The organism is Streptomyces sp. NEAU-YJ-81, assembly GCF_017592595.1.
Lineage (GTDB): Bacteria > Actinomycetota > Actinomycetes > Streptomycetales > Streptomycetaceae > Streptomyces > Streptomyces hygroscopicus_B.
The window spans coordinates 115,344-230,686 of record NZ_JAGFNO010000003.1; the positions used below are offsets into that span (position 1 = coordinate 115,344).

A 115,343-nucleotide genomic window follows, 5' to 3' on the forward strand; every position below is an offset into this window, starting at 1 on the left:
GGTCGCGATCTACGGGCGCGGGCTGGGGATCGCCGAGCTCACCCTGGCCCGTACGGCGCTGGCCGGCCATGTGACGTCGTCGTTCGACAGCGATGTGCTGGTGCGGGACGCGGAGGGGGCGGACCGTAAGGCCGTCGCGGCGGCGCTCGGCCGGCTCGGCGAGCGGGTCACCGACCGGGACGGCTACGCGGCGGCCCAGGACGAGGACCGGAAGCTGAACGCCTGGGCCAACACCGTCATGGCGGCCGTCCTCGGCGGCTTCGCCGCCGTCGCCGCCGTCAACACCCTGGTCATGACGGTGCTGGACCGCCGCCGCGAACTGGGCACCCTGCGGCTGATCGGCACCACCCGGCGGCAGGTGCTCGGGATGGTGCGCTGGGAGGCGCTGCTGGTGGCCACGGCGGGCATCGCCCTGGGCACGGCGATCGCGCTGGCCACGCTGGTGCCGATGATGCGCGGCCTGACCGGCGAGGACCCGTACGTGCCGCCGCTCACCTACGCGGGCGTCGCGGGCGCCGCCGTGGCGCTCGGCCTCGCGGCGACGGCGCTCCCGGCCCGTGCGGCGCTGCGCCGCACCACGCCGAAGCCGTGAAAGGGCTGGCCCGTGGGGTCCGCGGTCCAGCCCTTCACGTCGTGCCCGTCGGCGCGCTAGCCGGCCGTCGTCGTACGGCTGCGAGCCTGTTCGGCGGGGTCCTTACGGAAGGCCCAGGCCATCTTCGGCTCCATGGCGAAGCGGAAGGCGCGCTGGACGGGAGGCGTGCACAGCACGGTGACCACGGAGGCGGCGATGACCGTGACCGCGATCTCCCCCAGCGGCTTGTGCAGCCACTCATGGTTGTCGAACCAGCCCCAGAAGCGGGAGCCCTTGGCGAGGAAGCCGTGCAGCAGGTAGCCGTACAGCGTCCCGGCGCCCAGCACCGTGAACCACATGTGCCGCCGCGGCACCCAGGCGAAGAAGCAGCTCACCAGCACGACCGAGCAGCCGAAGAGGGCGAGCGTCATCACCGGGCCGGTCCACGGCGGCGCGCCCAGTTCCTGGACGCTGTCGCGGTGGTAGAACCACGCCGAGCTCATCCGCGGCGCCGCCCAGTAGGCGAAGACGAGGGCGCACGCGAAGATCGGCACGGACACGATCCGCACGGAGCGGCGGCGGATCAGCTCGAAGTGCTCGGGCTTCATGCACAGGCCGAGGACGAAGAACGGCAGGAACTGCAGCAGCCGCTGCATGTCCAGGTCGTCACCGATGTCGGGCGAGACCGCCGCGAGGGTGGCGACCGCGAGCGAGAGCGGGATCGGCCAGCGCACCAGCTTCCAGAGCGGAGTGGTCAGCCGCCATACGAACAGCGCGACCAGGAACCAGGTGAGGTACCAGGGGTCGAGCAGGCTGAAGTCGTACGTCGGGTCGTCGTCCGCCCAGCGCTTGAACAGCGTGTACGCGACCTCGAAGATCAGGTAGGGCACCGCTACGCCGGTGACCAGCCGCTTGAGCCGGTCCGGCCGCATGTCGAAGCTGCGCGAGAAGTAGCCGGAGATCAGGATGAAGGCCGGCATGTGGAAGGTGTACACGACCATGTACAGCGCTTCCGCGGTGCGGCTGGAGTCGGTCAGCGGCTCCCAGGAGTGGGCCATCGCGACCAGCACGATCGCGAGGTACTTCGCGTTGTCGAAGAACGCGTCCCGCTGCTTGGGCTTCTGTCCGGCGGGGGCGCTGGGGGCGGGCGGGGTGGACGCCTGCTGCCCTGGTTCTTCGGCCCGCGGCGTAGGGGGAGTGGGCGCCGCCTCCTGGGGGAGGGGGGTCCGCTGATAACCGTGTGGGCGCAGGGAGTTGGTCACAGGCCCTCCCACCAGGAACTGGGGGAGACCACCCGGGACCTCACTGCGCGTGGGGGAGTCATGGCAGCGCGAAACATCTAAGGCACGATAGCGCTCAAACCTGTATTACGTAAAACCTCGTTCTGTTTGCTTTCCGTTCATGGTCTTCGCATCGCGGCCGATAGCCGGTCCAGGGAAGTCGGCAGGGAGTCGACAAAGCGATGCGATCATTCGATATCCCGGCCCAGGCCGCCCGTTCTGACCACTTTCATCCTACTTAATTGGGGCATATGACCCGCAGGAGGCTCTGGCGGAATGTCTGATTCATTGATGTTTTGTCACCCTGTCGAGTGATCGCCGGACGAATTCCGAATTCCCGCCCGAGATCATCCGGGGCGGTCGGAATTAACCAGCCGGGCGCCCCGCCGAGTTGTGGGCAGCATCACCCGCGCCCCTTTGAATGAGCGGTTACCGGACGGGTACCGAAGGGGTGGGTGGCGTGTGCACAGGTGACCGTATATCGCTCCATCCCGCTGCTGAGCGGGGGGAGTTGATGGCACGATGGTGACTGCGGGGGTGTGCGGGGTCGCGTGCTTCCGGGGACTGTGAGACGTGTGCGACTGAGGGTGGGATGTTGTGGCCATTTCCCTGTCATTGGTGCTGCTGGTGGGCATCATCCTGGTGATAATGATCCGGAATGGCCGGGTCAAGTGGGGCCCTGCCCTCGTCGCGATCCTCTTCGGGTTCCTGCTCGCCTCGTCCAACGTCGCGCCGGACATCCAGGAGTTCCTCGACTCGGCCGCCGAGGCGATTGCCGACATCAACCCCTGACGCCGGCCCGGCTCAGCCCCTGAGGCATCCGCGCCCCGCGTCACGGGGGCGCGGATGCCCGGGCGTGTGCGCATACGCAAACGGCCCGGCCCGGGGAGTCCCCCGGGCCGGGCCGAAAGCAGTGGAGCGGGCGACGGGAATCGAACCCGCGTAGCCAGTTTGGAAGACTGGGGCTCTACCATTGAGCTACGCCCGCACACGCCGCGTACACGGATGCACCGGTCACCCGGACACCTCCGCCCAGGCATGATCACCCGGATCGCGGCACGAGATGCATCGTAGCGGTTCTCCACCGTTCCCCGCACACCCTTGCCCACCAGTCGAATAACCGGCAGCCGGGGGGTCCGCGGGCATGTACCCTACGTGTCGCACCGACGGGGTGTGGCGCAGCTTGGTAGCGCGTCCGCTTTGGGAGCGGAAGGTCGTCGGTTCGAATCCGGCCACCCCGACCATCCACAGGCGTTCAAGATCGCGTTGTGGGGCCCGTCATGCTTGCGGTTACTATGCAAGCTGCGTGTCTGTGTCTTTTTTAACCGGACGCGAATCCGCTGCGACGCGACAGCGCACCGCAGCTGAACATCACACGTCAGCCCCCAAGGAGACCCAACCGTGAAGAGCGCCGTGGAGAACCTGAACCCGACCCGGGTTCGGCTCACTGTCGAGGTGCCCTTCGAGGAGCTCAAGCCCAGCCTCGACGCGGCGTACAAGAAGATCAACCAGCAGGTCACGGTGCCTGGGTTCCGTAAGGGCAAGATCCCGGCCCGCATCATCGACCAGCGGTTCGGTCGTGGCGCCGTCCTGGAAGAGGCCGTCAACGAGGCGCTCCCGAAGTTCTACACCGACGCGGTCAACGAGGGTGAGCTGAACCCGCTCGGCCAGCCCGAGGTGGACATCACCGAGCTCAAGGACAACGAGCTCCTGACCTTCACCGCCGAGGTCGACATCCGCCCGACGATCGAGATCCCGGACTACTCCGGTATCGAGGTCACCGTCGACGCCGTCGAGGTCTCGGACGAGGACCTCGACAAGTCCGTCGAGCAGCTGCGCGAGCGGTTCGCCACCACCAGCCCGGTGGAGCGCGCCGCCGCCGAGGGCGACATCGTCGTGATCGACCTCGAAGCCAAGGTCGAGGGCGAGGTCCTGGAGGACGGTGTCGCCACCGGCGTCACCTACACCATTGGCTCGGGCGAGCTGCTGGACGGCATCGACGAGGCCGTGACCGGCCTGGAGGCGGGTGGTGAGGCCACCTTCGCCTCCGAGCTCAAGGGCGGCTCCGCCCAGGGCAAGGAGGCCGAGGTCTCGGTCAAGGTGTCCGAGGTCAAGGCTCGTGAGCTGCCGGAGCTCGACGACGACTTCGCCCAGCTGGCCAGCGAGTTCGACACCCTCGAGGAGCTGCGCGCGGACAGCCGTAGGCGCCTGGAGCGGTCGAAGAAGTTCGAGCAGGCCACCCAGGCCCAGGAGAAGGTGCTGGACGCCCTGCTGGAGCTGGTCGAGGTGCCGATCCCCGAGAAGCTCCTCGAGGAAGAGATCAACACCCGTAAGCACAACCTCGAGCACCACCAGCTCGGCCAGATGGGCCTGAACCTCGAGTCGTACCTGCAGATGCAGGACAAGACCGCCGAGGAGTTCGACGCCGAGCTCAAGGAGCAGGCCGAGAAGGGCATCCGGACCCAGTTCGTCCTCGACGAGCTGGTCAACAAGGAGCAGCTGTCCGTCGGCCAGGAGGAGCTCACCGAGCACCTCATGCGCCGTGCGCAGTCCTCCGGCATGAGCCCGGACCAGTTCGCCCAGGCCGTCGTCGAGGGCGGCCAGGTGCCGATGCTCGTCGGCGAGGTCGCCCGCGGCAAGGCGCTGGCCGTCGTGGTCGAGGCCGCCAAGGTCGTCGACGACAAGGGCGAGACCGTCGACCTGGACGACGAGGAGGACGAGACCGGCGAGACGGTCGAGGCCACCTCCGAGGCCGTCGAGGCGCCCGCCGAGGCCGAGGCCGCGACCGCCGAGGAGCCCGCGGAGTCCCAGGAGAAGCAGGACAAGGCCGAGAGCTGATCCCGGTCCGCTCCACAGCCCGTACGAACGGGCCCGAACGTCTGCGCGCGTCCGGGCCCGTTCGTGTTCCGCGATGCCGGTCCGGTTCCGGAACATGCGCTCAGAGCGAACAGTTCCTGATGCGGGATGGCGCCCGCCGACCAGCGCGTTAGGGTCCGTAGATACGAGGGCAGGGGAGTCTCGCAAGCCCGCCGGGGCCGCACCGGCGGCCACACCCCCGCACCCCAGAAGAAGACGCTGAGACGGCCAGTCAGCCGTCAGAGACGAGCAGGTGGATACGTGACGAATACGATGCCTTCCGCCGCCGGCGAGCCGACCGTCGGTGGCCTCGGCGACCAGGTCTACAACCGGCTGCTCGGCGAGCGGATCATCTTCCTCGGCCAGCAGGTCGACGACGACATCGCCAACAAGATCACGGCTCAGCTGCTCCTGCTCGCCGCCGATCCGGAAAAGGACATTTACCTCTACATCAACTCTCCGGGCGGCTCGATCTCGGCCGGCATGGCGATCTACGACACCATGCAGTACATCCAGAACGACGTGGTCACCATCGCCATGGGCCTGGCCGCCTCCATGGGGCAGTTCCTGCTGAGTGCGGGCACCCCGGGCAAGCGTTTCGCGCTGCCCAATGCCGAGATCCTGATCCACCAGCCCTCCGCGGGTCTGGCCGGTTCCGCCTCGGACATCAAGATTCACGCCGAGCGGCTGCTGCACACCAAGAAGCGCATGGCCGAGCTGACCTCCTTCCACACCGGCCAGACGGTTGAGCAGATCGTCCGTGACTCCGACCGCGACCGCTGGTTCTCCGCCCAGGAGGCCAAGGAGTACGGCCTGGTCGACGACGTCATGACGTCCGCCTCCAGCGTTCCGGGCGGGGGCGGCACCGGGGCCTGAGTCCCGCCGTCCCGTAGCCGACCTCCAGCCCCCAGATCGCCACAGGATGGTGAAGACCCAGATGAGCAACTTCCCCGGCAGCGGCCTGTACACGGGCCCGATGGCCGAATCCCGCTATGTCGTTCCGCGTTTCGTCGAGCGCACCTCCCAGGGCATCCGCGAGTACGACCCGTACGCGAAGCTCTTCGAGGAGCGCGTGATCTTCCTGGGCGTCCAGATCGACGACGCCTCGGCCAACGACGTCATGGCGCAGCTGCTGTGCCTGGAGTCGATGGACCCGGACCGTGACATTTCGGTCTACATCAACTCTCCCGGCGGCTCGTTCACCGCGCTGACCGCCATTTACGACACGATGCAGTTCGTCAAGCCCGACATCCAGACGGTCTGCATGGGCCAGGCGGCGTCCGCCGCGGCCGTGCTGCTCGCCGCCGGTACGCCGGGCAAGCGGATGGCCCTGCCCAATGCCCGCATCCTGATCCACCAGCCGTACAGTGAGACCGGGCGTGGTCAGGTCTCCGACTTGGAGATCGCGGCCAACGAGATCCTGCGGATGCGCTCGCAGCTCGAGGAGATGCTGGCCAAGCACTCCACCACGCCCATCGAGAAGATCCGCGACGATATCGAGCGGGACAAGATCCTCACGGCCGAGGAGTCCCTGGCGTACGGTCTTGTCGACCAGATCGTTTCCACCCGCAAGACGTCGGTCGGTCTCGGCTGAATCTTCGGTGGCGACACCTCCCTTGGACCGAGTAGGTCCAAGGGGGGCCCGAACCGGGGGCCCGGCAAGGTACCGTCGTAGAGGGCTGGGGGCCCCGGCCCACGGGAAAAGAAGCAGAAAGCGCAGCGCAAGCACCCGGTTCCGCGCAGCAAAGCGGATCCAAGGCGAAGGGGAAGCACCTCGTGGCACGCATCGGTGACGGCGGCGACCTGCTCAAGTGCTCGTTCTGCGGGAAGAGCCAGAAGCAGGTGAAGAAGCTCATCGCGGGCCCGGGTGTGTACATCTGCGATGAATGCATCGATCTCTGCAACGAGATCATCGAGGAGGAGCTCGCCGAGACCTCCGAAGTGCGCTGGGAGGAACTCCCCAAGCCGCGCGAGATCTATGAATTCCTCGAGGGCTACGTGGTCGGCCAGGAGGCCGCCAAGAAGGCCCTCTCGGTCGCCGTCTACAACCACTACAAGCGGGTTCAGGCGGGCGAGAACGGCGGCCACAGCCGGGACGACGGCATCGAGTTGGCCAAGTCCAACATTCTGCTGCTCGGCCCCACCGGCTCCGGCAAGACCCTGCTGGCGCAGACCCTCGCCCGGATGCTCAACGTCCCCTTCGCCATCGCCGACGCCACCGCGCTCACCGAGGCGGGCTATGTCGGCGAGGACGTGGAGAACATCCTCCTCAAGCTGATCCAGGCCGCTGACTACGACGTCAAGAAGGCCGAGACGGGCATCATCTACATCGACGAGATCGACAAGGTGGCCCGTAAGAGCGAGAACCCCTCGATCACCCGCGATGTGTCCGGCGAGGGCGTTCAGCAGGCGCTGCTGAAGATCCTGGAAGGGACCACGGCGTCGGTGCCGCCGCAGGGCGGCCGGAAACATCCGCACCAGGAGTTCATCCAGATCGACACCACGAATGTGCTGTTCATCGTGGGCGGGGCCTTCGCCGGTCTGGAGAAGATCATCGAGTCGCGGGCGGGTGCCAAGGGCATCGGGTTCGGCGCCACGATCCGCTCCAAGCGCGAGATCGAGGCGAGCGACCAGTTCCAGGAGGTCATGCCCGAGGACCTGGTGAAGTTCGGAATGATCCCGGAATTCATCGGCCGTCTCCCGGTCATCACCTCCGTCCACAACCTCGACCGCGAGGCACTGCTGCAGATCCTCGTCGAGCCGCGGAACGCGCTGGTGAAGCAGTACCAGCGGCTGTTCGAACTCGACGGTGTGGAGCTGGACTTCGACCGTCCGGCCCTGGAGGCCATCGCCGACCAGGCGATCCTGCGCGGCACCGGGGCCCGGGGCCTGCGCGCCATCATCGAGGAAGTGCTGATGTCGGCGATGTACGAGGTGCCGTCCCGCAAGGACGTGGCCCGCGTCGTCATCACCGAGGACGTCGTGCACTCCAATGTGAATCCCACGCTGGTGCCCCGCACCCGGGGCACCGAGCCGGGTGAGCGGCACGAGAAGAGCGCGTAGGCGCCACGCACGCGTAGTCGCCCCGCAGAGAGCATGCGAAGAGGGCCCCGGTATCCCGGGGCCCTCTTCGTGTCGTACGCGCCCTGTGGGCGCCTTACGGGCGGTTCAGGCGGGCTTGCGGGTGTCCTGGTAGATGCCCGCGGTCACCTTGGCGAAGGACTCCATGTCGGCGTCCGACGGCGAGGTGTTCTCCGCGTTGACGTCGAGCACCATCGCCGCGTCCGTCTCCTCCGCCCAGACACAGGCCGGGGCGTAGATCCGGTCGTAGAGCTTGACCACCTCGCACTCCACCGAGGGGCCGTCGGCGCCCTCCGGCTGGAACCGCTTGCGCTTCTCCTCCACCGTGGGGGAGCCGTCGCCGCCCGCGAAGCCCTTGAACATCTCGTCCCGGACCGCCTCCGGGTCCCTGATCTCGCCGTACATCCCGGAGAAGGCGAGCCCCGAGTTGTCGTCGTCCGACCGCTTGTACTGGGCCAGGACAGACGTCGCGCCCTCGGGCATGCTGCCCTGCACGCTGGTGCCCTCGTTGTCGAGGTCGTCCGTGCCCTTGTCCAGCGTGTACGTGCCGTCGTCGAGCGTCTTGGGGGTGACCAGCTTCATCGACTTCGGGCCGTCGTCGCCGCCGGACAGCACCACGGCGCCGGTGACGATCGCACCCACCACCACGAGCCCGGCCAACGTCACCGCGATGATCTTGGTGCGGTTGCCGCCCCCGCCGGCCGCGGGCGGCGCGGGGTAGGGCGGCTGGCCGTAGGGACCCGCCTGCTGCTGCGGGTAGCCGTAGCCCTGCGGGGGCGGCGCTTGCGGATAGCCGTAACCCTGCGGCTGCGCGTACGGGTTGGGCTCCGCGGGCTGCTGCTGCCCTCCGCTGTACGGATTGGGCTGAGCGCCCCCGTACGGGCTGGGTCCGCCGCCGTAGGGCCCCGGTGGCGGTGGCTGGTTGTGGCTCATGGCTGTGGGGGTCCCCCTCCGGATCGGCTGTGGCCTGTGAACTGGGCAGCCCGCTCGGCTACTTGATCTCCACGCGCGCGTCGTTGCGGACCTTCGCGGTGATGTCAGCGGCGTCGTCGAGCGACATGCCGTTGCCGGACAGCGCCGCGGCCGCGTCGGAGACGACCACATAGCCCACCGTGCTGTTGTCCCCCCACATGCAGATCGGGATCGTGAACCCCTTGCTGGGTATGCCGCTGGAGCTGGAGCCCTCACCCGGGGTGAACTTGGTGTTCTGGCACTTCATCACGGCGTTCTCGAAGCCGCTGGGCGTCACCGACTCCGGGCTGCCCACGAGCTCGGCCTTCATCCCGCTGCTGGTCGAGGAGTCCTTCTCGGCCTCCTGAGCGATCTTCGCGAAGGCGCCGTCGACTACCGCCTCCGGGTCCTTCACCTCGCCCCAGACCCCGTTGAGCTGGAGCTTCTTCACGCTCATGCCCTCGCCGGACTTGTACTCCGCGCTCACGGGCTCGGGGTTGCTGACGCCGAACTTCTCGAAGTCGTCCGCGTCCGAGGAGGTGAGCCCGCCGCCGGCGCCGGAGGACTCCTTGGTGTAGTCGCCGGCCACCGTCTCGGGGGTGGTGAGCTTGTACCGCTTGCCGTCGTCGGCGACCTTACCGCCGCCACCGCCACCGCCGCCGTTGTCGTCCCCGCCCTGGATCACCAGGACGCCGCCGACGATCGCGGCCACCACGACCACCGCGCCGATCGCGAGCCACAGGCCCTTCTTCTTGCCGCCGCCCTGGCCCGGGTCCGGCTGGTACGGGCCCGGCATGCCCGGCTGGCCGTACGGCTGCTGCTGGCCGTACGGGTTCGGGGGCTGTCCGTAGGGGCCCGGCTGCCCTTGCGGCTGCCCGGGGTAGCCGTAGCCCTGCTGCGGCGGCTGCGGCGGCTGTCCGTAGGGACCCGGCTGCTGCGGGTAGCCGTAGCCGGGCTGGCCGGCCGCACCACCCTGTCCGTAGGGACCCGGCTGTTGGGGCTGCTGGCCATAGGGGCCCGGCTGGTTGTAGCTCATCTGTATCCCTCGTTGGTGAAACCGCTGTTGTGTTGCTGTTCGCCGGTCGCGGGCTAGCCGTCGATCTCGACGCGCGCGTCCTTGCGCACCTTGGCCGTGAGGCCGGCGGCGTCCTCAAGGGACATACCACCGCCGAGAACCGCGGCCGCCGGGTCCGCCATGACTGTGACGCCCAGGGTGTCCTTGTCGCCCCAGACGCACGCGGGGGCCTCCATGGATCCCTGATCCGAGGTGAACTTCATGGACTGGCACTTCAGGACGTCCCCGTCGAAGCCGTCCGGGGAGAACGTCTGGGGGCTGCCCTTGGCCTGCGCGGTGCCGTTGTCCTGCAGCGTCTTGACGATGACCGCCAGTGCGAGGTCCGCGCCCCGCGCCGGGTCGGTCACCTCGCCCCAGACGCCGGTGAACTTCAGCATCTCCTTGCCGGAGGTCTGGTAGTCGGCCGCCACCAGATGCGGGTCCTTGACGACCGGCACCTGCTGGAGGTCCTTCCTGCCCGCCGCCGACAGATCGCTGTCGTCCGTGCCCGAGCCCTGACGGTCGTAGTCCGCGGCCACGGTCTTGGGCGTGGTCAGCTTGTACGGGCCGCCGCTGCCGCCGCCGAACAGCATGAACGCCCCCGCCCCCAGCGCCCCCACGATCACCACCGCGCCGACCGCGAGACCCACCTTGCGGCCCTTACCGCGGCCACCGGCCGCCGGTCCCTGGGGCGGCGGCGCCTGGGGCCCGCCGTAGTAGCCCGGGCCCTGCTGGGGCACGGGGCCTTGCTGGGGCACAGGGCTCGGCTGGGGCGGCTGGGGAGGCTGCCCGTAAGGGTTCGCGGGCTGAGGGTGTCCATAGCCGCCGGACCCGCCGTAAGGGCTCGGCTGACCGTAGCCACCCTGCGGCGGCTGGCCGTAGCCCGGTGTCTGCGCATACGGATTGGGCACCGGCGGCTGGCCGGCGCCGTACGCCCCTGGCTGGCCCCCATAGGGGCCGGGCTGCGGCGGCGGCTGCTGATGGCTCATGTGCCTCTCCTTATGCGCATGACAGTTCCAAACATCCTTCCCGACGGCCCAGGGCGCCTTGGCCCCGGGGCCACAACGGGTTCGTAACGGAAGGCCGCGGCCCTTTAGACTGCGGAGGTGACCGAGAACTCTTCGCAGCGCCCCACGAGCGGGCCGAACAGCCACCCCGAACTGCCGACCCAGTACGCGCCGGCCGATGTAGAGGGGCCGCTGTACGAGCGCTGGGTAGAGCGCGGTTACTTCGAGGCGGACGCGAAGAGCGACAAAGAGCCCTACACCATCGTCATCCCGCCCCCCAATGTGACCGGCTCGCTCCACCTCGGCCATGCCTTCGAGCACACGATCATCGATGCGCTCACCCGGCGCAAGCGAATGCAGGGCTTTGAGACGCTCTGGCAGCCCGGTATGGACCACGCCGGTATCGCCACGCAGAACGTGGTCGAGCGCGAGCTGGCCAAGGAGGGCGTCTCCCGCCACGACCTGGGCCGCGAGGCGTTCGTCGAGCGCGTCTGGCAGTGGAAGGGCGAGTCCGGCGGGCAGATCTCCGGCCAGATGCGGCGCCTGGGCGACGGCGTCGCCTGGAACCGTGAGCGCTTCACCATGGACGAGGGGCTCTCCAAGGCCGTCCAGACGATCTTCAAGCGGCTCTACGAGGACGAGCTGATCTACCGCGCCGAGCGCATCATCAACTGGTGCCCGCGCTGCCTTACGGCCATCTCGGACATCGAGGTGGAGTACGACGACGATGACGGCGAACTCGTCTCGATCCGGTACGGCGAGGGCGACAGCTCCATCGTCGTGGCGACCACCCGCGCCGAGACGATGCTGGGAGACACCGCGGTCGCCGTCCACCCCGACGACGAGCGCTACCGCCATCTGGTCGGCACCGAGATCGAACTGCCGCTCACCGGCCGCCGGATCCTGATCGTCGCCGACGAGCATGTCGACCCCGAGTTCGGCACCGGCGCGGTCAAGGTCACCCCGGCCCACGACCCGAACGACTTCGAGATCGGCCAGCGGCACGGCCTGCCGAACCTGACCGTCATGGACGAGCACGCGGTCATCACCGCCCACGGCCCCTTCCAGGGCCTGGACCGGCTGGAGGCGCGCAGCGCCGTCGTCGGCGCCCTGCGCGCCGAGGGCCGGATCGTCGCCGAGAAGCGCCCGTACACCCACTCCGTGGGCCACTGCTCGCGCTGTAAGACGACCATCGAGCCGCGGCTGTCCATGCAGTGGTGGGTCAAGGTCGGCCCGCTGGCCAAGGCCGCGGGCGACGCGGTCCGCGACGGCCGGGTGAAGATCCACCCGGAGGACATGTCGAAGCGCTACTTCGACTGGGTCGACAACCTCCACGACTGGTGCATCTCGCGCCAGCTTTGGTGGGGCCACCGGATCCCGGTCTGGTACGGGCCGAACGGCGAGGTCGTCTGCGTCGGACCGAACGAGGAGCCGCCGAGCGGCGAGGGCTGGCACCAGGACAGCGATGTCCTGGACACCTGGTTCTCGTCCGGCCTGTGGCCGTTCTCCACGCTCGGCTGGCCCGAGCAGACCGAGAGCATGGAGAAGTTCTATCCGAACTCGGTCCTGGTCACCGGCTACGACATCCTCTTCTTCTGGGTCGCCCGGATGATGATGTTCGGCCTGTACGCGATGGACGGCACCCCGCCGTTCCACACCATCGCGCTGCACGGCATGGTGCGTGACCAGTTCGGCAAGAAGATGTCCAAGTCCTTTGGCAACGCGGTCAATCCGCTGGACTGGATGGACACCTACGGATCGGATGCCGTCCGCTTCACCCTGGCCCGGGGCGCCAACCCCGGGGTCGACGTTCCGATCGGCGAGGACTGGGTCCAGGCGTCCCGCAACTTCGCCAACAAGATCTGGAACGCGACCCGCTTCGCGCTGATGAACGGCGCGACGGTCGAGGGCGAACTCCCCGCCCCCGAGCGGCTGTCCGCCACCGACCGCTGGATCCTGTCCCGGCTGAACGAGGTCGTCGCCGAGGTCGACGCGTACTACGAGGACTACCAGTTCGCCAAGCTCTCCGACGTCCTCTACCACTTCGCGTGGGACGAGGTCTTCGACTGGTACGTCGAGCTGTCCAAGACCACCTTCGCCAAGGGCGGCGCGGAGGCCGACGCCGCGCGGCGCGTCCTCGGCGAGGTCCTGGACGTCACGCTGCGGCTGCTGCACCCGGTGGTCCCGTTCGTCACCGAGAAGCTGTGGACCTCGCTGACCGGCCAGGAGTCCGTCGTCATCGCGGCGTGGCCCGGCGACAGCGGCTTCCGGGACGAGGCTGCCGAGCGGGAGATCGAGAACCTCCAGCAGGTGGTCACCGAGGTCCGCCGGTTCCGCGCCGACCAGGGCCTCCAGCCCGGTCAGCGGGTCCCGGCGCGGCTGGAGCTGTCCGGCACCTCGCTCGCCGCCCACGAGGACGCGATGCGCTCCCTGCTGCGCCTCCAGCCGGCCGGTGAGGACTTCACGGCCACCGCCTCGCTGCCGGTCGCGGGCGCGACCGTGGCGCTGGACCTCTCCGGTGCGATCGACGTCGAGGCCGAGCGCAAGCGGCTGGCCAAGGACCTCGCCGCGGCCGAGAAGGACAAGGCGCAGACGACCGCGAAGCTGTCCAACGAGGGCTTTCTGGCCAAGGCCCCCGACCATGTGGTGGAGAAGATCCGCACCCGGCAGGCGACCGCCGAGGCCGATATCGCGCGGATCACGGCCCAGTTGGCGGCCCTCCCCAAGGGCTGACCAAGGGCTGGCCGAGGGCTGACCGAAAGCCGGTCGGCACTGATCGCACGAGGCGCCCCCGCCGGATTCCGGCGGGGGCGCTTTGGTGTGTGCGATGTGCCACAGACGCCCGGAGAAGCCTCACAAACGCCTCACAGGCCCCGCACAGCAAAGCCCCACCGGGAACCAAACACTGCCTTCCGGGAGTTCTCCGGCAGTACGTCCCGGAAGGAGCTCCACCCTCCATGAACAAGCCGCTGCGAAGGGCCTCCATTTTCTCGCTTCTGCTCGTGCTGGCCCTGCTCGCCTGGGCCACCTATGTGCAGTTGGCGAGAGGCGACAGTCTCCGGGACAACTCGCACAACAGCCGTGTGGCCATCTCCCAGTACGCCGGCCCGCTGGGCGACATCCTGGCCGGCGGCAAGCCGATCACCGGCTCGGCCTCCACCGACGGCGACCTGAAGTACAAGCGCACCTACACCGACGGCAAGCTCTGGGCCCCGGTCACCGGCTACGCCTCCCAGTCCTACGGCAGCACTCAGCTCGAGGCCCTGGACCGGCAGGTCCTCGATGGCTCCGACAGCCGGCTGAAGAACCCGCTCGAGGCGGTGACGCGGGAGCGGTCCAAGTCCGGCGATGTGATCACCACGATCAATCCGGCCGTGCAGAAGGCCGCCTATGAGGGCCTGGGGAACAAGACCGGCGCGGCCGTGGCGCTCGACCCCACGACCGGCGCCGTCCTGGGCCTGGCCAGCACCCCCTCGTACGACCCCGGCAGCTTCGCGGGCTCCTCCACCAAGGACCAGAAGGCGTGGCTCGCGCTGCAGAAGGACAAGAAGCAGCCGATGCTGAACCGCGCGCTGCGCCAGACGTACCCGCCGGGCTCGACCTTCAAGGTCCTGGTCGCCGCCGCGGCGCTGGAGAACGGGCTGTACTCGTCGGTGGACGAGCCGACCAAGAGCCCGGATCCGTACCGGCTGCCGGGCACGGTCACCGATATGCACAACGAGAACAGGTCGGCGCCCTGTAAGAACGCGACGATACGCACCGCCCTGGAGTACTCGTGCAACACGGTGTTCGCGAAGATGGCCGTGGACCTGGGCCAGTCCAAGGTGTCGGCGCAGGCCGAGAAGCTGGGCTTCGACGACTCCAAGCTGGACATCCCGGTGCGCGCCGCGAAGAGCCTCTACCCGAGCGGCATGAACGACTCGCAGACGGCTCTGAGCGGAATGGGCCAGTTCGATGTGACGGCGACTCCGCTGCAGATGGCGATGGTCTCCTCGGCCATCGCGAACGACGGCAAGCTGATGACCCCGTACGAGGTCGACCGCACCACGGACGGCACTGCCTCCGCCCTGGACCGTAACCAGGCCAAGACCTACGGCGAGGCGATGTCCAAGCACACCGCGTCCGAGCTGCAGTCCGCGATGCGGACGGTCGTGGATCAGGGCACCGGGACCAACGCGAAGATCCCCGGGGTGACGGTGGGCGGCAAGACCGGCACCGCCCAGCACGGTGAGAACAACAGCGCCAATCCCTACGCGTGGTTCATCAGCTACGCGGACGCCGGCGGCGGCCACAAGGTCGCGGTCGCGGTGGTGGTCGAGGACAGCGACGCGGCCCGCGCCGACATCTCCGGCGGCGGCCTGGCGGGGCCGATCGCTAAGTCCATGATGAAAGCAGCTCTCGCTGATACCGGGTCGTGACCCCGGGGATGGCGCTGGCCCGGCTTGTCACCCCTGCCTCGTAGACTGGTCGGCGTGAGCGAGGAGCGCCCCCAGAACGAGTCCGACGAGTTCGAAGAGATCGTCGAAGCCGAGACCGACCGTGACCCCGATCTGGCGGTGATCGAGGCCGGTAGCCGGACGCTGCGTGCGCAGTCCGGGCCACCGCAGGGGGACGGCATTCCGTCCCGCCCGGCCGACCCGGAGGTGGACCGCGCCCTGCGTGAGGTGGAGGGCGAGCTGGCCAAGCGCTGGCCGGAGACCAAGCTGGACCCGTCGCTGGTGCGCATCGAGTCGCTGATGGACATCCTCGGCTCGCCGCAGCGGTCCTATCCCTCGATCCACATCACCGGTACGAACGGCAAGACCAGCACCGCCCGTATGGTCGAGTCGCTGCTGGGCGCCTTCGAGCTGCGCACCGGCCGCTACACCAGCCCTCATGTCCAGTCGATCACCGAGCGGATCAGCCTGGACGGGGCGCCGATCTCCGCCGAGCGGTTCATCGAGACGTACCAGGACATCCAGCCGTACATCGAGATGGTCGACGCCCAGCAGGAGCACCGGCTGTCCTTCTTCGAGGTGCTCACCGGGATGGCGTACGCGGCCTTCGCGGACGCGCCCGTGGACATCGCGGTGGTCGAGGTCGGCATGGGCGGCTCCTGGGACGCCACCAATGTGGTCGACGCGGGCGTCGCGGTGATCATGCCGATCTCGCTGGACCACACCGACCGGCTCGGCACCACTCCGGAGCAGATCGCCACGGAGAAGGCCGGCATAGTGAAGCAGGACGCCACCGTGGTGCTCGCGCAGCAGCCGGTGGAGGCCGCCTCCGTGGTGCTCAAGCGCGCCGTCGAGGTGGACGCCACGGTCGCCCGTGAGGGCATGGAGTTCGGTGTCCTCTCCCGGGAGGTGGCGGTCGGCGGTCAGCTGCTGACCCTGCGCGGCCTCGGCGGGGAGTACCCCGATGTCTTCCTTCCGCTGCACGGCGCCCACCAGGCACACAACGCGGCGATGGCGCTGGCCGCCGTCGAGGCGTTCTTCGGCGTCGGCTCCCAGCATGCCCGCACGCTCGACATCGACACGATCCGCTCCGCCTTCGCCTCCGTGACCTCGCCGGGCCGGATGGAGGTCGTGCGCCGCAGCCCCACCGTGGTGCTGGACGCCGCGCACAACCCCGCGGGCGCCCGTGCGGCGGCCGAGGCGGTCACCGAGTCCTTCGACTTCAGCCGGCTGGTCGGCGTGGTCGGGGCGAGCGCCGACAAGGATGTCCGCGGTCTGCTGGAAGCCTTCGAGCCGATCTTCGCCGAGGTCGTGGTGACCCGCAATTCCAGCCATCGCGCGATGGACCCGGACGAGCTGGCCGCGATCGCCGTCGAGGTCTTCGGCTCCGACCGGGTCCAGGTCGAGCCGCGGCTGGACGACGCCCTGGAGGAAGCCATCACCCTGGCGGAGGAAGAGGGCGAATACGCCGGAGCGGGTGTTCTGGTGACCGGGTCGGTGATCACGGTCGGCGAGGCCCGGCTGCTTCTGGGAAGGGGCTGATATGCGGACGCTGTGCGCTTCCACCCTCATCGGTGAGTTCTTTGTGATCGGCTTCGCCGGGCTGGTCGCGATGAAGACGTCCGGGCTGTCGATGGGCACCGTCTGGACGGTCAGCGGGATCGCCATGGCGCTGTGTGTGCTGCTGTGCGGGATGCTGAGCCGTCCGGGCGCGGTGCAGATCGGCTGGGCCCTGCAGATCGGCCTGGTGCTGAGCGGTTTCGTGGTGACCACCATGTTCGTCCTCGGGGTGGTCTTCGCCGCGCTGTGGTGGGCCTCTGTCCACTTCGGCCGTAAGGTCGACGAGGCGAAGGCGCGGTTCGCCGCGGCCTCGGCCGCCTCACCTGACACTGCGTGACGTGGCCCTCGTTCACCCATGTAGCCTCTGCCTCACAGCGCCACCCGCACGCCATTTCCCAAAGGAGCCCGCACCGTGAGCCAGCGCACGCTCGTCCTTCTCAAGCCCGACGCCGTCCGACGCGGTCTGGTGGGCGAGATTCTGGGGCGGATCGAGAAGAAGGCGGGCTGGACGATCAGCGCCCTCGAGCTGCGTCAGCTGGACCGTGAGGTCCTGGAGCAGCACTACGCCGAGCATGTCGGCAAGCCCTTCTACGAGCCCCTGATGGAGTTCATGGCCTCCGCTCCGGCCGTGGCGCTGGTCGTCGAGGGCGAGCGGGTCATCGAGGGAGTCCGGGCGCTGGCCGGGCCGACCGACCCGATCGCCGCGGCGCCCGGGTCCATCCGTGGCGATTTCGGCACCATCGTTCGGGAAAATCTGATCCATGCCTCGGACTCCGAGGAGTCCGCCGAACGGGAAATCAAGATTTTCTTTCCCGGGCTCGCCTGATCCCGATCCGATCGGTACTGATCGGCCATCAGTTTGATCATCAGCTTGACACACCCCTGCTGACCTGGGGGCGGCCGAATTGCCCGGCCGCCCTTCGGCATATGCGAGCCGATCGGGGGAACGCATCTCCGCGACACGACGTCACCATTAGAGGAGGCGGGGTCGTGTTCTGCTGACAATGGCGGAGGACCCCCGCAGCGTGTTCGAGCGGGCGTGACTACGATGAAGCCTCCGCGCCTCGCAGCGCACACCCATCCTGCCGACCTCTAGCAAGCAATCGCTCCAGCAGGGAAGGCCTGACGTATCCTCATGGGGAACAACATGTCGTTCATCGGCCGTGACATGGCTGTCGACCTCGGGACCGCCAACACGCTGGTGTACGTCAGGGGCCGCGGGATCGTCCTCAACGAGCCATCCGTCGTCGCCATCAACACCAACACTGGCGGAATTCTCGCCGTGGGCGCCGAGGCGAAGAAGATGATCGGCCGCACCCCTGGCAACATCGTCGCTGTGCGTCCGCTCAAGGACGGCGTTATCGCCGACTTCGAGATCACCGAGCGGATGTTGCGGTACTTCATCCTGAAAATTCATAAGCGCCGCTATCTCGCCCGGCCCCGAGTGGTCGTCTGTGTGCCTTCCGGTATCACCGGAGTCGAGCGCCGTGCCGTCATCGAGGCGTCCACCCAGGCGGGCGCCCGTCAGGTGCACATCATCGAGGAGCCCATGGCAGCGGCCATCGGTTCCGGCCTTCCCGTCCACGAGGCCACCGGCAACATGGTCGTGGACATTGGCGGCGGCACCACCGAGGTCGCCGTCATCTCGCTGGGCGGCATCGTCACCGCGCAGTCCATCCGGGTGGCGGGCGATGAGCTGGACAACGCGATCATCCAGCACATCAAGAAGGAGTACAGCCTGCTGCTCGGCGAGCGGACCGCCGAGAACATCAAGATCACCATCGGCTCCGCGGCCGAGAGCGACGAAGAGGAACACACCGAGATCCGCGGCCGTGACCTCGTCAGCGGCCTCCCCAAGACCGTCGTGATCTCCGCCGCCGAGGTCCGCAAGGCCATGGAGGAGCCGGTCAATTCGATCGTCGACGCGGTCAAGACCACCCTCGACAAGTGCCCCCCGGAGCTCTCCGGCGACGTGATGGACCGCGGCATCGTGCTCACCGGCGGCGGTGCGCTGCTGCGCGGCCTGGATGAGCGGCTGCGCCAGGAGACCGGGATGCCGATCCACATCGCCGAGGACCCGCTGGACTCCGTCGCGCTCGGGTCCGGCAAGTGCGTGGAGGAGTTCGAGGCGCTCCAGCAGGTGCTGGACGCCCAGCCCCGCAGATGACAATCCGGCGAACCGGCCGTGCGGGTGGTTGGCTGCCCGTGCGGCGGAACGCTGATATACAGGCATAAGGCTCCCCAGGACCGGCCGGTCACCACATCACCGGCACCGGCACCGGTCCGACTTCGACGAGGAAGGCACGTCGCCGCACGTGAGGGACACACGAGAGAGCCGGCTGCTCCTGGTGCTGCTGGTCGCCATCGCGTTCGCGCTGATCACGGTGGATATCCGCGGCGGCGAGGACTCACCCCTCGACGGCGCCCGTCAGGCCGCCGCTTCCGTCTTCGGGCCTGTGGAGGACGGCGTCGCGTCCGCCGTCGACCCGGTCGGCAACGCCGTCGCGGCCGTACGGGAATCCGGTGACCGGCACGACCGGGTCCGCCGCCTGGAGGAAGAGAACACCAAGCTCAAGCAAAAGCTCGGCAACGACTCCCGCAACCGCGCCCGCTCGGCCGAGCTCGACAAGCTGCTCAAGACCGCGGGCGCCGGCCAATACGGCATCAAGGGCGCCCAGGTCATCGGCATCGGCGCCGCCCAGGGCTTCTCCTGGACCGTCACCCTCGACATCGGCAGCAACGACGGCATCCGCCGCGACATGACCGTCATCAACGGCGACGGGCTGGTCGGCCGGGTCACCACCGTCGGCTCCTCGACGGCGACCGTGCTGCTCGCCACCGACCCGGACTTCACCGTCGGCACCCGTATGGAGGGGTCGGGCGAGCTCGGCTTCGCCACCGGGCGCGGCGACCGCTCGCTCCATGTGCAGCTCCTCAACGGCAAGGCCCGGATCAAGCCGGGCGACCGGATGGTCACCTTCGGCTCCCAGGCGGACAAGCCCTTCGTCCCCGGAGTCCCGGTCGGCAAGGTCGTGCGCGTCGACCCCACCGGAGGGGATCTCACCCGCACGCTTCAAGTGCGCCCGTACGTGCGGTTCAGCAAGCTGGACATCGTCGGGGTCGTCGTCCAGCCGCCGCGCGGCAACCCGCGTGACACCGTGCTGCCGCCCAAGCCCGCGAAGCCCAAGCCGACGCCCACGGTCACCGTCACGGCCAACCCCTCCGCCACCGCCACGAGCCCGGCCGCCAACAGGAGCTGACCGATGCTGCACCTCAACCGGATCGTCCTGTCGACCTGCCTGGTGGTCTTCGCCCTCGTCGTCCAGATCTGTGTGCTGGCCCGGCTCCAACTGCCCGGCGCCGTCCCTGACCTGCTGCTCCTCGTCGTGCTCGGTCTCGCGCTCGTCTACGGCCACACCGGCGGTGCGCTCATCGGCTTCGCCGCGGGCCTGCTCGCCGACCTCGCCCCGCCCGCCGACCACGCCGCCGGCCGCTATGCCCTGGTGCTGTGCGTCATCGGCTATCTGGCGGGGCTCGCCAAGCCGGAGTCCGGCCAGCTCAGGTCGGCCACCGGGCCGATGCTGGTGGTCGTGGCGGCGGCCATCGGCGCCACGCTGCTGTATGCCGGGGTCGGCATCCTCGTCGGCGACGACGCGGCCCGTCAGGTGGGCCTGGGCAAGCTGCTGTTCACCGCGGCCCTCTACGACCTGCTGCTGGCACCCTTCACGGTGCCGCTGATCATGGGGCTGGCCAGACGGAGTGAGAACGATCCGATGGCCGACAGCGCGGGCGGCGGCGGTGAGAGCCCGTCCCGCTGGATCAGCACGGCGGGCGGCGTCAGCACCGGCCGGGTCGGCCGGATGAGCCGGCTCAAGCGTCCGGGCCGGGCGGCCCGGATCGGCAGCCAGCGCGGCGGGCTGCTGGCCCGCACCGGGAAGAACAGGACGGCACGCATCAAGGGGGTCAAGCGCCTGTGAGCACGGCCCTCCCGTCGCCCGCCGCCCTCCTCTCTGCCGTCCTCTCGTCGCCCACCACCGCCCTCAGGGGATGCCATGAGTAATATCCCCGAGACCGGACGGACCCCCCGGGTCACCATCCGGCTCGTCGGCCTCCAGATCCTGGTCTTCTCGCTGCTGCTGACCCTCGGCGGGCGCCTGTGGTACCTGCAGATCCGCAACGGCGACGAGTACACCGCCGAAGCCGCCAACAACCACGTCCAGCAGGTCGTCCACCCCGCCGTGCGCGGCTCCATACTGGACGCCCGCGGTGTGCCGCTCGCCGACAACGAGACCCGTCTGGTCGTCTCCGCCAGCCGCACCGAGCTGATGAAGATGCCGGACGACGGCAAGGCCGCCCTCACCCGTCTGGCCGATGTCCTGGGCATGAAGGCCAAGGACGTCATGGACAAGGTCCGGCTGTGCGACGCCAAGACCCCGCAGCCCTGCTGGAACGGTTCCCCGTACCAGCCCATCCCGATCACGGACGAGGCCAGCGCCAAGCAGGCGCTGCAGATCCGCGAGCGCGAAGAGGACTTCCCCGGCATCAGCGCCGAGCCCACCGCTGTGCGCCGCTATGCCGCTCCCGCCGGTTCCAACGCCGCCCAGGTGCTCGGCTATCTCTCCCCGGTCACCGATGAGCAGGTGAAGGAGGCCGAGCACACCAAGTCGCCCCTGCTCCGCTCGGACCAGGTCGGCAGCAACGGCCTCGAGCGCCAGTACGACAGCGAGCTGCGCGGCAAGGCCGGGGTGACCCGTTACGAGGTCGACAACCTCGGCCGTGTCATCGGTCAGCGGGAGAGTCAGAAGGCGCGTCCCGGCGACAACGTCGTCACCAGCATCGACTCGCGTGTCCAATCGGTCGCGGAGAAGGAGCTGGAGCAGGCGATGCGGGACGCCCGCAAGCAGCACGACCGGAACACCGGCACCAACTACAAGGCGGACTCGGGCGCGGTCGTGGTCATGGAGGCCAAGACCGGCCGGGTGGTGGCCATGGCGTCCAACCCGTCGTACGACCCCAACGCCTGGGTCGGCGGCATCTCCGGCAAGGACTACAAGCAGCTCACCGGCAAGAAGTCCAACTACCCGCTGCTCAACCGGGCGATCCAGGGACAGGCGGCCCCCGGCTCGATCTTCAAGGTCGTCCCGACGACCGCCGCGATCAACGCCGGCTACTCCTTCAACGGGCCGTATCCCTGCACCAGCTCGTTCAACATCGGCAGCCAGGTCTTCAAGAACTTCGAGTCCGAGAACTACGGCGGGATCAGCCTCGGCCGGGCACTGGAGGTCTCCTGCGACACCGTCTTCTACCACCTCGCCTACGAGCAGTGGAAGAAGGACGGCGGCAACAAGCCCAAGAAGAAGCCGGGGGACTGGTTCTACCGGACGGCCCACCAGTTCGGCCTCGGTAAGGAGACCGGCATCGACCTCCCCAACGAGGTCACCGGCCGGGTCCCGGACCGCCAGTGGAAGAAGGACTACTGGAAGGCCAACAAGGACGTCTGGTGCAAGACCGGCAAGAAGGACGGGAGTTACGGCCAGCGGATCGCCTACGAGAACTGCCTCGAGGGCATGAAGATGCGCGCCGGTGACTCCGTGAACTACTCCATCGGCCAGGGCGACACCCTCGTCACCCCGATCCAGATGGCCACCATCTACTCGGCCATCAGCAACGGCGGAACGCTCTACAACCCGACCGTCGGCAAGGCGATCGTCAGCCCCGACGGCAAGGACGTCCAGGAGATCAAGCCGGAGTCGCACGGCAAGCTGCCGATGAAGGGCCAGACCCGCGACAAGATCGACAGCGCGCTCGCGGGCGTCGCCACCCGGGGCACCGCCGCCTGGCGGTTCCAGGGCTGGCCGCAGAACAAGATCCCGATGCACGCCAAGACCGGTACCGCGGAGGTCTACGGCAAGCAGACCACCTCGTGGTTCGCGACGTACACCAAGGACTACTCGATCGTCATGACGATCTCCCAGGGCGGTACCGGCTCCGGGGCCTCCGGTCCGGCGGTGCGCAAGATCTACAACGCGCTGTACGGGGTCGACGCCAAGGGCGGCATCGACAAGAAGAAGGCGCTGCTGCCCCAGCCGCAGGCCAACCTGCCGAAGATCTCCTCGGACGGCTCCATCGAGCCCCAGCCCCTGGGCAAGCAGTTCGAGGCGGCTTCCCGTGAGCGGCGGCGGGGAGGGGATTCGTGAGCGACGCGCGCGCGTCCGCCGGGCCGCAGACAACGACGAAAGCCGCACCTCTGCGCCGCGCGGGCGGAGAAGCGAACGGGAGGCAGAGGTGAGCGCGTCCACGCACGGATACTCCGTCCGCCGCTTCACCCCGGAGCGCGGCACCTGGAGCAAGCTCATGGCGCGCGACTCCGTCGTGCGCCGCCTCGACTGGGTGCTGCTGCTCACCGCGCTGGCCCTGTCCGCGATCGGCGGGGCGCTCGTCTACTCCGCCACCCGCAACCGCACCGAGCTGAACGGGGGCGACCCGTACTACTTCCTGGTCCGGCACGCCCTGAACACCGGCATCGGGCTGGTGCTCGCCATCGGCACCGTCTGGCTGGGCCATCGCACCCTGCGCGGCGCGGTCCCGGTCCTCTACGGCCTGTCCGTCGTCCTCGTCCTCGCCGTGCTCACCCCGCTGGGCTCGACGATCAACGGGGCGCACGCGTGGATCGTGGTCGGCGGCGGATTCTCCCTGCAGCCGGGCGAATTCGCCAAGATCACGATCATCCTGGGCATGGCGATGCTGCTGGCCGCGCGCGTGGACGCGGGTGACCGGCTCAACCCCGACCACCGGACCGTCGTCCAGTCGCTCGGCCTGGCCGCACTGCCCATCGCGATCGTGCTGCTGATGCCGGACCTCGGCTCGGTGATGGTCATGGCGGTGATCGTGCTCGCCGTGCTGCTCGCCTCCGGCGCGTCCAACCGCTGGATCGCCGGGCTGATCCTCACGGCCGTGCTCGGCGCGCTGCTCATCTGGCAGCTGCACGTCCTCGACCAGTACCAGATCGACCGCTTCGCCGCCTTCGCCAACCCCGCGCTCGACCCGGCCGGGGTCGGCTACAACACCAACCAGGCGCGGATCGCGATCGGCTCGGGCGGTCTCACCGGTAAGGGGCTCTTCCACGGCACCCAGACCACCGGTCAGTTCGTCCCCGAGCAGCAGACCGACTTCGTCTTCACGGTCGCGGGGGAGGAGCTCGGCTTTCTCGGCGCGGGCCTGATCATCGTGCTGCTGGGGGTCGTGCTGTGGCGCGCCTGCCGGATCGCACGCGACACCACGGAGCTGTACGGGACCGTCGTCGCGGCCGGGATCATCGCCTGGTTCGCCTTCCAGTCGTTCGAGAACATCGGGATGACGCTGGGCATCATGCCGGTGGCCGGTCTGCCGCTGCCGTTCGTCTCCTACGGCGGAACCTCGATGTTCGCCGTATGGATCGCGATCGGGCTGCTGCAGTCCATCCGAGTGCAGCGGCCCGTCTCCGCTTAGGGCTGATTGGCCCGAGTTCGGGTACGTGACATCACATGGTGGACACGAAGCAGGAGATAGAGCGCAAGTACGAGGCCACCGCCGAAGAAGCCGGTCCGTCCGGGCGGCCCGACCTGCCGGGTCTTCCCGAACTGACCGGGGCGGGGCCGGTCGCGACCGTGGTGAGCCGAGGTGTCGCGACCCTCGAGGCCACCTATTACGACACCCCCGGACGAAGGCTGCTCGCCGACGGCATCACCTTCCGCCACCGCACCGGCGGCGCCGACGAGGGCTGGCATCTGAAGCTGCCCGTCGGCCCGGACACCCGCGAGGAGCTGCAGGCGCCGCTCGGCGTCGAGGTGCCCGCAGAGATGGTCGCGCTGCTGCGCTCGCGGGTCCGCCACGATCCGCTGCGCCCGCTCGCCCATCTGCACACCGAGCGGGACCGTAAGGATCTGGTGGACGCCGACGGCATCGTGCTCGCCGAGGTGTCCGTCGACCGCGTCACGGCCCGGCGGCTGGCGCCCGAGGAGAGCGAGCCGGTGCGGTGGACCGAGGTCGAGGTCGAGCTCGCCGAGGGCCGGGGCCACGATCAGCGGCTGCTCGACGCGGTCGAGGGGCGGCTGCGTGACGGCGGTCTGCACCGCGCCGACACCCCCTCCAAGCTCGCCAAGGCCCTGGCCGAGACGGAGAAGGTCGCGGTCGCGGTCGAGACCGGCGGAGACGGGCCCGGCCGGTCCGCCAAGCCCGGGAAGCCCGCGAAGAGCGCCCGCCAGGTCGAGCAGGCCGCGTCGGCGGTCCGGCAGCCGCTCGGCGCCGACGACGTCGTCCTGGATTACGTACGCCGTCAGATCGACGCCATGGTGCGGCTGGACCCCGCCGTGCGCAGGGACCTGCCGGACGCGGTGCACCGGATGCGGGTCGCCACCCGCCGGCTGCGCAGCGCCTTCCGCTCCTACCGCAAGGTCCTGGACCGTACGGTGACCGATCCGATCGGCGACGAGCTGAAGTGGCTGGCCGGTGAGCTCGGTGTGGAACGCGACCGTGAGGTGCTCACCGAGCGGCTCGAAGGCCGTCTCGCCGAGCTGCCGGACGACCTCCGGCTCGGCCCGGTGGGGAACCGGCTGGACCACTGGTCGCAGGGGCGCCGCGACGGCGCCCGCTCGGCCGTCCTGGGCGCGCTGGACAGCGAGCGCTATCTCGCGCTCCTGGACACCCTCGACGCCCTGGTGGCCGATCCGCCGCTGCGCCCCGCCGCCGCGAAGCCGGCCGCGCCGGTGGTCGTGGGGGCCGTGCTGCGCGACTACGAGCGGCTCGCCACCCGTATGGCCACCGCCCTGGAGACGCCCCCGGGGCCGGACCGCGACGTGGCCGTCCATCAGGCCCGTAAGGCCGCCAAGCGCGTCCGCTACGCCGCGGAGACGGCCCGGCCCGCGCTCGGCAAGCCCGCCAAGAAGTTCGCCCGCCGTATGCAGGCCGTACAGGACGTGCTCGGCGACCACCAGGACAGCGTCGTCGTGCGCGAGGCGCTGCGGGCGCTGGCCACCCAGGCCCACGGCGCGGGGGAGAGTGACTTCACCTTCGGCCTGCTGTACGGCAGGGAGGAGGCGCGGGCCGCCGCCCGCGAGCGTGAGCTGCCCGGCCTGTGGGCCGATGTCTCCCGTAAGAAGCACCGGGCGGCGCTGGAGGCGTAGATCCGTGGCGAGGGAGTCCGGCGCGGCAGGTACGCTAGAGGGTCATCCCTGTCAGCTTCACGAAAGTCCGCGATGTCTGTCGAGTCGGTCTTCCCACAGCTCGAGGCCCTGCTGCCGCATGTGCAGAAGCCCATCCAGTACGTAGGCGGTGAGCTCAATTCCACCGTCAAGGACTGGGACTCCTGCGACGTCCGCTGGTCGCTCATGTACCCGGACGCCTACGAGGTCGGTCTCCCCAACCAGGGCGTCATGATCCTTTATGAGGTCCTCAACGAGCGCGAGGGCGTGCTCGCCGAGCGCACCTACAGCGTGTGGCCGGACCTCGAGGAGCTGATGCGCGAGCACAAGGTGCCGCAGTTCACCGTGGATTCGCACCGCCCGGTGTCCGCGTTCGACTTCCTCGGCGTCTCCTTCTCCACCGAGTTGGGGTACACCAACCTCCTCACCGCGCTCGACCTCGCGGGCGTCCCCCTGGACGCCGCGGACCGCACCGAGGACCACCCCGTCGTGGTCGCGGGCGGCCACGCCGCGTTCAACCCGGAGCCGATCGCCGACTTCATCGACTGCGCGGTGATCGGCGACGGTGAGCAGGCCGTGCTCGACATGACCGCGATCCTCCGCGCCTGGAAGGCCGAGGGCCGCCCGGGCGGCCGCGATGAGCTGCTCTTCCGTCTCGCGCGTACCGGCAGCATCTACGTCCCGAAGTTCTACGACGTGGAGTACCTGGCCGACGGCCGGATCGCGCGCGTCGTGCCGAACCGCTCGGGCGTGCCGTGGCGGGTGTCCAAGCACACCGTCATGGACCTCGACGAGTGGCCCTACCCGAAGCAGCCGCTGGTGCCGCTGGCCGAGACCGTCCATGAGCGGATGTCGGTGGAGATCTTCCGCGGCTGCACCCGTGGCTGCCGCTTCTGCCAGGCGGGCATGATCACCCGCCCGGTGCGCGAGCGGTCGATCACCGGGATCGGCGAGATGGTCGACAAGGGGCTGAAGGCCACCGGTTTCGAGGAGGTCGGCCTGCTGTCGCTCTCCTCCGCCGACCACACCGAGATCGGCGACGTGGCCAAGGGCCTCGCCGACCGGTACGAGGCGGACAAGATCGGCCTGTCCCTCCCGTCGACCCGGGTGGACGCCTTCAACATCGACCTCGCCAACGAGCTGACCCGCAACGGGCGCCGCTCGGGCCTCACCTTCGCCCCCGAGGGCGGCAGTGAGCGCATCCGTAAGGTCATCAACAAGATGGTCTCCGAAGAGGACCTCATCCGTACGGTGGCCACCGCGTACGGCAACGGCTGGCGGCAGGTGAAGCTGTACTTCATGTGCGGTCTGCCCACCGAGACCGACGACGATGTGCTGCAGATCGCCGATATGGCGACCAAGGTCATCGCCAAGGGCCGCGAGGTGTCCGGCAAGAACGACATCCGCTGCACCGTCTCGATCGGCGGTTTCGTCCCCAAGCCGCACACCCCCTTCCAGTGGGCCCCGCAGCTGAGCGCCGAGGAGACCGACGCCCGGCTGGAGAAGCTGCGCGAAAAGATCCGCGGCGACAAGAAGTACGGCCGCTCGATCGGCTTCCGGTACCACGACGGCAAGCCCGGCATCGTCGAGGGTCTGCTCTCGCGCGGCGACCGCCGGGTGGGCGCGGTCATCCGCGCCGTCTACGAGGACGGCGGCCGCTTCGACGGCTGGCGTGAGCACTTCTCGTACGACCGGTGGATGGAGTGCGCCGAGCGGGCCCTGCCCCAGTTCGGCCTCGACCTCGACTGGTACACCACGCGCGAGCGCACCTACGAGGAGGTCCTGCCCTGGGACCACCTCGACTCGGGCCTCGACAAGGACTGGCTGTGGGAGGACTGGCAGGACTCGCTCGACGAGACCGAGGTCGAGGACTGCCGCTGGACCCCCTGCTTCGACTGCGGCGTCTGCCCGCAGATGCAGACCGAGATCCAGATCGGCCCCACCGGCCGGAAGCTGTTGCCGCTGTCGGTGAAGTAGCCGTCCGGCGGCCCTCCGTCACCGGGGTGCCCACAAAGTAGGCTGGAAGAGACCGGGGCTCTGCGGCCCTGGTGCTCGACCGCATAGAAGTACAAGGAGACAATCCCCTGGGCAAGCGACAGCCCGAAGGCCCGCCGCCCGCTCCCGCGGTGCAGCGCATCCGTTTGCGTTACACCAAGCGCGGCCGCCTCCGGTTCACCAGCCACCGCGACTTCCAGCGCGCCTTCGAGCGGGCGCTGCGCCGCGCCGAGGTGCCGATGGCCTACTCGGCGGGCTTCACCCCGCATCCGAAGGTGTCCTACGCCAATGCCGCACCCACCGGCACCGGCAGCGAGGCGGAGTACCTGGAGATCCAGCTGACCGAGGCGCGCGACCCCGAGAAGCTCCGGGCGCTGCTCAACGAGTCGCTGCCCGCGGGGCTCGATGTGATCGAGTCCGTGGAGGCCCGCACCTCGGGGCTCGCCGACCGGCTGCAGGCATCCGTATGGGAGATCCGGCTCGACCAGGTCGCCCAGGCGGATGCCGAGCGCGCCGCCGCCGCCTTCCTCGGGGCCGACATGGTCGAGGTGGAGCGCCGGACGAAAAACGGGTTGCGAACCTTCGACGCCCGTGCGGCGGTGGCCCGGCTGGAGGTGCTTCCGCCTCGGGCCGATAGGCCCGGAGACGCTGGCTGTGCGATACTGCGGCTGGTGGTACGGCATCTGACACCTGCCGTGCGACCCGACGACGTCCTGTCCGGTCTCCGCGCTACGGCCGACCTGGCGCCGCCGGTCCCCGCAGCGGTGACCAGGCTGGCGCAGGGGCTGCTCGATGAGGAGTCCGGCACGGTGACCGACCCGCTCGCGCCCGATCGCGAGGCAGTTCAGGCCGCCCCAACCACGGCCGCCGAGCTGACCGCCGCGATGGCGCCGGGAGGTTCCGCGTAGGGCCGCCGTCGATGCGCCGCCGATGCACTTGGGAGCCACCCGGGTCCGGCTGGCGCACTGACCAGGAGACTTTCGCCGGTCCCGACACATTCGGTCCCGGTGAGCGAGACGACAGCTCCCGTGCGGCGACCGCGCCCCGGGCGGCGGCACACGCGCACAGTGCGCGGGTGGCCGGCCGGAGGCAGGCGCGGCGCCCGGGAGCGTGACGGGAGAAACGCCCGCATGCTCGAACCAATTGAGCCGACCCAACCTGTCCAGCCCCTTGAGCTGTCCGCGCCGCGTGCCGCGGCGCCCGGGGATCCCATCGAGAGCACGCCCAGCGACACCCTGCCGCCGCGCCGCCGCCGTGCGGCCTCCCGCCCGGCCGGCCCGCCGGTCGGCGGAGTGAGCGGCGCCGAGGTCACCGCGCCCTCATCGCCGGCCATACCGGCTGATCAGATCGTTGCCATCGCCGCGTCCGAGGCCGCTTCCGAGCCCGTCGCCGCTGGTGCCGCCGTGATCACCGCGAGCGGATCCGCATCCGGGTCCGACCCCGAATCCGCCGTTCCGCCCGCCCGTACGCGGCGTCGGGTGGCGCGCAAGGCGACGGCTCCGGCGGGTTCGCCGGAGGCCGCGGAGACCGTGGTGACGGCCGATGCCGGCCGTGGCGGGGAGGAGCCCCAGGCCGCCGCCGAGCCCGTGGCGGAAGCCGCCCCCGAGGCCGCTCCGCCCGCCCGTACGCGTCGTCGTGCGACCCGTAAGGCGACCGCTCCGGCGGGTGCGCCCGCGGAGGCGGAGACCGTGGCGCCGGAGCAGGCCGTGGCGCCGGAGCAGGCCGAGGAGCCCGCTGCGGCTCCGGAGGCCGAGGCGGAGACCGCGCCCGCGGCCCCTGCCCGTACGCGCCGTCGTGCGAGCCGTAAGGCCACGGCCCCCGCGGGCCCGCCGCAGGCGGAGGCCGCCGACGCGGACGCGTCGTCTGCGGCGGCCGCTGGTGGCGGTGGTGACGAGGCCACGGCCCCAGCCGCAGTCGCAGCCGATGCCCCGGCCGATGAGGCCCCGGCCGACGAGGCCCCGCGTACCCGTGCGCGTCGTCGTGCGAGCCGTAAGGCGACCGCTCCGGCGGGTGCGCCCGCGGAGGCGGAGGTCGTGGAGCCGACGGAGCCGGAGGAGGCCGCGGAGGCCGAGGCCGAGGCGGAGACCGTGCCCCCGGCACCCGCCCGTACCCGTCGCCGTGCGAGCCGTAAGGCCACCGCCCCCGCCGGAACGCCCGCGGAGGCCGAGGCCGCCGAGGAGCCCGCCGCCGAGCAGCGGGGCGAGAGCGCCGAGGAGCCCGCCGGTGCGCAGGCCGAGGAGGCGCCGCGTAGCCGCGCCCGCCGCCGCGCCACCCGAGGCACCGCCGCCGAGGAGCCGAGCAGCGCTCCGGAGCCGCAGACCGCCGAGGCCGAGGCCGAGGCCCCGGCCGCCGAGGCCGAGTCGGAGCCCGCGCCCCGTTCGCGGCGCCGGGCGGTCCGCCCGCCGACGGCCGTGTTCCAGGCGCCGGTCTTCACCGAGCCGGTCTTCCAGACGCCGGAGAGCGCCGCCGCCGAGGCCGCCGCCGCGCTGGAGGAGCCCGAGGAGGAGGAAGAGGAGCAGCCGACGGCCGAGGAAGCCACCGAGGTCGTCGAGCCCGAGGCGCCCACCGGCCGCCGTCGGCGCCGCCGCCGTGGCGGTGAGCCCGCCGAGGAGCAGCCGGAGGCCGAGGAGACCGAGGCCGTCGAGGCCGAGTCCGGTCAGCCCGAGGGCGAGCACGGCGATGAGGAGCAGGGCGACCGTCCGGCCCGTCGCCGCCGCCGGGGCGGACGTCGTCGCCGCCGGGGTGAGGCCGCCGAGGGCGAGGGCGCCGAGGGGCGCTCCGAGACCGGTGAGCGGTACGAGGACGAGTCGGCCGCCGAGGGCGAGAGCGCCGAGGAGCAGGGCGAGGGCCGGGACGAGGCGGACGCCGAGGCAGGTGAGCACGGCGGCGGCAGCGCCAGCAGCCGTCGTCGCCGTCGGCGCCGCCGTCGCAGCGGCGACGCGGTCGAGGCGGAGGCGGGCGGTGATGACCCGGAGCGTACGGTCGTCAAGGTCCGCGAGCCCCGGGAGCCCCGTGAGCGGCGCGGCAAGGAATCCGAGTCCAGCGCCGACGAGGTGCAGTCGATCAAGGGATCGACGCGTCTCGAGGCCAAGAAGCAGCGCCGTCGCGAGGGCCGCGAGCAGGGCCGCCGCCGTGTTCCGATCATCACCGAGGCCGAGTTCCTGGCCCGCCGAGAGGCGGTCGAGCGGGTCATGGTCGTCCGGGAGAACGGCGACCGTACCCAGATCGGCGTGCTGGAGGACAACGTCCTCGTCGAGCACTTCGTGAACAAGGAGCAGGCGACCAGCTACGTCGGCAACGTCTACCTGGGCAAGGTCCAGAACGTGCTGCCGTCGATGGAGGCCGCCTTCGTCGACATCGGCAAGGGCCGCAACGCCGTGCTGTACGCGGGCGAGGTGAACTTCGAGGCGCTGGGGCTCTCCAACGGGCCGCGCCGCATCGAGACCGCCCTGAAGTCCGGCCAGTCCGTCCTGGTGCAGGTCACCAAGGACCCGATCGGCCACAAGGGCGCCCGGCTGACCAGCCAGGTCTCCCTCCCGGGCCGCTATCTGGTCTATGTGCCCGAGGGCTCGATGACCGGCATCAGCCGCAAGCTGCCCGACACCGAGCGGGCGCGGCTGAAGCAGATCCTCAAGAAGATCGTCCCCGAGGACGCGGGCGTGATCGTCCGCACCGCCGCCGAGGGGGCGAGCGAGGAGGAGCTGTCCCGCGACGTCGCCCGGCTGCAGGCGCAGTGGGAAGAGATCAAGAAGAAGTCGAAGAGCGGTAACGCCCCGTCGCTGCTCTACGGCGAGCCCGACATGACCGTCCGGGTCGTCCGCGACATCTTCAACGAGGACTTCTCCAAGGTCATCGTCAGCGGTGACGACGCCTGGGAGACCATCCACGGCTATGTCTCGCATGTGGCGCCCGACCTCGCGGACCGGCTCCAGAAGTGGACCTCGGACGTCGACGTCTTCGCCACCTACCGGATCGACGAGCAGCTGATGAAGGCGCTGGACCGCAAGGTCTGGCTGCCCAGCGGCGGCTCGCTGGTGATCGACCGGACCGAGGCGATGGTCGTCATCGATGTCAACACCGGCAAGTTCACCGGCCAGGGCGGCAACCTGGAGGAGACGGTCACCAGGAACAACCTGGAGGCGGCCGAGGAGATCGTGCGCCAGCTGCGGCTGCGCGACCTCGGCGGCATCATCGTGATCGACTTCATCGACATGGTGCTGGAGTCCAACCGCGATCTGGTGCTGCGCAGGCTGCTGGAGTGTCTGGGCCGGGACCGTACGAAGCACCAGGTGGCGGAGGTCACCTCGCTCGGTCTGGTCCAGATGACCCGTAAGCGGGTCGGCCAGGGGCTGCTGGAGTCCTTCTCCGAGTCCTGTGTGCACTGCAACGGCCGCGGCGTGATCGTCCACATGGACCAGGCGTCGGCCGCCGGCGGCGGTGGCGGCAAGCGCAAGAAGAAGAAGTCGGCCGGTGGCGCCCAGCAGCCGGCCGAGCAGGAGCAGGCCGCCGTTGCCGGGGCCGAGCCCGAGGACGTCACCGAGGCGGCGGCCGAGATCGCGGCGGAGGCCACTCAGCCGAAACCGGAGCCCGAGCCGGTCTTCGCGGCCGACGAGGAGCTGTACAGCAGCGCCGCGGAGGCCGAGGCCGCAGCGACCCGTGGGCGTACGCGCCGCCGTGCCACCCGTAAGGCGTCCGCCCCGGCGGGCGCGCCGAAGGCCGCCAAGGAGTCGGAGGGCTCGGTGGTCGTGGTGGCCGACGAGCCGAGGGAGGCGCCCAAGGCGGGGCCGGAGGCGGTCGCCGAGGCCCCCGCTGCCGCTCCCGTCGAGGAGCCGGAGTCCGCGGCCCCGCTGGAGGCCGTTCCCGCGCCGCGTACGCGTCGTCGGGCGACCCGTAAGGTGACCGCCCCCGCGGGCTCGCCGACGGGCTCCGAGGAGGCGGCCGTGGTGGTCGTGAGCGCGTCTTCGGCGGAGTCGGAGCCCGAGCCGAAGGCGGAGGCGGCGCCCGAGGGCGAGGCCGAGTCCGAGGCGCCGGCGAAGAAGACCGCCCGTAAGGCCGCCAAGAAGGCCCCCGCCAAGAAGACGGCGGCCAAGAAGACCGCCGAGAAGAAGACGGCGGCGAAGAAGACCGCGGCCAAGAAGACCACGGCGAAGAAGACGACCGCCAAGAAGTCGGCGACGAAGAAGACCGCGGCGGCGGAGCAGCAGACTCCGCAGTCGGTCTCGGCCGCCGCCGACGACTGACCCGGCCGTACGGCCGACCGGGGGCACCCTGCCACGTGGCAGGGTGCCCCTCCGGGCTCTGGTAGCCTTAATCTTCGGCGTCTATACGCCAAACCCCTGAGCACATCCCTTCCGCTTCGCCGGAAGAGGCCGTTCGGCCGATGGTGAATCGCATGAATCACTCGGTTGTCACGACCCCTCGTGGGCCGTGTTGGGCGGCTGGCATCAGAGGACCCGTTTTCTAGCGAGAGAGTGAGAACCGCGTGTACGCAATCGTGCGCACCGGCGGCCGCCAGCAGAAGGTGGCCGTGGGCGATGTCATCGAGGTCGACCGTCTGGCCAACAACAAGGTCGGCGACACCGTCGAGCTCTCGACTCTGCTCGTTGTCGACGGCGATGCCGTCACCAGCGACCCGTGGGTGCTGGCCGGCGTGCGGGTTCACGCCGAGGTCGTTGATCACCACAAGGGTGAAAAGATCGACATCCTGAAGTACAAGAACAAGACCGGTTACCGGAAGCGGATTGGCCACCGCCAGCTGCACACCGCGCTGAAGATCACCGGCATCGACTCGGCTGCGAAGTAAGGGACTGAGGAGAGATGGCACACAAGAAGGGCGCATCGTCCACTCGGAACGGTCGCGACTCCAACGCCCAGCGGCTCGGCGTCAAGCGCTTCGGCGGCCAGACCGTCAACGCGGGCGAGATCCTGGTCCGCCAGCGCGGCACGCACTTCCACCCGGGCACGGGTGTCGGCCGCGGCGGCGATGACACGCTGTTCGCGCTGGCCGCCGGTGCGGTGCAGTTCGGCACCAGCCGGGGCCGCAAGGTCGTGAACATCGTCCCCGTCGCTGAGTAATCAGCCCGGGCGATATCGCACAGCCTTTCCGAGGGCGGACCGCTCTTCCCGTGACGGGAAGCGGGTCCGCCCTCGGCGCGTTACGAGCGTGAGGCACATCAGAACACCCCTGAATCTGCATTAACTGGAGGCACCCGTCATGACCACCTTCGTGGACCGCGTCGAACTGCACGTCGCCGCGGGTAACGGGGGCCACGGCTGCGCCTCCGTGCACCGCGAGAAGTTCAAGCCGCTCGGGGGGCCGGACGGGGGCAACGGCGGCCGTGGCGGCGATGTGATCCTGGTCGTGGACCAGTCCGTCACCACGCTCCTCGACTACCACCACAGCCCCCACCGCAAGGCCACCAACGGCAAGCCCGGCGAGGGCGGGAACCGCTCCGGTAAGGACGGCACCGATCTGATCCTGCCGGTCCCGGACGGCACCGTCGTCCTCGACAAGCAGGGCAACGTCCTGGCCGATCTGATCGGACAGGGCACCACCTACATCGCCGCCCAGGGCGGCCGCGGCGGCCTCGGCAACGCCGCGCTCGCCTCGGCCCGCCGTAAGGCCCCCGGCTTCGCGCTGCTGGGTGAGCCGGGTCACGCCGGGGACGTCGTCCTCGAGCTCAAGACCGTCGCGGACGTGGCCCTCGTCGGCTACCCGAGCGCCGGCAAGTCGTCGCTGATCTCGGTGCTTTCGGCGGCCAAGCCGAAGATCGCCGACTATCCGTTCACCACGCTGGTGCCCAACCTCGGTGTGGTCACGGCCGGTTCGACCGTCTACACCATCGCCGACGTCCCCGGCCTGATCCCCGGCGCCAGCCAGGGCAAGGGCCTGGGCCTGGAGTTCCTGCGCCATGTCGAGCGCTGCTCGGTGCTGGTGCATGTGCTGGACACCGCGGCCCTGGAGTCCGAGCGCGATCCGCTGACCGACCTCGATGTCATCGAGGCGGAGCTGGCCCAGTACGGCGGTCTGGACGACCGGCCGCGGGTCGTCGTGCTCAACAAGGTCGACATCCCCGACGGCCAGGACCTCGCCGACATCATCCGGCCCGAACTGGAGGCCCGCGGCTACCAGGTCCTCGAGGTCTCGGCGGTCGCCCATCTCGGCCTCAAGGAGCTGTCCTTCGCCCTGGCGCAGATCGTCGCGGAGGCGCGGGCGGCCAAGCCGCAGGAGGAGGCGACCCGGATCGTCATCCGGCCGAAGGCCGTGGACGACGCGGGCTTCAAGGTCGTCGCCGAGGAGGGCTTCTACCGCGTGCTGGGCGAGAAGCCCGAACGCTGGGTCCGCCAGACCGACTTCGCCAACGACGAGGCCGTCGGTTACCTCGCCGACCGCCTGGCCCGCCTCGGTGTCGAGGAGGAGCTGATGAAGGCGGGCGCCCACTCCGGCGACGAGGTCGTCATCGGCCCCGTGGACGACGCGGTCGTCTTCGACTGGGAGCCGAGCCTCGCGACCGGCGCGGAGATGCTGGGCCGCCGCGGCGAGGATCACCGCTTCGACGCCCCGCGTCCGGCCGCGCAGCGGCGGCGTGAGCGGGATGTCGAGCGGGACGAGGCGGAGGAGGAGTACGACGCGTTCAAACCGTTCTGAGGGGTGCGTAGCCGCCCCCTGGCCCCCTCGTGGGCTCTGAGCGGTCTGAGCGGGCGTCTCCGCGCCGTTTGGCAGGTGGCATGACGAAGGGCCCGGGAGGGATCTCCCGGGCCCTTCGTCGTCGCTCTCGGCGGTCGCGCTCAGCCGCGCGTACGGCCGGTCTCAGACCGTCGCGGTCTCCTCCGGTTCCGGCGAGCCGGACTCCAGCTCCATCTCCTCCGCCGCGTCCCGGGCCTCGCGCTGCGAGGGGATCTCGTCGGACAGCCGGGTGGCCATCCGGGCCCGGCGCTCGTCGGCCTTGTCGCACAGCTCCTGCGTGGCCTGGTTGAAGCGCACCAGCGACGGCGGGTCGGACGGGCCGAGCAGATGCACCTTCAGCTCGGCGCGGGCGGCCGCGAGGGTGTCCTTCCCGGGGTCGCGGACAGCTTCCAGCAGTCCGGCCGTGCCCTTGGCCTCCGGTGTGAGGATCGTGGCGGCGCGCACCGTCGGGAAGCCCGCCCGGAACTCCTCCTCTGTCATCCCGCTGGTGTTCGCCACCGCGTACGGCTTCTCGCTCGTGAGGTAGTCCGAGACCACGCTGGAGACATCGCTGATCAGCACGTCGGCCTGGTTGAAGCAGGTGAAGATCGCCGGACGCGGGCCGGTGATGATCTGGTGCTCCCAGACCGGCAGCGAGGCCCAATAGGCGCTCTCCCAGGCGGTCGTGGCCGCGGTGACGGCCGCCGCGCGGTCGCCGTCCGGGGCACCCTGGAGCTTCATGCGCTCGATCTCGTCCACGCTGGGGCGGAAGGCGGTGCTGGTGAGCCGGTTGAGCTCATCGGCGCACCGGGCCAGCTCGGCGGCGGCCTCCGGGCCGGGGCGGTCGCCGGTGCGCTTGGTGTTCGCCTCCGCGATCATCGCCCTGATGCGGTCGTTGGCGCGGCCCGCGCGCGGGTCCACCGAGCCGGTCATCGGGTGCGGCTTGTACAGCAGGCGCACCTTGGGATCGGTGAGCAGCTCGCGGACGATGTTCTCACCGGCCAGGATCACCGAGGTGTTACCGGGGTTGCCGTCCCAGCCCTCCCAGGTCGGCGCGTACAGCACGGTGGTGAAGTGTTCCGTACCGGCTCCGCCGAGGGCGCCGGTGGGCACGCCCGCGTAGGGGCGGATGGGGGCCAGCTGCGGCCGGCCGACCTCCACGACGTCCTTGTCCTCGACGCCGATGTCGGCGAGCTGGTAGCGCTCGCGCGCCGCCGGGCCCGCGACCCACACCTCGTCGTACGCCTTGGCGTACGGGTTGCAGCTGGAGAGCTTGTCGCTCTCGCCGTGGTTGATGAAGGCGTGCTTGATCGAGGGGATGCGCAGCACCTGCGAGGTCTTGCCGGAGTTGGCCGGGTGCAGCAGCACCTTGAGCGTCGAGTGCTCCAGACGCATCAGATGCGCCACCTTGGGGAGGCAGACGACCGGCACGTCCGTCGCGTCGATCTTCTGCACCATGAACCGCTCACGGAGCACGATGATCGGCTTTCCGTCGAGCGCGGCGAGCGTGGAGAGCCACATGTTCGCCTGGTACGCCGAGGAGTTGCCGCCGGAGAAGTACATCCCCACGGTCGGCTGGTAGTCGGCCAGCCAGTTGTCGAGCCACCGCAGGGCCGCGGCCTCGTTCGCCACGCGCTTGCGCGGCAGCATCCAGGTGGCCAGGTGCGCCGTGCCGCCGATGCCGATCAGCAGCGCGATCGCCAGACCGGCACCGCCCCAGACGGCGTCCTTGGTGCCGGCGGTGATCAGCAGACCGGCGGTGGCCGGCGCGGCCAGACGCAGCAGACGGCGCCCGTGCTGACGGGCGAACAGCCGCGGCGGGGCCTCACTCAGGCGCAGCGCGGACGCGTCGATGTTGCGCGTGACGAACGGCAGCTGCCGGCTCCGGCGGACCAGGATGGCCGCCGCCTGGCAGGCGAAGTGCACCAGGTAGAACAGCAGCAGCCCCACGGTCAGGGGTGCCTGCTCGTGCAGGGGATTGATGCCCTCGATGCGCAGCAGCCCGACCATGATGAGCATGTCGCGGAACAGCTGGCGCACCGTGACGTCAAGGCGGATCTTGCCCAGCAGCGACAGCAGACCGGGCTGCTTGTGCTGAAGGAAGAGATCGAGCGCGAGACCGCACGCCGAGGCGGCGATGAAGAGCGGTACGTTCGGAAGCACGGCGCCGACGAGCTGTGTGGCAAAGAACACGAGCATCGCGAGCAGCGCCGTCAGCTGTACGACCCGGCGTGGGGCGATTCCGGCAGAGGGCACGGGATGGGCTCCTGGCAGGAGGGCGAGGGGGACTGACGGGGGGACCCCTGACCGTATGCCGACGCCCCGCCCGGTGACAATCCGCGCCGGTGCCAACCGGTCGCAATCGGTGTCAATGGTCACCCGAGGGGGCCCGCGGGGTGCTCGCGCCGGTGCGTAAGGCGGTGTGCGCGGATGGTGTCCGGGGGCTGAAATGCCGAGGCGGGCCGGGCCTCGTCTGTCGTAGATTGCCCACTTGTCATGATGAGTGTGTAGGGCATGCGTTTCTTCGGGACGTGTGGTGAGCCGGGGACGAGCAGGGGAGCGGCGTGGCGGAGCAGGACGGGTCGGCCGTACGGGACGAGGTGGCCGCCGCCCGGAGAATCGTGGTCAAGATCGGTTCGTCCTCCCTCACCACCGCGGCGGGGGGCCTGGACGCGGACCGTGTGGACGCGCTGGTCGACGTGCTCGCCAAGGTGCTCGACGGCGACGGTAAGGGCGACGGCGGCAGGGACGGCGACGGTAAGGGTGGCGACGGCAAGGGCGGCGCGAACGGCAAGGAGATAGTGCTGGTCTCCTCCGGCGCCATCGCCGCCGGACTGGCGCCGCTGGGCCTGGACCGGCGCCCCCGCGACCTCGCCCGCCAGCAGGCGGCCGCGAGCGTCGGGCAGGGGCTCCTGGTGGCCCGCTACACCGCCTCCTTCGCGCGCTACGGGCGCCGCGTCGGCCAGGTGCTGCTCACCACGGACGACACCAGCCGCCGCGCCCACTACCGCAACGCCACCCGCACCCTGGACCAGCTGCTGGCCATGGGCGCGCTGCCGATCGTCAACGAGAACGACACGGTGGCCACGGACGAGATCCGGTTCGGCGACAACGACCGGCTCGCGGCCCTGGTCGCCCATCTCGTACGGGCGGATCTGCTGGTGCTGCTCTCCGATGTGGACGGCCTGTACGACGGAGACCCCAGGACCCCCGGCACCTCCCGGATCGACGAGGTCCGGGGCCCTGCGGACCTGGACGGCGTCTCCATCGGCAGCGCGGGCCGCTCCGGGGTGGGCACCGGCGGCATGGTCACCAAGGTCGAGGCGGCCCGGATCGCCACCGCGGCCGGGGTCCCGGTGGTGCTCACCTCCGCCAGCCGGGCCGGTGACGCACTGCTCGGCCGCCATACGGGCACGTTCTTCCACCGCACCGGCCGCCGCTCCGCGAACCGGCTGCTGTGGCTCGCCCACGCCTCCGCGCCGCGTGGCGCCCTGACCCTGGACGACGGTGCGGTACGGGCCGTCGTGGAGCGGCGCACCTCGCTGCTGCCGGCCGGGATCGCGGCCGTGGAGGGCGAATTCACCGCCGGTGACCCGGTGGAGCTGCGGGACACCCAGGGCCGCCCCGTGGCCCGTGGGCTGGTGAACTTCGACGCCAAGGAGATTCCCCAGCTGATCGGCCGCTCGACCCGGGACCTGGCCCGGGAGCTCGGCCCGGCCTACGAGCGCGAGGTGGTCCACCGCGACGACCTCGTCCTCCTGGACTGAGCCTCCGGCGGCCCGAGCGCCCCGGCGGGGGCACCTCCCGGCGGTAGCCGGGGGAGAACCGAGCCCGCGGAAAACACCCACCTCCGAAAAACCTCAAAAGCGCCCCGCGGGCGGGCGAGGGCTGGTCAACTTTGTTCAACGGGGTCGCGCGGGGCAGCGCGCCGGCTGTGGGAGACGCGGCGGAGACCGAGCGGAACGCCGCGGCCATGGCACCGTCACGAGTGCTCCGCCCGCGCGTGAGCGGAGCAGCGAGTTACAGGAGGCCGCCGGTGAGACGAGGGCGCCCGGGGGCGTCGCCCAGAGGGGCGGCGGAGCGCACCCTGACCAGTGTCGGAGCGGGCGACCCCGCGACCGGCGACGGCATGGCGCACGCCGCCGAGCGCGGCGAGGCGTCCCGGCTGTGGTACATCACCCTCAGCGTCTCGGGGAGCGAGGCGCCGCTGCGGGAGGTCCGCAGGGCCCTGGAGCAGCTGGCCCATGACCATCCGTTCCTGCTGACCAGCCGCTATGCGGTCGATCACGCCGAGATCCGCTACTGGGAAGAGGCCCGTGATCTGCACGACGCCGCGGCGGTCGCGCTGCGGCTGTGGGGCGAGCACCGGGCCTCGGCCAAGCTGCCGCCCTGGGAGATCGTGGGGCTCGAGGTCATCGACCGTGATACGTACCACCAGCGGGTCGCGGAGGGGTACGGGCCGCCACCGGCCTCCCCGGTGGGCGTGCATCCGTTCTGAGGACGGATGTGCGGCGCCGGGATATGAGAATGCCATCTCGAACTGCGGAATAGCGCGCGGCTTCCGCCCATCGGCTCAGTACGCTTCGTGCATGACCAGCGCACCCACGTCGCCGCTCACCGACCCCTGGCCGAAGTCCCCGGTCCTCCAGGCCGCCTACCGGTCCCGGGCCGCGGCCGCCGATCTCGCGCCGCTGCCGCGCGCCGTCAAGGACGACGCGCTGCTCGCGATGGCCGACGCCCTGGAGGTGCGCACCAAGGAGATCGTCGAGGCCAACGCGGCCGATGTGGAGCGGGCCCGCGAGGCCGGCACCAGCGACGCCATCGTGGACCGGCTGACGCTCACCCCCGAGCGGGTGCGGGCCATCGCCTCCGATGTCCGCGATGTGATCGCGCTGCCCGACCCGGTCGGCGAGGTGGTGCGCGGCTCCACGCTGCCCAACGGGATCGACCTGCGCCAGGTGCGCGTTCCGCTCGGCGTCGTCGGGATCATCTACGAGGCCCGGCCGAACGTGACGGTGGACGCCGCGGCGCTCTGCCTGAAGTCGGGCAACGCGGTGCTGCTGCGTGGCTCCTCGTCGGCGTCCCACTCCAACGCCGCGCTGGTGAAGGTCCTGCGCGACGCCGTCGGCGGCGCGGGGCTGCCCGCGGACGCGGTGCAGCTGGTGCCGGGCGAGAGCCGGGAGTCGGTGCGCGAGCTGATGCGCGCCCGCGGCCTGGTGGACGTGCTGATCCCGCGCGGCGGCGCGTCCCTCATCCGTACGGTCGTCGAGGAGTCCACGGTCCCGGTCATCGAGACCGGTACCGGTAACTGCCATGTGTACGTGGACGCCGACGCCGACCTCGACATGGCGGTCGAGATCCTGGTGAACTCCAAGGCCCAGCGGCCGAGCGTGTGCAACGCGGCGGAGACGCTGCTGGTGCACCAGGACATCGCCCCCCGGTTCCTGCCCCGCGCCCTGGAGGCGCTGGCCGAGGCGGGGGTCACGGTCCACGCGGACGAGCGCGTCATGGCGCTCGCGGAGGGCTCCAAGGCCACGGTGGTCCCGGCGGTGATCGAGGACTGGGAGACCGAGTACCTCTCGTACGACATCGCGGCGGGTGTCGTGGACTCCCTGGACGCCGCGGTGAGCCACATCCGCCTGTGGTCCTCCGGGCACACCGAGGCCATCGTCACGTCCTCCCAGCAGGCCGCCCGCCGCTTCACCCAGCTGGTGGACTCCACCACGGTCGCCGTGAACGCCTCCACGCGGTTCACCGACGGCGGACAGTTCGGTTTCGGCGCCGAGATCGGCATCTCCACCCAGAAGCTGCACGCCCGGGGACCCATGGCGCTGCCCGAGCTGACATCGACGAAGTACATCGTCACCGGCGACGGCCACACCCGCTGACTCACCCGTTCGGGGGGTACCCGATTCCCGGCGGCGCTGGGGTGGATCTTCCCCCGAATACCATTTCACCCTGCCCAAAATGACCCGTCCGGTCTACTCTGAATGGGTGCCGGACGACGTGGGGGGCAAGCCGTTCCCGGACGGCGACGAGCCCGACGAGCGCAGCCACGGCGAGACGAACGACGAGTTCGCCGCCGTGGTCTTCGACGAGGACTTCGTGCGGTCGGCCCCGATCCATGAGCCCACCGCCATCGAGCGGATGCTGGCCGCCGCCGAGGCCCGTGCCGAGGCCGAGGCGTCCCGGCGCCGCAGGGCCGGTGTGCCTCCCGAGGACGAGCTCTTCGAGGACGGATACGGCCAGGAGGCCGAGTTCTACGGCGTGGACGACCCCGACGGGCGCTTCGGCCCGGGGCGGGACGCGGACGACGCCTATGGCCCCTATGGGCGGTACGGCAGCGCGGGGCGTCCTTACCGCGGTCATGCCCGCTGGCACCGCCCAGTGGCCTGGCTGCTGGCCATCCTGATGGGCATCGGCGTGGTCGCCTTGGCCTTCACGGCCGTCTACCGGGGCGCATCGGGCAACCGCCAGGACCCCGCGCCACCGCCCGCCACCAGCGGGGTCGACGGCTCGCCCAGCGGACAGCCGCGCCTGGAGCCGTCGGGGTCGGAGTCGGCCGCCCCGGAGCCGACCGGGTCCAAGGGCTCGCCGGCCTCCGCCGTACCGCCGTCGCGGTGACCACCTCGCGCACCGCTAGCACGTCGTGGCGTATGGGGCGTTTCCTCCCCACTCGCCTCCCAAGTTGTGGAGTATCACCGCGTTTACCGTCGCCCCTGGCGACCTACTCTTGAGATATGACCGGGCGTGGAGACCCTCCCGAGGGGACACCCGAGGGCGTCCCGGGAGGTGGTGAGGACGAGTACCGCTCCGTCGTATTCGACGAGTCGTTCGTCCGTGCTGCCCGGCTCCAGGAATTCTCCGCCCAGGAGCGCATGGGCGAGCACGCGCGGGCGGTGCGCAGCCGGCACGCCTGGGCCAGGGCCGGGGCGTCGCGCCAGGCCGTCGCGCTGGTCCTGCTGATCGCCATCGCCTTCGCCGCAGCCGTCTACATGGGGGTGCGCCACCCGTACCAGACGCCGCAGCCGCAGACCGTGGAGCCGCTGCACAGCAGCGTGGTGCCGCTCGCACCGCGCGGTGAGGTGCCCGGAGGGCCTCCGGACCGGCTGTTCCGCGGCAGCCCGGCCGCCGAGTTCCGCACCGGCGCCGAAGGGGTCACGGTGCCCGGCGCCCGCCGCACCCAGAGCTTCTCCGAGAGTCAGGTGATGACGGCGCTCACCACCGCCAAGGAGTATCTGGTCAAGTCCGCCATCGACCCGGGTGTGCTCACCGGCGGCCCGGTGCAGGCCGTAAGGCTGTTGCTGGATCCGGCCCAGCAGACCCAGTTCGACCAGAGCTTCGCCCATCCGGTCGACGACGGACGGCATGCGGCCACCGGCTGGCTGACCCGCTTCAACCCGGCCGAGGTGACCCTGTCCGACACCCCGGTGCGGGTCCGCGGCACCCTTACGGTCATCGAGCGCGGCCCCGCGACCCTGGAGGTCGCCGCCGACCACGTCTTCGTCTACGCGGTCCAGCGGGCCCATGATCGCGGACCGGATCATGCCTCGCTGTTCACCGTGCGCCGGGAGGCGCGGTTCCGCTTCGACCGGAACGATCTGCGCGACCACCATCTGGAACTGGTGCAGAGCACCGTACTGGCGGGCCCGCAGGCATGTGCCGCGAACGCCTCCGGCTATCTGCGGCCGATGCTCGCCGGACAGAGCGCCAAGGGCGACGCCCCCACGGGCACCGACCCGTACACCACGGGCCGCACCACGGTCTCGCTGTGCGGCGTCCTGGCCCCCGGAACCCAGCCCGCCCTCAACGGGCAGTCCTGAAGGGCCTCGGGCAGCCCTGAGGGCCTTCAGGGGCCTCCTCGGCCGGTCTCAGCGCTGTGGCGGGGTGTCCCCGGGCCCGTCGTCGTTCCCCGGCCGCTCTTCCGGTCCGTCCCCGGGCCGCTGGTCCTGAGCCCCGTCAGTCCCGTCCTGGGGGCCGTCAGTCCCGTCCTGGGGCCCGTCCCCGGGCGTGGTGCCCTCCTCGGAGGTCTCCTCGCCCTGCTTGCCCCCGCCGCCGGTGAACCGGTCGCGCAGCTTGCTGCCCAGGTCCCCGGCGCCGCCCGCCACGTCCCTGACGAAGGCGAACAGCGGATCCTTGCTGTTGCGGACCGACTCCGCGTAGTGGGTCGCGGATTCCCGGATCGAGTCGCTGACCGAGGCGTCCCCGTCCTCGTCGCGACGCGGGTAGTGGCCGTCCATGAGCCGCTGGTAGTCGCGGGTCGCGGCCCACTTCTTGAGCTCGGCGGCGCGCACGGTGGTGAACGGATGGCTGCGCGGCAGCATGTTCATGATCTTGAGGACGGAGTCCCGCAGATCGCCGCTCGACTCGTACTCCTCCGCCTGCTCCAGGAAGGCGTCCACGTTCATCTCATGGAGGTGGTGGCCGCCCGCGAGCTTCATCAGCCCGCGCATCGAGGCCCGCAGATCCTGCCCGACCAGCAGTCCCGCCCGGTCCGCCGACAGCTCCGACTTGCGGAACCACTCCCGCAGCGCCGTCACCAGCGCCAGCACCGCCACATTGCCGAGGGGGATCCAGGCGACCTTCATCGCGAGGCTGGTGAGGAACAGCAGTATCGTCCGGTAGACCGAGTGCCCCGACAGCGCATGGCCCACCTCATGGCCGATGACCGCCCGCATCTCCTCCTCGTCGAGCAACTCGACCAGACCGGTGGAGATCACGATGATCGGCGCGTCCATGCCGATGCACATCGCGGTCGGCTGCGGGTTCTGGGTGACGTACATGGCCGGGACCCGCTCCAGGTCCAGGATGTAGCAGGCGTCCCGCAGCATGTCGTGGAGATGGGCGAACTGCCGGTCGCCGACCCGCACCGAATCGGACAGGTAGAGCAGCCGCAGACTCCGCTCGGGCAGCAGACCGCTCATCGCCTTGAAGACCGTGTCGAAGCCGGTCAGCTTGCGCAGCGCGACCAGCGCGGAGCGGTCCGCCGGATGTTCGTACGCCCGTGAGGAGATCCCGGGGAACCGCCGCCGCTCCCGGCTGGGCACATGCTCCCGGGCGTCTCCCGTCCCGCTTCCGCCGCCGGTCTCATGAGTGTCGCTCATCTGGCCCCCTCGGTCGATTGCCCGCTCGACGGGGCGCCTGGTCCGGGCCCCTCGTCCGGCGGCCCCCAGCCTAGGCCCTGAGCGTCCGAGGGTTAGCGTGGAGACATGCCCGATATGACTGGCCTCACCGAAGCCCTCGCCGCCACCTCCCACAGCAACGACGGCCCGGGAGCGCTGCTGCGCATCGTCATCGTGGTCGGCGTGGTGGGCGCCGCCCTGCTCGCCTGGTTCCTGCTGCGCGGATACAAGCAGGACTGAGCGGATACCAGCAGGACGGACAGCGGGACCGAAAACCGGCTCGCATACGATGTGGCCGACGTGTTGTGTCGCCTAGACCCGGATAGGTACTGCCTGCGATGACCGCTATCAGCACCGCACATGCTGCCCTGACCACGCTCGCGGCCGAGGGTGGTGAGCACACCGACACCCACCCGACCATCAGCCCCTACATGACCGGCGGTGCGGCCCTGGTGATCCTCTTCCTGCTGCTGTGGATCACCACGCGCTTCAACCGGGACCGCTGAGCTGGGCGATCGCCCCTATGGGCCCCGGCTCCGGGCCGGGCCCAGTAGGGTCTGCACGCATGGAAGAGCAGAAAGGGTCCGGCAAGCGGCGACTAGGCGTGATGGGCGGGACGTTCGACCCGATCCACCACGGTCACTTGGTCGCGGCGAGCGAGGTGGCCTCGCAGTTCCACCTCGATGAGGTGGTGTTCGTGCCCACCGGTCAGCCCTGGCAGAAGAGCCATAAGAAGGTCTCCCCGGCCGAGGACCGCTATCTGATGACGGTCATCGCGACCGCGTCGAATCCGCAATTCTCGGTCAGCCGTATCGACATCGACCGCGGCGGCCCCACTTACACCACCGACACGCTCCGGGAACTACGCGCGCTCAACGGTGACGCGGATCTGTTCTTCATCACCGGGGCCGACGCACTCGCCCAGATCCTCACCTGGCGTGACGCCGAAGAGCTCTTCTCGCTGGCCCACTTCATCGGGGTGACCAGACCGGGGCACATACTGGCCGACCCGGGGCTGCCGGAGGGCGGGGTGTCGCTGGTGGAGGTTCCGGCACTGGCGATCTCGTCATCGGACTGCCGGGCGCGGGTCGCTCATGGCGACCCCGTCTGGTACCTGGTGCCGGACGGCGTGGTGCGCTACATCGACAAGCGCGAGCTGTACCGGCACGACTGCTGAAGGGGTACCGGTGAACGACCGGCAGGATCCGTACGACCCGTACGCACAGGACCCGTATGGCCAGGAGCCGCAGATCTACGGCTATGACGCCTATGGGCGTCCCGTCTACCAGCCGCAGGCGGCACAGCAGCAGAGTTACGACCCGTACGCCCAGCAACAGCCGCAGCAACAGTACGGGGAGCAACAACAGCAGGACGGGTACGGCTACGACCCCTACGCCCAGCCGCAGCATCACCAGCCCCAGCAGCAGCACACCCAGACGCAGAGTTACGACCCGTACGCCCAGCAAGAGCAACAGCAGCATCAGCACCAACAACAGCAGTACCAACAGCAGCCGCAGCAGTACCACCAGCAACAGCAACAGGGCTACGGCTACCCACCGGCCGCCGCCCCTGCCGCCGTCCCCCCGCAGCGCGAGCCCAACCCCTACGAGGAGCTGAGCCCGGAGCAGCTGCGCGGCGGGCCCGAGGCGCCTCCGGCCGAGGAGCCCCGGTCCGCGGGGCCCCGTTCCGCGCAGCCGAAGCGGCCCGGGGGGCCCGGGGATTCCGATGACGAGGAGTACCACACCGAGCAGTTCTCCTTCGTCGAGGAGGAGGACGAGGAATCCGACGATGTCATCGACTGGCTGAAGTTCGCCGAGACCCGTTCCGAGCGCCGTGACGAGCGCCGCCGTAAGGGCCGCAACCGCGTCATCGCGCTCGTCGTGGTCCTGGTCATCGCCGCGGCGGGCGGTGTCGGCTACCTCTGGTACGCGGGCAAGCTCCCGGGGCTGTCCGACAGCGCCGAGGACCAGGCGGCCGCGGGCGGCCCGCAGAAGCGCGATGTGATCGTCGTCCATCTGCGCGAGACCAAGGGCGGCGGCACCTCGACGGCCCTGCTGGTGGACAACGAGACCACCAAGAAGGGCACCACCGTCCTGCTGCCGAACTCGCTGTCCGTCTCCACCGAGGACGGCGCCTCCACCACGCTCGGCAAGTCGGTGACCGACGAGGGCTCCGACTCCACCCGGGATTCCCTGAGCACCCTGCTGGGTTCGAAGATCCAGGGCACCTGGCGGCTGGACACGCCGTATCTGGAGAACCTCGTGGAGCTGGTCGGCGGGATCACCCTCGACACCGACGCGACCGTTCCCAGCCCCCAGAAGGGCGAGGATCCCCTGGTCAAGCAGGGCAAGGACCAGATCCTGAGCGGCCAGGCGGCCGTGGCGTACGCCACTTACCGCGGGCCGGGCGAGGCACAGTCCAAGCAGCTCGCGCGGTTCGGGCAGGTCATGCAGGCGGCGCTGAAGAAGGTCTCCAGCGATACGAAGGGCGCCACCAGCACCGTGGAGTCGCTGGCCCAGATCCCCGACCCGTCGCTGTCCGAGCAGCAGCTCGGCGCGTCGCTGGCGAAGCTGGCCGGGCAGGCCAAGAGCGGTGCGTATGACACCGCCATGCTGCCGGTCCAGTCGGACGGGACGCTCAGCAGCCAGGCGACCGACCATGTGGTCAAGGACATCCTGGGCGGCACGGTCAAGAACACCGACAAGAACACCGCGCCCCGGGTCAGTGTGACCAACGCCGGAGGCCCCAAGGACGGGTCGGGTGCCGCGCGGGTCGCGCTGGTCAATGGCGGCTTTACGGTCGTCACGGCCACCGAGGGCGGCGGTACGCCGCAGTCGGCCTCGCGGGTGACCTACGCGGACGCCGCACAGGCGGGCCAGGCCAAGGAGGTCGCCAAGACGCTCGGGCTGCCGGCGACGGCGGTGCGGAAGGGCAAGGGCGCGGCCAACGCGGACATCACGGTCCTCCTCGGCTCGGACTACGACGCCAAGGGCTGAGCCGTTCCGCCCGGGCGCCCCGCTCCGCCCGGGCACCCCGGGCGTTCCCCCGGGGTACTCCCGGCGTTCTCCCCGGGCACGCCGGGCGGCCGAGGAACGGCCACCCGGCGTGACGGTGGGGCGTGAGATCCTGGGGAAGCCAGACCTTCGAGGTACCACCGACCGAAAGCTTTGCCTGTGACCGCCACGGACCGCTCCCTCGAGCTCATCAACGCCGCCGCCCAGGCGGCCGCCGACAAGCTCGCGCACGACATCATCGCGTACGACGTCAGCGATGTGCTCTCCATCACCGACGCCTTCCTGCTGGCCTCGGCCCCCAACGACCGCCAGGTCAAGTCGATCGTCGACGAGATCGAGGAGCGGCTGAGCAAGGACCTGGGCGCCAAGCCGGTGCGCCGCGAGGGCGACCGTGAGGCCCGCTGGGTGCTGCTGGACTACGTGGACATCGTGGTGCACGTCCAGCACAGCGAGGAGCGGGTGTTCTACGCCCTCGAGCGGCTCTGGAAGGACTGCCCGCAGCTGGAGCTCCCGGCCGACGCCAAGGCCACCCGCGGCAAGGGGCAGGAGTACGCACAGGCGCAGGCCGCGGACGGCGGCGTGGGCGGTGAGCTGAGCTGAACGGCACGCAAGGCGGCCGTGGCCGCCGCATCGTCCTGTGGCGCCACGGCCAGACCGCCTGGAACATAGAGCGGCGTTTCCAGGGCTCTCTGGACATCGAGCTCACCGACACCGGTCTCGCCCAGGCGCACCGGGCGGCCCGGCTGCTGGCCGCCCTGAAGCCGGACGCGATCATCGCCTCCGATCTGAAGCGGGTGGCGGCCACGGCCGCCGAGCTGTCCGCCGTCACGGGGCTGTCGGTCGCGCACGACGCGGGGCTGCGGGAGACCTACGCGGGCGCCTGGCAGGGGCTGACCCACGAGGAGATCATCGAGAGCTTCGGCGAGCAGTACGCGGCGTGGAAGCGCGGCGAGCCGGTCCGGCGCGGTGGCGGTGAGCTGGAGACCGAGGTCGCCGACCGGGCGGCGCCGGTGGTGCTGGAGAGCGCCGACAAGCTGCCGGACGACGGCACGCTCGTGGTGGTCAGCCACGGCGGCACGATCCGCACCACCATCGGCCGGCTGCTCGGACTGGAGCCCCGGACCTGGGAGGCGCTGGGCGGCCTGTCCAACTGCTGCTGGTCCGTTCTGGGCGAGGGCGCGCGGGGCTGGCGGCTGCTGGAGCACAACGCAGGATCGCTGCCCGAGCCGGTGCTCGGCGACGACGACTGAGCGGATTTCCTTTTCCGGCAGGTCACCGGCTATGCTCCTTCTCGTTCGAAGCGCTTCGGCGCCGAGAAGAGCGGGGCTATAGCTCAGTTGGTAGAGCGCCTGCATGGCATGCAGGAGGTCAGGAGTTCAATTCTCCTTAGCTCCACAGATCCACGATCCCGTCTCCCTCACAGGGAGGCGGGATCGCTGCTTTCCGCCCCACTTCCGGCGGCTCTCGCCGCAGGGACCGTCTCCTTGGCCGCGGCTCGTGCCGATCTGCACGCCTCCGGCGCCGGGCCGCGGCTCGTCATCTGTGGGGCAGGATCGCGCTGGGGACGGCGGCCAACGCGGGCTTCCTGTTCGCCATGCCCCTGAAGGTGCGGGGCGGGCTCGGCTACAGCCCATTGCGGGCATGGCCGACGTTCGTCCCCAGGGCGGTCGCGTTCGGCGTCGTGGGCCTCAACTGGCAGCGGCTGCCCGGGCGCTGGCAGGCCGTGGCCGTACCGGGCGGATTCCTGCCGGCGGCAGCCTCGTTCGCCGGGACCGGTCTGGTCCTGCGCGAGGGAACGGACGGCGGCCCCTGGCTCCTCGTCGCCCTTACGGCCTCCGGCGCGGGACTCTCGTCCGCCTACAGCCCCCTGCTCACGCGGACGTTGGCGACCGTAAGGCGGCAGGACGCCGCGGACGCCGGCGGGGTTCTGGTGACAGCGGCTCAACTCGGCCTGCTCACCGGCGTTTCGGTCTTCGGGGCCGTGTTCCTGGGCGCGACGGACGGTACGGTGCCCAGTGCGGGTACCTCCGCGGATGCCCTGTGGGTGACCTGCGTCGCCTTGGCCGGGGCCGCGGTGTGCGGAGTACTGATGAGTCTGGTGAGACGAGTGGGGAATCTCCGCTGACCTGCGCGTCGTCCCGTGGCAGAATCGGACGGCCGGAGGGGGATGGGGCCGACACGTCCGATGGGGAGGGCAGGTGGGATGCGGACCAGCATCCTCGATGCGATCGAGGACCCGTCCCGCAGGGCACGAGCGGGCATCGTGTGCCCGTCCTGCGGCTCCGCGCATGTGGCCCAGGTCCTCGGTGACAACGGTGGTGTTTCCTACGTGTGTACGGCCTGTGGCCATAGCTGGAGCTGAGTGAGATGGGAGCCCACAGCCGGAAGTGCGACTGGTGCGGCACCGGCACACCGATCGTCCGCGACATGGAGCCGCTCAACTCCGACTACCAGTATTGGTGTGCGGAGTGCGCGCGGGCGCTGATCATCAGGGGCGATCCCATCGAGACCTACCGCGAGCTCGAAGGGGAGCCGATCTATGGTCGGCTCCTCGACGAGCACTGCACGCTGAAGCGTTTCTATTCGTTCGCGACGGCGTAACGGGGCTCTGCTCCGGCCCCCGGGTAATCGATTTGGCGGAAGGCCGGGGCGTCCGTGTAATGTAGGCGTCGCCGCCAGGGAAACCGGGCGGAGCGAGACCTGGGGCTATAGCTCAGTTGGTAGAGCGCCTGCATGGCATGCAGGAGGTCAGGAGTTCAATTCTCCTTAGCTCCACATCAAAGAGGCGGGTCGTCCGGCAAGGACGGCCCGCTTTTCGTCGTGCGTGACGGGGCTCACCTCCGTGCGGGCCGTCAGTGCCCTGCGGTAACCTGACTCCATGCGTGCCGTACGCCTTCTGCTTAGCGGGCCGCGCTGACCAGTATCGACCGAGAACAGCCCCGGTCGGCATCAGCGCGGCGTCCCCTCCTGTGCGAGGGGTCTTTTTGTTTCGGAAGCGTGAGGGATCCGCTGCGTTGCCGCAGGCAGAGACGACCGATGGAGCTTTGAGGACCATGAGCGAGACCAATGCCGCGGCCGAGGTGGCCGCGCCGCACCGCTACACGGCCGCCTTGGCCGCCGACGTCGAAGCCCGCTGGCAGGACTTCTGGGACGCGCACGGCACGTATGAGGCGCCCAACCCGAGCGGCGACCTGGCCGGCGACGCCGAGGCCGTCGCCCGGCCCAAGAAGTTCGTCATGGACATGTTCCCGTACCCCTCGGGTGCGGGGCTGCACGTGGGCCATCCGCTGGGCTACATCGCCACCGATGTGTTCGCCCGGTACCACCGCATGACGGGCCACAACGTCCTGCACACCCTGGGCTTCGACGCCTTCGGCCTGCCCGCCGAGCAGTACGCGGTGCAGACCGGCACCCACCCGCGGGTCAGCACCGAGGCCAATATCGAGAACATGCGGCGGCAGCTGCGCCGTCTGGGCCTGGGCCACGACCAGCGCCGCTCCTTCGCGACGATCGACCCGGACTACTACCGGTGGACCCAGTGGATCTTCCTGCAGATCTTCAACTCCTGGTACGACCCCGAGGCGAAGACCGCGCGCCCCATCGACACCCTGGTCCAGCAGTTCGCCTCGGGTGAGCGCCCGACCCCCGACGGCCGCCCCTGGGGCGAGCTGACCGAGTCCGAGCGCGCCGACATCCTGGGCGAGTACCGGCTGGCCTACGCCTCGGACGCGCCCGTCAACTGGTGCCCCGGCCTGGGCACCGTGCTGGCCAACGAGGAGGTCACCGCGGACGGCCGCTCTGAGCGCGGCAACTTCCCGGTCTTCAAGGCCAAGCTGCGCCAGTGGAACATGCGCATCACCGCATACGCCGACCGGCTGCTGGACGATCTGGACGAGCTGGACTGGCCCGAGGCCATCAAGCTGCAGCAGCGCAACTGGATCGGCCGCAGCGAGGGCGCCCGGGTCGACTTCCCGGTGACCGGCCACGCCGACGCCAAGATCACGATCTTCACCACCCGCCAGGACACCCTGTTCGGCGCCACCTATATGGTCCTGGCGCCCGAGCACGGCCTGGTGGACGAGATCGTCCCGGACGCATGGCCCGAGGGCACCCGCGACGCCTGGACCGGTGGGCACGCCACCCCGGCCCAGGCCGTCGACGCCTACCGCAAGCAGGCCGCGGCCAAGTCCGACGTCGAGCGGCAGGCCGAGGTCAAGGAGAAGACCGGCGTCTTCACCGGTGCGTATGCCATCAACCCGGTCAGCGGCGAGCGGGTGCCGGTCTTCATCGCCGACTACGTCCTGGTGGGCTACGGCACCGGCGCGATCATGGCCGTTCCGGCGCACGACAGCCGCGACTTCGCCTTCGCCCGCGCCTTCGAGCTGCCCATGCGCTGCGTCGTGGAGCCGTCCGACGATCGCGGCACGGACCCGTCCACCTGGGACGACGCCTTCGCCTCGTACGACGCGAAGATCGTCAACTCGACGGGGGAGTCCGTATCGCTGGACGGGCTGGGCGTCGTCGAGGCCAAGGCGCGCATCACCGAATGGCTGGAGTCCCGCGCCATCGGTGAGGGCACCGTCAACTACCGGCTGCGCGACTGGCTGTTCAGCCGGCAGCGCTACTGGGGCGAGCCCTTCCCGATCGTCTACGACGAGGAGGGTGTGGCCCACGCCCTGCCCGAGTCGATGCTGCCCCTGAAGCTGCCCGAGGTCGAGGACTACTCGCCGCGCACCTTCGACCCGGACGACTCCGACACCTCCCCGGAGACCCCGCTGTCCCGGAACGAGGACTGGGTCAACGTGGTGCTGGACCTGGGTGACGGGCGCGGGCCGCGGCCGTTCCGCCGCGAGACCAACACCATGCCCAACTGGGCCGGATCCTGCTGGTACGAGCTGCGCTACCTGGACCCGCACAACAGCGAGCGGCTGGTCGACCCCGAGACCGAGCGCTACTGGATGGGGCCGCGCGAGGGTCAGCCGCACGGCGGTGTGGACCTGTACGTCGGCGGCGCCGAGCACGCGGTGCTGCATCTGCTGTACGCCCGGTTCTGGTCCAAGGTGCTGTTCGACCTGGGGCATGTCTCCTCGGTCGAGCCGTTCCACAAGCTGTACAACCAGGGCATGATCCAGGCGTACGTCTACCGGGACAGCCGCGGTATCGCCGTCCCGGCCGCCGAGGTCGAGGAGCGGGACGGGGCCTACTGGTACGAGGGCGAGCAGGTCACCCGGCTGCTGGGCAAGATGGGCAAGTCCCTGAAGAACGCCGTCACGCCGGACGAGATCTGCGCCGAGTACGGGGCCGACACCCTGCGGCTGTACGAGATGGCCATGGGTCCGCTGGATGTGTCGCGGCCCTGGGACACCCGCGCCGTGGTCGGCCAGTACCGGCTGCTGCAGCGGTTGTGGCGCAATGTTGTCGACGAGGGCACCGGTGAGGTCACCGTCGTCGACACCGAGCCCGACGAGGCCACGCTGCGCGCCCTGCACAAGGCGATCGACGGCGTCCGGCAGGACATGGAGGGCCTGCGCTTCAACACCGCCATCGCCAAGATCACCGAGCTGAACAACCACGTCACCAAGGTGCGCGAGGTGCCCCGCTCGGTGGCCGAGGGGCTGGTGCTGCTGATCTCGCCGCTGGCTCCGCATGTCGCCGAGGAGCTGTGGCGCAGGCTGGGCCACTCCACGTCCGTCGTCCACGAGCCCTTCCCGGTCGCCGACCCGGCGTATGCCGTGGACGAGACCGTCACCTGTGTGGTCCAGGTCAAGGGCAAGGTCAAGGCCCGGCTGGAGGTCGCGCCCTCGGTCTCGGACGAGGAGCTGGAGACGCTGGCGCTGGGTGACCCGGCGGTCGTGGCGGCGCTGAACGGCGCGGGCATCCGTAAGGTCATCGTGCGGGCGCCGAAGCTGGTCAACATCGTTCCGGCGTGATGCGGGGCGGGGACGGGGCCGCGCTGTAAGGGCCGTCCCATCCGCGGAGTGCCACATGTGGGCGGGTTGGGGGTTCGTCAGGAACCTCTGGCCCGCCCGGCGCGTTTACGCTGAGAGGACGACCGCCACCGTGCCGTGACCGCCGCCCCAAGGAGCGCACATGGAAGCCATCTGGATCCTGTTGCTGCTTTTCGTCCTGATCATGCTGGCGGGGGTCTATGCGGCCGTTCGCGCGGTCAGGGCGGCGAAGCGCGGTATCGACCGCACGGTGCACCAGGCCCGCCGCACGGTGGAGGACACCAGACTCCGGGCCCGGCAGCTCGCGCAGCCGGGCGCGGCCGGTGAGCTCGCCCAGCTCCAGCTCTCCCTGCGCGGCTCGATGCGCGCCACCAGCCAGGCGCTGCAGGCGGCCGCCCCGCAAGACCAGTCACTGTCGGAGTCGTTGGTCCTGTTCCAGCGGCTGAGCGCGCATGCGCAGGATCTGGAAGCGGATCTGAAGCGGCTGGAGCAGGAGCCCGACAGGGCCCGTCTCGCCGCCCTGCTGCCCGACCTGCGGCAGCGTACGGAGCGGATCACCCACTCCGCCGACTCGCTGCGCTGGGCGGTGCAGGAGCGGACGCAGCGGTTTGCGCATGACGACCTGGACTCGCTGAACCGCGAGATCGAGATGGAGGCCGGGGCGCTGCGGCACTGGACGGCGGTGGAGCCGGAGGAGCCGCGGACGGATGCGGGGTCGTGGCCGCCGCCCGAGGCGGGGGCGCGGCCTGAGGCGGGGGCGCGGTCGGGGCCCGAGGCGGGGCAGGAGCCGGAGCCGCAGCGGCCGTCGCTCGGGGCGAGGTCCCAGACGGAGCCCCAGGCGTGGCAGAAGCCCTGGCAGCAGTCCCGCCGTCCCGAGAACACGGCCTGAGTGCCACCATCCGGCCCGGGACCCCACACCCCCGGCCTGAGACCCCGGAACCCGGCCCGAGAACCAGGATCTGAGCCACGTCTGAACAGGGCATGATGGGTAAGGCAATTGATCATCCGCTGGGGTCGCGCTGTCGGCAGGCTCCATCCCCCGATAACCTCCCAGTCATGTCCCGCCATGTCGCGATCGTGACCGATTCAACGGCTTACTTGCCGCAGGATGCGATGGAGCGGCATCGCATCACCGCGGTGCCGCTGACGGTCGTGCTCGGAGACCGGGCCCTGGAAGAAGGCACCGAGATCTCGGCCCGGTCCCTCGCGCAGGCGTTGCAGAAGCGGAAGCCGGTGACGACGTCCCGGCCCAGTCCGGCAATGTTCGCCGCCGCCTATCGGGCCGCCGCCGAGGAGGGCGCGACGGGCATCGTCTCCCTGCATCTGTCGGCCGAGTTCTCCGGCACCTACGACGCGGCGGCGCTCGCGGCACAGGACGCGCCCGTTCCGGTGCGGGTGGTGGACAGCGGAATGGTCGCGATGGCGCTGGGCTTCTGTGCGCTGGCGGCGGCCGAGACGGCGGAGGGTGGCGGAACGCTGGACGAGGCCGTGGCGGCGGCGGAAAAACGGGCCGACGGCACCGCCGCCTACTTCTACGTCGACACCCTCGACTATTTGCGGCGCGGCGGCCGCATCGGCGCGGCCCAGGCCCTGCTCGGCTCGGCGCTCGCGGTCAAACCGCTGCTCCAGCTCGACGAGGGGCGGATCGAGCTGCGGGAGAAGGTCCGCACCGCTTCGAAGGCCATCGCCCGGCTCGAGGAGATCGTGGTGGAGCGGGCCGGCCGGAGCCCGGTGGACATCGCGGTGCAGCACCTGGCGGCGGGCGAACGGGCGGCGGCGCTCGCGGAGCGGCTGCGGGACCGGGTGCCGGGGCTGGCGGAGCTTTATGTGAGCGAGGTGGGCGCGGTGATCGGGGCACACACCGGGCCGGGGCTGCTGGGAGCGGTGGTCTCTCCGCGGTAGCGGAGGGTGGTCGGGCGGTACTTGGCTGGGTGGGCGGTACTTGGTTGGTCGGGCAAGGTCCTCGCTCGACGGAGTGACGGAGTTATCCACAACCTGGGGGTTATCCCCGGGAATTGAGGCGGATCGGCGCGATCGGCCGTCTGCCTCTACCGTCGGGTGCATGAGAACACCATCACGCACAGTAACCACGGGTCCAGGGCGCGGCCGCCATCGCGACGGCGGGGCGGGCCGCCGCCCCCGCCCGCCGTCCGGCGCCGGTTCGTCCCGCGCCGGGGGCCACCACCGCACCGCCCACCGCCGGACCCACCCCACCGCCCCCGCACTCGCCAGCCGTGTGGCAGCGCTCTTCTCCACACCGTCGGCGCCCCCGATCGCGGTCGGGTCGATCGCCCTGGGCAGCCGGGACGGGCCGAGGGGCGTCGCGAAGGCCCAGGACGAGGGGCGCCTGGCCAGGGAAGCGTCGGCTGCGGAGGCGGAGGAGGTACGAAGCGGGCTGGTAAGGAACGAGTGGCCCCTCAGGGGCGAGCCCGAGGAGCCGCCCCGAGCCGCGAGCGAGAGGCCGTTCGGGGACGAGCCCGAGGGGCCGCCCGGGGACGCGCGCGAGGAGCCGTCGGGAGACGCGCGTAATAGGCCGTCCGAGGAGGCGTTTGAGGGTGCGCCCGAGGGCGGGCCGCTGCGCCGACGCGACCGGGTAAGGCTCGCCCTGCGCGAGCGGCTGCCGGTGTGGCTTCAGTTGCGCTGCGGTATGGAGCTGAGGACGGTAGCCGCCCTGGCGGTCGCCCTGCTCGCCGCGGTGGCCTTCGCGGCGTATCACTTCTGGACCGGCCGTCCCCAGACCGTGCGCGCACCGGATCCGGAGCCCCCGCGCGCCGCGCCCTCCGAACCCGGTCCGATGCCCAGGGGGCGGCTCACCCCATCCGGCGGGGGCCGCACGGTCGTCGTGGATGTGACCGGCAAGGTCCGCCGTCCGGGGCTGCGGAAGCTGCCGCCCGGGGCGCGGGTCGCCGACGCCCTCGAAGCGGCGGGTGGAGTACGGCCGGGCGCCGACCTGAGCGGGCTGAACCGGGCCCGGCCACTGGTGGACGGGGAGCAGATCGTCGTCGGCGCTTCAGCGGGCGGACCACCTGGGCCGGGTGCGGCCGCAGATCCGGCCGCTGGCGCACCGAACGGACCCAACGGCCCGAACGCACCCAGTGACCCGAACGTGGCCAACGGCGCGAACGCACCGGCCGGTCCCGGGGCGCCCGGTGGCTCGGTCAGCCTCAACTCCGCGACCGCCGAACAGCTCGACACCCTCCCGGGAGTCGGCCCCGTCCTGGCCCGGCACATCATCGACTACCGCACCCAGCACGGAGGTTTCCGCTCCATCGATGAACTCCGCGAGGTGAACGGCATCGGCGAGCGCCGGTTCGCCGACCTGCGCCCGCTGGTCCGGCCATGACGGTCGCGAGGCCCCCGCGGACCCGCGCCCCGGTCCATGCGGCGGCCGTGTCCCCGCGCGGTGCGTCACAGCCACGCCAGGAGGGCCCACCCGACCTTCGCCTCGTGCCCCCGGCCCTGGCCGCTTGGGCAGCCGCGGCGCTCGTCCTGGACGCACCGGCCCACATGGTGGCCCTCGCCTGCACGGTTGCCTCCCTAGTGGCGGCCGCGCTGCTCATCGGGGCCCGCCGACGAGCCCCGGCACCGGGTGGACGACGGCGCGGCGCACCCCGTCCCCGGCGCGAGCCGGACACGCCCTCGCCGGTACCCCTCCCGGACGGCCGACGGGCGCTCGGAGCCGCCCCGTCGGACCCGGCCCCGCCGCGGCCACGCGGCGCCGAGCCTCGGCAGCGGGAGCGGAAGGCACCGCTGTCGGCGGCCGGTCGGTCGCCCGGTGCCGCGCCCAATGCCGCACCCGGGGCCCGCGGGGGGCCGGGCTCCGGCGAAGGCCACAACATGACGCGGCAGCAAGACACTTCGCCACCGCCCCGCCCCGTCGCGTGGCGTGGGCGCCGTACGGCAGGGGCGGTGGCGGCCGTGCTGTTGTGCGGGGCCGCCGCGGGGGCGGTCGCCGGGCTGCACGCGGCGGACGTACGCCGCGGTCCGGTGCCCGCGCTGGCCCGGGAGTACGCCGAGGCCACCGCCGAGGTGACGGTCACGGGGGACCCACGGCTCACCCGGCCACGCGTGCGGGGCGCGGCGCTCGCGCCCGCGTCCGTGGTCCTGGAGGCCGAGGCCGGCCGGGTCACCGGCCCCGACGGCACCACGACCACCACCCGCACCCCCGTCCTGGTGACGGTCCACCCGAGGGCCGGTAAGGAGCGGACGGCCTGGCTCGGGCTGCTGCCGTCCACCCGTCTGCGTATCCACGGCCGCCTGGCGCCGCCGCTGCGCGACGGGGACCGGACAGCGGCCGTAGTGCGTGTGAACGGCGGCGGACCCCCGCGGGTCACGGGCCCGCCCAGCGCGGTCCAGCGGCTGGCCGGGCGGCTGCGCGCCGGGCTGCGCACCGCGACCGACGGACTCTCCCCGGACGCGCGGGCGTTGCTCCCGGCGCTGGTCGTGGGGGACACCTCACGGGTGCTGCCCGAGCTGGACGAGGCGTTCCGGGCCACGGACATGCTCCATCTCATGGCCGTCTCCGGCAGCAATCTCACGCTGGTGCTCGCCCTGCTCACGGGCCCGCCGCGGCTGGCCGGGCGGGCCGAGCGGCGCGGTCTCGCGGGCGCGCTCGGCATCCGGCTGCGAACGACCGCCCTCCTTGGCGGCGGGCTCACACTCGCCTTCGTCATCGTCTGCAGACCCGAGCCGAGTGTGCTGCGCGCCGCCGCCTGCGGGCTGATCACGCTGCTCGCCCTCGGCACCGGCCGCCGCCGCTCCCTGCTCCCGGCCCTGGCCGCCGCCGTCCTCGCGCTGGTGCTCTATGACCCCTGGCTGGCCCGGAGCTACGGCTTTCTGCTCTCCGCGGTGGCCACCGGCGCCCTGCTCACCATCGCACCGGGATGGAGCGCGGCCCTGCGGCGCCGTGGCGTACCGCCCCGGCTCGCCGAGGCGCTGGCAGCCGCCGCCGCGGCCCAGGCGGTCTGCGCACCGGTCGTGGTGGCGATGGCCGCGCGGGTGAGCCTGGTGGCGATTCCCTGCAATCTCATCGCGGAGGTGGCGGTCGCGCCCGCCACCGTCCTCGGGTTCGCCGCGCTCGCGGTGGCCGCCGTCGCGCCGCCGGTCGCCGCGTGGATCGCCTGGCCGGCGGGCTGGCCCGCCGGATGGATCGCCCAGGTGGCCCGTACCGGCGCGGCGCTGCCCGGGGCCGAGGCGGACTGGCCGGACGGCTGGACCGGCGCGCTGCTGCTGGCCGTCGCCACCCTGGTCGTGATCCTGGTCGGCCGCCGACTGTTGCAGCACCGCCTGCTGTGTGCCGTGTGCGCTCTGCTGGTGCTGCTGGCCGTCGTACGGCCGGCGCCCCTGGCCCGGATCATCACCGGCTGGCCACCGCCCGGTTGGCGAATGGTGGCGTGCGATGTCGGCCAGGGCGACGCCCTCGTCCTGGCCGCGGGGCCCGGTACGGCCGTCGTCGTGGACACCGGGCCCGAGCCGCGGGCCGTCGACCGCTGTCTGCGTTCGCTGGGCGTCGTCCGGATCCCGCTGCTGGTCCTGACCCACTTCCACGCCGACCATGTGGCCGGGCTGACCGGTGCGTTACGCGGGCGCGCGGTCGGCGCCATCGAGACGACCGGTCTGCAAGAGCCGCCCGGCCAGGCCGAGTTCGTACGGCGCAGGGCCCGGTCGGCGCATGTCCCGGTCGTCGCGGCGGTGCCGGGGGAGCGGCGGCGCTTCGGCCCGCTGGCCTGGGAGGTCCTGTGGCCCGCGCCGCCGCCCGCCCCGGCCGGGGCCGAGGGGCCGAACGACGCGAGCGTCACCCTCCTCGTCCGCACGGCGGGCCTGACCCTGCTCCTCCTGGGCGACCTGGAGCCCCCGGCCCAGCAGGCCCTGCAGACGGCGTACCCCACTCTCCCCGAGGTCGATGTCCTCAAGGTGGCCCACCACGGCTCCGCCTACCAGGACCCGCACCTGCTCCGACGCCTCAGACCCCGCCTCGCCCTGATCTCCTGTGGCGCCGACAACCCCTACGGCCATCCGTCGCCCCGCACCATCGCCGCCCTGCGCGCCCAGGGAGCCGCCGTGCTGCGGACCGACACCGATGGGCCGATCGCGGTGATACGAGATCCGGGGCTGCGCGCGGTGCTCGGAGGCCATGGTGGGCCCTGAGCGCGGACACACCCGGGCGGGGTGCCCACTCCCTGCCGGTGAGTGGGCACCCCGCCCGGGTGTGTTCCGGTGTTCAGCGCGTGGTGTTGTTGTTGAAGAGCGAGCGCGACCAGACGTAGCCGACCAGGGCGATACCGGCGCACCAGGCGAGCGAGATCCAGCCGTCGTTGCCGATCTCCGAGCCGGAGAGCAGGCCGCGCAGCGTCTCGGTCATTGGTGTGAACGGCTGGTACTCGGCGAACCAGCGCAGGCCCGGGGACATCGACTCGGCCGGGACGAAGGCGGAGCCGAGGAACGGCAGGAACTGGACCAGCAGCGGCTTGTTGCTCGCGGACTCCACCGTCTTGGAGATCAGGCCGAGTGCGCACGACAACCACGTCACGGCGAACGCGATGGCCGTGAGGAGACCGGCGACGGCCAGCCACTCCAGCGGATTGGCGTTCGGCCGGAAGCCGATGGCGAGGGCGACGCCCACCACCAGGACGAGGCTCACCATCGTCGTGAGGACGCTGCCGACGACATGGCCCGTCATGAACGACGAGCGCGTGATGTTCATGGTGCGGAAGCGGTTGATGATGCCCTCGGTCATGTCGGTGCAGACCGCGACCGAGGTCGACATCGAGCCGGCGGCCACTCCCATGATGATGATGCCGGGCGTCAGATAGTTCAGATACGCGTCCCGGCCGCCGCCCATGCCGGAGCCGATCGAGTCGCCGAAGGCGTACACGAACAGCAGCAGCATCATGATGGGCATCATGGAGGCGCCCAGCGATACGCCCGGATAGCGCAGCGCGTGCTTGATATTGCGCCGCAGCATCGTCATCGAGTCGTGCACGGCGTAGGTGAGCGTGCTCATCGCAGGGTCTCCTTCACGTGGAGCGCGGTGTTGGTGCTGCCGTCGCCGGTCAGGGCGAGGAACACGTCGTCGAGGTCGGGGGTGTGCACGGAGAAGTCGGCGGCGCGGATACCGGCGGCGTCGAGCCGGTCGAACAGGGCGCGCAGCGCGTCGAGATCGCCGTCGCCCGCGACGCGCAGGGCGAGCTGCTCATCGTCCCGGGCCGCGTCGGGGAAGGCGGCGGCCGCGCGCTCGTACTCGTCGGGGTCGGTGAACCGCAGGCGTACATGGCTGCCGGGGATCTGCGCCTTGAGCTCGTCGGCGGTGCCCTCGGCGACGATCCGGCCGCCGTCGAGCACGGCGATCCGGTCCGCCAACTGGTCGGCTTCTTCCAGGTACTGGGTGGTGAGGAAGACGGTGACACCACCGGCGACCAGTGAGCGCACGGTCTCCCACATGGTGCGGCGGCTGCGCGGGTCCAGCCCGGTCGTCGGCTCGTCGAGGAAGATCACCTGCGGGTCGCCGACCAGTGTCATGGCGAGGTCGAGTCGGCGCCGCATACCGCCGGAGAAGAACGCGGCGCGCTTGTGCGCGACGTCCGCGATGTCGAACCGCTCCAGCAGCTCCTTGGCCCGCCTGCGTCCTTCGCGCTTGCCGAGGCGCAGCAGGTCGGCCATGAGGAGCACGTTCTCCTCGGCGGTGAGCAGGTTGTCGAGTGCGGCGAACTGCCCGGTGACGCCGATCGCGGTGCGCACCCCCTCCGGTGCGGTGGCGACGTCGTGGCCCGCGACCTGGGCCTGGCCGCCGTCGGCCGCGATCAGCGTGGACAGGATCTGCACGGTGGTGGTCTTTCCGGCGCCGTTCGGCCCGAGCAGCGCGAACACGGAGCCGGACGGGATGCGCAGATCGATGCCGTCGAGGACGGTCTTGTCGCCGTACGACTTGCGCAGATCCGCGGTGGAGACGGCGGGCGGCTGCTGGCCGCCGTGCCTGGACGTGGGCATGACAGATGAAGGCACGGGGCCCTCCCCTTCGAAGGCGTGGTGAGCGGTGAAGTGATCTTGGTTGTCGGGAAATGGAGCGGGTCAGGCCCGGGCGCGGCGGATGTTGATGTTGCCGAAGCGGGTACGGGCCCTGACCTCGGCGGTGTCCTCGGACTTGTCCGGGCTCTCGGACGCGGTGAGCGCGTTGATCACCTGTCCGGCGCTCGAGCTGACGTCGAGCCAGGCGGCCGTGCCCTCGCGGATGCCGACATCGATGGCGCCGTAGGAGGTCTCCAACTGGACCGTCCCGCGCGCGACTTCGTCGAGGCGGACGGCGCCGTGGGCGGTGGTGGCGGTGACCGAGCCCTCGGCGTGCTCGATGAAGATGTCACCGTTGGCGCCGCTCACCCGCAGATCGCCCAGGGCGTCGCCGACGGTCGTGGTGCCGTGGGAGTTCTTCAGGACGGCCGCGCCGTCGATGGCACCGACGCGCAGGCTGCCGGAGCTGGTGGTGATCTCGGCGGACCCCTCGACGCGGTCCACGGTGATGGTGCCGTGGGAGGCGATCAGGTGCAGCGGCCCGGTGGTGTCGAGGCGGACATCGCCCGACGAGGTCTTCACCCGGACCTCGCCGAGCCGCCCCTCGCCGTGCACCTGTGCCCAGGCGCCGGTCATCTCCACCTGCGAGCCGGTGGGCAGTTCGACCGTCACATCGACGGTGCCGGTGCGCCCGATGAGATAGCGCTGCTTGGGCGTCCTGATGGTCAACAGGCCACTGGCGTAGCGCACTTCGCTCTGCTCCGCCGCCCGTACGTCCTGGTCCTTTTTCGGGTCGCGGGGCCGCACGTCGACGAGGGTGTCGAGCCGGTCGGCGGCGATGAACCGGATGGACCCGGCTTCCACGTGGGCGGTGACCGAGATCGGCTGGGGAGTGTCGAAGGGAGCGTCGAAAGAAGGCATGGCTGTCCCGTCCTCTTGGGTCGTCGTGGCGTCCCTGCTGGTGGGACGTGGTGTGGGTGAGGTGGTGCGGGTGAGGTGGCGTAGGCGGGGCGCGGTTAGCGCACCCAGCCCGTGAAGCTCTGTCCGACGGTGCGGGTGGTACGCGGCTGCTCCGTCTTACGTGACGGGGTGCCGCCGTCGACCGCGGCCGACACGGCTCGTACCAGCCACGCGTTGACCGACAGGCCCTCGCGGTTCGCGGCCTCCTCGGCGCGCGCCTTGAGGTGGGCGGGCAGCCGCAGATTGACGCGGGCGGTGCCGCCGTCGTCGCCGTCGGCGGGTGCCGGGGCCGGTGCCTTGAGCGGCTCAGCGGGTCCGCTCTTGTCCTCGTACGCCTCGCCGCCCGCCGGCCGGGTCACCACGAAGTCGGGGTCGAGCCCGCGCAGCCGTACGTCGACCGAGCCGGGGGCGAGTTCGCGGGTGATCTCGTCCATCGCGGCGGAGAGCACATTGAGCATCGTCAGCCGGGTCGCCGACTCCAGGGGAGCGGTGAGCCGGTCGGCCAGCTCGCGGGCTTCTTCGCCGCCGGCTTCGGCGGCCACCGCGAGTTCGCGGCGGAGGTTGTCGACATACGGCGTGAGGTCCATGACGCCATAGTGGCACCACAATGGCGCCACGTGCAAGACGGTAAGGGTGGTGGTCGCGCTCCGGGGTGCGTTAGACGGCTCTGGCCTGCGGAAACGTGTTGGTGTCGGATTGTGTCAATGCGGTGCCATGTGGGGCCTCGGCCACTCTGGTGCCGTTGGTGGCGCCACGTGATGCCACTGTGGCGCCCTGCCCCGCCCTGCCTGCCCGTGCCGTCAGTCGACCCGCCGGGCCAGCACCTGTCCGGGCCAGGATCCGGACAGGAAGCGGTCGGTGGCGGTGAAACCGTTGCGCTCGTAGAACGCGACCAGTTCGCCCCCGCCGCCCGCCCAGCAGTCGACCCGCAGCAGCCCCACGCCGGCCCGCCGGGTCTCCTCGACGGCATGTGCCAGCAGCGCCGCCCCGATGCCGAGGCCGGCGTGTTGTCGGTCGGAGACCAGCAGCCGGACGTACCGCTCGGGTTCCCCGGCCGGTGCGATCGGCACCTGCGGGTTGGGCCCGGAGTCCAGCACCATGGCTCCGACGGGTGTTCCGTCCAACTCCGCGATATACGGGGCATTCTCGGTCGTGTACCGCTCGACCCGCGCCACCCCGCCTGTCTTCTGCGAATACGGCGTCGTGCCCCACTGCTCGGTGTTGCCGCGATCGTTCATCCAGGCCACCGCGGAGTCGAGCATGTCCAGGATGGCTGGTGCGTCGGCCAGGCTGCCGGGTCTGACGCGTATGCCAGGTGTCGTGTCGTCCACGGCGAAAGCTTAGGCACTGCCGGGCCGGTCACCGCCGCTTGGCGTCCGCGCCGGTGAGTCGCGATGCCCTTGACGCCCAACTACCGATCATCTTGCTTCGGTTGTACTTTTGAGTCTGTCACCACGGACGAGGTGTGGTTCCTCACCGCCATCAGGTTGGCCTGACCCCGAAGGGGGAGGGACGGGCCTACCGCAGCGGGCGGTGGGTGGAACCCCTAGGAGGTGGTGATGGTGGTCGGCTTTTTCAGGTCGTCCGTCAAAAAGGGAAAAAGGTGGCGCGGCAGTCTCGTGGAGCGCTTCGCGGTGTCCCTAGCGGCGCGAGCCGTCTGGGCAGCGATCGTTGAGGCTCTACGTCACGACTAAGCGGCTCGGCCGCGGGTAGGGCGCCAGAGGTCTTTCCTTGACTCTGGCGCCTCGCCCATGTCTGTGGCGCTCTTGCCGAGTTGCAGCCCCCAGTGCGCCCGCCCACACTTGCTGCATATGTTCAATCCCGGACGCAGTCCCTTTCCAGGGCAACGGCTTCAAAGGAGCGTCCCATGGCCAAGATCCTGTGCGTGCTGACCGGCGCGAGCTATTGGACCCTGAAAGACGGACACCGGCACCCCACCGGGTACTGGGCCGAGGAGTTCGTGGCGCCCTATAGCGTATTCACCGGCGCCGGACACGAAGTTACCGTGGCAACTCCGAATGGGGTCGTCCCGGTTGTCGACACGATGAGTCTGGAACCCCGTATGGCGGGCGGCGAGGAGAACGCCCTTCAGGAGGAGGCCGTCATCGAGTCGGCGGATGAGCTGCGGCACCCCATCTCGCTCAAGGACGTGCACCTCGAGGACTATGACGCGATCTACTACCCCGGAGGGCACGGCCCGATGCAAGACCTCTCGGTCGACGCCGACTCCGGGGAACTGCTGCGGAAGGCACTCGCTTCCGGCAATCCGCTCGCCATTGTCTGCCACGCCCCCGCCGCTCTCCTCGCCACCCGTGACGCGAACGGCGACACACCCTTCGCCGACTACCATCTGACGGGTTTCTGCAATGAAGAGGAGGCCGGCGTCGGTCTCGCCGACAAAGCCAAGTGGCTGCTGGAGGACGAGCTGAAGACGCTGCCCACCCAGTACTCGCGGGGTCCCGCCTGGGAGCCCTATACGGTCGTGGACCGCAACCTCTTCACCGGGCAGAATCCAGCTTCCTCGGGCCCGCTCGCGAAAGAACTCGTCAAGGCCCTGGCGCAGGGCGAATGAAGGCCGCGGCGGGCTTTTCCGGGGTCACAGCCATGCCCCAGACGCGCTGGATGGTCCGGTAGTCGATCACGGCTATGTCCTCCTGCTGGAGAACTTCACGGGCCTGCGGCGATATCAGGAATTCATAGTCCGTCCGGCGCACGCACCAGCCATCGTCGACGGCCTGCGACTCCTTGTTTCCCACACTCGGGTGCACCGCCCATTCATTGAGCCCGGCAGGCAGGTCGCGCAGCATCTGAACGTATCGGGCCGCCTTTCCGTCGATGGCGAGCGAGAAGCTGTCCAGGAAGTCGTTGTCGGTGACCGGCAGCCCGCGGTGCCGCATCCTCTGGCGCGCGGGTTCGAGCCAGACCCGGACCGCGAGGCCGTACTCCGCGGCCAGCCCTACCGTCAGCTCGAGGATGTCGTCGCGGCCGCCATCGGCCAGGCAGTGGAAGTCCAGATGGGTCGGCGTGAGCCCGGCGTCGGCGACGGCATTGATCTGGGCGCGGAACTCGAGCTCGATCTCATCGAGCCGGGCCTGGCCGAGCAGGGCCGCCCGTCCGGCCGGCGTCGGCGAGAACAGTTCACCCGCGGGGTCCAGCAGTGAGGGAACTCGTTCCCTGGCGGTGATCGGCCCCCATCGGCAGTCGGGCATCTCGCACACCAGGGTGAGATGGATTCCGAACGGGATCCGCGGCCGTCGGCCGAGCAGTTCCATGGCCTGCGGTGCCGCGGGGCACGGGACCATCAGACTGCATGAACTGGCGATGCCCTCTTCGATCGACTCGATCACCGCGGTGTTGATCGCTGGATACATGCCGAAGTCATCGCAGTTGACGATCAGCAGCCGCGCATCGGGCGGATGCCCGAGTAGCTCACTCGACTGCTGTGCGGGCGGGACGGCCCCGGGGCCGGTGGTTTCCTCCATGCGCGCAGTGTGGGGCCCGGCCAGATGTCGCGCACGGGAATATGAGCGCCTCCGGAACAGACGCCTTCGGAACAGACACCTTCGGAACGGACGTCTTCGGAACAGACACCTTCGGAACGGACGTCTTCGGAACAGACGCCTCCGGAAGAACAGCGCCCCGGACGATCCCGCTCCGCCGGGAAGCCGTCAGACCCGGTCCAGGGGGCGGTGGGGGCCGGTGGGGAGCTCTGCTGTGATCGTGTCGCCTGGGCGCACCGTGCCGCCTTCCTTCACGATGCTCATGATTCCGGCCTTGCGCACGATGTTCCCGGCCTCATCGCGGCCGACGACCCGCTTCAGGAGCCCGTTCTGGAAGGTGTCGATCTGCAGACAGGGATTGCGGAGGCCGGTGACCTCCAGCACCGCGTCATCGCCGATGCGCAGCAGCGTGCCGACCGGCAGGCCGAGCAGATCGATGCCATGGGTGGTGATGTTCTCACCGAGGTCACCGGGCAAAACCTTGAATCCCTCGGCACCGACCTCGGCGAAGAGCTCTTCATGAATGAGGTGGACTTGGCGCAGGTTCGGCTGGGTGGGGTCCTGGGCGACGCGTGAGCGGTGCTTGACCGTCACGCCGGCATGGACGTCGCCCTCGACACCGAGGCCGGCGAGCAGTGTGATGCCGTCCCGGTTCGGCTTGGTGAACGAGTACTCGCCGTTGCTGCTGACTGCCGTCACTGTCCCACTCATCCTTGGAGCCCCCCTCTTCAGCGACCACCTTCAGCGACCACCTTCAGTGACCACCTTCAGCGACCATCTTCAGTGACCACGATGAGCCATGACCCTGGCCGGGGGCCAGGCTATTCGGCCTCCAGCCAGCCGTCGTACTCGTCCGCGAACGCGTCCAGCGCCGCCGGATCCAGGCCCCTGGCCGGGTCCTCGATCACCACCAGCCACTGGGCGTCTTCGGCGTCGTCCTCGCCCGCCAGCGCGTCCCGCACCAACTGGGGCTCCTGGGCGATGCCGAAGCGCTCCGGCAGGGCCTCGGCCACCTCCTCCGCGGCGTCGCGGTCGGGCAGCACCAGGATGTGCCGGGCGCCGGTCAGTCCTTCATCGATCACCGGAACATTGTCGGACATCCGGACGGCAGCACGCGGCGGGGTTGTCGGTGGTCCGTGGGATGCTGGACCGCGATGGCCAGGAAGACGACGACCGACGATCCGCTCGCCCCCGTGACGCTCGCCGTGGGCCAGGAGGACCTGCTGCTCGACCGCGCCGTGCAGCAGGTGGTGGCGGCTGCCCGCGCGGCCGACCCCGACACCGATGTGCGCGACCTGACGCCCGACGCGCTCCAGCCCGGCACCCTCGCCGAGCTCACCAGCCCCTCGCTCTTCGCCGAGCGCAAGGTGGTCGTGGTGCGGAACGCACAGGATCTGTCGGCCGACACGATCAAGGACGTGAAGGGCTATCTCGGCGCCCCCGCCGAGGAGATCACCCTGGTGCTGCTGCACGCGGGCGCGGCCAAGGGCAAGGGGCTGCTCGACGCCGCCCGTAAGGCCGGGGCGCGCGAGGTCGCCTGCCCCAAGATGACCAAGCCCGCCGACCGACTGGCGTTCGTGCGCTCGGAGTTCCGCGCCACCGGCCGGTCCGCCACCCCCGAGGCATGCCAGGCTCTGGTCGACGCCATCGGGAGCGATCTGCGCGAGCTGGCCAGCGCGGTCTCCCAGCTAGTGGCCGATGTCGAGGGCACCATCGACGAGGCCATCGTTGCCCGCTACTACACCGGCCGCGCCGAGGCGTCCAGCTTCACCGTCGCCGACCGCGCCGTCGAGGGGCGCGCGGCCGAGGCGCTGGAGGCGCTGCGCTGGGCCGTCTCCACCGGGGTGCCGCCGGTGCTGATCACCAGCGCCCTGGCTCAGGGCGTCCGTGCGATCGGCAAGCTGGCCTCCGCGCCGCGTAACGCGCGCCCCGGCGATCTCGCCCGTGAGCTGGGCATGCCGCCGTGGAAGATAGACCGGGTGCGGCAGCAGATGCGCGGGTGGTCGGCGGACGGAGTGGCGGTCGCGCTGCGCGCCGTCGCCGAGGCCGACGCGGGGGTCAAGGGCGGCGGAGACGATCCGGCATACGCCCTGGAGAAGGCGGTCGTCACGATCGTCCGCGCCGCCCGGGCGGGCCGAGGTCAGCCGTAGGCCCTGGCCGAGGGGCCGCGGGCAATCCGCATCCGATCCGATCCGATCCGAGCGGCGGCACTGGCTCGGCCCCGCGAGTTACTCCTTCATCTTCTCCAGCGTCGACTTGGCGCTCTTCTTGAGCAGCTCGGTGGCTTCCTCGGGCGTCTTGGCCGAGCCGCTGGACGAGGACGACACATACTGCGACCAGGTCGACTGATAGGTCATCCAGCCGTCTCGCACGGCGAGGATCACATAGGCGCCGGTGTTGGAGCTGCTGCTGTTGTTCTGCTTCACCACATAGGCTTCGTCGCCCAGCCCGCTGACCGGGCTCACCTCGTAGCTGTAGGTGGACGTCTTCTGGTCCTCGTACGACCGGTACTGGGCCTCGAACTCCGGCCCGGGGTTGGTCTTCTTGTGCAGCGACGCCGTGGTGTAGAGCCAGACCGAGGAGTAGTCGCTGCTGCTCGAGCCGCTCGGCTCGAAGTCGATATTGCAGGTCATCGAGTCCAGCGCGGCGTTCTCGGAGCTGCTGTGCTGCGGGTTCGACGTCGATGTCGACGTCGAACCGCTCTCGTCCTTCTGCTCGTACCCGGCGTCCTCGAAGGGCTGGGTATCCGTCGGGGTGCACAGATTGGTCCGATAGCGGTAGCCCGCGAGATCGGCCTTCGTCTCGTCCTCGAACCCTCCCGTGGCGAACAGCACCCCGGCCCAGACCGCCGAGGCGACGACGGCCCCGCCCAGCCCCCACAGCCAGCCCTTGCCGCCGCCCCCGCCTCCGGAGCCCGTGGGCGGCGCCCCGGGTGGCATGCCCATCGGCCCGTACCCACCGCCCAGGGGGATGGACGGCATCGTCGGCTGGGCGTACGCGTACGGAGGGTGCTGGGGCGGCTGGGGCTGGGGCGGCACCTGACCGTACGGGCCGGGCGGCGGGCTCTGCGGCGGCCCCTGCGGTGATCCCTGGGGCCCCTGAGACAGAATCTCCGGCGGGCTCTGCGGCGCACTCTGCGGGGGGTTCTGCGGCGGACTCTGCTGAGGTGGCTGAGGGGGTTGAGGCGGCTGCGGCGGGCCGTACGGATTGGGTGTTTCCCCCGGTGTCGACATGACGTGAACATACCCGAATTAAGCGCGAAAGCCCCGCGCTGTCCTTGGGGAAAGGACAGGCGCGGGGCCTTCGCGTCGATCGAGTGCGCCGCACCCGCGTGGCGAACGCAGGCCGCGTGCGGCGCGGTGCCGCTGAGAGAGCTGAAGAAGCTCTCGGCTGCCGGTCGGAGCGGGTGAGAGGGACCGCTGTGCCCAAACCGGCGGCGAGGTGGGGCGGTGTGCCCCGGAAGGGTCAGCCTTCGAGATCAGCCGGGAGGGTGTCAGCCCTTGAGACCGGCGACCTGCTGGGCGATCGCCGACTTCTTGTTGGCGGCGTTGTTCTTGTGCAGAACACCCTTGCTGACGGCCTTGTCGAGCTTGCGCGCGGCGGCGCGGGCGGCTTCGGTGGCCTTCTCGGCGTCACCGGCGGCCACGGCCTCGCGGGTACGGCGGATGGCGGTCTTCAGCTCGGACTTGACCGCCTTGTTGCGCTGGCGCGCCTTCTCGTTCGTCTTGTTCCGCTTGATCTGGGACTTGATGTTCGCCACGTAGAAAGCCTTCGCAGGTTCGTTGGGTTTCGCTTGCTTCGGTGTGCGTCCGTGCCCGCGGAGGTGTCCATGAGAGTCCATGGAGCTGTCCGTCAGCGAGGGGCACGAGACACAGTCGGCCAGATTACCAGCAGGGTCCATGGCGTCCCAAACCCGGAAGAGGTCGCCATTCATGGGACCATGGACGGGACTGACCCATACCGATAACACCGAGTCCCGCCTAGACACAGGACCCTGCGTGCCCGCGACCCCTACCAATGTGCCGGAGCCTAGCCGTACCGATCCGGCTCTGATCCGTAACTTCTGCATCATCGCGCACATCGACCACGGCAAGTCGACGCTCGCCGACCGCATGCTCCAGCTGACCGGTGTGGTTGATCAGCGGCAGATGCGCTCGCAGTACCTCGACCGCATGGACATCGAGCGCGAGCGCGGCATCACGATCAAGTCCCAGGCGGTCCGGCTGCCCTGGGCGCCGACGAAGGACGAGGGCGGCGAGCCGGCCACCCATATCCTCAACATGATCGACACCCCCGGCCATGTGGACTTCACCTATGAGGTCTCGCGCTCCCTCGCCGCCTGTGAGGGCTGCATCCTGCTGGTGGACGCGGCCCAGGGCATCGAGGCCCAGACCCTCGCCAACCTCTACCTGGCGATGGAGAACGAGCTCACGATCATCCCGGTCCTCAACAAGATCGACCTGCCCGCCGCCCAGCCCGAGAAGTACGCCGCCGAGCTGGCGCATCTCATCGGCTGCGACACCTCCGACGTGCTCAGGGTGTCCGCGAAGACCGGTGAGGGCGTGGCCGAGCTGCTGAACCGGGTCGTCGAGCTCGTTCCGTCCCCGGTGGGCGTTTATGACGCCCCCGCCCGCGCGATGATCTTCGACTCCGTCTATGACGCCTACCGGGGCGTCGTGACCTATGTGAAGGTCGTCGACGGCACGCTCAGCAAGCGCGAGCGGATCAAGATGATGTCCACTGGCGCCGCCCATGAGCTGCTGGAGATCGGCACCAACTCCCCGGAGATGACCCCCGCCGACGGGCTGTCCGTGGGCGAGGTGGGCTATCTGATCACCGGTGTGAAGGACGTCCGCCAGTCCAAGGTCGGTGACACGATCACCCAGGTCACCCGCGGTGCGCAGGAGGCGCTGGGCGGTTACAAGGACCCGAAGCCGATGGTGTTCTCGGGGCTGTATCCGCTGGACGGCTCCGACTACCCGGAGCTGCGCGAGGCCCTGGACAAGCTGCAGCTCAACGATGCCGCGCTGGTCTACGAACCGGAGACCTCGGCCGCCCTCGGCTTCGGCTTCCGCGTCGGCTTCCTCGGGCTGCTGCATCTGGAGGTCATCCGTGAGCGCCTGGAGCGCGAATTCAATCTCGACCTGATCGCCACCGCACCCAATGTGGTCTATCGGGTGGAGATGGAGGACGGCAGCGAGCACACGGTGACCAACCCCAGCGAGTTCCCCGTGGGCAAGATCGACACGGTGCACGAGCCGGTCGTCCGGGGCACGATCCTCGCCCCGAGCGAGTTCATCGGCGCGATCATGGAGCTGTGCCAGAACCGCCGCGGGGTGCTGCTCGGCATGGACTACCTCTCCGAGGACCGGGTCGAGATCCGCTACACCCTGCCGCTGGCCGAGGTCGTCTTCGACTTCTTCGACCAGCTCAAGTCCAAGACCCGTGGCTATGCCTCGCTGGACTACGAGCCCACCGGTGAGCAGACCTCGGAGCTGGTCAAGGTCGACATCCTGCTGCACGGCGACAAGGTGGACGCGTTCTCGGCGATCACCCACAAGGACAAGGCGTACGCGTATGGCGTCCGGCTGGTCGCCAAGCTGCGCGAGCTCATCCCGCGGCAGAACTTCGAGGTGCCCATCCAGGCGGCCATCGGCTCCCGGGTCATCGCCCGTGAGACGGTCCGTGCCATCCGTAAGGACGTCCTCGCCAAGTGCTACGGCGGTGACATCTCCCGTAAGCGGAAGCTGCTGGAGAAGCAGAAGGAAGGCAAGAAGCGGATGAAGATGGTCGGCAACGTGGAGGTCCCGCAGGAGGCCTTCATCGCGGTGCTGTCCTCCGACTCCGACGGTAAGGACGCCAAGGCGAAGAAGTAGGAGCCGCCCTGGGCGGGCGCGGAGCCCTGGCGAAGGTGAGGGCGGAGCCCACGGAACGAGTGTGGTCAGCGGGCCTGGCGTGATGGATGCGCCGGGCCCGCTGTGTGCGGGGGAACCTCTTGGGCATCTCGTGAGAACAACGTGACGCTCACCCCTTACGCGGTAAGGATTCGACCCCTACCCTGATCACCACTCGAAGGTTACTCGCGAGTCACCAAGCAATGAGGCGGGCCCCGGAGGATGCCGTGACCGACACACAGATCTTGCTCGAGAACCGGCCGCCGTCCTTGGCGACGCACTTCCTCCAGCGCGTCGAGGCGACACCGGACGGGGAGGCGTACCGCTATCCGGTGCCTCCCGCCTCGGGCACCGGCCCCGACGACTGGCGGCCGCTGACCTGGCGGGAAAGCGCGGATCGGGTCTTCGCCATCGCCGCCGGGCTGATCGAACTGGGCATCCGCCCCGAGGAGCGGGTGGCGCTGGCCTCCTCGACCCGCGTCGAGTGGATCCTGGCCGACCTCGGCGTGCTGTGCGCGGGCGCGGCCACCACCACGGTCTACCCGACCACCAATGCCGACGAGACCTCCTTCATCCTCTCCGACTCCGGCAGCCGGGTGATGATCGCCGAGGACGCGACGCAGCTCGCCAAGGTGCGGGCGCAGCGCGATGAACTCCCCGAGCTGGCCCATGTGGTGGTGATCGAGGCCGGGGACGCGGTCCCCGCCGCGGACGACCCCGAGGGCTGGGTGCTCTCGCTCGCCGAGCTGGAGAAGCGGGGCGCGGCCCGTCTGGAGCGCGAGCCGGGCGCCGTGCGGGAGCGGATGGACGCCCTGCGCGGCGATCAGCTTGCGACGCTCATCTACACCTCCGGTACCACCGGGCGCCCCAAGGGCGTACGGCTGGCGCATGACTCCTGGTCGTACATGGCCATTGTGATCGGCACCCAGGACGGGCTGCTCTACCCCGACGATGTGCAGTACCTGTGGCTGCCGCTCGCGCATGTCTTCGGCAAGGTGCTGACGGCGGGGCAGATCTACGTCGGCCACACCACGGCGGTGGACGGCCGGGTCGACAAGATCATCGACAATCTGCCGGTGGTCCGGCCGACCTATATGTGTGCCGTGCCGCGGATCTTCGAGAAGGTCTACAACGGGGTGGCCCAGCGGGCGCGCGAGGGCGGCGGGGCCAAATACAAGATCTTCCAGTGGGCGGTCGAGGTCTCCCGGGATTACGCCAGGACCTCCCAGGACTCCTTCCGCCGCACCGGCACCGCCTCCGTGCCCTTCGCCCTCAAGGCCCAGCACGCGGTGGCCGACAAGCTGGTCTACGGCAAGCTGCGCGAGGCGTTCGGCGGCCGGCTGCGGGCCGCGGTGTCCGGTTCCGCCGCGCTCGCCCCCGACATCGGCTACTTCTTCGCGGGCGCCGGGATCAACATCCTGGAGGGCTACGGCCTGACCGAGTCCAGCGCCGCCAGCTTCCTCAACCCGGCGGACTACCGCACGGGCACGGTCGGCAAGGCGTTCCCCGGTCTGGAGGTGCGGTTCGCCGACGACGGCGAGGTGCTGCTGCGCGGACCCGGCATCATGCAGGGCTACCACGGGCTGCCGGAGCTGACCGAGCAGGTGCTGGAGTCCGACGGCTGGTTCCACACCGGAGACATCGGTGAGCTGTCCCCCGACGGCTATCTGAGGATCACCGACCGCAAGAAGGACCTGATCAAGACCTCGGGCGGCAAGTACGTCGCCCCGGCGGAGGTCGAGGGCCAGTTCAAGGCGGTGTGCCCGTTCGTCTCCAACATCCTGGTGCACGGCGCCGACCGCAACTACTGCACCGCGCTGATCGCCCTCGACGAGCCGACGATCATGAAGTGGGCGGCCGAGCACGGCCTCGGGGGCAAGTCCTACGCGGACGTCGTGGCCACCGATGAGGCACGGAAGCTGATCGAGAGCTACGTGCTCCGGCTCAACGAGGGGCTGCAGCGCTGGCAGACGATCAAGAAGTTCCGGCTGCTGCCGCGCGATCTCGACGTGGAACACGGGGAGTTGACGCCCAGTCTGAAGCTGAAGCGGCCGGTGGTCGAGCGTGAGTACAAGGCTCTGATCGAGGACATGTACGCGGGAACGCGGGAGGTTTAACGGGCAAGGATACGACCCCGCACCGGATTTCAGGTTGACCGGCCCGCCGGACACATGAATTTTCCCCTTATCGCGGTTCACTTGCGTAACCCGGTGCATATGAGGGCGGTCCGTCTGTCACTCTGTCCGTGCCGGATACGGTTACGGATACGGCGTTATGACGGAGCTTCTTCAGGAGCCGCACAGTGGGGACGTCATCTTCTGCCACTTCTGGTGGGTCGGTTGAGGGCGGTGGGGTTGTTCTGCCGGTCGGGGGTGGGGTTGGCCCCGTTCGTACCAGTGCCTCGGCACGCGTCAGCCTGCCCGGCACTCCGCTCGCGGCCTCGGCCGCCCGCCGGTTCGTCCGTGCCGCCCTCGCCGACTGGGCCGCGCTCGAGGTCCCGGCCGCCGACCGGGTCACCGACCGGGTCGCGGACGAGGCCATACTGCTGGTGAGCGAGCTGGTCACCAACGCGGTGGTGCATGCCGGCACCGCCGTCGAGGTGAGCTGTGCGCTCGATGTGTCGGACCGCGAGGGCGAACCGCCGTCCCTGGTCGTGGAGGTGACCGACCACCATCCCACCCGGGTGGTGCGCGGCGATCCGCCGGATGCGGACGAGGGGCCGGAGTACGCCGGTGGCCACGGGCTGCGGCTGGTGGCCGAGATCGCCGAGTCCTGGGGGACGACCTACCGGCGGGCGACCAAGTCGGTGTGGTTCCAGATGGCGGTGGCGCCCACGGGCTCGGCCGCCGCGGGGACGGGCGCCATGGGCTCGGGCTTCATGGACGCCGCGGCCGCCATGGACCCGGCGACCGCCACCGTGCCCGAGCCCGAGGGCGGGTTCGGGGCGGGGGCCGCCCGCGAGGGCCTGGGCTCCGTTCCTGAGGGCGCGGGAGTCGTCCGTGAAGGCCGTAAGGAGGCCGTCGAGATCGTCGCGCCCGCGCCGGGCCGCGCCCCCGTCCGTCTCGACCCCGACTGGATCCAGCGCGGCGCGCTCTCCTTCCTCGCCGAGGCGTCCGACCTGCTGGCCGGGCAGTTCGACGAGGACATGGTGACCTCGCTCGCCGGCCAGCTCCTGGTGCCCCGGCTCGCCGACTGGTGCGCGATCTGGCTCGACTCCACGAGCGGCCCGCCCCGGCTGGCCCGGGTCTGGCACGCCAGCGAGGGGCGCATCGAGGGCCTGCGGCGGGTGCTGGAGAAGGAGCCGCCCCAGGTGCCCGCCGCCGTCCGCGGCAGCGCCGTGGAGTGGCCCTGGCCGGCCGACCCCGCCGCGTACGGGCCCGGCGGCGCGGCCCTCGCCTGCCGGCTGGTCGCGGGCGGCCGCGCGCTCGGCACGCTGCTGCTGGGGCGCGCCGGACTGGTGCGGATGCCGGACGAGGCGATCGGCCTGGTCGAGGACTTCGCCCGCCGCGTCGCCCTGGCGCTCGCCTCCGCCCGCCGCTACACCCGGCAGGCGACCATCAGCCGGGTGCTGCAGCGCGGGCTGCTGCCGTCCGTGATCCCGCGCATCCCCGGCGTCGAGTCGGCGGTCGTGTACGAGCCGACCGGCGACATCTCGGCCGGGGGCGACTTCTACGACGTCTTCCCGGCCGGTGACGGCCGCTGGTGCTTCGTCCTGGGCGACGTCTGCGGAAACGGCCCGGAGGCGGCCGTGGTGACCGGCCTCGTCCGGCCCTGGCTGCGGTTGCTCGCCCGCGAGGGATACGGCGTGGGAGAGGTCCTGGACCGGCTCAACCAGCTCCTGGGCGAGGAGGCGGTGGAACAGGCGGTCGAGGGCGCCGCGGAGGCCGTGGCGGCCGGTGTGGAGGCCGTGGGAGGCCCCGCCGGGGTCGTGGAGCTGATGGACGGCGGCCTGGTCGGCACGGGGCTCCCGGCGGGCGGCGGGGTCGCGCGGTTCCTGTCGCTGCTGTACGGGGAGCTGGAGCCGCTGGGCGAGGGCCAGGGGGTGCGCTGCACGCTGGCCAGCGCGGGGCATCCGCTGCCGCTGGTGCTGCGGCCCGAAGGCGAGGTGCGGACCGTCGCGGCGCCGCAGATACTGCTGGGCGTTGTGGACGATGTGACGTACGAGAGTGAATCGTTCGATCTGGCGCCCGGGGAAACGCTGCTGTGTGTGACGGACGGGGTGACGGAGCACCGATCCGGCGACCGGCAGTTTGACGACGAGGACGGCCTGGCGGCGGCTTTCGCGCTGTGCGCGGGGCTGAGCGCGCGGGAGGTCGCGGAGCGGGTGCGGCAGGCGGTGGACGAGTTCGCGGCGGAGCCGCCGGACGACGACCTGGCGATGCTGGTCCTGAAGGTGGTCTAGGCCCCATCCGGCGAGGGCCGCTCCGGTGTGGCCCTGTCCGGCGAGGCCCGTCCGGCGACGATCCGCAGGACAGGCCCAGGCGGGCCCCGGGCCCCGGCCCCAGGGGCCCGCGCCTCGTGGTCCTGGGCGGCGCGGGCCGTGACGGACAATGGGGGCATGCCTTCCGTACTGCCAGATGGTGAGCCCATGCCCGAGGACGGCGCACTGCCCGCGACCGCTTTGGCGGGGGCGGAGCGGCGGCCGTTGGGGTTCTATCTACATGTGCCGTACTGCGCCACCCGCTGCGGCTACTGCGACTTCAACACCTACACCGCCAGTGAGCTGCGCGGCTCCGGCGGTGTGCTCGCCTCGCGGGACAACTACGCCGAGCAGGTCGTCGAGGAGGTGCGGCTGGCGCGGAAGGTGCTGGGCGACGACCCACGGCCCGTGGAGACCGTCTTTGTCGGCGGCGGGACCCCGACCCTGCTCGCCGCGGCGGATCTCGGGCGGATGCTCGGGGCGATCCGGGAGGAGTTCGGGCTGGCCGAGGGGGTCGAGGTCACGACCGAGGCGAATCCGGAGTCGGTCGATCCGCGCTATCTGGCGGAGCTGCGGGAGGCGGGGTTCAACCGGATCTCCTTCGGGATGCAGAGCGCCCGGCAGCACGTCCTGAAGGTGCTGGACCGTACGCATACCCCGGGGCGGCCGGAGGCGTGCGTGGCCGAGGCGCGGGCGGCCGGATTCGACCATGTGAACCTGGACCTGATCTACGGGACGCCGGGGGAGGGCGACGCGGACTGGCGGGCCTCCCTGGAGGCGGCGCTCGGGGCGGGGCCGGACCATGTGTCGGCGTATGCGCTGATCGTGGAGGAGGGCACCCAGCTGGCGCGGCGGATCCGGCGCGGCGAGGTCCCGATGACCGACGACGATGTGCACGCCGACCGCTATCTGATCGCCGAGGAGACCCTGTCGGCCGCCGGGTTCGCCTGGTACGAGGTCTCCAACTGGGCCACCTCGCCCGCCGGGCGCTGCCGGCACAACGAGCTGTACTGGCGCGGCGCCGACTGGTGGGGCGCCGGCCCCGGCGCGCACAGCCACGTGGGCGGCGTGCGGTGGTGGAACGTGAAGCACCCCGGGGCATATGCGCAGGCCCTGGGCGAGGGCAGGTCGCCCGGCGCGGGCCGGGAGCTGCTGACCGCCGAGGAGCGCCGGGTGGAGCGGATCCTGCTGGAGCTGCGGCTGGCCGAGGGCTGCCCGCTGGAGCTGCTGCGCCCGGCCGGGGCGGCGGCCGCGGCACGGGCGCTGGAGGACGGCCTGCTGGACCCGGAGCCGTACGGACGGGGGCAGGCCGTGCTCACGCTGCGCGGGCGGCTGCTGGCGGACGCGGTGGTGCGGGATCTGGTGGACTGACCGGGCACATCCCCGCCGGCGCGGGGACCACGACCTCCTGGGGAGTGTGGACGGGCTGATCGACGGAGCACCTCCGCGGTGGCGGAGCGAAGCGGCCGGCCCACCATCGTGTCAACGGGAGGACGTGGGCAGGGGTTACCGCCCTGCGGTTACGTGATCGATCAATTCCTCCACCCGCCCCAGGAGCTCCGGCTGGAGGTCCTTGTAGGAGTGGACCGAGGACAGGATCCGCTGCCAGGCGGCCCCGGTGTTCTCCGGCCAGCCCAGGGCGCGGCAGACGCCCTTCTTCCAGTCCTGGCCGTGCGGCACCGTCGGCCAGGCCGGGATGCCGACGGAGGACGGCTTCACGGCCTCCCAGATGTCGATATAGGGGTGGCCGAGGACCAGCACATGCTCGCCGGTGACCTGTGCGGCGATACGGGACTCCTTGGAGCCCGTCACCAGATGGTCGACCAGGACGCCGAGCCGGGCGTCCGGGCCGGGGGAGAAGTCATCGACGATGGCGGGCAGGTCGTCGACGCCCTCCAGGTACTCCACGACGACGCCCTCGATACGCAGATCGTCGCCCCAGACCCGCTCCACCAGCTCCGCGTCATGGCGCCCCTCGACATAGATGCGCCCCGCACGGGCGACCCTCGCGCGCGCTCCCGGAACGGCGATCGACCCCGAGGCCGTGCGCTGGGGCGCGCTGGGCGCCGCCGCGCGCGGGCGTACGAGGGTGACGACACGCCCCTCGAGCAGAAAACCGCGCGGCTCCATGGGGAAGACACGATGTTTGCCGAAGCGGTCCTCCAGAGTGACCGTGGGTCCCTCGGCGGTCTTCTCGCAGCGGATCACGGCGCCGCAGAAGCCGGTGGTGACCTCCTCCACGACGAGGTCCGGATCGGCGGGGACCTCGGGGGCGGGCCGCTGCCGCTTCCAGGGCGGGGTGAGGTCCGGGTCGTACTGTCGCATCCGGATGACGATAGCGCGCGACGACAGCCCACTCCTGTAGTGCGGACAACTAGGTGGACGCCTAGTTGGGCGGCTAGGTGGACGCCTAGAGAGACACGCCGAAGCGGGCCGCCAGTTCGTCGCGTTGGGCCCGGACGAACCCGGCGTCCACGACCGAGCCGTGCCCCGGGACGTACCGCGCGTCCGGGCCGCCGAGGGTGAGCAGCCGGTCGAGGGCGGCGGGCCAGCGGCCGGGGATCGCGTCGGGTCCGGCCTGCGGCGTGCCGGACTCCTCCGCCAGATCGCCGCAGAAGACCACCTCGGGCCGGCCGGGCACCAGAACGGCCAGGTCATGGGCGGTGTGGCCGGGCCCCACATTGGCCAGCAGCACCGGCCGGTCGCCCAGGTCGAGGGTGAGCTCCCCGGAGACCAGGTGGTGCGGGCCGACCAGATGGTCCACGGCCTCGGTGGCGGCGTCCCGGTCCACTCCGTGGCGGATCGCGTCCTCGCGCAGCGTCTCCCGCTCACGGCGCAGCAGCTCGTCCATGCCCGTGGCCCCGTACACCTCGCAGCCCGCGAAGGCGGCCGAGCCCAGGACGTGGTCGAAGTGCGGATGGGTGAGCGCGATCCGGGTGGGGCGGCGGCCGGTCAGCCGGGTGATCAGGGCGCGCAGCTCGGCCCCGGCGCGCAGGGTCGCGCCGGTGTCCACGACGAGGATGTCGGTCCGGCCGACGACCACGCCGACCGTCTCGTCCCACTCCGGCGACCGACGGCGGGCCACACCGGGTGCGAGCCGCTCCCAGCCTGCCTCTTCCCAACACGTCTCCATACCGCGACGCTAGCTCAACGGGGATGGGGGAGAGTTGCTGCCAGCGGCGGCTCTTGCCCATGCCACCGCACCCCGCCGTACACTGGCGAAGGGGGTCTGGCACTCGTGCCCGGTGAGTGCCAGGCGGACGACCTGATGAGACCGCTGGACTGGAGGTGCGCGGGGTGCTCAGCGAACGCAGACTCGAGGTGCTGCGTGCCATTGTCCAGGACTATGTGGGGACGGAGGAGCCGGTCGGCTCCAAGGCGCTCACCGAGCGGCACCGGCTGGGGGTCTCGCCGGCCACGGTGCGTAACGACATGGCCGCTCTGGAGGACGAGGGGTTCATCGCCCAGCCGCATACGAGCGCCGGGCGGATCCCCACGGACAAGGGCTATCGCCTCTTCGTGGACAAGCTGGCGGGAGTGAAGCCGCTGTCCAGCCCGGAGCGGCGGGCCATTCAGAACTTCCTGGACGGCGCGGTCGACCTCGATGACGTGGTGGGCCGCACGGTCCGGCTGCTGGCGCAGCTGACCCGGCAGGTGGCGGTGGTGCAGTATCCGTCGCTGACCCGTTCGACGGTGCGCCATGTGGAGCTGCTGCCGCTGGCCACGGCCCGGGTGATGCTGGTGCTGATCACGGACACCGGCCGGGTGGAGCAGCGCATGGTGGACTGCCCCACCCCGATCACCGAGGACTCGCTGGCCGATCTGCGCGCCCGGCTCAACAGCCGGGTCGTGGGTCGGCGTTTCGCGGATGTGCCGCAGTTGGTGCAGGATCTTCCGGAGTCCTTCGAACAGGAGGACCGGGGGACCGTCTCGATCGTGCTGTCGACCTTGCTCGAGACGCTTGTGGAGGAGACCGAGGAGCGGCTGATGATCGGCGGCACCGCGAACCTCACGCGTTTCGTGCATGATTTCCCCCTGACGATCCGGCCCGTCCTGGAGGCACTCGAGGAGCATGTCGTCCTCCTCAAGTTGCTGGGCGAGGCCAAGGACTCGGGTATGACCGTGCGGATCGGGCATGAGAATGCTCACGAGGGGCTCAACGCCACCTCGGTCGTCGCGGTCGGCTACGGTTCCGGCGACGAGGCGGTCGCCAAACTCGGCGTGGTCGGACCGACCCGCATGGACTACCCCGGAACGATGGGAGCGGTACGCGCAGTGGCACGTTACGTCGGACAGATCCTGGCGGAGTCGTAAGTGGCGACGGACTACTACGCAGTCCTGGGCGTGCCGCGTGATGCCTCGCAGGACCAGATCAAGAAGGCATTCCGCCGGCTCGCACGCGAGCTGCATCCGGATGTGAACCCGGATCCGAAGACCCAGGAGCGGTTCAAGGAGATCAACGCCGCTTACGAGGTCTTGTCGGACCCACAGAAGAAGCAGGTCTACGACCTGGGCGGGGACCCGATGTCCGGGGCGGGCGGCGGTGGTGCCGGCGGCTTCGGAGGGGGCTTCGGCAACTTCTCCGACATCATGGACGCGTTCTTCGGGACCGCCTCGCAGCGCGGTCCGCGCTCCAGGACCCGGCGCGGTCAGGACGCGATGATCCGGCTGGACGTGGAGCTCAGCGAGGCCGCGTTCGGGACCACCAAGGACATCCAGGTCGACACCGCGGTCGTCTGCACGACGTGCAGCGGCGAGGGCGCGGCGCCGGGCACCTCGGCGCAGACCTGTGACATGTGCCGTGGCCGCGGTGAGGTCTCCCAGGTGACGCGGTCCTTCCTGGGCCAGGTCATGACCTCGCGGCCGTGCCCCCAGTGCCAGGGCTTCGGCACCGTGGTGCCGACTCCGTGCCCGGAGTGCGCGGGCGACGGCCGGATCCGCTCGCGGCGCACCCTGACCGTGAAGATCCCCGCCGGTGTGGACAACGGCACCAGGATCCAGCTGGCCGGTGAGGGCGAGGTCGGACCGGGCGGCGGCCCGGCGGGCGACCTGTATGTGGAGATCCACGAGGTCCCGCACCCGGTCTTCCAGCGGCGCGGTGACGATATGCACTGCACGGTGACCATCCCGATGACGGCGGCGTCGCTGGGCACCAAGGTGCCGCTGGAGACGCTGGACGGCATGGAGGAGGTCGACATCCGGCCCGGCACCCAGTCCGGCCAGTCGATCCCGCTGCACCAGCGCGGCGTCACCCATCTGCGGGGCGGCGGCCGGGGCGATCTGATCGTGCATGTCGAGGTGACCACCCCGACCAAGCTCGACCCGGAGCAGGAGGAGCTGCTGCGGCGGCTGTCGAAGCTGCGTGGCGAGGAGCGCCCGATCGGCGAATTCAAACCGGGGCAGCAAGGGCTGTTCTCGCGTTTGAAGGATGCGTTCAACGGGCGTTAGGCGCTCCGGCCGGGGGTACGGGGGTTGTCCCCCGGGGGAGTGCGGTAAGCCGGGGCAGCAAGGGCTGTTCTCGCGCTTGAAGGATGCGTTCAACGGACGGTAGGCGCTTACGGGCCGCGATACGGCCCGTAAGGGCGCCGCTGATCCGGTGGTGAGCCCGTGTGGAGGGCATGGCACGATGTGGCCATGTCCTCCGCGCTGACCGATCTTTACCGGTACCCGATCGTGCAGGCGCCGATGGCGGGTGGAGCCTCCTGCCCGCAGCTCGCCGCCACTGTCTCCGAGGCCGGTGGCCTCGGTTTCCTCGCTGCCGGCTACAAGACGCCGGAAGCGATGTATGAGGAGATCAAACAGCTGCGAGGGCTGACCGGCCGGCACTTCGGTGTCAATCTGTTCATGCCGCAGCCGTCCAACGCCGACACGGCCGCCGTCGGGGCTTACCGGGCGCGGCTCACGGGCGAGGCGGCCTGGTACGAGACTCCGCTGGGCGACCCGCACGCGGGCTCGGACGACGCGTACGACGCCAAGCTCGCCGTACTCCTCGACAACCCGGTTCCGGTCGTCTCGTTCACCTTCGGCTGCCCGACCCGCGCGGTCCTCGACGCCTTCGCCAAGGCAGGCACCCGCACGATCGTGACCGTGACCTCGCCCGTCGAGGCGCAGACCGCCCAGTGGGCGGGCGCCGACGCCGTCTGTGTGCAGGGCGTGGAGGCAGGCGGCCACCAGGGCACGTACAGCAATGACCCGGCCGTCGACGGGATGGGCGCCGGGCTCGGTCTGCTGTCGCTGATCACGCTGGTCCGTGAGTATGTGCAGATCCCGATCATCGCGGCGGGCGGGATAATGCGCGGTTCGCAGATCGCCGCGGCGCTGGCCTCGGGCGCGGTCGCGGCCCAGCTGGGGACCGCGTTCCTGGTGTGCCCCGAGTCCGGGGCGAACGCCCTGCACAAGCAGGCGATGACGGATCCGCTGTTCGGCCGGACCGAGCTGACCCGCGCCTTCTCCGGCCGCCCGGCCCGGGGCCTGGTCAACCGCTTCATGCGCGAGCACGGCCCGCACGCGCCCGCCGCCTACCCCCAGCTGCACCACATGACGTCCGGCCTCCGTAAGGCGGCCGCCAAGGCGGGCGATCCGCAGGGGATGGCGCTGTGGGCCGGGCAGGGGCACCGGCTGGCGCGCGAACTGCCCGCCGCGCGGCTGGTGGAGACGCTCGCGGTGGAACTCGACGCCGCGCGGGCCCAGTTGGGCCTTCAGTCCCAGCGGGGTGCGGTGTCGTGACCGCCCCGGTGTTCGTGGCCGACTCCCTGGCGGGTGCGGCCGCGGGGGCCCGGGTCTGGCTGGAGGGCCCGGAGGGGCGCCACGCGGTGTCCGTAAGGCGGCTGCGCGTCGGTGAGCCCGTGGTGCTGACGGACGGTCACGGTACGGGCGTCCAGGGCACCGTGGCGGCCGTCGAGGGCAAGGACCGGCTGCAGATCGCGGTGGACGAGGTGCGCCAGGAGGCGGCCCCGGACCCGAGGATCACCGTCGTCCAGGCGCTGCCCAAGGGTGACCGGGGCGAGCTGGCGGTGGAGACCATGACGGAGACCGGTGTGGACGCCGTCGTTCCGTGGTCGGCGTCCCGCTGCATCACCCAGTGGAAGGGCGAGCGCGGCCTCAAGGCGCTCGGCAAGTGGCGGTCGACCGCGCGCGAGGCGGGCAAGCAGTCCCGTCGGCTGACCTTCCCCGAGGTCCCGGACGCGATGACGACCAAGCAGGTTGCCCGGCTTCTCGCCGAAGCCGCGTTCGCGGCCGTGCTCCACGAGGAGGGCGGCGAACCGCTCGCGACGGCCCAACTGCCCGCGAGTGGCGAGATCGTGCTGGTCGTCGGGCCCGAAGGGGGCGTGTCCGCCGAGGAGTTGGCGGCCTTCGCGGAGGCGGGCGCGCGGCCGTACCGGCTGGGCCCGAGCGTGCTGCGCACCTCCACGGCCGGAACGGCGGCCGCCGCGCTGCTGCTCGGCCGCACCGGCCGCTGGGGCTGAGGGGCCCCTCTGGGGTGAGCGGCCCCTCTGGGGTGAGCGGCCTCTCTGGGGTCTCTTCGCGCTTCTGTGCGCCCGTACCTGGCCGAGGACGGCCTTCCGATAGGCGTCGGCCGATGGGAACCTATCCCCTATGGGGGTATTGAGTCAGGCAAGGCGGGGACGGACGCTCTTGTCCGTCGCGGCGGTCGGCGCGGCGGTCGCGGTGACGGCGTGTGAGCCGACGGGCGGCGGCATCAGCTCCGTGACGGTCGCGATCACCACGGACCAGGTCGTCACGGAGGCGCTGGAGCGGGGCGGCGTCGGCGTCCGCTGGATGAGCTGCAACGCCGAGTTCAAGAACGGCCATACGGCCGGTGCTTCGCCCTCGCGGAGCGAGCGGTCCGGGGAGACCGACGCGCGGGTGGACTGCCACGGCAGGGCCGACAACGACAAGGACATCAGGATCAAAGGCCGGGTGACCTATGTACGGGCGGACCACTGCGTCCGGGGCGATGTGACCGGCGAGGTGGACGGCCGGAAGGTCTTCGAGGCGCAGGTGATCGGGGAGTGCCAGGGCGGCGGCCCGGACACCGACAGCCCCCGGCCGACCTTCAGCCACTCGTGGGACCGCCCGACCACGAAGAGCCCCCAGCCGACCCGCAGTCACCCGTGGGACCACCGGACCACCGAGGCCCCCCAGCCGACCCGCAGCCACCCGTGGGACCGCCCGACCACGGACAGCCCCCAGCCGACCCGCAGCCACCCCTGGGACCATCCGACGACCGAAGGCGGCGCCGGTCAGGCCGGTACCGGGGACAGCGCCGGTAAGGGCGGTACCGAGGGCGGTAGTCAGGGCGAATAGGCCGCGATCTCTCCTGTCGGCAGGGGCTCCCGGTACCATCCGGACCGTATGTGCCGACGATCCGTAAGGAGCCACCGGTGGCGGGAGAACCGCAGGCCGACTGCCTGTTCTGCAAGATTGTCTCGGGGGAGGTGCCGGCCACCGTCGTCCGCGAGACGGACACCACCGTCGCCTTCCGCGACATAAACCCCCAGGCACCCACGCACATCCTGGTGATCCCCAAGGTGCACTACCCGGACGCGGCCTCCCTCGCCGCTGCCGAACCCCAGGTCGCCGCGGATGTGCTGCGCGAGGCGGGCGTGGTCGCCGCCGATGAGAAGCTCGTCGAGACGGGCTACCGCGTGGTGTTCAACACCGGCTCCGGCGCCGGTCAGACCGTCTTCCACGCCCATGCCCACGTCCTGGGCGGCCGCGGGCTCAACTGGCCCCCCGGATAACCCTTGTCCGCACGGGAACTGATCGTCCTCGGCACCGCCAGCCAGGTGCCGACCCGGCACCGCAACCACAATGGCTATCTGCTGCGCTGGGATGGCGAGGGCCTGCTGTTCGACCCCGGCGAGGGCACCCAGCGCCAGATGCTGCGGGCCGGGGTCGCCGCCCATGACATCGACCGGATCTGCGTCACGCACTTCCACGGGGATCACTCCCTGGGCCTGGCCGGGGTGATCCAGCGGATCAACCTCGACCGGGTGCCGCACCGGGTGACCGCCCACTACCCGGCGAGCGGACAGCGGTTCTTCGAGCGGCTGCGGTACGCGACCGCCTACCGCGAGACGGTGGCGCTGACCGAGGAGCCGGTCGCCGGTGACGGCGCGGTGCTGGCCCGCACCCCCGCGTACACACTGGAGGCGGCCCGGCTCTCGCACCCCGTCGAGTCGTACGGCTATCGCCTGATCGAACCGGACGGCCGCAGGATGCTGCCCGAGCGGCTCGCCGCGTTCGGCGTCCGCGGCCCGGACATCGGCCGGCTGCAGCGGGATCGGGCGCTGGAGATCGAGGGGCGTACGGTCACGCTCGAAGAGGTCAGCGAGGTGCGCCGGGGGCAGCGCTTCGCGTTCATCATGGACACCCGGCTGTGCGACGGCGTCTCCGCGCTGGCGCAGGGGTGCGATCTGCTGGTCATCGAGTCGACCTTCCTGGACGAGGAGGAGGCGCTGGCCGTCGAGTACGGGCATCTGACCGCCGGGCAGGCGGCCCGGGTCGCGGCCGGGGCGGGGGCGCGGCATCTGGTGCTGACGCACTTCTCGCAGCGCTACGGCGATCCGTCCGACTTCGAGCGCCAGGCGCGGGCCGCCGGGTTCGAGGGGGAGCTCACGGTCGCCGAGGACCTGATGACGGTGGCGCTGCCCAAACGGCGCTGAGGGCGCCTGGGCGAGGGCGTAGGGCCCCGGGGACGGCGCATGCCGCGCCGCGACGGGGCCGCCCGGGCCGCCCGGGCCGCGGACGGTACAGGCCCGCGCCGCGACGGGTCCTGCGGACCGGTGGGGACGGCAGACGCCCCGAGGGGGTGACGCTTGCCGGTCCCCGGCCCGTTGTCCGTGCCATCGTGCACACTGTCCGCACCCGCATCCGACGATGGAGGCGGACCGGTCAGACCTGGGAGAGCGCGGTGACGACACACAACGGCGACATGCTCACAGCGGGTTACCCCCTGCTCGACCCGCTCGAGGCCGTTCGCCGGCCCGGTGACCCGGCGTGCGACGTCTATCTCACCGGCACCGTCTTCCTCGACATCATCTTCACCGGTCTGGACACCGCCCCCGTCCGCGGCACCGAATCCTGGGCCCGCGGTATGGGGTCGAGCCCCGGCGGCGTCGCCAATATGGCCACCGCCCTGGCCCGGCTCGGCCTGCGCACCTCGCTCGCCGCCGCCTTCGGCGACGACCACTACGGGGACTACTGCCAGGACGCCCTGGACCGCGGCGAGGGCATCGATCTCTCGCTCTCCCGCACGATCCCCGGCTGGCACTCCCCGGTGACCGTCTCGATGGCCTACGAGGGCGAGCGGACCATGGTCTCCCACGGCCATGAGGCCCCGCCGCCCGAGGAGCCCGCCCCCAGCTGCCCGCCCCCGGCCCGCGCCGCCGTGGCCTCCCTGGTGCCCGGCCGCGGCCAGGAGTGGGTCGCCGAGGCCGCCCGCCGCGGCAGCAGGGTCTTCGCGGACGTCGGCTGGGACGACACCGGCCGCTGGGATCCGGCCGACCTCGCCGAGCTGGAGCACTGCGAGGCGTTCCTGCCCAATGCCGAGGAGGCGATGCGCTACACCCGCACCGACTGCCCGCGCGCCGCCGCCCGGGCCCTCGCCGACCTGGTCCCGCTCGCCGTCGTCACGCTCGGCTCCGAGGGGGCGTACGCGGTCGACGGCCGCACCGGCGAGACCGCAGAGGTGCCCGCGATCTCCGTGGAGGCCCTGGACCCGACCGGCGCCGGGGACGTGTTCGTCGCCGGTTTCGTCACCGGCACGCTCGCCGACTGGCCGCTCGCCGACCGGCTGGCCTTCGCCGGGCTGACCGCCGCGCTGTCGGTGCAGGAGTTCGGCGGCTCGCTGTCCGCGCCCGGCTGGGTCGAGATCGCCGCCTGGTGGCAGCACGCCCGCTCCTACGACGACCAGCCCGGCCGCGCGCTGCGCCGCTACGCCTTCCTCGACCGGCTGCTCCCGGCCGCCGCCCGCCCCTGGCCGCTGCGCCGGGCCGTTCCGACGATCGGTTTCCGCCAGGCGTAGCGCCGAGGCCCCGGACCCTGGGGCGGCCGGGGCGCGGGAGCCCCAGGTGAGTGAGGTGATGAGTGGATGAGGAGTAAAAGTACTCGGGTCTTGTCGGTGCTCCGTCGTACCCTTGTAGCCAAGGTTGTCGAGCGGCGAGAACCCTTGTGCCAGGAGGTAGAAGCAGGCCAGAGAGCCGGCCCATGACGCAACCAACCACAGCACCGCAGGCGCATGCGCAGTTCACGGTCCCGAACAAGCACCCCATGGTCATGGTGCTGGGATCCGGTGATGCGCTGCTGCGTGTGATCGAGAACGCGTTCCCGGCGACCGATATTCACGTACGGGGCAACCAAGTCAGCGCCACCGGGGATCCGAAGGAAGTCGCCCTGGTCCAGCGTCTGTTCGATGAGATGATGCTGGTGCTCCGCACCGGTCAACCGATGACGGAGGATGCGGTGGAGCGCTCGATCTCCATGTTGCGCGCGGCCGAAAATGGAGAGGGCGGAGGGCAGGAGACGCCTGCCGAGGTGCTCACCCAGAACATCCTCTCCAACCGCGGTCGCACCATCCGTCCCAAGACGCTCAACCAGAAGCGCTATGTCGACGCCATCGACAAGCACACGGTCGTCTTCGGCATCGGCCCCGCGGGCACCGGCAAGACCTATCTGGCCATGGCCAAGGCGGTCCAGGCGCTGCAGTCCAAGCAGGTCACCCGGATCATCCTCACCCGGCCGGCGGTCGAGGCGGGGGAGCGGCTCGGCTTCCTGCCCGGCACCCTCTACGAGAAGATCGACCCGTATCTGCGGCCGCTCTACGACGCGCTGCACGACATGCTCGACCCCGACTCCATCCCGCGCCTGATGGCCGCGGGCACGATCGAGGTCGCGCCGCTGGCGTATATGCGTGGCCGGACGCTCAATGACGCGTTCATCATCCTCGACGAGGCCCAGAACACGAACCCCGAGCAGATGAAGATGTTCCTCACCCGGCTCGGCTTCGACTCCAAGATAGTGATCACGGGCGACATCACCCAGATCGACCTCCCGGGCGGGACCAAGAGCGGTCTGCGCCAGGTGCGGGAGATCCTGGACGGCGTCGAGGACGTTCACTTCTCCATGCTCACCAGCACCGACGTGGTCCGTCACAAGCTGGTCGGCCGTATCGTCGACGCATACGACCAGTACGACAGCCGCAACGGAAAGTAACCACGAACCCCCATGGCGATCGACGTCAACAACGAGTCCGGTATCGACATCGACGAGCGGGCTGTGCTCGACGTCGCCCGCTACGCGCTGGCCCGGATGCGTATCCACCCGCTCTCCGAGCTCTCGGTGATCGTCGTTGACGCCGACGCCATGGAGCAGCTGCACATCCAGTGGATGGACCTGCCGGGGCCGACGGATGTCATGTCCTTCCCGATGGACGAGCTGCGCCCGCCGGCCAAGGACGACGAGGAGCCCCCGCAGGGCCTCCTCGGGGACATCGTGCTCTGCCCCGAAGTGGCCAAAAAGCAGGGGGAGGAGGCGCCGACCGGGCACTCCATGGACGAGGAGCTGCACCTGCTCACCGTCCACGGCGTCCTCCACCTCCTCGGCTATGACCACGAGGAGGCGGACGAGCGCGCCGAGATGTTCGGCCTGCAGGCCGCCATCATCGACGGCTGGCGCGCGGAGCAGGGCCTGACCGGCCCCTCCCCGGCCCCCACCGTCCGATGAGCGCTCAGCTCGTCACCGCGACCATCCTGCTGGTCGTGGTGGCCTGGCTGGCGGCCTGCGCGGAGGCCGGTCTCGCCCGCACCACCCGGTTCCGGGCCGAGGAGGCCGTGCGCTCCGGGCGGCGCGGCAGCGCCAAGCTGATGCTCGTCGCCGAGGACCCCACCCGCTATCTCAATGTGGCGCTGCTGGTCAGGGTCGCCTGCGAGGTCGCGGCGGGCGCGGTCGTCACGTTCGCGAGTCTGCGCGAGTTCGACGAGACCTGGAAGGCGCTGACCGTCGCGATCGGCGTGATGGTCCTGGTGTCGTATGTGGCCGTCGGCGTCTCCCCGCGCACGATCGGCGCCCAGCATCCGCTCAACACCGCGACCGTCGCCGCCTATGTGCTGATCCCGCTGGCCCGGGTCATGGGCCCCATCCCGCCGCTGCTGATCCTCCTCGGTAACGCGCTCACGCCCGGCAAGGGCTTCCGTAAGGGCCCGTTCGCCTCCGAGGCCGAGCTGCGCGCCCTGGTGGACCTCGCCGAGCAGGAGTCGCTGATCGAGGACGAGGAGCGGCGCATGGTCCACTCCGTCTTCGAGCTCGGCGACACCCTGGTGCGCGAGGTGATGGTGCCGCGCACCGACCTCGTGGTCATCGAGCGCTTCAAGACCATCCGGCAGGCCCTCACCCTGGCGCTGCGCTCCGGCTTCTCCCGGATCCCGGTCACCGGGGAGAACGAGGACGACATCGTCGGGGTCGTCTACCTCAAGGATCTTGTCCGTAAGACGCATATCAACCGCGAGGCCGAAGCCGAGCTGGTCTCCACCGCGATGCGGCCCGCCACCTTCGTCCCGGACACCAAGAACGCGGGCGATCTGCTGCGCGAGATGCAGCAGGAGCGCAACCATGTCGCCGTCGTGATCGACGAGTACGGCGGCACGGCCGGCATCGTCACCATCGAGGACATCCTCGAGGAGATCGTCGGCGAGATCACCGATGAGTATGACCGCGAGCTGCCGCCCATCGAGGACCTCGGCGACGGCACCCACCGGGTGACCGCCCGGCTCGCCCTCGGCGACCTGGGCGAGCTGTACGGCACCGACCTGGAGGACGAGGACGTCGAGACGGTGGGCGGGCTGCTCGCCAAGGCGCTGGGCCGGGTGCCGATCGCGGGCGCCACGGCCGAGGTCGACGTCCCCGAGGGCGGCATCGACCCCGCGCTCAAGGCGCTGCGGCTGACCGCCGAGTCCCCGGCGGGCCGCCGCAACCGCATTGTCACGGTGCTGGTCGAGCCGGTCCGCGAGACCGCCGCGGCCGAGCCGGAGTAGCCCTGTAGCAGCCCCCACGCGCCCGTGATGCGGCCCCGTCCACACCCCGTGGGCGGGGCCGCGCCGTTATGCCGAGAAACCGGGCCGCACTGTCATGCCGCGAAACCCGCCCCTGCGCGCTCCCGCGGCACGCGCCGGGGCGCGGCACCCGACTGCGCGACAGCGGGCCGTCGCGCCAGCGCATCGGCAACGCGCGGGCCGCGCTGCGCCATACGAGTGGAATAGCCGTCCGCTCCCTGGCCCATCTGGCGTAGGCACCCGCTTACTTGCAGATACCGACTGGTGGGTCGCCCATACCTCTGTCGGGGGACAGTCGACTTGTCTTGCTTACGTAGACAGGTCGGCCGTATGGGCACCCCCGTGCAGAGGCCATGGCTCCGCGCTGCATGCGCCGCGCGGAGCCGGGCGGCTCATCCCCCTGAGATCAGGAAAGGGCGGCCGCTTCCATGTCCACCACCGCGGTGATCTCCACGCCGAATCCCTCCGTCTTCGGCCAATCCGTCACCTACACCGCCACCGTCACCGGCATTACCGCCGGGACCGCTCCGTTCGGAGACGTGACCTTCGTCATCACCGGCGGCCCGACCCTGGGCCCCGTGACGCTCACCCCCACCGGGCCCGACTCCGGTACGGCCAGCGTGACCGACTCGACGCTCGCCGTCGGCTCCCATGTGGTCACGGCGAACTTCGTCAATTCCACCGACCCACTGGACAATTCGTCCGGCACGACCATCCAGCAGGTCAACCAGTCGGCGACGGTCACCACCGTCACCTTCGTCCCGCCCGCGCCCGTCTGCGGGGAGACCGTGACGCTGACCGCCAATGTGGCGGCGGTGCCCCCGGGCAGCGGCACACCCACCGGTACGGTCACCTTCATCATCAGCGCGGACGGGCCCACGGTGACCGCGGCCCTCGACGGGGCCGGGAACGCCTCCGTCACCGTCCCCGCCCTGAGTGTGGGCACGCACCAGGTCGCCGCGTTCTACAACGGCGACACCAACTTCGCGGCTTCCAACTCGGCCTTGACGCCGCTCACCGTCAACCCGGCGGACTCGACCACGACCCTCACCGTGTCTCCTGCCGCGCCGGTCTGCGGTGAGGAGGTGACTCTGTGCGCCCAGGTCACCACGACGCCGCCCGGCACCTGTACCCCGACGGGCACGGTGACGTTCGACGTCGACGGTGTTCCGTTCGTCGTCGCCGCGCTCGACGCGAGTGGCCAGGTGTGCGTGACGACCAGCGCCATCCCGGTGGGGACTCACACCGTGACGGCCACCTACAACGGCAACGGGGATGTCGCGGGCTCGACCGACACCGCATCGGTCACGGTCGGCCAGGGAGCCTCGACCACCACGGTCACGGTGTCCCCGGCCGCACCGGTCTGCGGTGAGACGGTCACCATCTGCGCCCAGGTGACGGTGTCGCCGCCGAGCACCTGTACGCCCACGGGCACGGTGACCTTCGTGATCACCGGCGGCCCGACCCTGACGGGTGTGCTGGACGGGACCGGCCAGGCATGCGTGTCCACCAACGCGCTGACCGCGGGGTCTTACACCGTGACGGCCACGTACGGAGGCGACACGGGCGTCGCGGGCTCCACCGGCTCGGGGTCGGTCACCGTGGGGCAGGGCACGTCGACCACCACGGTGAGCGTCTTGTCCAGCCCGACCGTCTGCGGTGAGACGGTGACCATCTGCGCGGACGTGACCGTCGCGCCGCCGAGCACCTGCCTCCCCACCGGGAATGTCACCTTCGTGATCAGCGGCGGTCCGACCCTGACCGGCACGCTGGACGGGACCGGCCAGGCGTGCGTGACCACCAATGCCATCCCGGTCGGCACGCACACCGTGACCGCGACGTACGAGGGCGACGGGGGTGTCACGGGCTCGACGGGGACCGGATCCGTCACGGTGAACCAGGCGTCCTCGACGACCGCCTTGACCATCACGCCCAGCACGGTGTCATGCGGCGAGACGGTCCTTCTGTGCGCCCAGGTCACCACGACGCCGCCCGGCACCTGCGTTCCGACCGGAACGGTCACCTTCGCGATCGCGGGTGGTCCGACGCTGACCGGGGTGGTCGATGGGACCGGCCAGGCCTGCGTGACCACCAGCGCCATCCCGCCCGGCACCCACGCGGTGACGGCCACCTACTCCGGTGACACCGGCGTCGCCAGTTCGTCCGCGACCGGGTCCGTCACGGTCAACCAGGGCGTCTCGACCACGACGCTGTCCTTCCTGCCCAGCTCTCCGGTGTGCGGCCAGCCGGTGACCTTGTGTGCTCAGGTGACGGTTTCGCCGCCCAGCACCTGCACCGCGACCGGGACGGTGACGTTCACGATCGCGGGCGGTCCGACGCTGACCGGGACGCTCGACGCAAGTGGTCAGGCGTGTGTGACGTCCAACGCCATTCCGGTGGGCACGCATGCGGTGACGGCCACCTACGCGGGGAACGCCGGCGTCGCGGGCTCGTCGGCCTCCGGTTCCATCACCGTCGGCCAGGCCGCGTCCACGACCACGCTGACCATCACGCCCGCCTCTCCGGTGTGCGGCCAGCCGGTGACCTTGTGCGCGCAGGTGACGACGAATCCGCCCGGCACCTGCGCTCCGACCGGAACCGTGACGTTCGTGATCACGGGCGGTCCGACTTTGACCGGAACGCTCAACGCCAGCGGCCAGGCATGTGTGACGACCAATGCCATCCCGACCGGCGCACATGCGGTGACGGCCACCTACGGGGGCAACACCGGCGTCGCGGGTTCGTCGGCCTCCGGCACCGTCACCGTCGGCCAGGCGAGCACGACGACCACGCTCACCTCCTCGCCGAACCCGTCCGCGCCGGGCCAGAACGTGACCTTCACGGCCACCGTGGCCGCGGTGCCGCCTGCGACGGGCACGCCGACCGGGACCGTCACCTTCGTGATCAGCGGCGGGCCCACCCTCACCGGCACGCTCAACGCCTCCGGCGTGGCGACGGCCAGCACCAACGCCCTCACCGCCGGACCGCACACGGTCACCGCCACCTACGGCGGCGACGGCTGCTTCGGCGGTTCGACCTCACCGACGATCACTCAGAACGTGGTCGCGGCGCCGACCGGGACCACCGTGACCGCCACCCCGGCCACCATCCGGCTGCGATTCAACGGCACGCTGATCATCCCGACCCTGAGCGCGACGCTGAGGGACGCGTCGAACAACCCGATCTCCGGCCAGACCCTCACCTTCGTCGCCAACTCCGTGCTGGGCCCGATCCCGCTGGGCAGCGCGGTCACCAACGCCAGCGGCACGGCGACGCTCAGCAACGTGACCGTCCCGCCGACCGTGCTCACCGCCTCGACGTACACCGCCTCCTTCGCCGGTGCCCCGGGCCTGAGCCCGTCGTCGGGCTCGGCCTCGCTGACCTTCCAGCCGACGCCGATCCTCCCGTAAGGGCCTGACCGTAAGGGCCTGAGCACAACCGCACCGCGCAAGTCGCCCGCGCCGGGCCGCCGCACAGCGGCCCGGCGCGGGCTGCCGTGTGCCCGGGGCGGGCTCGGGGCCGGCTCCCCGTCCACCCCACCGGCGTCACCGCCGGTCAACGCCCCGCATATGCTCATCCGCATGAGCGAAGCAGCGGAGCTGGACCCCGAAGACCGCAAGATCATCACGCTGGCCCGCTCCGCGCGGGCCCGTAACTCCGTGGCGGAGGGCGCCGCCGTCCGCGATGAGACGGGGCGTACGTATGTCGCCGGGACCGTGGCCCTCGACTCGCTGAAGCTGAGCGCCCTGCGGACCGCCGTCGCCATGGCCGTGGCGAGCGGCGCCACGTCCCTGGAGGCCGCGGCCGTGGTGACCGAGGCGGAGAGCGCGTCGGACGAGGACCGCGCGGCCGTACGGGACCTCGGCGGGGCCGGGACGCCGGTGCTGCTGGCGGGCCTCGACGGCACCCTGCGGGCCACGCTCCCGGCCTGACCGACCCACCGGCCACCGGCGGTCGTACGAGGCCGGGACGACTGGCCGTACGAGGCCCGGGACGACCGGTCGTAGGAGGCCCGGGACGACCGGTCGTACGAGGCCCGGGACGACTGGTCCGAGCGGGCCGGGGTATCGGGGAGAATGGGGTCCATGACTGCCGGTACCTCCCCGTCCCCGACCGAGCAGCGGGAGACCCCGCACCGCTCGGGCTTCGCCTGCTTCGTCGGCCGCCCCAACGCGGGCAAGTCGACCCTGACCAATGCGCTGGTGGGGACGAAGGTCGCGATCACCTCGAACCGCCCGCAGACCACCCGCCACACCGTCCGCGGCATCGTGCACCGCCCCGACGCCCAGCTGGTGCTCGTCGACACCCCCGGTCTGCACAAGCCGCGCACCCTGCTGGGCGAGCGGCTCAACGATGTCGTGCGCACCACCTGGGCCGAGGTCGACGTCATCGGCTTCTGCCTGCCCGCCGACCAGAAGCTCGGCCCCGGCGACCGCTACATCGCCACCGAACTCGCGGGGATCAAGAAGACCCCCAAGATCGCGATCGTCACCAAGACCGATCTGGTCGAGTCCAAGCAACTGGCCGAGCAACTGATCGCCATCGACCGGCTCGGCACGGAGCTGGGCTTCGAATGGGCCGAGATCGTCCCGGTGTCGGCTGTCGGTGACAAGCAGGTGGGCCTGCTGGCGGATCTGCTGGTCCCGCTGCTGCCCGAGGGCCCGACGCTCTACCCCGAGGGCGACCTTACCGATGAGCCCGAGCAGGTCATGGTGGCCGAGCTGATCCGGGAGGCCGCGCTGGAGGGCGTACGGGACGAACTGCCGCACTCCATCGCGGTGGTCGTGGAGGAGATGCTGCCCCGCGAGGACCGCCCCGCGGACCGCCCGCTCCTCGACATCCATGCCAACCTCTATATCGAGCGGCCCAGCCAGAAGGGCATCATCATCGGCCCCAAGGGGCGCCGCCTCAAGGAGGTCGGCACCAAGTCCCGCAAGCACATCGAGGCGCTGCTGGGCACGCCGGTTTTCCTCGACCTTCATGTGAAGGTTGCCAAGGATTGGCAGCGCGATCCGAAGCAGTTGCGGAAGTTGGGGTTCTGAGGCTGGTCCTCACTGCCGGTCGGAGGCCGGTGCGGCCGTGTGAAGCCTGGGAGGCCCCCTGGGGCCGAGTGGTGCGAGGGCGGCAGGGGGAGGGGGTTCGAGGCGCTACTGGGTACGCCGGTCTTCCTCGACCTTCATGTGAAGGTCGCCAAGGATTGGCAGCGCGATCCGAAGCAGTTGCGGAAGTTGGGGTTCTGAGGCTGGCCCTCACTGCCGGTCGGAGGCCGGTGCGGCCGTGTGAAGCCTGGGAGGCCCCCTGGGGCCGAATGGTGCGAGGGCGGCAGGGGGAGGGGGTTCGAGGCGCTACTGGGCACGCCGGTTTTCCTCGACCTTCATGTGAAGGTCGCCAAGGACTGGCAGCGCGACCCGAAGCAGCTACGGAAACTGGGGTTCTGAGCCTGGGCCACGCGGCTGCGGAGACGGGGGTCTGGGCCCCCGTTGAGCGTCGCTACGCGCCTTCCTTCAGCACCGTGCGGATCAGTTCCCGCTGGGCGTCGCTCAGATGGGGGTCCGCGGCGTGGACGGTGCGGCCGTCGACGGTGATCTCGTACTGGAAGCCGTCGGGGACGCCGCGGGCGGCCGTGATGTGGCCGGTCTCGACGGCCTGGTGGGCCAGGGCGTCCAGATGCGTGGCGTCGGGCCGGCCGGTGGTGTCCAGCTCGGCCCGGCGCTCGATTCCGGCGAAACCGCCGGTGCGGGTGACGGAGATGCGCATGGCTCCATCACTACCCGATGGCGTGCTCTAGCGCGCGTCCACGCGGGCCCGCAGATCGGTGATGCCCACCCCGGCCCACGCCTCCTGCACCGCCGTCTGCTCCTCGCCCTCGCCGTAGCGGGCGTGCGCCGCGGCCACCGTAAGGTGGGCGAAGTCGGTGAACTCCGCGTCGGAGGCCAGATCGCCGCCGGTCAGCACGTCGAACCAGATCTGCCCGGCGCGCTCCCAGGCGTTGCCGCCCAGGGCGGTGGCGGCGAGGTAGAAGGCGTGGTTGGGGATGCCGGAGTTGATGTGGACGCCGCCGTTGTCGCGTGAGGTGCGGACGTAGTCGTCCATCGTGCCCGGCTGCGGGTCCTTGCCCAGCACATCGTCGTCGTACGCCGTGCCCGGGGCCTTCATCGAGCGCAGGGCCACTCCGGTGACCCGGTCCGTCAGCAGCCCCGCGCCGATCAGCCAGTCGGCCTGCTCGGCGCTGTGGCCGAGCACATGCTGCTTGACCAGTGAGCCGAAGACGTCGGACATCGACTCGTTGAGCGCCCCGGACTGGCCGAAGTACTCGAGGTTGGCGGTGTACTGCGTGACGCCGTGGGTGAGCTCGTGGGCCATGACGTCGACCGGGATGGTGAAGTCCAGGAAGACCTCGCCGTCCCCGTCGCCGAAGACCATCTGCTCGCCGTCCCAGAAGGCGTTGTTGTAGTCCTCGCTGTAGTGGACGCTCGCGTTCAGCGGCAGGCCGGAGTCGTCGATCGAGCGCCTGCCGTACGCCTTGAGGAAGAGCTCGAAGGTCGCGCCGAGCCCGTCGTAGGCGCGGTTCACCGAGTCGTCCCCGCTCGCCTGGTCGCCCTCGCCGCGCACCTTCTTCCCCGGCAGCGAGGTCTTGCGGTGGGCGTCGTAGATGGTGCGCTCGGGCTTGTCGGAGGGCGCGGCGGCCCGCGCGGCGGGGACCCCGCGCACGGTGGTGATCCGGCGGCGGGTGCGCTGCAGGGCGTCGTGCTCCAGAGTGCGGCGGGCGAGATCGGCCAGCGAGGCGTCCTCGGCATGGGACAGCTTGTCGAGGACATGCGGCGGCACGATCGTGCAGAAGGTGCCACGGCGGTGACTGCGGGCCTGCGCGGGGGCATTGGCGTTGGCGTCCATGGCTGGCAATGTCGCACCGTGTGAGGTAGGTGTCACGCCTTGCGGTCATGATTGCTGAAATCGAGTGGAAGATGTGTATTCCTCCGCAGACCATGTTTCGGTCCGCATGGTGATACGGGTTCCGCCGCTCCGGTGCGTGTCGGTTAGGCTGCTCGGCATCATGCGTTTCGGGCTGCTTCTTCTTAGCTGCCGCGGCGAGGGCCTGTAGTCGTAGGCCGACCCCCTCCCCGCGGAGTTCGGCGTTGCAGTGATCACGCCCTGTCGGCCGCCCCAGGACCTCCGCGACAACGGATTCGTCCTGTGGGCAGCGGATTACCCAAGGAGCCCCGCGCACCATGACGACTCACTCCGATACGCCCGGCCATTCCCAGACCTCCGGTAGTGCCGTCGGGCGTCCCACGCCCCTCACGGCCGCGACCGTCACCCAGCGCCCCTCCGGTATGCCGATCCATAAGTACGGCCAGTACGAGGCCGTCGACATCCCGGACCGCACCTGGCCGGACAACCGGATCACCGTCGCCCCGCGCTGGCTGTCCACCGATCTGCGGGACGGCAACCAGGCGCTGATCGACCCGATGTCCCCGGCCCGTAAGCGCGAGATGTTCGACCTGCTGGTGCGCATGGGCTACAAGGAGATCGAGGTCGGCTTCCCCTCCTCCGGCCAGACCGACTTCGACTTCGTACGGTCGATCATCGAGGAGGGCGCGATCCCGGAGGATGTGACGATCTCCGTCCTCACCCAGGCGCGCGAGGAGCTGATCGAGCGCACCGTGGAGTCGCTGCGCGGGGCGCACAGGGCCACCGTGCACCTGTACAACGCCACCGCCCCCACCTTCCGCCGCGTCGTCTTCCGCGGCACCCGGGAGCAGGTCAAGCAGATCGCGGTGGACGGCACCCGGCTGGTGGTGGAGTACGCCGACAAGATCCTCGGCGATGAGACGGTCTTCGGCTACCAGTACAGCCCGGAGATCTTCACCGACACCGAGCTGGACTTCGCGCTGGAGGTCTGCGAGGGCGTCATGGACGTCTGGCAGCCCGAGGAGGGCCGCGAGATCATCCTCAATCTGCCGGCCACCGTCGAGCGCTCGACCCCGTCCACCCACGCGGACCGCTTCGAGTGGATGTCGCGCCAGCTGTCCCGGCGCGAGCACATCTGCCTGTCGGTGCATCCGCACAACGACCGCGGCACCGCCGTCGCCGCCGCCGAGCTGGCGATCATGGCCGGGGCGGACCGGATCGAGGGCTGTCTGTTCGGGCAGGGCGAGCGCACCGGCAATGTCGACCTGGTGACGCTGGGCATGAACCTGTTCTCCCAGGGCGTCGACCCGCAGATCGACTTCTCGCAGATCGACGAGATCCGCCGCACCGCCGAGTACTGCAACCAGATGGAGATCCACCCGCGCCACCCCTACGCGGGCGATCTGGTCTACACCTCCTTCTCCGGCTCCCACCAGGACGCCATCAAGAAGGGGTTCGAGGCGCTGGAGGCGAGCGCCGCCGAGCAGGGCAAGACGGTGGACGAGATCGAGTGGGCGGTCCCGTACCTGCCCATCGACCCCAAGGACGTCGGCCGCTCCTACGAGGCCGTGATCCGGGTGAACTCCCAGTCCGGCAAGGGCGGCATCGCCTATGTCCTGAAGAACGACCACAACCTGGACCTGCCGCGCAGGATGCAGATCGAGTTCTCCAAGACGATTCAGGCCAAGACCGATGCCGAGGGCGGCGAGGTCACCCCGGGCCAGATCTGGGCGGCCTTCCAGGACGAGTACCTGCCGACCGACGACAACCGGTGGGGCCGGATCGCGCTGAGCAGCGCCCAGACGTCGACCACCAGCGAGGGCACCGACGCGCTCACCGTCGAGGCGGTCGTGGACGGCGCCGAGACGGTGCTGACCGGCACCGGCAACGGCCCGCTGGCGGCCTTCTTCGAGGCTCTGGCCTCGATCGATGTGGATGTACGGCTGCTGGACTACTCCGAGCACACCCTGAGCGAGGGTGCCGCGTCCCAGGCCGCCGCGTACATCGAATGCGCGATCGACGGGCAGGTGCTCTGGGGTGTCGGGATCGACGCCAACATCGTGCGGGCCTCGCTCAAGGCGGTCGTCTCCGCGGTGAACCGGGCGCGCCGGTGATTTTTCCGGTGCGTGGATGATCTCTCATCCGACGGATCCGACGGGTCCATCACCCCGTTGACCTTGTCACCCACACGGGCCCCGTTCACCATGCGAGGTGGGCGGGGCCTCGGGTTTGGCCTGTTGTCTCCGTTCGGGGTACTGACGTCACATCATGGATGTGGCTAGCATCACGTCAACGCGGCAACGTGGCCGAAGCGTTATGGAGGTGTGACGTGGTGCACCGGCGAGCCCGCCGTGACCGGGACCTGTGTGTGGTAGGCGTGCGCACTCTGTGGCGGACCGTCGGCGATGGTGAGTTCTTCTGCCCGGAATGCGGAGGCGACCGCAATTTCCGCCGCCGTACCGGCCGCCGTCGCATCGTGGTGCTCGGCCTGCCCGTGCTTCCACGCGGACCGGTCGCGCCCATCGTGGAATGCGCGGCCTGCGGCGGCCGCTACGGCACGGAGGTGCTCGACCACCCCACGACCATCCGCTTCTCCGCGATGCTCCGCGACGCGGTGCACACCGTGGCCCTCGCGGTCCTCGCCGCGGGCGGCACCGAGGCGACGGCGGTCCGGCAGGTCGCGGTCGGCGCGGTGCGCGCCGCCGGGTTCGCCGACTGCAGCGAGGACCAGCTGCTCGCGCTCATCGAGGCGCTCGCCGCCGACACCGGGCGGCTCCCGGGCGCGTGCGGCGAGCGCGACGGTCTGGACCCGTGCGGTACGGCGCTGGCCATCGAGCTGCATGAGGCCCTGGAGCCGCTGGCCCCGCATCTGGCCCCCACCGGCCGGGAGGCCATCCTCCTCCAGGGCGCCCGGATCGCCGTGGCCGACGGCCCGTACCGCCCGGCCGAGCGCGCGGTGCTGGAAACCGTCGGCCGGGCCCTGATGATCTGCCCCGACGACACGGCCCGGCTGCTGGCCGCGACGCGGGCGGCGTTCTGAAGTAGCCACTAGGGCGGCGTTCTGAAGTAGCCACAAGGGCGGCGTTCCGAAGCCGCCACAAGGGCAGCCGTCCTGAAACCACAAGGGCGGCGCTCTGAAACGGAGATTCCGGTTCGCCTCCCTACTCCCCAGGGAGTAATCGGCCCCGTCCCGCCCCCGGCGCAGTAGCCGCCATCTCCGTCGTCGGCGCGACGTATCGGCGCCCCCGCGCCGGAAGCCTGGGGGCATGCAGACGACATCGTCAGGGATCCCGAGCGATCCCCATCAATCGGACGCGGCACCGCCCTCCGCGGCCGGGCCGCCCTCCGGGCCCGGCGGCAAGCGGCGCCGCTCACTGCCCTGGGCGCTCATCGCGGGCTGGGTACTGCTGCTCCTCGTCGCCGTCTCCTTCGCGGGCAAGCTCGAGGGCGTCAAGCGGGACACGGCCGTCGACTACCTCCCGGCGGGCGCCGACTCCACCCAGGTGGCGCGGCTCCAGGAGCGGTTGCCCGGTGGTGACACCATCGACCTCGTCCTCGTCTACCACCGCGACGGCGGGCTGACCGATGCCGACCGTAAGGCGGCCGGCGGGAAGGTCGCCGAGGTGGCGGAGCGCCACGACATCGTCGGTGGGCAGGCGCCGCGCGCCATACCGTCCAAGGACGGCACGACCCTGATGTACCCCATGGCGCTCACCGGCGTGACGGACGAGAAGGAGCGGGCCGAGGCCGTCAAGGACGTCCGCGCCGAGCTCGCCTCCCACCCCGAGGGCCTGAGCGTCCAGGTCGGCGGTCCCGGGGCGCTCAGCGCCGATTCGCAGGAGGTCTTCGCCTCCACCGACGGCACGCTGATGTTCGCCACCGCCGGAGTGGTCGCCCTGCTGCTGATCATCACCTACCGCAGCCCCCTGCTGTGGCTGGTTCCTCTGGGGGCGGTCGGCGTCGCCGCCATGGCCGCGATGGCGATCGTCTACGGCCTCGTCCAGGGCTTCGACCTCGTCGTCACCAGCATGAGCTCCTCGATCATGACGGTGCTGGTCTTCGGGGCGGGCACCGACTACGCCCTGTTGATCGTCTCCCGCTACCGCGAGGAGCTCCGCCGCCACCGCGCCCCGTACGACGCGATGCGCGAGGCCCTGCGCGGCTGCGGTCCGGCCGTGCTCGCCTCCAGCGGCACCGTCGCCGCCGGGCTGCTGTGTCTGCTCGCCGCCGACCTCAACAGCAGCAGCGGACTGGGCCCGGTCGGCGCCGTCGGGGTCGTCTGCGCCCTGGCGGCCATGATGACGCTGCTGCCCGCGGTGCTGGTGCTGCTGGGGCGGCGGGTGTTCTGGCCGCTGATCCCCACCTACGGCAGTGAGCCGCGGGCGACCCGGCGCGGGTTCTTCGAGGCGATGGGCGGCTCGGCCCGCCGCCGGCCCGGGGCCGTCCTGCTCGGCGGTGCCGCACTGCTGGGCGCCCTCGCCATCGGCGTGCTCAATCTGCCCGGCGACCTCAAGCAGGAGGACACCTTCACCGACAAGCCCGAGTCGGTGGCCGCGACCCAGACCCTCGCCCACGCCTATCCGGGCAGCAGCAGCCAGCCCATCAGCGTGATGGCGCGCACCGCGGGGGCGGACGAGGTGCTGCGGCGGGCGCGCGACACGGAGGGGGTCGCGCGGGCGGACCGCGGGCGCAGCGGCGGCGGCTGGACGGAGATCGACGTCTTCCCCCAGAGCGCCCCGCAGTCGGCGGGGGAGACCGCCACCCTGCACGCCCTGCGCTCCGGTCTCGTACGGGTCGAGGACGCCGACGCGGTGGTCGGCGGGCCCAGCGCCCAGCAGCTCGATCTGAAGGACACCAACGCCCACGACCGGATGCTGGTCATCCCGCTGGTGCTGATCGCCGTGCTGCTGATCCTCGCGGCCCTGCTGCGCAGCCTCGTCGCGCCGCTGGTCCTGGTCGTCGCCGTGGTCGCCGTATGGGGCGCCGCGATGGGAGTCGGCGGGCTCCTCTTCGACCCGGTCTTCGGCTTCGCCGGGGTCGACCCCGGGCTGCCGCTGCTCTCCTTCGTCTTCCTGGTCGCCCTCGGCGTCGACTACGGCATCTTCCTGATGCACCGGATGCGAGAGGAGTCGCTGCGCGGGGCGGACGTCCCGGACGCGGCCGTGACCGCGCTGCGCACGACGGGCGGGGTGATCGCCTCGGCCGGTCTGGTGCTGGCGGCGACCTTCGCGGTGCTGGCCTCGCTGCCGATGGTGATGCTGGTCGAGATGGGGTTCGTGGTGGCGGTCGGCGTACTGCTCGACACTTTCCTCGTGCGGACGTATCTGGTGACGTCGGCGAGCCTGCTGCTGAAGCGGTGGGTGTGGTGGCCGGGTGCCCTCTTCCGCCGTACGCCCGCCTCGTCGGTCTCGTCCGGCTCGCCCGCCTCGTCGGCCTCCTCGGCGTCGGCCGGCCAGGGCGGCGCCTCCGGCCCCGAGGCCCGTCCCGAACCGGCCGTACGCGGCGGCTGAGGCCGCCTCTGAGCCCGGACCGGCCGCACAGGGGACGGCCGGTCCGGAACACCCCTCGCACCGCCCCCTGCGCCCCGCCCCCTGCGCACCGCCCTTTCGTACCGCCCTATGGATCGGCCCGAGGCGGATCCCCGAGGATGGAGCCCGTGCCCGCACCTTCCGCGACCCACCCCGCGACCGCCCCACCGGCGCACCCCGCCGCGCGCTCGACCGCGCACTTCACCGCCCACCGCGCGCTCGCCTCCGTGCTGCGCGCCCTGCACAGTGGCTCCCGCCCCGCCGAGACCCGGGACGAGGCCCGCAGGCGGCGGCGGGTGGACGCCGGGATCGCCGGTGCGGTGCTGGTCCTGCAGATCACGCTGGCCCTGCTCAACCTCGATCGGAACGGCCATCGCCCCGACGCGATCGGCTGGGCGCTGCTCACCGCCAGCGCCGTGGCGCTCGTCGGGCGGCGGCACAGCCCGATGGTGGTCACCGCGGCCGTGGTGCTCATGGTCGGGCCGTACCACGCCATGGGCAACGTCCATATCGCGGTCGTCCCGGCCGGGCTCCTCGCCGTCTACACCCTCGCCGTGATCGGCCCGCCGCTGCGGTCCTTCCTTACGGTCGGCCTCCTGCTCGCGAGCATGGTGACGACGATGGCCCTGGGCAACAACCTGCGGGCCGGCGCCGACATGCTGCGCAGCTCCGGCTGGGTGCTGTCGGTCGTGGTGATCGGCGAGGCGGTCCGTATCCACCGTAAGTACATCACCGCGATCCTGGAGCGGGCCGAACGCGCCGAGCGGACCCGCGAGGAGGAGGCGGCCCGGCGGGTCGCCGAGGAACGGCTGCGCATCGCGCGCGATCTGCACGATCTGCTCGCGCACAGCATCACCCTCATCGGCGTCCAGACCTCCGTCGCGGCGCATGTCCTGATCGCCGACCCCGAGCGGCTGGACCGCGAGGCGATGGCCAAGGCGCTCGACGCGATGGCCGACACCTGCCGGGACGCCCGCGCCGAACTCCGGGCCACCCTCCAGGTGCTCCGCGGGGGCGCGGACGGCGACGCCGACCACGCGGACGAAGAAGACATCGGCCCGCTGCCGGGGCTCGCCGGACTCGCCGACCTGGCCGCGGCGGCGGAGGCGGCGGGCGTACGCGTGGACCTTACGGTCGGCGTGGAGGGAGCCGAGCTGTCGCCCGCCGTGGGCGCCGCGGCGTACCGGATCGTGCAGGAGGCCCTGACCAACGCCGTCCGCCACGCCCCCGGCACACGGGTGCGGATCACGCTCGTACGGGACGAGGGGGAGCTGTACGTCGCCGCCGTGGACGACGGCCCCGACGGCGACGGTGAGCCCCTTACCGCGCCCACCGAACCGGGCTATGGCATCGTCGGCATGCGCGAGCGGGCCCGCAGCGTCGCGGGCACCCTGACCGCCGGACCACGCGAGGACGGCCCAGGTTTCGCGATCAGGGCCGCGCTGCCGTGGGGCAGGGGCGGCGCGCCCGGCGGCCGTACGGGCACTGGACAGACCGCCGCAGCGCCCAGGGAGGCCACCGCATGACCACCGCACCGGACCCGGCGCCGCGGACCGGCCCAGCGGACCCGGCGTCAGGCACCGCCCCAGTGGGCCCCGCCCCCGGGACCACCTCGCCGGATCCCGCCTCCCGAACCACCCCACCGGACCCGGCGTCCGGCACCGCCGCGCCGATCAGGGTGCTGCTCGCCGACGACCAGAGGCTGGTCCGTTCCGCCTTCGCCATGCTGGTCTCCTCGGCCCGCGACATGAACGTGGTCGGGCAGGCGGGCACCGGCCGCGAGGCCGTCGAACTGGCCCGCACCGCCCGCGCCGACCTCGTGGTCATGGACATCCGGATGCCCGATCTCGACGGCATCGAGGCGACCCGCCGCATCGCCGCCGACGAGGACCTCGCCGGTGTCAAAGTCCTCGTCCTGACGACCTACGACACCGACGAGCACATCGTCGAGGCGCTGCGCGCGGGCGCGTCCGGCTTCCTGGTGAAGGACACCCGGCCCGCCGAACTCCTGGACGCCATACGGACCGTGGCGGCGGGGGAGTCCCTGCTCTCGCCCGGCCCCACCGCCCGCCTCATCGCCCGCGTCCTGCGGCTCCCGGACGCCCCGCCGCCCGGCGCCCCGGCCCCCGCCGCACTGGCCGCGCTCTCCGAGCGCGAACGCCAGGTGCTCACCCTCGTCGCCCGCGGCCTCAACAACGCCGAGGCCGCCCAGACCCTCGGCCTCTCACCGCTCACCACCAAGACCCATGTCAGCCGCATCATGGGCAAGCTGGGCGCCCGCGACCGCGCCCAACTGGTCATCGCGGCCTACGAGTCCGGCCTGGTCACCCCGTCCCGCTCCTGACCGGGCGCGCCCCCACCGCGGGCGCTCGCTCCGGACGCCCCGCCCCTGTCAGTCCGCCTCCCGTCGCCCCCAGCCCTCCCGGTATGCCGCCCAGTCGTCGTCCGTCGCCGCGTAGTCCACGTACAGCGCCACCCCGAAGCGCTCACGCCGCCGGTCCTCGCGGCCGAGGCCGAGGCGGGCGCCGCGGACCGCCGCCGGGACGGTCTCGGCCCAGGCGTGCCGGCCGAAGTTGTTGGTGTGGTAGCCGGGGAGGCCCATCAGGAGATCCGTGGTCGGCGGGGTGACCTCGAGCGCGAGTTCCGTCTGCTGGGCCACATAGCCGCCGTAGAGGCTCTCCATCGGCATCGAGGTGTCGTACGACATCACCGCGATCTGGTCGACCCGCCGTGCCACCTGCCCGAAGTACGACTGCGACCACCACTTGGGGTGGCCGGTGAGGAACCCCGCGACCGAGTGCAGGGCGGGCAGCGGGTCGATCTGGTGGGCCGCGACCGACAGCGGGACGTGGCGGGGACGGGTGAGGGCGTGCAGCGCGTCGAGGAGGGCGAGGTAGGCGCGGTCCTCGGAGTGCAGCGGCTCCAGGTCGAAGTGGACGCCGTCGAACCCCGCGTCCAGCACCTGCCGCGCCGAGGCCACGATCCGCGTGTGGTTGTCGCCGTCGGCGAGGCTGAGCCCGGTCGGGCCCTCGGTGTCCAGAACGTCGCCGAGCCACGCCTGGACGCGGACGCCCGGCAGTTCGCGGTGCACCGCCTTCAGCAGCCACCCCGCTTTCGGGTAGCGCCCTTGGGGCAGGGTGCCGTCATGCTCCAACGGGCCCGCGTGGACGTACAGATCGCGGATCCCGGTGCCGCGCACCCGCCGCGCCAGCCCTTGGAGTTCGGCCTCGCCCTTGCGGCCGTCCACCCAGGCGTGTCCGAGCCATACGGCGTCCCGGCCCCGGGTCTGCGTACCGGGCCCGGGATCGCCCGCGTACAGCAGCCGCAGGGAGATCCCGGCGGCGAGTACGGCCAGCACCAGGCAGCCGACGAAGGCGGCCACGATCCGCTTGGGCCATTTCAGCCGCGGATGGCGCCAGCGCCGCAGGAACGCCTTGCGCAGACGCCGGAGCGAGGCGCGCCCCTTGGCCAGAGGCTTCGATATATGAGGTTTGACCACGGAAGGGAGGGTAACCAGCGCCGTGCGAACGCGGTTGCCCGCACGAGGTCACGGCTACCCGGCCCTCTCCGGCCTGTCCCTGGCCCGGCCCCCCGCGCTTACATCTTGTCGCTCGGGATTTCCTTGATCTCGGCCGTCGGGGCGTTCTTCTTGACGGATTCGACGCCCTTCTGCGCGGCCGACTTGGACTCGTAGGCTTCGCCGACGGCGATGATCTCGCCGTTGCCCGCCTTCAGCCGGAAGCGGTGCTTGCCGCCCTTGTCCTCGTAGATCTCGAACTTGCCCGCCATGGATGCCACCTCCATTAGCCGCACCGACCCCCTCAAACCACCGTAGAGCGGGCGATGCGGCCTCGCACTCTCGCATCAGGGCGCATCAGAGGGGCACCGAGTCCCATCGAGTCCCATCGAGGCCCATCAGGGTCCAATCAAGGTCCATCAGTCCCATCACGGAGCGCCGAACAGCGTGCGGCACGGCTCCAGTCCGCCCATCTCGACCGGGGTGGTGCGGTGTTCCTCCCAGGCCGCGCGGTCCAGCCGCAGCCGCTGAATAGTGCGTGCCTCGCCTCTTACGGCGACCACGGACAGCCCGTCGGGGCGGTAGCCGAGCCGCCGGGAGACCCCCAGCGAGCGGCCGTTCTCCACCATCGCGCCCGAGGTCAGCGACAGCGCGCCCAGGCCCTCGAACGCCAGGTGCGCCACCGCCGCCCGCATCTCCGTGCCCAGGCCCTTGCCCTGATGGGCGGCGCCCAGCCAGGAGCCCGTCTCGGCCTCCCGCGTGACCGCGAATTCGGTCGCGAACAGGTCCTGCCGCCCGATCACGGCGCCCTCGTACAGCACCGCGAGGCTCAGCGTCCACTTCTCCGGCCGCCACTCGGCGATCGTGCCCAGCAGATGCTGGAAGGAGCTGCGTCCGCGCTCCTCCGGGGGGGCGTCGGTCCAGGGAATGCTGAAGGGCATCTCGGCCGGGTCGTGCACCCCGTCCGCCGCGACCGCGGCGAGTTCGTCGAGCAGGGCGATGTCGGGAAGTCGCAGTTCCAGGTGTGGCGTACGAAGGCGAAGCCCGTACAGGGGCCAGTAATGGGGGTCCATGACGGGAGGCTGCCGGACGTACGGCCGCCGCGTCGAACCAATTACGGGCTCATTCGTCAACCCATGTTGACGGCGAGCGGGGCGTCAACTTACATTGACAGCATGACCGAAGCAACGGATCTCGCCGAGCGCGCGGGCGACCGGGACCCCCGGGTCGGACTGCGTGCCGTCGCCGCGCTGCGCCGGTTGCTGGAGCAACTGGAAGCCGTGCAGGTGCGCGGCGCCCGTGCCCAGGGCTGGTCGTGGCAGGAGATCGCCGCCGAACTGGGCGTCAGCAGGCAGGCGGTCCACAAGAAGCACGGGAGGCGTTGATGTTCGAGAGGTTCACCACCAGTGCCCGCGAGGTCGTACGCGGCGCCGTCCGCCACGCGGAGGACACCGGGGCCGACACGGTCGGCGAGGCCGAGCTGCTGCTCGCGCTCCTGGACCGTACGGACAGCGGCCGTACGGGCGGCAGCGGTGCCGACGGCAGCCGTACGGAGGACGGCGGCAGTCATACGGAGGTTCCCGGCGGCCGTAAGGACGGCGGCCGTGCCCGCAGCGACCGTAAGGGCAGCCCCGCCGCCGAGGTTCTCACCGCCCTCGGCGCGCACGGCCGACGCGCCTCGATCGAGCGGGCCCTGGCCGAGGTCCGCCGACGCGGGGGCATCACCGGCGCCGATGCGGAGGCGCTCGCCGGGCTCGGCATCGATGTGGACGAGATCGTCGCGCGGGTGGAGGAGGCCCATGGCGTGGGCGCCCTCGCCACGGCCGGATCCACCCCCGGATCCACCCCCGACTCCACCCCCGAATCCGCTCCCGGATCCACCTCCGCACGCGCTGCCCGCCGCGGCAGGCGTCCGCTGCGCCGCCCGTTCTCCCGGGAGGCCAAGTCGGTGCTGGAGCGCTCGCTGCGGATCGCTCTCGCCCGCGGCGACAAGCACATCGGGGATGAGCATCTGCTGCTCGCCCTCACGGCCCGCCCCGGTGTCGCCGCGCATGTCCTGGCCGACCACGACGTGACGTACGTCCAGGTCGAACGGGCCCTCTCCGCGCGCGCCACGAAGGGCTGACCCGGGAGCCCGTCCCGCGCGACGGCGCACAATTGGTTTGCTCCCGCACCGTGTTGGGACGCATCCTGACCCGATGTTGATCCGACGAGAGACCCGCTCCGACATCGACGCCATCCGGGCCGTCACCTCGGCCGCGTTCGCGAAGCCGGACACCTCGGATACCACGGGCACCCCGGACACCCCGGTCCCGGTCGAGACCACGCTGCTGGACGAACTCCGGATCAGCGACGGCTGGTTGCCCGCCCTGTCGTGCGTCGCCACTGGCGACCGTGACGAGGTGATCGGACATGTCGTCTGCACCCGCGGCCATGTCGGCTCCGACCTGGCCCTCGCCCTCGGTCTCGGACCGCTCAGCGTGCACCCCGCCCATCAGCGCCGCGGCGTCGGCCAGGCGCTCGTCCACGCGGTGCTCGGTGCCGCGGACGCCTTCGGTGAATCGCTGGTCGCCCTGCTGGGCAGCCCCGCCTACTACGGCCGGTTCGGCTTCCGCCCGTCGACCGACTACGGCATCACGGCCCCGGACCCGGCCTGGGGCGACTACTTCCAGGTCCGGACCCTGACCGCCTATCAGCCCACCCTCAAGGGGGCCTTCGCGTACGCCGAACCGTTCAACCACGTCTGAGCCCGCACCCCGCGGCCTGCGGCTCACTGGATCGGCGAGTCGGGCGGCGGCGGAAGCCGGACGATCTGTTCCCGGTCCACCGACTCGACGCCGTCCACCACCGCCAGGACCGGGATCCGGTCCTCGGCGATGGTCCCGGACAGCGAGCCGAGGATCTGCTGCTCACCGGTGACCGTCAGCCCGACCCGGCGCGCGGCCTCCACGACCTGGGCGAACCGGTCCGGGTCGACCGAGAGGATGACCCCGACCGGCCCGGACCCCGCCGCCTGCCCCACAGCGTCCCCGCTCATGGGGCCTGGAGCAGACCCGAGCCGACGTCCGCGGCCGGTTGCGCCAGCGGATGGGCCCCGGACCGCAGACGGGTGCTGAGGTCGGCCGCCGAGGCCTCCGGATGCGCCTGAGCCAGCAGTGTGACGACACCGGCGGCATGCGGCGCCGCCATACTCGTGCCGCTCATCGTCTGGTACGTCCCGCCGGGCGCGGCCGAGAAGATGTCGACCCCGGGCGCCGCGATATTGACCTCCCCGCCCTCTCCGTTGATGGCGCCGCAGGAGAAGAACGCGGTCCCCAGGTCCTTGCCGAGCGCCGCCACCGCCAGGATGGACGGGCAGTTGGCGGGCCGCCCCACCGGCGCCAGGAAGCCGGGGCGCCGACTCTCGTTGCCCGCCGCGGCCACGATCACGGTGCCGCGCCGCAGCGCGCGCCGCGCCACATTCTCGTAGGTCTGCGGGAACAGTTCCCCGGGCTCCACCGGAGCCCCGAGCGACATGGAGATCACCCGGGCGCCCTGGGAGACCGCCCAGGCCATCCCCGCCAGGATCTGGCCGTCGGACCCCACGCCCTGGTCGCTGAGCACCTTGCCCACCAGCACCCCGGCCTCACCGGCCACGCCGTACCGCGGCGCGTGCCCGGGCTTGGCCGGACCGGCCACCGTGCCGACGCAGTGGGTGCCGTGGCCATGGCCGTCCTCGACACTCGCCCCGGACACGAAGGAGGCCGTCGCCTCGACGCATTCGGTCAGATCCGGATGGTCGGTGTCCACACCGGTGTCGAGCACGGCGACCTTCACCCCGCTGCCCGTCAGATGCGACCAGTTGGCGCGGATCCCCTGGAGCCCCCAGGTGGTGTTCTGCTCGTCCCACGCCGGTCCCAGTGAGGTGGCGAGCTCGGCCCGGGTGTGCCGGGTCACCTCGTCCTCGTCGCTGCGGTACGTCGGGAAGAAGCCGGTCAGCGTGTGGTGCGGCTCAGTGATCACCGACGCGTACACCACGCGCTCCGGCTCGGTCGCGATGATCGTCGGCTCCGCCTCCGCCGTGGTGACCAGCGCATGGCGCTGGTCCGGCTGTACATCGACGACGGCGACGCCGAGTTCGTCGAAGACCACCGACACATCAGGCCGCGCCAGCAGCTCCGCCGCCCCGGGTTCCGCCCCGCGGACGCGTTCCACGGACGCGATCCCGACGGACGAGCGCAGCGCCTCCATCCCGCGCTCGGGTTCCTGCTGATCGAGCAGGACCACATACCGCCCGGTGTACTCCGTCGGCTGCGTCCCCAGCGGCAGCCCGGGCCGCTGCGGCCGCTCCCCGTTCGGGCCGTTACCCATGGGCCCCACGGGCCCAGGTCCGTTCGTCATTGCCTTCTCCGCTCCTGTGCGCGGTCGCGGTCAGTGCGTTCCCCCGGATCGCGGACACGCGCCACTGCGCGGAAAGCCAGGCCCTAAGGACGACGGTCCGGTGCTCCCGTGTACCGACGCGGTCCTGTGCGTCTTCTTCAGCCCCCGCGTTCTCCCACACCCCCGTGTCCCCCTTATGTCCACCGTCACCCCGCACGTGGGGGGGCCGCAACTTGGAGCCCGGGGGCCGTCCCGCCAGAAAGCGGGGCTCTCAGCCTCGCGGCCGCGGCCACCGCCGCCCGGTGGGCGACGACGGCGGCGGCGCGTGTCGGTGACGACGCGCCCTGCCGGGGCCCGTGGGCGACGGCAGGGCGCGCTGAGGTGAGTCCGTCATGCGTTCTGCGCCGCGCGCTGCTCCAATGCCTGCGAGACGGTGCGGGCGATGGATTCGTCGATGCGTTCGCCGAAGGTGGCTACGGCGAACTCGGCGAATCGGGCCACCACTTCGGCCCCGGCGCCCTCGGGGGAACCGGCGTCGAAGGGCGGCTGGGGGTCGTACTCCATGGCCAGCTGGGCGAGTTTCGCGGCGTCCTCGCCGAGCATGCGCGCGACGAGGGTGAGCCCGAAGTCGATACCCGCGGTCACACCGCCGCCGGTGACCCTGTTCCTGTCGATGCACACGCGCTCGCTCGACACCTCGACGCCGAACCGCGCCAGCTGGTCCCGTGTGGCCCAGTGGGTCGCGGCCCGGTAGCCGTCGAGCAGGCCCGCCGCGGCGAGCGCGAGCGAGCCGGTGCAGACCGAGGTGATGTACGAGGCCGTACGCCCGTGGTTCGCGAGGAAGTCGAGCTTGGTGGGGTCGAGCAGCACCTCGTCGACGCGTCCGCCGGGTACGAACAGGATGTCCAGGTCGGCGGGGCAGTCCTGGAGGGTGACGGTCGGCAGGACGGCCAGGCCGATGTCGGACACCACTGGTTCGAGTGAGTGCGACACCAGGTGAACCCGCATGCCCGCACTCGCGAAAGCCAGATGCGGACCGACGAAGTCGAGCGTCGTATGCCCTCCGTACAGCAGCATGCCGACGTCCATCGGACGTGTGGCCGCGCCCGCCTGCGGACCGTTCTCCTGTGTCGTCGTCTCTTCTGCCAACTCGATCCTCCGTGGTGTGCCGAAAGCGCGTGGAATCGCGCTTTTCGGCAGGTTATGCACGGGCCGTGGCATCAACCATGAGCGTTTCTGCCGAGCCTCCACGGATTCTCGCCAGTCGGCTGTCGGAGGCACGGGCTACGGTGGGTTCGTTGTTGCACCCCTTGAGCCTTTCGGTCGAGTACGTCGAGTACGTCGAGTACGTCGAGTACGTCGAGTACGAGGAGAACCCGGAGTGACCCCCGAACAACTGCGGTCCTTCTGCCTCTCCTTCAACGCGGTGGTGGAGGAGTTCCCGTTCTCCCGTCACCCGGAGGTCGCGGCCTTCAAGGTGGTCGGCAAGATCTTCGCCCTGACGACGCTGGACGCCCGCCCCCTCACGGTGAATCTGAAGTGCGACCCGGCGGACGCGGGTCGGCTCCGTGAGGGGCATCCGGAGTTGATCATCCCGGGGTGGCATATGAACAAGCGCCACTGGAACACGGTGACGGTCGACGGCGGCCTCCCGGACCGGCTGGTCCGGGAGCTCATCGAGGACTCCTACGACCTGGTGGTCGCGGGGCTGCCGAAGGCCGAGCGCCTCCGGCTCGACCGCCCATGAGGGTTTCCAACGGCGGACGCCGGGCCGGTCTCAGCCGAACTGGCCGGGCTGGTAGTCGCCGGCGGGCTGCTGGACGATGACGTTCAGGCGGTTGTAGGTGTTGATGATGGCGATGATGGCCACCAGGGCGGCGAGCTGTTCCTCGTCGTAGTGCTTGGCCGCGTTCGCCCACGCCTCGTCCGTGACACCACCGGCCGCGTCGGCGATACGGGTGCCCTGCTCCGCCAGCTCCAGGGCGGCGCGCTCGGCGTCGGTGAACACCGTGGCCTCCCGCCAGACCGCGACGAGGTTGAGGCGCGTCGAGGTCTCCCCGGCCTTCGCGGCATCCTTGGTGTGCATATCGGTGCAGAAGCCGCAGCCGTTGATCTGGCTGGCGCGGAGCTTCACCAGCTCCTGCGTCGCGGCCGGCAGCGCCGAGCCCGTGACCGCCTTGCCCGCGGAGTTGATGTGCTTCAGGAACGTGCCGAGGAGCGGGTTGCCGAAGAGGTTCAAGCGAGCATCCATGGTGAGCTCTCCTATGCCGTTGCGGTGGCTGTGGTGACACCTCCCTGACGGAACGGCTCGGGGAGATGTGACAGGACCGCATGTGACCTGCGTCTCCCTCCCGGGCCGGGCCTCGGAGCGGGCCTCGGGCCGGGATGGGGTGGGTCAGCGGGCGAGGCGAGGGAAGAGCGCCTCGGCATTGCCGCGGTCGATGGCCTCGGCCTGCCCGGGGGTGTAGTCGGGGTAGGTCTCCAGGTAGTGGTTGTAGTAGGTCCCGGCGTCCTGGGGCGCGAAGGGCCAGTCGCTGCCGTAGAGGACGTGACCGGGCTCGGCGAAGGCCAGCAGCGCGGGCAGGGCGCTGGGGCTCGCGGACAGGGCGGTGTCGAAGTAGAACCGCTTCAGGTCGCGCAGGATGTCCTCGGCCTCGCGCTCGCGGTCGACGACGGTGGAGGTCAGGCCGGAGAAGCGGTACGCGGCGTAGGGCAGGAAGCCGCCGCCGTGGGAGAGGATCACGCGCATGTTCGGGTAGCGGCTCATGACGCCGTTCAGCACCAGATTGAGGGCGGTGCGCGTGGTGTCGAAGACGTAGTCGGCCAGCGGGGCGGGGGTGCCGGGCAGGAGCGGCATCGGCGGCTGGGCGGGGTGGACGAAGACGGTGGCGCCGCGGCGGTCGATTTCGGCCCACAGCGGTTCGAAGTCGGGGTCGCCGAGGTAGCGGCCGTGGGCGTTGGACATCAGGACGACGCCGTCGGCACCCAGGGTGTCCAGCGCGTGCGCGGTCTCGGCCAGGGCGGCGTCGACGTCGGGCAGCGGGACGCTGGCGAAGTGGCCGAAGCGGCCGGGGTGGTCCCTGACGACCTCGGCGCCGTACTCGTTGACGGCGCGGGCGAGGTCGCGCGCCTGTGCGTCGCTGCCCAGGTGGACGCCGGGGGAGGTGACCGACAGGACGCCGGTGGCGATGCCCTGCTGATCCATCATCGCGATGGCGTCGGTCGGGCTCCAGGCGGGGATGGCCCAGCCGCCGGAGTCGAGGCCGTGCGCGGCGAGGGTTTCGGCCCAGATGGGCGGAACGATGTGCTGGTGGACGTCGATACGGGCGGGGAAGGTCATGATGATGAGCCTCCTAGTATTTAGCTTGCTAACCAATCTTATTTAGTAAGCTAACAGTCATGCGAGAGGCAGGCAACCAACAGGCGGGCGAACCAGCGGCCGGTCCCGCGCCCGATTGCGCCCCCGAAGCGGGCGTGGAAGACCTGGCCCAGGCCGCCGACCGGCTCTTCTACGCCATGCGGCGCTCGCGGGCCGCCACCGTCGGCCAGTCCGCGGTCGGCCTGTCCATGTCGCAGGTGGCCCTGCTCGACCCCCTGGCGCAGGACGCCGAGGGGGACGGCCTGCCGGTCGGCCGCCTCGCGGCCGGCGCCGAGGTCAGCGTGCCCACCGCGACCCGCATGCTCCAGCAACTGGAGGCCAAGGGCGTGATCACGCGGCGTCGCTCGCCGCAGGACGAGCGCCAGGTCCTCGTCCGCCTCACCGAAGAAGGCGCCGAACGCCTCACCGCGATGCGGACCGAGCTACGGGCGCGCCAGTACGAGGCGCTGTCGCAGTTCACCCCGCAGGAGCGCCGCGCCCTGGCCGCGCAACTGCACCGCCTGACCGGCATGATCAGCGCAACCATCCCAGGCCCGGCGGGCACCCCACCGGGAGCAGGGGCCGCCCCATAGCGGCGGCGGCCTACTGTGAGTCGGCGCCCCTTCCGCGCGTCGCGGCGTGGCGGGCGCGGTGGTTGGCGACGTTGACGCGGTTGCCGCACAGGCCGGGCATGCAGTACCGACGGCTGCCGGGCCGGGTGGTGTCGATGAACACGCCGCGGCAGGTGGGCGCGGTGCACGGGCGGAATCGCTGCTCGCCGAGGGTGTGTACGACCCCGAGGATGCCCATGCCGCAGATCAACGAGAGGGCGTCGGCGACGGTTGCTCCGTCCCGGAGCGGGGCGGCCCAGCGCGTGCGGTTCTCGCGCCCGGGATCGGGAATCAGGGTGGCGCCCTGGGCGGGCGAGGTGAGCGCGGTGGCACCGGCGATGAGGTGATCGCGGTCGGGGTGATCGATCAGCTCGCGCACGGTCACCCGAAGTGCGTGGACCGCACGCAGCTCGGCTGGGCGTGCGCGGCGGGCGAGCTCGGACAGCCCGTCGCGAACGCCCTCGTTCCCGGACTGACCGGATTGACCGGACTGACCGGACTGACCGCCG

The 115,343-nt window shown here is 70.8% G+C and carries 102 protein-coding genes, 4 tRNA genes and 2 pseudogenes (2 of these 108 cut by a window edge); 78 read left to right on the forward strand and 30 right to left on the reverse strand.

What is annotated here, in order from left to right; all coding sequences use genetic code 11:
- Window positions 1-592: the end of an ABC transporter permease gene (locus J5X86_RS08890; protein WP_208516221.1), read on the forward strand. Its footprint begins 1,937 nt before the window's first position; 592 of the gene's 2,529 nt are visible here — the last part of the coding sequence; its start codon lies off the left edge, out of view; it ends in the stop codon at window positions 590-592.
- A 56-nt stretch (window positions 593-648) separates the two neighbouring features.
- Here J5X86_RS08890 and J5X86_RS08895 read toward each other — a convergent pair whose 3' ends face one another.
- The gene (locus J5X86_RS08895) at window positions 649-1,833 is read right to left on the reverse strand and encodes an acyltransferase family protein (RefSeq protein ID WP_208516222.1); all 1,185 of its coding nucleotides are present in this window, start codon (window positions 1,831-1,833) and stop codon (window positions 649-651) included.
- 615 nt (window positions 1,834-2,448) lie between these two features.
- Between J5X86_RS08895 and J5X86_RS08900 the strand changes: the two genes are divergently transcribed.
- Window positions 2,449-2,643 (forward strand): hypothetical protein, encoded by a 195-nt coding sequence (locus J5X86_RS08900; protein WP_208516223.1) that lies wholly within the window; start codon window positions 2,449-2,451, stop codon window positions 2,641-2,643.
- Between the two features lie 122 nt (window positions 2,644-2,765).
- On the opposite strand, the gene J5X86_RS08905 is transcribed toward J5X86_RS08900, so the two are convergent.
- Window positions 2,766-2,839: transfer RNA gene (locus tag J5X86_RS08905), tRNA-Gly, on the reverse strand.
- 179 nt (window positions 2,840-3,018) lie between these two features.
- Here J5X86_RS08905 and J5X86_RS08910 point away from each other — a divergent pair.
- The 5 genes from J5X86_RS08910 (at window position 3,019) to clpX (ending at window position 7,770) form a co-directional block, all read left to right on the forward strand.
- Window positions 3,019-3,095 (forward strand) — tRNA-Pro (locus J5X86_RS08910).
- 157 nt (window positions 3,096-3,252) lie between these two features.
- Window positions 3,253-4,689: a trigger factor gene (gene tig / locus J5X86_RS08915; RefSeq protein WP_208516224.1), complete on the forward strand. Its 1,437-nt coding sequence runs from the start codon at window positions 3,253-3,255 to the stop codon at window positions 4,687-4,689.
- 279 nt (window positions 4,690-4,968) lie between these two features.
- Window positions 4,969-5,583 (forward strand): ATP-dependent Clp protease proteolytic subunit, encoded by a 615-nt coding sequence (locus J5X86_RS08920; RefSeq protein WP_308124479.1) that lies wholly within the window; start codon window positions 4,969-4,971, stop codon window positions 5,581-5,583.
- 61 nt (window positions 5,584-5,644) lie between these two features.
- Entirely contained in the window at window positions 5,645-6,301 is a 657-nt protein-coding gene (locus J5X86_RS08925; protein WP_037945933.1) for an ATP-dependent Clp protease proteolytic subunit, read from the forward strand.
- A 182-nt stretch (window positions 6,302-6,483) separates the two neighbouring features.
- A complete protein-coding gene (gene clpX, locus J5X86_RS08930) occupies window positions 6,484-7,770 on the forward strand; it encodes an ATP-dependent Clp protease ATP-binding subunit ClpX (protein ID WP_059145704.1) in 1,287 nt (428 codons plus the stop codon).
- Between the two features lie 105 nt (window positions 7,771-7,875).
- Here the strand turns inward: clpX and J5X86_RS08935 are convergent, their stop codons facing one another.
- From J5X86_RS08935 to J5X86_RS08945, 3 genes are read right to left on the reverse strand one after another with little or no spacing between them, the layout of a single operon-like run.
- Window positions 7,876-8,721: a hypothetical protein gene (locus tag J5X86_RS08935; protein WP_208516225.1), complete on the reverse strand. Its 846-nt coding sequence runs from the start codon at window positions 8,719-8,721 to the stop codon at window positions 7,876-7,878.
- Between the two features lie 58 nt (window positions 8,722-8,779).
- A complete protein-coding gene (locus tag J5X86_RS08940) occupies window positions 8,780-9,775 on the reverse strand; it encodes a hypothetical protein (RefSeq protein WP_208516226.1) in 996 nt (331 codons plus the stop codon).
- Window positions 9,776-9,828: 53 nt separating this feature from the next.
- Window positions 9,829-10,782 carry a hypothetical protein gene (locus J5X86_RS08945; RefSeq protein ID WP_208516227.1) on the reverse strand — a complete coding sequence of 318 codons (954 nt, stop codon included), beginning with the start codon at window positions 10,780-10,782 and terminating at the stop codon, window positions 9,829-9,831.
- 117 nt (window positions 10,783-10,899) lie between these two features.
- Here J5X86_RS08945 and J5X86_RS08950 point away from each other — a divergent pair, with 117 nt between their 5' ends.
- The 17 genes from J5X86_RS08950 to obgE all read left to right on the forward strand — a co-directional run bounded on the left by J5X86_RS08950 (window position 10,900) and on the right by obgE (window position 35,618).
- Window positions 10,900-13,533 (forward strand): valine--tRNA ligase, encoded by a 2,634-nt coding sequence (locus J5X86_RS08950; protein ID WP_208516228.1) that lies wholly within the window; start codon window positions 10,900-10,902, stop codon window positions 13,531-13,533.
- A gap of 224 nt (window positions 13,534-13,757) precedes the next feature.
- A complete protein-coding gene (locus J5X86_RS08955; RefSeq protein ID WP_208516229.1) occupies window positions 13,758-15,218 on the forward strand; it encodes a penicillin-binding protein 2 in 1,461 nt (486 codons plus the stop codon).
- A 54-nt stretch (window positions 15,219-15,272) separates the two neighbouring features.
- Entirely contained in the window at window positions 15,273-16,778 is a 1,506-nt protein-coding gene (locus J5X86_RS08960) for a folylpolyglutamate synthase/dihydrofolate synthase family protein (RefSeq protein ID WP_078641416.1), read from the forward strand.
- 1 nt (window position 16,779) lies between these two features.
- Complete coding sequence (locus tag J5X86_RS08965) at window positions 16,780-17,133, forward strand: DUF4233 domain-containing protein (RefSeq protein ID WP_137965755.1); 354 nt, start codon at window positions 16,780-16,782, stop codon at window positions 17,131-17,133.
- A 75-nt stretch (window positions 17,134-17,208) separates the two neighbouring features.
- Window positions 17,209-17,622, forward strand: coding sequence for a nucleoside-diphosphate kinase (gene ndk / locus J5X86_RS08970; RefSeq protein ID WP_078641414.1), 414 nt, complete (start codon window positions 17,209-17,211; stop codon window positions 17,620-17,622).
- 321 nt (window positions 17,623-17,943) lie between these two features.
- Window positions 17,944-18,963 carry a rod shape-determining protein gene (locus tag J5X86_RS08975; protein ID WP_014060693.1) on the forward strand — a complete coding sequence of 340 codons (1,020 nt, stop codon included), beginning with the start codon at window positions 17,944-17,946 and terminating at the stop codon, window positions 18,961-18,963.
- 148 nt (window positions 18,964-19,111) lie between these two features.
- A complete protein-coding gene (gene mreC / locus J5X86_RS08980; RefSeq protein ID WP_208516230.1) occupies window positions 19,112-20,056 on the forward strand; it encodes a rod shape-determining protein MreC in 945 nt (314 codons plus the stop codon).
- A 6-nt stretch (window positions 20,057-20,062) separates the two neighbouring features.
- The gene (mreD, locus tag J5X86_RS08985) at window positions 20,063-20,773 is read left to right on the forward strand and encodes a rod shape-determining protein MreD (protein WP_043241082.1); all 711 of its coding nucleotides are present in this window, start codon (window positions 20,063-20,065) and stop codon (window positions 20,771-20,773) included.
- Between the two features lie 75 nt (window positions 20,774-20,848).
- The gene (mrdA, locus tag J5X86_RS08990) at window positions 20,849-22,993 is read left to right on the forward strand and encodes a penicillin-binding protein 2 (protein ID WP_208516231.1); all 2,145 of its coding nucleotides are present in this window, start codon (window positions 20,849-20,851) and stop codon (window positions 22,991-22,993) included.
- A gap of 157 nt (window positions 22,994-23,150) precedes the next feature.
- A complete protein-coding gene (gene rodA, locus J5X86_RS08995) occupies window positions 23,151-24,284 on the forward strand; it encodes a rod shape-determining protein RodA (protein WP_243980026.1) in 1,134 nt (377 codons plus the stop codon).
- A gap of 35 nt (window positions 24,285-24,319) precedes the next feature.
- A complete protein-coding gene (locus tag J5X86_RS09000) occupies window positions 24,320-25,957 on the forward strand; it encodes a CYTH and CHAD domain-containing protein (protein ID WP_208516233.1) in 1,638 nt (545 codons plus the stop codon).
- A 72-nt stretch (window positions 25,958-26,029) separates the two neighbouring features.
- Entirely contained in the window at window positions 26,030-27,952 is a 1,923-nt protein-coding gene (locus J5X86_RS09005; protein ID WP_208516234.1) for a TIGR03960 family B12-binding radical SAM protein, read from the forward strand.
- Window positions 27,953-28,101: 149 nt separating this feature from the next.
- Entirely contained in the window at window positions 28,102-28,878 is a 777-nt protein-coding gene (locus tag J5X86_RS09010; protein WP_208516235.1) for a TIGR03936 family radical SAM-associated protein, read from the forward strand.
- Window positions 28,879-29,100: 222 nt separating this feature from the next.
- Window positions 29,101-33,210, forward strand: coding sequence for an Rne/Rng family ribonuclease (locus J5X86_RS09015; protein ID WP_243979927.1), 4,110 nt, complete (start codon window positions 29,101-29,103; stop codon window positions 33,208-33,210).
- Between the two features lie 242 nt (window positions 33,211-33,452).
- Complete coding sequence (gene rplU / locus J5X86_RS09020; RefSeq protein ID WP_059145719.1) at window positions 33,453-33,773, forward strand: 50S ribosomal protein L21; 321 nt, start codon at window positions 33,453-33,455, stop codon at window positions 33,771-33,773.
- A 14-nt stretch (window positions 33,774-33,787) separates the two neighbouring features.
- The gene (gene rpmA, locus J5X86_RS09025) at window positions 33,788-34,045 is read left to right on the forward strand and encodes a 50S ribosomal protein L27 (protein WP_014060683.1); all 258 of its coding nucleotides are present in this window, start codon (window positions 33,788-33,790) and stop codon (window positions 34,043-34,045) included.
- A gap of 139 nt (window positions 34,046-34,184) precedes the next feature.
- Complete coding sequence (gene obgE, locus J5X86_RS09030) at window positions 34,185-35,618, forward strand: GTPase ObgE (protein ID WP_208516236.1); 1,434 nt, start codon at window positions 34,185-34,187, stop codon at window positions 35,616-35,618.
- Between the two features lie 162 nt (window positions 35,619-35,780).
- On the opposite strand, the gene J5X86_RS09035 is transcribed toward obgE, so the two are convergent.
- On the reverse strand, window positions 35,781-37,892 hold the full coding sequence (locus J5X86_RS09035; protein ID WP_208516237.1) for a hypothetical protein: 2,112 nt from the start codon (window positions 37,890-37,892) through the stop codon (window positions 35,781-35,783).
- A gap of 308 nt (window positions 37,893-38,200) precedes the next feature.
- Here J5X86_RS09035 and proB point away from each other — a divergent pair, with 308 nt between their 5' ends.
- From proB to J5X86_RS09060, 5 genes are all read left to right on the forward strand, one after another.
- Entirely contained in the window at window positions 38,201-39,403 is a 1,203-nt protein-coding gene (proB, locus tag J5X86_RS09040) for a glutamate 5-kinase (protein ID WP_208516238.1), read from the forward strand.
- Between the two features lie 269 nt (window positions 39,404-39,672).
- Complete coding sequence (locus J5X86_RS09045) at window positions 39,673-40,134, forward strand: hypothetical protein (protein ID WP_208516239.1); 462 nt, start codon at window positions 39,673-39,675, stop codon at window positions 40,132-40,134.
- 91 nt (window positions 40,135-40,225) lie between these two features.
- Window positions 40,226-41,524, forward strand: coding sequence for a glutamate-5-semialdehyde dehydrogenase (locus tag J5X86_RS09050; RefSeq protein WP_059145724.1), 1,299 nt, complete (start codon window positions 40,226-40,228; stop codon window positions 41,522-41,524).
- Between the two features lie 79 nt (window positions 41,525-41,603).
- On the forward strand, window positions 41,604-42,260 hold the full coding sequence (locus J5X86_RS09055; protein ID WP_014060677.1) for a hypothetical protein: 657 nt from the start codon (window positions 41,604-41,606) through the stop codon (window positions 42,258-42,260).
- 116 nt (window positions 42,261-42,376) lie between these two features.
- A complete protein-coding gene (locus J5X86_RS09060) occupies window positions 42,377-43,459 on the forward strand; it encodes a hypothetical protein (RefSeq protein WP_208516240.1) in 1,083 nt (360 codons plus the stop codon).
- A gap of 48 nt (window positions 43,460-43,507) precedes the next feature.
- On the opposite strand, the gene J5X86_RS09065 is transcribed toward J5X86_RS09060, so the two are convergent.
- Window positions 43,508-44,740 (reverse strand): M48 family metallopeptidase, encoded by a 1,233-nt coding sequence (locus J5X86_RS09065; protein ID WP_208516241.1) that lies wholly within the window; start codon window positions 44,738-44,740, stop codon window positions 43,508-43,510.
- A gap of 105 nt (window positions 44,741-44,845) precedes the next feature.
- Between J5X86_RS09065 and J5X86_RS09070 the strand changes: the two genes are divergently transcribed.
- From J5X86_RS09070 to J5X86_RS09145, 16 genes are all read left to right on the forward strand, one after another.
- On the forward strand, window positions 44,846-44,998 hold the full coding sequence (locus J5X86_RS09070; RefSeq protein ID WP_156107794.1) for a hypothetical protein: 153 nt from the start codon (window positions 44,846-44,848) through the stop codon (window positions 44,996-44,998).
- A 98-nt stretch (window positions 44,999-45,096) separates the two neighbouring features.
- Window positions 45,097-45,264, forward strand: a complete 168-nt coding sequence (locus tag J5X86_RS09075) for a hypothetical protein (protein ID WP_162953016.1) — start codon at window positions 45,097-45,099, stop codon at window positions 45,262-45,264.
- A gap of 59 nt (window positions 45,265-45,323) precedes the next feature.
- Window positions 45,324-45,935 carry a nicotinate-nucleotide adenylyltransferase gene (nadD, locus tag J5X86_RS09080; RefSeq protein ID WP_060944022.1) on the forward strand — a complete coding sequence of 204 codons (612 nt, stop codon included), beginning with the start codon at window positions 45,324-45,326 and terminating at the stop codon, window positions 45,933-45,935.
- Window positions 45,936-45,945: 10 nt separating this feature from the next.
- Window positions 45,946-47,754 (forward strand): LCP family protein, encoded by a 1,809-nt coding sequence (locus tag J5X86_RS09085; protein ID WP_208516242.1) that lies wholly within the window; start codon window positions 45,946-45,948, stop codon window positions 47,752-47,754.
- Between the two features lie 177 nt (window positions 47,755-47,931).
- Window positions 47,932-48,372 carry a ribosome silencing factor gene (gene rsfS, locus J5X86_RS09090; protein WP_208516243.1) on the forward strand — a complete coding sequence of 147 codons (441 nt, stop codon included), beginning with the start codon at window positions 47,932-47,934 and terminating at the stop codon, window positions 48,370-48,372.
- Entirely contained in the window at window positions 48,369-49,022 is a 654-nt protein-coding gene (locus J5X86_RS09095) for a histidine phosphatase family protein (protein WP_208516549.1), read from the forward strand. The genes rsfS and J5X86_RS09095 overlap by 4 nt, the downstream gene beginning before the upstream one ends.
- Window positions 49,023-49,094: 72 nt before the next feature.
- Window positions 49,095-49,167 (forward strand) — tRNA-Ala (locus J5X86_RS09100).
- A 199-nt stretch (window positions 49,168-49,366) separates the two neighbouring features.
- Window positions 49,367-49,897 (forward strand): hypothetical protein, encoded by a 531-nt coding sequence (locus tag J5X86_RS09105; protein WP_208516244.1) that lies wholly within the window; start codon window positions 49,367-49,369, stop codon window positions 49,895-49,897.
- Window positions 49,898-49,975: 78 nt separating this feature from the next.
- Window positions 49,976-50,134: a hypothetical protein gene (locus J5X86_RS09110; RefSeq protein ID WP_014060668.1), complete on the forward strand. Its 159-nt coding sequence runs from the start codon at window positions 49,976-49,978 to the stop codon at window positions 50,132-50,134.
- A gap of 5 nt (window positions 50,135-50,139) precedes the next feature.
- Window positions 50,140-50,373 (forward strand): hypothetical protein, encoded by a 234-nt coding sequence (locus tag J5X86_RS09115; protein WP_030835565.1) that lies wholly within the window; start codon window positions 50,140-50,142, stop codon window positions 50,371-50,373.
- 101 nt (window positions 50,374-50,474) lie between these two features.
- A tRNA-Ala gene (locus tag J5X86_RS09120) sits at window positions 50,475-50,547 on the forward strand.
- 278 nt (window positions 50,548-50,825) lie between these two features.
- Window positions 50,826-53,702: a leucine--tRNA ligase gene (gene leuS / locus J5X86_RS09125; RefSeq protein WP_208516245.1), complete on the forward strand. Its 2,877-nt coding sequence runs from the start codon at window positions 50,826-50,828 to the stop codon at window positions 53,700-53,702.
- 160 nt (window positions 53,703-53,862) lie between these two features.
- Complete coding sequence (locus J5X86_RS09130; protein ID WP_208516246.1) at window positions 53,863-54,609, forward strand: hypothetical protein; 747 nt, start codon at window positions 53,863-53,865, stop codon at window positions 54,607-54,609.
- A 167-nt stretch (window positions 54,610-54,776) separates the two neighbouring features.
- Window positions 54,777-55,622, forward strand: a complete 846-nt coding sequence (locus J5X86_RS09135; RefSeq protein ID WP_014060664.1) for a DegV family protein — start codon at window positions 54,777-54,779, stop codon at window positions 55,620-55,622.
- A 745-nt stretch (window positions 55,623-56,367) separates the two neighbouring features.
- Complete coding sequence (locus J5X86_RS09140; protein ID WP_374229235.1) at window positions 56,368-57,063, forward strand: helix-hairpin-helix domain-containing protein; 696 nt, start codon at window positions 56,368-56,370, stop codon at window positions 57,061-57,063.
- Between the two features lie 164 nt (window positions 57,064-57,227).
- On the forward strand, window positions 57,228-59,867 hold the full coding sequence (locus tag J5X86_RS09145; RefSeq protein ID WP_374229238.1) for a ComEC/Rec2 family competence protein: 2,640 nt from the start codon (window positions 57,228-57,230) through the stop codon (window positions 59,865-59,867).
- Between the two features lie 73 nt (window positions 59,868-59,940).
- Here J5X86_RS09145 and J5X86_RS09150 read toward each other — a convergent pair whose 3' ends face one another.
- The 5 genes from J5X86_RS09150 to J5X86_RS09170 all read right to left on the reverse strand — a co-directional run bounded on the left by J5X86_RS09150 (window position 59,941) and on the right by J5X86_RS09170 (window position 64,015).
- A complete protein-coding gene (locus tag J5X86_RS09150; protein ID WP_208516247.1) occupies window positions 59,941-60,723 on the reverse strand; it encodes an ABC transporter permease in 783 nt (260 codons plus the stop codon).
- Window positions 60,720-61,706 (reverse strand): ATP-binding cassette domain-containing protein, encoded by a 987-nt coding sequence (locus J5X86_RS09155; RefSeq protein ID WP_208516248.1) that lies wholly within the window; start codon window positions 61,704-61,706, stop codon window positions 60,720-60,722. The genes J5X86_RS09150 and J5X86_RS09155 overlap by 4 nt, the downstream gene beginning before the upstream one ends.
- An 81-nt stretch (window positions 61,707-61,787) precedes the next feature.
- Window positions 61,788-62,645: a DUF4097 family beta strand repeat-containing protein gene (locus tag J5X86_RS09160; RefSeq protein WP_208516249.1), complete on the reverse strand. Its 858-nt coding sequence runs from the start codon at window positions 62,643-62,645 to the stop codon at window positions 61,788-61,790.
- 95 nt (window positions 62,646-62,740) lie between these two features.
- Window positions 62,741-63,271, reverse strand: a complete 531-nt coding sequence (locus tag J5X86_RS09165; protein WP_208516250.1) for a toxin-antitoxin system HicB family antitoxin — start codon at window positions 63,269-63,271, stop codon at window positions 62,741-62,743.
- Window positions 63,272-63,484: 213 nt separating this feature from the next.
- The gene (locus tag J5X86_RS09170; protein ID WP_208516251.1) at window positions 63,485-64,015 is read right to left on the reverse strand and encodes a GNAT family N-acetyltransferase; all 531 of its coding nucleotides are present in this window, start codon (window positions 64,013-64,015) and stop codon (window positions 63,485-63,487) included.
- 536 nt (window positions 64,016-64,551) lie between these two features.
- On the opposite strand from J5X86_RS09170, the gene J5X86_RS09175 reads away from it, so the two are divergent.
- Window positions 64,552-65,256, forward strand: a complete 705-nt coding sequence (locus J5X86_RS09175; RefSeq protein ID WP_208516252.1) for a type 1 glutamine amidotransferase domain-containing protein — start codon at window positions 64,552-64,554, stop codon at window positions 65,254-65,256.
- On the opposite strand, the gene J5X86_RS09180 is transcribed toward J5X86_RS09175, so the two are convergent.
- The 3 genes from J5X86_RS09180 to J5X86_RS09190 all read right to left on the reverse strand — a co-directional run bounded on the left by J5X86_RS09180 (window position 65,231) and on the right by J5X86_RS09190 (window position 67,284).
- On the reverse strand, window positions 65,231-66,166 hold the full coding sequence (locus tag J5X86_RS09180) for a polysaccharide deacetylase family protein (RefSeq protein ID WP_208516253.1): 936 nt from the start codon (window positions 66,164-66,166) through the stop codon (window positions 65,231-65,233). The genes J5X86_RS09175 and J5X86_RS09180 overlap by 26 nt on opposite strands.
- 186 nt (window positions 66,167-66,352) lie before the next feature.
- Entirely contained in the window at window positions 66,353-66,895 is a 543-nt protein-coding gene (locus J5X86_RS09185) for an MOSC domain-containing protein (protein ID WP_208516254.1), read from the reverse strand.
- 110 nt (window positions 66,896-67,005) lie between these two features.
- The gene (locus tag J5X86_RS09190; RefSeq protein ID WP_078641368.1) at window positions 67,006-67,284 is read right to left on the reverse strand and encodes a hypothetical protein; all 279 of its coding nucleotides are present in this window, start codon (window positions 67,282-67,284) and stop codon (window positions 67,006-67,008) included.
- A gap of 54 nt (window positions 67,285-67,338) precedes the next feature.
- Here J5X86_RS09190 and holA point away from each other — a divergent pair, with 54 nt between their 5' ends.
- Window positions 67,339-68,334, forward strand: a complete 996-nt coding sequence (gene holA, locus J5X86_RS09195) for a DNA polymerase III subunit delta (protein ID WP_078641367.1) — start codon at window positions 67,339-67,341, stop codon at window positions 68,332-68,334.
- 78 nt (window positions 68,335-68,412) lie between these two features.
- On the opposite strand, the gene J5X86_RS09200 is transcribed toward holA, so the two are convergent.
- On the reverse strand, window positions 68,413-69,222 hold the full coding sequence (locus tag J5X86_RS09200) for a hypothetical protein (protein WP_308124480.1): 810 nt from the start codon (window positions 69,220-69,222) through the stop codon (window positions 68,413-68,415).
- A 455-nt stretch (window positions 69,223-69,677) separates the two neighbouring features.
- On the reverse strand, window positions 69,678-69,944 hold the full coding sequence (rpsT, locus tag J5X86_RS09205) for a 30S ribosomal protein S20 (RefSeq protein ID WP_059147918.1): 267 nt from the start codon (window positions 69,942-69,944) through the stop codon (window positions 69,678-69,680).
- Between the two features lie 238 nt (window positions 69,945-70,182).
- Here rpsT and lepA point away from each other — a divergent pair, with 238 nt between their 5' ends.
- The 4 genes from lepA to hemW all read left to right on the forward strand — a co-directional run bounded on the left by lepA (window position 70,183) and on the right by hemW (window position 77,869).
- Window positions 70,183-72,060 carry a translation elongation factor 4 gene (gene lepA / locus J5X86_RS09210; RefSeq protein ID WP_208516255.1) on the forward strand — a complete coding sequence of 626 codons (1,878 nt, stop codon included), beginning with the start codon at window positions 70,183-70,185 and terminating at the stop codon, window positions 72,058-72,060.
- Between the two features lie 245 nt (window positions 72,061-72,305).
- Entirely contained in the window at window positions 72,306-74,195 is a 1,890-nt protein-coding gene (locus J5X86_RS09215; protein WP_208516256.1) for a long-chain fatty acid--CoA ligase, read from the forward strand.
- 185 nt (window positions 74,196-74,380) lie between these two features.
- Window positions 74,381-76,480, forward strand: coding sequence for a SpoIIE family protein phosphatase (locus tag J5X86_RS09220; protein WP_208516257.1), 2,100 nt, complete (start codon window positions 74,381-74,383; stop codon window positions 76,478-76,480).
- A gap of 156 nt (window positions 76,481-76,636) precedes the next feature.
- Entirely contained in the window at window positions 76,637-77,869 is a 1,233-nt protein-coding gene (gene hemW / locus J5X86_RS09225; protein ID WP_208516258.1) for a radical SAM family heme chaperone HemW, read from the forward strand.
- A 135-nt stretch (window positions 77,870-78,004) separates the two neighbouring features.
- On the opposite strand, the gene J5X86_RS09230 is transcribed toward hemW, so the two are convergent.
- Both J5X86_RS09230 and J5X86_RS09235 read right to left on the reverse strand, forming a co-directional pair.
- On the reverse strand, window positions 78,005-78,823 hold the full coding sequence (locus tag J5X86_RS09230; RefSeq protein WP_208516259.1) for a DUF3097 domain-containing protein: 819 nt from the start codon (window positions 78,821-78,823) through the stop codon (window positions 78,005-78,007).
- A gap of 85 nt (window positions 78,824-78,908) precedes the next feature.
- Window positions 78,909-79,631, reverse strand: coding sequence for an MBL fold metallo-hydrolase (locus J5X86_RS09235; RefSeq protein WP_208516260.1), 723 nt, complete (start codon window positions 79,629-79,631; stop codon window positions 78,909-78,911).
- 164 nt (window positions 79,632-79,795) lie between these two features.
- Here J5X86_RS09235 and hrcA point away from each other — a divergent pair, with 164 nt between their 5' ends.
- The 16 genes and pseudogenes from hrcA to J5X86_RS09315 form a co-directional block, all read left to right on the forward strand.
- Window positions 79,796-80,812, forward strand: a complete 1,017-nt coding sequence (gene hrcA / locus J5X86_RS09240; RefSeq protein ID WP_014060643.1) for a heat-inducible transcriptional repressor HrcA — start codon at window positions 79,796-79,798, stop codon at window positions 80,810-80,812.
- A complete protein-coding gene (gene dnaJ, locus J5X86_RS09245) occupies window positions 80,813-81,946 on the forward strand; it encodes a molecular chaperone DnaJ (protein WP_078641360.1) in 1,134 nt (377 codons plus the stop codon).
- Between the two features lie 186 nt (window positions 81,947-82,132).
- Complete coding sequence (locus J5X86_RS09250) at window positions 82,133-83,224, forward strand: nitronate monooxygenase (RefSeq protein WP_208516261.1); 1,092 nt, start codon at window positions 82,133-82,135, stop codon at window positions 83,222-83,224.
- Window positions 83,221-83,964 carry a 16S rRNA (uracil(1498)-N(3))-methyltransferase gene (locus J5X86_RS09255; protein WP_119988293.1) on the forward strand — a complete coding sequence of 248 codons (744 nt, stop codon included), beginning with the start codon at window positions 83,221-83,223 and terminating at the stop codon, window positions 83,962-83,964. Before J5X86_RS09250 ends, J5X86_RS09255 begins: the two co-directional genes overlap by 4 nt.
- A 169-nt stretch (window positions 83,965-84,133) precedes the next feature.
- Window positions 84,134-84,805, forward strand: a complete 672-nt coding sequence (locus J5X86_RS09260; protein WP_208516262.1) for a hypothetical protein — start codon at window positions 84,134-84,136, stop codon at window positions 84,803-84,805.
- 77 nt (window positions 84,806-84,882) lie between these two features.
- On the forward strand, window positions 84,883-85,242 hold the full coding sequence (locus tag J5X86_RS09265) for a histidine triad nucleotide-binding protein (RefSeq protein ID WP_208516263.1): 360 nt from the start codon (window positions 84,883-84,885) through the stop codon (window positions 85,240-85,242).
- 3 nt (window positions 85,243-85,245) lie between these two features.
- Window positions 85,246-86,166 (forward strand): ribonuclease Z, encoded by a 921-nt coding sequence (locus J5X86_RS09270; RefSeq protein ID WP_119988290.1) that lies wholly within the window; start codon window positions 85,246-85,248, stop codon window positions 86,164-86,166.
- Between the two features lie 269 nt (window positions 86,167-86,435).
- Window positions 86,436-87,527 (forward strand): PfkB family carbohydrate kinase, encoded by a 1,092-nt coding sequence (locus J5X86_RS09275; RefSeq protein ID WP_208516553.1) that lies wholly within the window; start codon window positions 86,436-86,438, stop codon window positions 87,525-87,527.
- A gap of 182 nt (window positions 87,528-87,709) precedes the next feature.
- Window positions 87,710-88,714 (forward strand): PhoH family protein, encoded by a 1,005-nt coding sequence (locus tag J5X86_RS09280; RefSeq protein ID WP_093461702.1) that lies wholly within the window; start codon window positions 87,710-87,712, stop codon window positions 88,712-88,714.
- A gap of 12 nt (window positions 88,715-88,726) precedes the next feature.
- Entirely contained in the window at window positions 88,727-89,224 is a 498-nt protein-coding gene (gene ybeY, locus J5X86_RS09285; protein ID WP_208516264.1) for an rRNA maturation RNase YbeY, read from the forward strand.
- A complete protein-coding gene (locus tag J5X86_RS09290; protein ID WP_208516265.1) occupies window positions 89,221-90,531 on the forward strand; it encodes a hemolysin family protein in 1,311 nt (436 codons plus the stop codon). The genes ybeY and J5X86_RS09290 overlap by 4 nt, the downstream gene beginning before the upstream one ends.
- Window positions 90,532-90,977: 446 nt before the next feature.
- Complete coding sequence (locus J5X86_RS09295) at window positions 90,978-93,959, forward strand: Ig-like domain-containing protein (RefSeq protein ID WP_208516266.1); 2,982 nt, start codon at window positions 90,978-90,980, stop codon at window positions 93,957-93,959.
- A gap of 171 nt (window positions 93,960-94,130) precedes the next feature.
- A complete protein-coding gene (locus tag J5X86_RS09300; protein WP_208516267.1) occupies window positions 94,131-94,481 on the forward strand; it encodes a cytidine deaminase in 351 nt (116 codons plus the stop codon).
- Between the two features lie 153 nt (window positions 94,482-94,634).
- Complete coding sequence (gene era, locus J5X86_RS09305) at window positions 94,635-95,591, forward strand: GTPase Era (protein ID WP_107439062.1); 957 nt, start codon at window positions 94,635-94,637, stop codon at window positions 95,589-95,591.
- A gap of 99 nt (window positions 95,592-95,690) precedes the next feature.
- Window positions 95,691-95,789: pseudogene (locus tag J5X86_RS09310) on the forward strand (GTPase Era); the annotation flags it as partial.
- A gap of 99 nt (window positions 95,790-95,888) precedes the next feature.
- A pseudogene (locus J5X86_RS09315) lies at window positions 95,889-95,987 on the forward strand (GTPase Era); the annotation flags it as partial.
- Between the two features lie 52 nt (window positions 95,988-96,039).
- Here J5X86_RS09315 and J5X86_RS09320 read toward each other — a convergent pair.
- On the reverse strand, window positions 96,040-96,306 hold the full coding sequence (locus J5X86_RS09320) for a protealysin inhibitor emfourin (RefSeq protein ID WP_078641349.1): 267 nt from the start codon (window positions 96,304-96,306) through the stop codon (window positions 96,040-96,042).
- Between the two features lie 27 nt (window positions 96,307-96,333).
- Window positions 96,334-97,443, reverse strand: coding sequence for a M4 family metallopeptidase (locus J5X86_RS09325; RefSeq protein WP_208516268.1), 1,110 nt, complete (start codon window positions 97,441-97,443; stop codon window positions 96,334-96,336).
- A 335-nt stretch (window positions 97,444-97,778) separates the two neighbouring features.
- On the opposite strand from J5X86_RS09325, the gene leuA reads away from it, so the two are divergent.
- From leuA to J5X86_RS09350, 5 genes are all read left to right on the forward strand, one after another.
- Window positions 97,779-99,575 (forward strand): 2-isopropylmalate synthase, encoded by a 1,797-nt coding sequence (leuA, locus tag J5X86_RS09330; RefSeq protein ID WP_208516269.1) that lies wholly within the window; start codon window positions 97,779-97,781, stop codon window positions 99,573-99,575.
- A gap of 215 nt (window positions 99,576-99,790) precedes the next feature.
- Window positions 99,791-100,501 carry a TerB family tellurite resistance protein gene (locus J5X86_RS09335; RefSeq protein ID WP_078641346.1) on the forward strand — a complete coding sequence of 237 codons (711 nt, stop codon included), beginning with the start codon at window positions 99,791-99,793 and terminating at the stop codon, window positions 100,499-100,501.
- A 226-nt stretch (window positions 100,502-100,727) separates the two neighbouring features.
- On the forward strand, window positions 100,728-102,971 hold the full coding sequence (locus tag J5X86_RS09340) for an MMPL family transporter (RefSeq protein ID WP_208516270.1): 2,244 nt from the start codon (window positions 100,728-100,730) through the stop codon (window positions 102,969-102,971).
- 137 nt (window positions 102,972-103,108) lie between these two features.
- Window positions 103,109-104,515 (forward strand): sensor histidine kinase, encoded by a 1,407-nt coding sequence (locus J5X86_RS09345; RefSeq protein WP_208516271.1) that lies wholly within the window; start codon window positions 103,109-103,111, stop codon window positions 104,513-104,515.
- Window positions 104,512-105,333 carry a response regulator transcription factor gene (locus J5X86_RS09350; protein WP_279595176.1) on the forward strand — a complete coding sequence of 274 codons (822 nt, stop codon included), beginning with the start codon at window positions 104,512-104,514 and terminating at the stop codon, window positions 105,331-105,333. The genes J5X86_RS09345 and J5X86_RS09350 overlap by 4 nt, the downstream gene beginning before the upstream one ends.
- A 48-nt stretch (window positions 105,334-105,381) precedes the next feature.
- On the opposite strand, the gene J5X86_RS09355 is transcribed toward J5X86_RS09350, so the two are convergent.
- The 3 genes from J5X86_RS09355 to J5X86_RS09365 form a co-directional block, all read right to left on the reverse strand.
- Entirely contained in the window at window positions 105,382-106,488 is a 1,107-nt protein-coding gene (locus J5X86_RS09355) for a hypothetical protein (protein WP_208516272.1), read from the reverse strand.
- Between the two features lie 98 nt (window positions 106,489-106,586).
- Entirely contained in the window at window positions 106,587-106,778 is a 192-nt protein-coding gene (locus J5X86_RS09360) for a YegP family protein (RefSeq protein ID WP_078647411.1), read from the reverse strand.
- Window positions 106,779-106,934: 156 nt separating this feature from the next.
- Entirely contained in the window at window positions 106,935-107,579 is a 645-nt protein-coding gene (locus J5X86_RS09365; RefSeq protein WP_208516273.1) for a GNAT family N-acetyltransferase, read from the reverse strand.
- 102 nt (window positions 107,580-107,681) lie between these two features.
- Between J5X86_RS09365 and J5X86_RS09370 the strand changes: the two genes are divergently transcribed.
- The 3 genes from J5X86_RS09370 (at window position 107,682) to J5X86_RS09380 (ending at window position 109,253) form a co-directional block, all read left to right on the forward strand.
- Entirely contained in the window at window positions 107,682-107,891 is a 210-nt protein-coding gene (locus J5X86_RS09370; RefSeq protein WP_078641341.1) for a helix-turn-helix domain-containing protein, read from the forward strand.
- Entirely contained in the window at window positions 107,891-108,631 is a 741-nt protein-coding gene (locus J5X86_RS09375) for a Clp protease N-terminal domain-containing protein (protein WP_243979935.1), read from the forward strand. Before J5X86_RS09370 ends, J5X86_RS09375 begins: the two co-directional genes overlap by 1 nt.
- Before the next feature lie 73 nt (window positions 108,632-108,704).
- Window positions 108,705-109,253: a GNAT family N-acetyltransferase gene (locus J5X86_RS09380; protein WP_208516274.1), complete on the forward strand. Its 549-nt coding sequence runs from the start codon at window positions 108,705-108,707 to the stop codon at window positions 109,251-109,253.
- Window positions 109,254-109,276: 23 nt separating this feature from the next.
- Here J5X86_RS09380 and J5X86_RS09385 read toward each other — a convergent pair whose 3' ends face one another.
- The 3 genes from J5X86_RS09385 to J5X86_RS09395 form a co-directional block, all read right to left on the reverse strand.
- Entirely contained in the window at window positions 109,277-109,543 is a 267-nt protein-coding gene (locus tag J5X86_RS09385; RefSeq protein WP_243979936.1) for a hypothetical protein, read from the reverse strand.
- Window positions 109,540-110,886 (reverse strand): S8 family serine peptidase, encoded by a 1,347-nt coding sequence (locus tag J5X86_RS09390; RefSeq protein ID WP_208516275.1) that lies wholly within the window; start codon window positions 110,884-110,886, stop codon window positions 109,540-109,542. Before J5X86_RS09390 ends, J5X86_RS09385 begins: the two co-directional genes overlap by 4 nt.
- 369 nt (window positions 110,887-111,255) lie before the next feature.
- Window positions 111,256-112,014 (reverse strand): DJ-1/PfpI family protein, encoded by a 759-nt coding sequence (locus J5X86_RS09395; protein ID WP_208516276.1) that lies wholly within the window; start codon window positions 112,012-112,014, stop codon window positions 111,256-111,258.
- A gap of 77 nt (window positions 112,015-112,091) precedes the next feature.
- Here J5X86_RS09395 and J5X86_RS09400 point away from each other — a divergent pair, with 77 nt between their 5' ends.
- Together J5X86_RS09400 and J5X86_RS09405 are read left to right on the forward strand one after the other, a co-directional pair.
- The gene (locus tag J5X86_RS09400; RefSeq protein ID WP_208516277.1) at window positions 112,092-112,250 is read left to right on the forward strand and encodes a hypothetical protein; all 159 of its coding nucleotides are present in this window, start codon (window positions 112,092-112,094) and stop codon (window positions 112,248-112,250) included.
- Window positions 112,247-112,612 (forward strand): MmcQ/YjbR family DNA-binding protein, encoded by a 366-nt coding sequence (locus J5X86_RS09405; protein ID WP_014060615.1) that lies wholly within the window; start codon window positions 112,247-112,249, stop codon window positions 112,610-112,612. The genes J5X86_RS09400 and J5X86_RS09405 overlap by 4 nt, the downstream gene beginning before the upstream one ends.
- Before the next feature lie 30 nt (window positions 112,613-112,642).
- On the opposite strand, the gene J5X86_RS09410 is transcribed toward J5X86_RS09405, so the two are convergent.
- Window positions 112,643-113,116 (reverse strand): carboxymuconolactone decarboxylase family protein, encoded by a 474-nt coding sequence (locus J5X86_RS09410; protein WP_119988263.1) that lies wholly within the window; start codon window positions 113,114-113,116, stop codon window positions 112,643-112,645.
- Window positions 113,117-113,260: 144 nt separating this feature from the next.
- Window positions 113,261-114,205, reverse strand: a complete 945-nt coding sequence (locus J5X86_RS09415; protein WP_208516278.1) for an amidohydrolase family protein — start codon at window positions 114,203-114,205, stop codon at window positions 113,261-113,263.
- Window positions 114,206-114,264: 59 nt separating this feature from the next.
- Here J5X86_RS09415 and J5X86_RS09420 point away from each other — a divergent pair, with 59 nt between their 5' ends.
- Window positions 114,265-114,816, forward strand: a complete 552-nt coding sequence (locus J5X86_RS09420) for a MarR family winged helix-turn-helix transcriptional regulator (protein ID WP_243979937.1) — start codon at window positions 114,265-114,267, stop codon at window positions 114,814-114,816.
- Window positions 114,817-114,826: 10 nt separating this feature from the next.
- Here the strand turns inward: J5X86_RS09420 and J5X86_RS09425 are convergent, their stop codons facing one another.
- Window positions 114,827-115,343, reverse strand: the 3' portion of a protein-coding gene (locus J5X86_RS09425; RefSeq protein ID WP_208516279.1) for a CGNR zinc finger domain-containing protein. It continues 128 nt past the right edge of the window; only the last 517 of its 645 coding nucleotides appear in the window; its start codon lies beyond the right edge, outside the window — the gene reads right to left on this strand; the stop codon is at window positions 114,827-114,829.

Excerpts from the sequence above, each read along its gene's own strand:
- J5X86_RS08925 (WP_037945933.1), top strand. The coding sequence starts at position 5,645 with ATGAGCAACTTCCCCGGCAGCGGCCTGTACACGGGCCCGATGGCCGAA.
- J5X86_RS08935 (WP_208516225.1), bottom strand. The coding sequence starts at position 8,721 with ATGAGCCACAACCAGCCACCGCCACCGGGGCCCTACGGCGGCGGACCC.
- J5X86_RS08940 (WP_208516226.1), bottom strand. The coding sequence starts at position 9,775 with ATGAGCTACAACCAGCCGGGCCCCTATGGCCAGCAGCCCCAACAGCCG.
- J5X86_RS08945 (WP_208516227.1), bottom strand. The coding sequence starts at position 10,782 with ATGAGCCATCAGCAGCCGCCGCCGCAGCCCGGCCCCTATGGGGGCCAG.
- J5X86_RS08955 (WP_208516229.1), top strand. The coding sequence starts at position 13,758 with ATGAACAAGCCGCTGCGAAGGGCCTCCATTTTCTCGCTTCTGCTCGTG.
- J5X86_RS08965 (WP_137965755.1), top strand. The coding sequence starts at position 16,780 with ATGCGGACGCTGTGCGCTTCCACCCTCATCGGTGAGTTCTTTGTGATC.
- J5X86_RS08975 (WP_014060693.1), top strand. The coding sequence starts at position 17,944 with ATGTCGTTCATCGGCCGTGACATGGCTGTCGACCTCGGGACCGCCAAC.
- mrdA (WP_208516231.1), top strand. The coding sequence starts at position 20,849 with ATGAGTAATATCCCCGAGACCGGACGGACCCCCCGGGTCACCATCCGG.
- rodA (WP_243980026.1), top strand. The coding sequence starts at position 23,151 with ATGGCGCGCGACTCCGTCGTGCGCCGCCTCGACTGGGTGCTGCTGCTC.
- J5X86_RS09000 (WP_208516233.1), top strand. The coding sequence starts at position 24,320 with ATGGTGGACACGAAGCAGGAGATAGAGCGCAAGTACGAGGCCACCGCC.
- J5X86_RS09005 (WP_208516234.1), top strand. The coding sequence starts at position 26,030 with ATGTCTGTCGAGTCGGTCTTCCCACAGCTCGAGGCCCTGCTGCCGCAT.
- J5X86_RS09015 (WP_243979927.1), top strand. The coding sequence starts at position 29,101 with ATGCTCGAACCAATTGAGCCGACCCAACCTGTCCAGCCCCTTGAGCTG.
- rpmA (WP_014060683.1), top strand. The coding sequence starts at position 33,788 with ATGGCACACAAGAAGGGCGCATCGTCCACTCGGAACGGTCGCGACTCC.
- obgE (WP_208516236.1), top strand. The coding sequence starts at position 34,185 with ATGACCACCTTCGTGGACCGCGTCGAACTGCACGTCGCCGCGGGTAAC.
- J5X86_RS09050 (WP_059145724.1), top strand. The coding sequence starts at position 40,226 with ATGACCAGCGCACCCACGTCGCCGCTCACCGACCCCTGGCCGAAGTCC.
- J5X86_RS09055 (WP_014060677.1), top strand. The coding sequence starts at position 41,604 with ATGACCCGTCCGGTCTACTCTGAATGGGTGCCGGACGACGTGGGGGGC.
- J5X86_RS09060 (WP_208516240.1), top strand. The coding sequence starts at position 42,377 with ATGACCGGGCGTGGAGACCCTCCCGAGGGGACACCCGAGGGCGTCCCG.
- J5X86_RS09065 (WP_208516241.1), bottom strand. The coding sequence starts at position 44,740 with ATGAGCGACACTCATGAGACCGGCGGCGGAAGCGGGACGGGAGACGCC.
- J5X86_RS09070 (WP_156107794.1), top strand. The coding sequence starts at position 44,846 with ATGCCCGATATGACTGGCCTCACCGAAGCCCTCGCCGCCACCTCCCAC.
- J5X86_RS09075 (WP_162953016.1), top strand. The coding sequence starts at position 45,097 with ATGACCGCTATCAGCACCGCACATGCTGCCCTGACCACGCTCGCGGCC.
- nadD (WP_060944022.1), top strand. The coding sequence starts at position 45,324 with ATGGAAGAGCAGAAAGGGTCCGGCAAGCGGCGACTAGGCGTGATGGGC.
- J5X86_RS09105 (WP_208516244.1), top strand. The coding sequence starts at position 49,367 with ATGCCCCTGAAGGTGCGGGGCGGGCTCGGCTACAGCCCATTGCGGGCA.
- J5X86_RS09110 (WP_014060668.1), top strand. The coding sequence starts at position 49,976 with ATGCGGACCAGCATCCTCGATGCGATCGAGGACCCGTCCCGCAGGGCA.
- J5X86_RS09115 (WP_030835565.1), top strand. The coding sequence starts at position 50,140 with ATGGGAGCCCACAGCCGGAAGTGCGACTGGTGCGGCACCGGCACACCG.
- leuS (WP_208516245.1), top strand. The coding sequence starts at position 50,826 with ATGAGCGAGACCAATGCCGCGGCCGAGGTGGCCGCGCCGCACCGCTAC.
- J5X86_RS09130 (WP_208516246.1), top strand. The coding sequence starts at position 53,863 with ATGGAAGCCATCTGGATCCTGTTGCTGCTTTTCGTCCTGATCATGCTG.
- J5X86_RS09135 (WP_014060664.1), top strand. The coding sequence starts at position 54,777 with ATGTCCCGCCATGTCGCGATCGTGACCGATTCAACGGCTTACTTGCCG.
- J5X86_RS09140 (WP_374229235.1), top strand. The coding sequence starts at position 56,368 with ATGGAGCTGAGGACGGTAGCCGCCCTGGCGGTCGCCCTGCTCGCCGCG.
- J5X86_RS09145 (WP_374229238.1), top strand. The coding sequence starts at position 57,228 with ATGGTGGCCCTCGCCTGCACGGTTGCCTCCCTAGTGGCGGCCGCGCTG.
- J5X86_RS09150 (WP_208516247.1), bottom strand. The coding sequence starts at position 60,723 with ATGAGCACGCTCACCTACGCCGTGCACGACTCGATGACGATGCTGCGG.
- J5X86_RS09155 (WP_208516248.1), bottom strand. The coding sequence starts at position 61,706 with ATGCCCACGTCCAGGCACGGCGGCCAGCAGCCGCCCGCCGTCTCCACC.
- J5X86_RS09160 (WP_208516249.1), bottom strand. The coding sequence starts at position 62,645 with ATGCCTTCTTTCGACGCTCCCTTCGACACTCCCCAGCCGATCTCGGTC.
- J5X86_RS09165 (WP_208516250.1), bottom strand. The coding sequence starts at position 63,271 with ATGGACCTCACGCCGTATGTCGACAACCTCCGCCGCGAACTCGCGGTG.
- J5X86_RS09175 (WP_208516252.1), top strand. The coding sequence starts at position 64,552 with ATGGCCAAGATCCTGTGCGTGCTGACCGGCGCGAGCTATTGGACCCTG.
- J5X86_RS09180 (WP_208516253.1), bottom strand. The coding sequence starts at position 66,166 with ATGGAGGAAACCACCGGCCCCGGGGCCGTCCCGCCCGCACAGCAGTCG.
- J5X86_RS09185 (WP_208516254.1), bottom strand. The coding sequence starts at position 66,895 with ATGAGTGGGACAGTGACGGCAGTCAGCAGCAACGGCGAGTACTCGTTC.
- J5X86_RS09190 (WP_078641368.1), bottom strand. The coding sequence starts at position 67,284 with ATGTCCGACAATGTTCCGGTGATCGATGAAGGACTGACCGGCGCCCGG.
- holA (WP_078641367.1), top strand. The coding sequence starts at position 67,339 with ATGGCCAGGAAGACGACGACCGACGATCCGCTCGCCCCCGTGACGCTC.
- hemW (WP_208516258.1), top strand. The coding sequence starts at position 76,637 with ATGCCTTCCGTACTGCCAGATGGTGAGCCCATGCCCGAGGACGGCGCA.
- J5X86_RS09230 (WP_208516259.1), bottom strand. The coding sequence starts at position 78,823 with ATGCGACAGTACGACCCGGACCTCACCCCGCCCTGGAAGCGGCAGCGG.
- J5X86_RS09235 (WP_208516260.1), bottom strand. The coding sequence starts at position 79,631 with ATGGAGACGTGTTGGGAAGAGGCAGGCTGGGAGCGGCTCGCACCCGGT.
- J5X86_RS09250 (WP_208516261.1), top strand. The coding sequence starts at position 82,133 with ATGTCCTCCGCGCTGACCGATCTTTACCGGTACCCGATCGTGCAGGCG.
- J5X86_RS09275 (WP_208516553.1), top strand. The coding sequence starts at position 86,436 with ATGCTCACAGCGGGTTACCCCCTGCTCGACCCGCTCGAGGCCGTTCGC.
- J5X86_RS09280 (WP_093461702.1), top strand. The coding sequence starts at position 87,710 with ATGACGCAACCAACCACAGCACCGCAGGCGCATGCGCAGTTCACGGTC.
- ybeY (WP_208516264.1), top strand. The coding sequence starts at position 88,727 with ATGGCGATCGACGTCAACAACGAGTCCGGTATCGACATCGACGAGCGG.
- J5X86_RS09290 (WP_208516265.1), top strand. The coding sequence starts at position 89,221 with ATGAGCGCTCAGCTCGTCACCGCGACCATCCTGCTGGTCGTGGTGGCC.
- J5X86_RS09295 (WP_208516266.1), top strand. The coding sequence starts at position 90,978 with ATGTCCACCACCGCGGTGATCTCCACGCCGAATCCCTCCGTCTTCGGC.
- J5X86_RS09300 (WP_208516267.1), top strand. The coding sequence starts at position 94,131 with ATGAGCGAAGCAGCGGAGCTGGACCCCGAAGACCGCAAGATCATCACG.
- era (WP_107439062.1), top strand. The coding sequence starts at position 94,635 with ATGACTGCCGGTACCTCCCCGTCCCCGACCGAGCAGCGGGAGACCCCG.
- J5X86_RS09320 (WP_078641349.1), bottom strand. The coding sequence starts at position 96,306 with ATGCGCATCTCCGTCACCCGCACCGGCGGTTTCGCCGGAATCGAGCGC.
- J5X86_RS09325 (WP_208516268.1), bottom strand. The coding sequence starts at position 97,443 with ATGGACGCCAACGCCAATGCCCCCGCGCAGGCCCGCAGTCACCGCCGT.
- leuA (WP_208516269.1), top strand. The coding sequence starts at position 97,779 with ATGACGACTCACTCCGATACGCCCGGCCATTCCCAGACCTCCGGTAGT.
- J5X86_RS09340 (WP_208516270.1), top strand. The coding sequence starts at position 100,728 with ATGCAGACGACATCGTCAGGGATCCCGAGCGATCCCCATCAATCGGAC.
- J5X86_RS09345 (WP_208516271.1), top strand. The coding sequence starts at position 103,109 with ATGGAGCCCGTGCCCGCACCTTCCGCGACCCACCCCGCGACCGCCCCA.
- J5X86_RS09350 (WP_279595176.1), top strand. The coding sequence starts at position 104,512 with ATGACCACCGCACCGGACCCGGCGCCGCGGACCGGCCCAGCGGACCCG.
- J5X86_RS09360 (WP_078647411.1), bottom strand. The coding sequence starts at position 106,778 with ATGGCGGGCAAGTTCGAGATCTACGAGGACAAGGGCGGCAAGCACCGC.
- J5X86_RS09365 (WP_208516273.1), bottom strand. The coding sequence starts at position 107,579 with ATGGACCCCCATTACTGGCCCCTGTACGGGCTTCGCCTTCGTACGCCA.
- J5X86_RS09370 (WP_078641341.1), top strand. The coding sequence starts at position 107,682 with ATGACCGAAGCAACGGATCTCGCCGAGCGCGCGGGCGACCGGGACCCC.
- J5X86_RS09375 (WP_243979935.1), top strand. The coding sequence starts at position 107,891 with ATGTTCGAGAGGTTCACCACCAGTGCCCGCGAGGTCGTACGCGGCGCC.
- J5X86_RS09380 (WP_208516274.1), top strand. The coding sequence starts at position 108,705 with ATGTTGATCCGACGAGAGACCCGCTCCGACATCGACGCCATCCGGGCC.
- J5X86_RS09385 (WP_243979936.1), bottom strand. The coding sequence starts at position 109,543 with ATGAGCGGGGACGCTGTGGGGCAGGCGGCGGGGTCCGGGCCGGTCGGG.
- J5X86_RS09390 (WP_208516275.1), bottom strand. The coding sequence starts at position 110,886 with ATGACGAACGGACCTGGGCCCGTGGGGCCCATGGGTAACGGCCCGAAC.
- J5X86_RS09400 (WP_208516277.1), top strand. The coding sequence starts at position 112,092 with ATGAGCGTTTCTGCCGAGCCTCCACGGATTCTCGCCAGTCGGCTGTCG.
- J5X86_RS09410 (WP_119988263.1), bottom strand. The coding sequence starts at position 113,116 with ATGGATGCTCGCTTGAACCTCTTCGGCAACCCGCTCCTCGGCACGTTC.
- J5X86_RS09415 (WP_208516278.1), bottom strand. The coding sequence starts at position 114,205 with ATGACCTTCCCCGCCCGTATCGACGTCCACCAGCACATCGTTCCGCCC.
- J5X86_RS09420 (WP_243979937.1), top strand. The coding sequence starts at position 114,265 with ATGCGAGAGGCAGGCAACCAACAGGCGGGCGAACCAGCGGCCGGTCCC.